Here is a 115,343-nt window from a genome sequence, read left to right on the forward strand (position 1 = left end):
TCTTTTCAGCAAAGTTCAAAGATGCTTCACTATCGTTCAGCATGACAAGATTTCCGCTGTGTCACCGATTGCTTTTTTATCAACCCCCCCCTAATCACCTCACCAACGGCATCCTGTTCAATGCCTGCGCCAGTATCAGTATCGCGATAGCGGTGTAGACTACACCCGCCAGCAGCGTCAGCCTTATATCTTTAAGAAGATAGTAGGCCAACAGGGGCAGCACCTGCAGGGCGTGCATGCCTACAAAGTGCGCTATGCGTGCATCGCCAAATTTACGGCTCCAGTTCAGGAAGGGGAGGCCGCTGCCACCGTCAGGCCCGCCGATGGTATGGGCGTTGGTGCCGCCCATTAACGCCCCTTCAAACGCGAAGATCACAAACAAAAAGATGCTTGAACGGATACTGAGCAGGTAATAATCGGGCAGTTGGGGGAAACTGCGGCTGCAAAACAATATGCCCATGTATGCGGTGTGCAAAGCAACGGCGGTTGCTGCAAAAGCCATCCCTGTGTATAAGACCGAGTAGAGCGGCGTACTGCGGTTAAAGTGCGATTGCTGCCCGCGCCCTGCCTGGTAGGTAATGTACAACAGTTCAAAAGCCAGTAAAATAATAGTGGCCCAATTGTACAGTGTTACCTGGCCGGGCATTTGCAGGTACCAGCAAAACCACCCCATGGTCCAGCAAAATACGCCGATGGAGAGCGCAAATTTGATAGGCTTGTCCCAGGCGTTGGTGCCCGTAACCTGGAGCTGGCTTGCCCGGGCAACGGGCACTAAAACCAACGCGGTTAACAGGCAAAGCAGGCCGAAATAAAATAAAGGTTCGTTACGATACCTGAGGGTGTTTAGAAAATTATTCATGACGTTGTTGTTTATTGATCTATGTTTATTATTTGAATTATGTTCATTAAATGGGCAAAAAAAAGGTTATAGTTTTTTCAATATCAGTATAAATTCTTCAAAGCCTGCGGGTACCATGCCCGCGGCATTATCAAGGCGTACGCCGGTGATACGGTTACTGATGTGCAGGCTGCACATGCCATGCACCAGGCTCCAGATCATAAACGTTAGTGCATCGGGCTGATGGCCTTTAAAATGCCCCGTGCTTATACATTCCAGTACCGTGGCCTTTAAAAAAGTAAAGGCATTTATCCCTTGCTTCCATTCTTCGTCATCAGCTTCGTTCAGAGCCTCCATAGGGGCCTTCAGGGTAAACATCAACTCATACATCTCGGGGTTGGCCATAGCAAACTCAATATACAGCCGGCCCATGGCAATCAGCCGTTCCATCGGGTTGGCCACATGCCGTAGTACCTCAAATTGTATGCTAAGTTGTGCAAAGCCTTGTATGTGCAGCTCGTTCAGAATGGCGTTCTTATCTTTAAAGTACACGTAAACGGTGCCCACGCTGTAGTCTATATGCTGTGCAATGCTTCGGATAGTGGTTTGCTCTACGCCTTTAATTAAAAACAGTTTTTTGGCGCTGTCTAAGATCAGCGCTTTCAACTCTTCTTTTTCCTTTAATTTACGGTTGGCTGTAGTCATTTGCTTTGTTGATGCAAATAAAATGAACATTGTTCATTAAATGAAATCTTTTTAATAAAAGTTTTGTTCCGCATGTCCGGGCAAGGAGCGGACGGACAAGGTTGATAAGCACGCGGCGACCTGTCCGCTGAGATTGCCACGTCGCTATCGCTCCTCGCAATGACACGTCTTTAAATGCTTGTCCGCTTTGTCCGGCTTGTTCGGGCAAGGTGCGGACGGAGAAGGCAATAAGCACCTGGCGACCTGTCCGCTGAGATTGCCACGTCGCTATCGCTCCTCGCAATGACATGGTTTTATTAGATCACCGTCCTGCCGAAGGCCCATTGTAAAAACTTGGGCATGGCTTTGCCCCAGGTGTCGGGGTCATGGGTGCCGCCTAAAACTTCCAGGTACTGGATATCGGCAGGGCGTTCGTAACCTTTGGCCAGCAGCTCTTTGATCACGTCGATGGTATCGTCAATCGAGTCGATGATGCCGTTCTTGTTACGGTCGGCAGTTTCATCTTTGGTACCCGTTTGCAGCCAGAATTTTACGTCGGGTTTGCCGGGTGTGTTTTTGATCATAGTGTGCATAAGTCGGTCAATATCGGTATAGCCTTTAGCAAGGTCTTTTCCCCTCCACCAAAACGATGCAGAGAATGCGCCCACCCGGTCAAACAGATCAGGGTGATTCCAGGCAACATCCATAGCGGTTAACCCACCTAAAGAGCATCCCGCGAAAGCGGTACTTTCAAAATGTTCTATCCCGGTATGTTGGGTAATAAAGGGCAGCAGTTCGGTAATAATAAACTGGGTGTACAGATTGGCTTTTGCACCGCGCTTTTTAAAGTCGGGCTGGCCGGCAATGCCATACTCTTGTATGCGCTCGTCGCCGGCATGTATGGCCACTGTGAGCAGGGGTTTGATACAGTTGCGGGTGTACAGGTTTTCGAGGGTATCAATTAGCTTCAGGTTTTCCAGTTCCTGGCCATCGTTCAGTAAAAGCAGGTTCAGTGGTTCGGCAAAAGCGCCTTCTTCGGGCATCAGCAGGGTGCAGGTAACGTCGCGGATTAAATGGGCCGATGTGAGGATGATCTCCTGCTCTGCTATCTTCATTTCAGTATCTGTACTATGGTACATGGTCAAGTTAAAAATAATAAGGGTACAAAAGTAGGGTTATACTTTTATTTAATTAGCCAAAACAGAATTATTTGGCTTGTTGTTGACATTTACGGGCAATCCTGCTATCTTACCCTCTTATAAAACAACAATTTGACTGAGCAATATCACCGCTGGCATTCGCCGAATTTAAATACCGACCTGGAGATGCTGGTTTTCGGCGACCGTGGTTACCCGGTTATCCTGTTCCCGACTACTAAGGGCCGTTTTCATCAGAATAAAGATTTCGGGCTGATAGAAGCCGCCAAATGGTTTGTTGACGAAGGCCTGGTAAAAATTTACTGCCCCGATACGATAGACGACCGCAGCTGGTACGACAAGGGCATCCACCCGGCAGATCGCGCCCGTAATTACACATGGTACGATAAAATGCTTATCGACGAGCTGATCCCCTGGGCACAGCACGAGACCGGGGTGGGCAAAGTAGCTGTAGCGGGCTGCAGTTTTGGCGGTTACCATGCGGCTAACTTCGCCTTTAAACACCCCGAAAAGGTGGCCCACCTGTTCACGATGGGCGGTGCATTCGACATTAAAATGTTTACCGACGGCTTTTATAACGACGATATATTTTACAATAACCCGGTAGATTTTATGCCCGGAAGCAATAAGCACGAGCTTTGGCAGATGAACATCATCCTGGGCACGTCAGAACATGATATGTGCAAGGATTATAACATCACCATGTCGAACATATTGAACGCGAAGGGTATTAACCACTGGCTGGACATACGCCCCTACGCCAATCACGATTGGCCGATATGGAAGGAAATGTTCCCGCATTATTTGAGCACGATAAAGTAGGGCGGGCAAGAGTAAAGAATCAAGACACAAAAACAGAAAATCTACACGACATAACCATCATACCATGAAAAAAATAGGCATCTTATTCGGGCAGGAAAATTCATTCCCCCAGGCATTTGTTGATCGGATCAACGAGAAAGCTGAAAAAAACATCAGCGCAGAATTTGTACGCATCGACAAGATGATGCAGGGCGAGCCGTTGGGCTATTCTGTAATTGTCGACAGGATCTCGCAGGATGTTCCTTTTTACCGGGCATCTTTAAAAAACGCAGCCATCACCGGCACGGCGGTTATCAACAACCCCTTTTGGTGGAGTGCCGACGAGAAATTCTTTAACAACGCATTAGCCGTTAAGCTGGGCGTACCGGTACCAAAAACAGCGTTACTGCCCTCTAAAGATCACCCGGACAGCACTACCGACAGGTCGTTCCGTAACCTGGCCTTCCCTTTAGATTGGGATGCGATATTTGATTACGTGGGCTTCCCGGCATACATGAAACCGTTTGACGGTGGCGGCTGGCGCGATGTTTATAAGATCAGTGATAAAGAAGACCTGTGGGCAAAATTTGCCGAAACCAAGCAACTGGTAATGCTACTGCAGGAAGAGATCATTTTTGACGATTACTTCCGCTGCTATTGCATTGGCGGCAAGCACGTGCGTATTATGCAATACGAGCCACGCAACCCACACCACCTGCGTTACGAGCATGGCAAAGCCCCGGCATCTAAAAAAATGCTGGATACCATCACCAAATACGTTTTGCAGCTTAACCAATATTTAGGTTACGATTTTAACACGGTAGAATTTGCGGTACGCGATGGTATCCCTTACGCGATTGATTTCTGTAACCCTGCACCAGATGCCGAAGTTACCAGCGTAGGCCAGGATAACTTTGAGTGGGTGGTGGAGACTGCTGCCAGCTACGCTATAGAACGCGCCAAAGCACAAAATGACGATAAGGATAACCTAACCTGGGGCGAATATGTACGTACAGGCGTTAACGGAAAGCCTTTAGTGACCGCAGCAAAAGCAAGCAAAGCAGATGTAAGCGCAGGCACAGTAGACCACGCTATTACCGAAGAAGCTAAACCGAAGAAGAAAGCGGCTGCACCTAAAAAGGCGGCTAAGAAATAGGAATTATAAAGCTGTCCGTAATAGATTTTGTCCGCATTGTCCATTAGTATAACGGACGGACAAAGACGGCTGTAAAGAAATAGAAGCATAATAACTGTCATTTCGAACGAGCAATAGCGAGGAGAAATCCTCTGTGAACAAAAGGTATAAACTATTACCTTAAAGAAGATTTCTCCTCGTACCTCGTTCGAAATGACATTTGTTTTTAAAGAACAATCCAAACCCCTAACCAATTATGAACGAGTTTACCTTAGGTGTTGAAGAAGAATTTATGGTGATAGACCCCGTTACGCGGGAGCTGAAATCGCATGAGCAAAAGATTGTGGATAGCGCGCAAAAGATCCACGAAGACCAGGTAAAAGCCGAAATGCACCAGGCCGTGGTTGAGGTGGGTACCCACATTTGCCGCAATACCGATGAAGCCCGTAAAGAGGTGGGCAAGCTGCGCACTACCGTAGCCCAGCTTGCCGGCGATATTGGCCTGCGTATTGGTGCAGCGGGTACGCACCCTTTCTCGCACTGGCAGCACCAGCTGATCACCGATCACCCCAGGTATTTCGAGATAGTGGATGAGTTGCAGGAAGCTGCCCGCTCCAACCTCATCTTTGGGCTGCATGTGCACGTAGGCATCCAGTCGCGGGATATGGCTATCCATATTGCCAACCAGGCGCGCTACTTTTTGCCGCACGTTTACGCGCTCAGCACCAACTCGCCGTTTTGGGAGGGCCGTAATACTGGTTACAAATCGTTCCGTACCAAAGTGTTCGACAAGTTCCCGCGTACGGGCATTCCCGATTATTTTGCCAGTATTGAAGATTACGACAACTATGTAAAGCTGTTGGTGAAAACTAACTGTATAGATAATGCTAAAAAGATCTGGTGGGATCTGAGGGTGCATCCTTTCTTTGAAACCATCGAGTTCCGTGTATGCGATTGCCCGATGCTGGTTGATGAAACCATGACCTTTGTGGCCTTGTTTCAATGTATCTGTGCCAAGCTGTACAAATTGCGGTTGAGCAATATGAAGTTTATCACTTATAACAGGGCATTGATCAACGAGAACAAATGGCGGGCTGCCCGTTACGGTATTGACGGCAAGATGATCGACTTTGGTAAAGAGCTGGAAGTAAACACCCGTGCCCTGATCCTGGAACTGCTGGATTTTATTGATGATGTGGTTGACGACCTGGGCTGCCGTGACGACCTGCAGTACGTGCACAAGATACTCGAGAACGGTACCGGTGCCGACAGGCAGTTGGCTATTTACAACCAAAACAATAACTTTGAAGACGTTGTAGATTATATCACATCACAAACGTTAAAGGGGATATAGAGGGTAGCCAAGCCGTTCTTTACATAGGGGAGGCGAACCTAATTTAGATTGGATTATGACAGATAAAACCGAAATTAAGATAGCCATATTGGATTTGTATGATGGCGTTGCGAATGAGGGTATGCGTGGTTTCCGTGATATACTGGAACGCTATAAGGTTAAACACAACCTTAATTTAAGTTACCAGGTGTTTGATGTGCGCAAAAAGGCACAGGTACCGGGTTTGGAGTTTGATGCCTATATCTCGAGCGGCGGGCCGGGTAGTCCGTTGGAAAGTGAAGGCACCGAGTGGGAAAAGAAGTATTTCCAATTGATGACCAAACTGGAGGCGCACAACAAAAGTGAAGCTGCCAATAAAAAACACGTATTTTTTGTATGCCATTCGTTCCAATTGATGTGCCGCTGGTATGGTCTGGGTCAGATCGGGTTAAGGCGTTCGCCGTCATTCGGTATTCTCCCCGTACACATGACAGAGGCCGGCAAAAAAGAAGATGTTTTTGAAGGATTGGCCGAGCCGTTTTACACGGTAGATTCGCGCAGCTGGCAGGTTATCAACCCGGACATGGATCAGCTTGATCGGTTGGGAATGACTTTACTGGCCTTAGAGAAAGAACGCCCCTATGTTGATCTGCCGCGCGCCATGATGGCTATCCGCTTTAGCGAATACTTTATCGCTACTCAATTCCATCCCGAAGCAGATGCCATAGGTATGAAATTACTTTTAGAACGGGAAGACAAAAAACAGGAAGTGATAAATGAGCACGGCGAAGGCAAATACCGCGAAATGATTGAGCGACTGGAAGACCCTGACAAGATTATGCACACGCAAAGTACCATGATCCCCAACTTTTTAGACGAAGCGATTTTGAAGTATCAGCGGGTGGAAGCAGGAGATTAAGAAGTGTTCCATGCTGAGCGATAGCGAAGTATCTTCCAACAGGCCATGATAAAGCGGCGACTGAACGCGGAAAGATTCTTCGTGCCTCAGAATGAAAACTAAACCTTACTTGTCATGCTGAGCGATAGCGAAGCATCTTCCAACAGGCGATAACTAAGCGGTTAAACGCGGAAAGATTCTTCGTGCCTCAGATTGACAAACTAAAACTTACTTGTCATGTTGAGCGATAGAGAAGCATCTTCCGATAAGTTAATGAAACGATATATGAAACAGCATAATTATTTTACATATATCTTAACTAATTATAACCGTGAAGTTCTCTACACTGGTGTTACGAATGATCTTAATATTCGCTTGCAGCAGCATTACTTTGGAACAGGGCAAAACAATAGTTTCACCGCAAAATATAAGTGCTATAATTTAGTGTGGTATGAAAGGCATCAATATGTTAATCATGCTATCGAACGCGAAAAGGAAATTAAAGGTTGGATCAGGGCAAAAAAGATAACTTTAATAGAACAAGAGAATCCTAACTGGACATTTTTAAATGTTACAATAATGGATTGGCCGCCAACTGCGATTGACAAACCGGACTAAGATTAAAACCTATTTATCATGCTGAGCAATAGCGAAGTATCTTTAAACAGGCGATGATAAAGCGGCGATTGGACGCAGGAAGATTCTTCGTAACTTAGAATAACAAATTATAACCTTACTTGTCATACTGAGCGATAGCGAAGTATCTTCCAACAGGCGATAACAAAGCGGTTAAACGCGGAAAGATTCTTCGTGCCTCAGAATGACAAATTTGTTTTCTTTTCGTGCTGAGCGATAGCGAAGCATCTTCCAACAGGCGATGATAAAGCGGCGATTAAACGTGGAAAAGATTCTTCGTTCCTCAGAATGACAAATTTAATATTGGAAGCCAAAATAACCTACCACCATGAACCCATTAGCCAGAAAAACCCATAACGAAACCTTTTCAGCAGAAAAGTATGCTGATTTTTTGGTAGACCTTAACACCGGGCTAAAAGATCCCATAGAGTTCCGTATTGCAGAAACGCCCGTTTATTTAACTGACGATTTCAGGGATAAACTCATTAAGGCGGGTAATGAAATTGTAGCCACCATCCTTAAACCCGGTTTCAAAGAATTAACCGAACGCGCTATACCCGATCAATGGCGCGTAGCCAATGAGAACGATCACTCCCACTTTATCGCGTTAGATTTTGGCGTTTGTAAAGATGATGCAGGCAATGTCGTACCCAAGCTGATAGAAATGCAGGGTTTCCCGTCGTTATACGGGTTCCAGGTACACCTGGCAGAAAATTATCGGCATACCTTTAACATTCACGGTAACCAAACCATATTCTTCAACGGGTTAAGCAAAAGCGGATATCTGGATTTGCTTAAAAAAACCATCATCGGCCCTTACCAGCCGGATGAGGTGGTGCTGATGGACGTAGATGCGCCCCACCAAAAAACTGCCGTAGATTTTTACATTACAGAGGGTTACATCGGTACGCCGGTGGTGTCCCTTGCCGATCTGATACAGCAAGGCGACCAGTTATTTTACAAAATTGCCACAGGCGAATTGAAACGAATCCGCAGAATATATAACCGGTTGATATTTGATGAAATAGAAAGCGACCCGGAGATTTTTGAAAAGGTAGTGGATATTCGCCAGCCGCTTGATGTGGAGTGGATAGCCCACCCCAACTGGTTTTACCGCATCAGCAAATTTACCATGCCTTTTTTAAATGGCGAGTATATCCCTAAAACACAGTTCCTGCACGAGTTAACGGAGGTGCCCGAGGATTTGCAGAACTATGTGCTTAAGCCTTTATTTAGCTTTGCAGGCCAGGGTGTGATCATCGATATAATGGATGGCGATATCGAAAAGATCAAAGATCCGGAAAATTGGATCTTACAGGAAAAAGTTAATTACGAGCCTGTGCTTCAAGCGCCTGATGGTGGCGTTAAGGTAGAGATACGGCTGTTGTACCTGTGGCCCGATGGTGACGCCGAACCAACCCTTGCCATTAACCTGGCGCGCTTAAGCCGTGGTAAAATGATAGGTGTGAGGTATAATAAGAATTTTGATTGGGTGGGCGGTGCAGTGGCGTTCATGCATAAATAAAGTTTGTTGGGTCCGGGTTTACTTCGGCCATGCACATTACCTAATCGCCAACCGTTAAATTGCATTAAATTAACCTTATAATATATCAGCCATCTTAACGTATAATATAATTGTATTAATTTTGCACCCAATGAACATACAGGCAATTATTATATTATTACTATTTGCTGCAGCTACATTTTACGTTGGCCGGATGCTTTACAAAAGTATTTTTGTAAAAAAAGGCTGTGGCAGTAATTGTAAATGTGGCGTCGATTTTTCAAATATCGATGCCGTTAAAAAGGCCAATTCATAGTAATATATTGCCTAATATTGTTCAGGTTAATATCAACTTAAATAGCATAATCACCCTTCATGTCTAAACAGGTCTTTCAAGCTGATAACCCCGGCCGGTGGAACCGTTTCAAATGGCTTAGCCGTATCATAATTATCATATTGGTTGTAGGTGCAGTAGCAGCCGCAATTACAATTACTTCAACAGAATACCCAATACTTCCAAATCTTGACCCTGTTCCTAAAAAGATCTCGAAAGAGGAACTGGAAACCCTCAAAAAGTCAAAAAAATACAAAGATTTTAAAATAGAAAAAGCAGAGATTGAGCAGTTGGCCCGTGCGCGCCGCCAGCATCAGTTAAAGCACCCTAACAACGCCAATCGAATTAATGCCGCTTTTTACAAAGCCTGGGAAGCACAAGCCTATAACTCATTGCTGGCCTATATGCCGCACCTGGATATGGTGGTTACCGAAGGTTTTTCTTTTGCCAGAGGTACCGATAGCCTGAAGGTGTCGATTGATACCGGGCTCATCAACCTCAACAAAAAGTATCACAAACAGATCCTGGTTACCCTTTCCAACTATGTAAACATTGATAATACTCACGGCGAGTACGACAAAAAAGATGTAGACCGCATTTTTAAAAGCAAAAAACTGCGTACTGCCTTTATCAATAGTATGGGCGATAAGCTGGCCTATTACAAATTCAATGGCATCAATGTTGATTTGGATGATATCAAAAACCGTAACACTAAGGAATACATCGCTTTCCAAAATGAGTTGTATGCCAACTTCCATGCAAGGGGCCTGCTGGTAACCCAAAACGTTATCCCCCGCGACGACGAGTACGACCTGAAACGGTTACAGAACGTAAACGATTTTCTGTTTGTAATGGCTATAGATGAGCATACTGATACCAGTAACTCTGGTGATGTGGCCAATCAGCATTGGGTAGAAGAGATTCTTGACGAGATATGCGCACAGATCCCCAGTGAAAAGGTAATCCTCACTTTTGCCGCCGGCGGGTTCGACTGGCCGGAAAACAGCCTGGGTACACCCGTTGGTTATGCCGGTGCCATTAGTATGGCGCAGCAGAAGAAGGCTACAATTAAGTATAATCCTATGTCGGCCAATCTAAATTACAATTATACGGGTAACGATGGGTTTAACCACATTGTATACTTTGCCGATGCCGCTACTAACTTTAATGCCATCCGCATGGCAGATGATTGGGCTACCGGTGGTGTTTGCCTTTGGCGTTTAGGTGCCGAAGATCCGCGCCTGTGGACCTATTTCCAAAAGAACCTTTCTATAGATTCACTACGAAAAACAGGCCTGGATGTTAAACGGCTCACTACCGTAGGCCTGAATAATAAAATTGATTATGCCGGAGAAGGTGGCGAAGTGCTGGATCTGATTACAGTTCCGCATACCGGTAAAATTGATGTGAGTTTAGATACCGCCACCTACACCATTACCAACCAAAAATATATCGACCTGCCTACCAAGTACGTTATCCGTAGGTATGGATATAATAAGGGTAAGGTAGTTTTAACGTTTGATGATGGCCCCGATCCTGATTTTACACCCCGGATTCTTGATATCCTTAAAAAGGAGAAAGTACCCGCCTCTTTCTTCGTTGTAGGATCAATGGTGGAGAAGAATATTCCGCTCCTGCGCCGTATTTATGATGAGGGCTATGAAATAGGTAACCACACCTACCTGCACCCCGATATTTCGACCATTAGCGTAGAGCGTGTGAAACTGGAATTGAATGCTACGCGTAAGCTGATCGAGTCGATAACCGGGCGCAGTACCATCCTGTTCCGCCCGCCGTTCAATGCAGATGCAGAGCCGCAGACCCTTGCCGAGGTGGAGCCCGTGGCCGAAAGCCGTAAGCAAGGCTACATCACTATTGGTGAATCTATTGACCCCTGGGATTGGCAGCCCGGTGTAACCGCCGATAGTATAGTTGCCCGCGCCATCAAACAACGCGATGCAGGCTCCATGATATTGCTGCATGATGCCGGTGGTGATACTCGCGAAGAAACCGTAAAGGCCCTGCCGGAGATCATCCATTATTTTAAAAGCCACGGCTATCAGTTTACCACCATTGCCGATATTTTAAATAAAAGTAAAGACGACCTGATGCCGTTGCCCACCAGCGACGATAAAACCGTTTGGGGCCGCTTTTATGATGTAGTGGTTGTAGGTTTTTTCATTGGTAATAAATTCATCTTTTACCTGTTCCTTTCGGCTATATTTTTAGCGATGGGCCGTATAATTTTAATAGGCATCCTGGCAGTTAAGCAATTCAGGGATAACAAAACCATAAAGCTTGACCATCAGCCGGCAATGCCCGCGGTAAGTATCATCGTACCTGCTTATAACGAAGAGGTTACGGCTATTAAAACTATCCAAAGCCTTTTGAAGACTGAGTACCCAGATTTTGAGATCATTTTTGTGGACGACGGGAGTAAAGACAGCACTTACGATGTTGTTTCTAAAGCATACCACAACCACCCGCTGGTAACCGTTTTTACCAAGCCTAACGGCGGCAAGGCATCGGCACTGAACTTTGGTATCACTCATGCAAAAAGCGATTACGTGATATGTATTGATGCCGATACCCAACTGAAGGATGATGCGGTTTTTCAGCTGATGACCTACTTTACCGATGATGAGATCGGCGCAGTAGCCGGTACAGTTAAGGTATTGAACGAAACCAACATCATTACCCGCTGGCAGTCGATAGAGTATATCACCGCGCAAAATATGGATCGCAGGGCGTTTGATCTGATCAATAGCATTACGGTAGTGCCGGGTGCGATAGGTGCTTTCCGCAAGGCAGCTATCTTCCGTGCAGGTGGGTTTACTTATGATACCCTTGCCGAGGATTGCGATTTAACCATGCGTATACTCAAGCAGGGCTACATCATCCGTAACTGTGCAGAGGCGATTGCTTACACCGAAGCACCCGAAAGCCTGAACATGCTGCTGAAACAACGTTTCCGCTGGAGTTTCGGGGTGATCCAAAGCTTTTGGAAAAATAAGGATGCGCTGTTTAACAAAAAGTACAAGTTCTTTGGGATGGTGGGCATGCCCAATATCCTAATCTTCCAGATCATACTGCCGCTGTTCTCGCCACTTGCCGACCTTATGATGATTGCCGGTTTGTTTGGCCCCAAGCCCGAGAAGATGCTGGTTTACTATGTAGCGTTTGTACTGGTAGATTTTCTGGTGGGGATGATTGCCTTTAAAATGGAGAAGGAAAGTTACAAAAAGCTGATCTACATTATCCCGCAGCGTTTTATATGGCGCCAGTTGATGTATTATATCCTGTTTAAATCTATCCGCAAAGCCATGAAAGGCGAACTCAGCACCTGGGGCGTATTAAAACGCACCGGTAACTCCACCATCAAAAAAGGTGACTTGGTAAGTGATGATTAATAGGTAGATGTGCGGATAAAATCCTGCCCGTCTTTGCGAGGCACGAAGCAATCCCCGACAGAAAAGTCGGCGACAGGCATGATGGGGATTGCTTCACTACGTTCGCAATGACGCTCTTGATAAGAAACGTGACCCGACACTGGTCTAAGTTTAGCATAGCGTAACTTAGACCTAAAATCTTGAAGCTTTCAGCTTCTGCACTCGCTCAGCTCTTGCCGAGTGAGGTATATTATACGGCCTCCGGCCGCGGTTTTAACAGGTCTCGTCGGCCGGAGGCCGTAAGATAATCGTCACTCGGCAAGAGCCGAGCGACTGCTGTGCTAACCAAAGATAATTTTACTTTCAGAGACCCCCGGATTTAGAGACAGCAAAGCCAACAAAAAAAGCCAACCCATGGGGTTGGCTTTTTTAAGTGCTCCGTAATATAAAATTACTTTTTTTAGTTGTTGAATGCCACTAAAGGCAGTTCGGGCATTTTTTGCTGATAGCTATAAAAATTCTTGTAGCCATACTTGCCGGGATGATTGATCACCTCTTTCATCGCAATTATTTTGTACAGGTATGAACCGGTTTCGCGGTTCAGGGTCATCCTGAAATAATTGTCTTCGTTTTGCTTGTTGATGGCCCGCTCCAACTTGATAGAACCGTTGTTGTAGGCAGCGGCCGCAAGCGTCCAGCTGTTAAACTCGGCATACAATTCTTTGATGTACTTGCAGGCTGCAATGGTCGATTTACGCGTATTCAGGCGGTCATCAATACCTTTGCCAACCCTTAGGCCATAGCTGCGCGCGGTACCCGGCATAAATTGCCAGATACCCTTAGCGCCTTTCGGCGATGTGCCTCCGTTTAACCCCGATTCAACAAGGGGGATAAACTTAAAATCTTGCGGGATACCGTAAAATTTTAAGATAGGCTCTATAACAGGGAATAGCTTATCTGCTTTAGCGTGTAAAATATTCGACTGAATATTTTTAAACTTATGCTTTGCTAAAGACTTTTTTAATTTAAAATTAACCCTTTGGTCATTTACAGGCAGTGCCTCGTTGGCAAAGTTGTAGTCCATTTCGGCCTCTTCTACAGGTTTTGCGAAAAGGATATCAGCGTGGGTAATGGCCGCTGTTTTTACCGTAAAAACAGGATTAGTACTGAAAATGTTAAGTCTGGAAATGATAACCAGCACAAATATTACGGAGCACGTAATTAAGTGTTTTTTAGTCATTTCAAATTTACTCATTAATTAAACCTTTGGTATGATGTGCCGCAAAGGTACTGATATAAAGCAGAATGTCAAGTATTTACCATATCCTTAGTGTTTAAATCCAGTACACTAACCCCAAAAATCGACGTTTAAAACGATTTAAAGCGTGTTTTTGAACCGGTCAAAAAATTTCATTTTTTCATGAAAAAGTTGTACTTTTGACCCTCACGCTGCGAAAGCGCAAAACAAAAAAATATGGTATTTAAGAGACCAACCGGTAGTCGCGACGACAAACCAAACAGAGGATCAGGCGGCCCGAAAAGCGGTGCTGACAGATCAAACAGATCATCTTCCTCATCAGCAGGAAAATCATTCGGCACAGGCGGCCGCTCAGACAATAAAAAAACTTTCTCGACAGATAAAAGACAATCTTCGGCAGGATACGCTAAACCCGATGGTGACAGCGACAGGCCAAAGAAAAGCTACGGCGGTGGTTCATCATCATCATTTAGCGGTGGCGAAAAAAAGGCATTTGTACCTAAAGGCAGGCCGTACACCGGGAGGCCCGCAGACAGCGACCGCCCTAAACGCAGCTTTGGTGATGCACCGGCAGGCGACCGTAAAAGCTTTACCCCAAGGGATAAGCCATACAGCGGCCGTGCCGAATCATCAGAAGGTGGTGAGCGGCCTTACCGCAAACCAACTTTAGGCCAGTCATCATTCGCAAAAAAAACATTTACACCCAAAGATAAACCTTACGGCACCCGCCCGTCATCGGCAGGTGAAGGCGACCGCACCAAACGCAGTTTTGGCAGCGACGAAAAACCGAAAAGGGCTTTTGGTGATACCAGCGGCGAACGCAAGCCGTATAACCGCACGCCTAAACCGGGCAGCGGCACCGGTAAAAAAGATTTTGCCAACACCACATCGGGTTTCAAAAAACGCGAAGAGGGCGAAAGTGATAAGCCGAAAACCACCATGCGTGGCCGTAAAAACCCGGTTGCTAAGACTAAGGACGACGGCCTGATCAGGTTGAACCGTTATATTGCTAACGCAGGGATCTGTAGCCGACGTAAGGCCGATGAGCTGATTGCGGCTGGCGTAGTTTCTGTAAACGGCGAGGTGATCAACGAACTGGGCCACAAGGTTGACCCAATGAAAGATTTGGTACGTTACAATGGCGAAGCCTTAAAACGCGAAAAGAACGTTTACGTACTGCTGAACAAACCGAAGGACTACATTACCACTACCGACGACCCTCAGGAGCGCCGTACCGTAATGCACCTGGTTGATAAGGCCAGTAAAGAACGTATTTACCCGGTAGGCCGCTTAGACCGTAATACAACGGGTTTAATACTGATGACCAACGACGGCGATCTGGCCGATAAATTATCGCACCCGCGTAACAGCGTTACCAAGCTTTACCTGGTAGAGCTAAATAAGGCGCTTACACAAGGTGACATGAACAAGATAGGCTTTGGCTTAGAGCTGGAGGATGGTTTGATTAAACCCGACAGTATATCTTACGTTACAGGTGGCACTAAAAAAGAAATAGGCATCCAGATCCATAGCGGTAAGAACAGGATTGTTCGCCGTATCTTTGAATCTTTAGGGTATGATGTGGTAAAGCTTGACCGGTCGGTTTATGCCAACCTAACCAAGAAAGATCTTCCCCGTGGTCGTTGGAGATATCTGGATGAAAAAGAAGTTATCCAGTTAAAGCACTTGATTCAATCATAACCGTCTGAATCAGAATTTACAGAATTAGAGGATTTTCAGAATACAGAGAGGCAACAAGTGATTGTCGCCTTTTTTTTTAACCATAATTTTCGTGATTTAGAATTAGCAGGATTAGACCCTTGGAAAGAATCAGGAAAATCTTCTACTCCTATAAATCATGATTCAGACAATAATAAAAAAGGCGACAATTACTTGCCGCCTTCCTTTTATATCTTGTGAAGCTTATTCTTCTTATATCTTTTGTCTAAAATTCTTATGTATGATCTATGCCAGCACGCTTAATGCTTCATCTACGGAGATAGCGCCATGCGATTGATCTAATATACACTCACCATCCTTAATTAAAAGCATTTGCGGAGACTCGTGATGTACCTGGAAGTCTGAAGCTACTTTAGCCGATAGATCGCGGTGTTTGATCAGGTCTAAAAAGTAAAGGGGCATATCGGCAGGCAGGTTATCCCAATCCAGCTCAAAGCGCCTTTTTGCCATCATACTGATAGAGCAGCGGGTGCTGTGTTTAAAAATAAGGCTGTAGCCTTGGTCTTGTTTGATATTATCTATCTGATTAGCCGTGTCCAGTTGTGTCCATTCCATAGTTCAAAAGTAATTGTATAAACTTTATTTAAAGTAAATACAATGTAAAACTCGGTTAAGTTTTAAGATAATTTATAAAGTACGGTAAGAAAAATTATCTGCTACGCGGGTATGAACCGTAGGCCGGGCACAACTTATTTGAGCATGATGCGATGCTGCCTAATGCCAATGCGATAACTGCTATGTATACTATTTTTTTCATGCTGTTGGTCAACTTGCTTTTTATACGTTAATTATTGCTCCAATGTTGCTGCCAATTTAGCCATTTTTATGGCAGTTACAGCAGCCTCGTCACCTTTATTTCCGTGTTTGCCGCCTGCCCTATCAATGGCCTGTTGCTGATTGTCAGTGGTTAACACACCAAATATAACAGGTTTTGAATATTTTATGGCAACATTTGTTACGCCATCGGCCACGGCAGCGCAAATAAAATCAAAGTGGCGGGTTTCGCCTTGTATCACACAGCCCAGGCAAATAACGGCATCAAACTTACCGGTCTTTAATAAAAGCTCGGCACCTGTGGTAAGCTCAAAACTGCCCGGAACAGGGTAGGAGTGGATGTTATCTTCCTGTGCGCCGTATTTGATCAGGCTGTTATAGGCACCTTGGTAAAGAGCATTGGTTATCTCGGCGTTCCACTCGGCCACCACAATACCAAACGTAAACGCCGAAGCATCAGGGATGGCGGTAGCAGTGGAAAAATCGGACAGGTTTTTTAATTGAGTAGCCATGGTGTAAAGTTATAAAAGTTGGATTGGTTATTAAAGGTTAAAAAGCAGATAAAAAATAAAGGGTTGAAAATATCGAAGTATAACACTTACGACCTTTTCAACCCTTAAAACCTTTTAAACGTATCGGTAATTATTGCGCTTCGCTGCGGCCAATATACGCGTCAATGTTCTGAGCCTCGGCACTGTCAGGATATTCTGTTTTGATTTTCTTGTAAGTTTCGGCCGCTGCCTTCTTATCATTTTTAGCTTCGTAAACCAAGCCTAATTTTTTAAGATATAAAGGAGCAAGAAATTTGTTGTTAGCCTTATCAACCGCTTTTTTGAAATAGGTTTCGGCCTTGTCCATATCTTTCAACTCTACATAAGCATCACCTACGCTGCCTAAAGCCTCTGCTGCAACCATTGCATCGTCGCCACGGTAGCTGTTCAGGTTATCAATCGCTTTACGGTATTCGCCTTTATTCAAATAAGCAGTGCCTAAATAAAAATAAGCCAAGTTAGCCACTTTGGTATTGCTGTAATCGGTAATAATCTTTTCTAAACCAGGGTAACCGGCATCGCCCTTAATAGCTTTGTCCCATTCTTTTTTGGCCCAAAAATCTTGCGCTACATAAAACTGGCTTGCAGCACTGGCTTCCCTGGGTGCAAGGTAAACTTTAAGGTATGCAATATAACCTACCACCATTATAACAATGGCCGCGGCTATAAATAACAAGCTTTTTTGGTTCTCTTGTACAAAGCTACCACTCTTCACAATTGGCTTATTCTCTGTTGTGGTATTTGCTTTAACCTCGGTTGCTGACATCTGTATTTAAAAATTAAGTTTGCAAAAATACGGTTTTCAAAACTTTTAACAAATTAAATATTTGCTTAAATAGGAAGTGTAGCACACGTGTCGATACATGCGCTTTCTGGTTGATTAGAAAGCGATTAGTTACCCACTGGTGGTAGCCACTTTTTGTGATAAATCGATATGCGAGATAATCGGCGTTAAACGATTAGTTGTAAAAATTTGAGGTTCTTAAAGATTTTTAACGCTGTTTTTTGGGCGTTGCCTGCGGCCGGGCTTTCCGCTCATACTGCACAGGCCTTAGTCACGGGCCGGTATCCGCTGCAATCCCTAACGCAATTTCTCTTGATTTGCAAACTATCTACCATTGAACAAATGAACTACCGAACTAATGAACCAATTGCGTAAATTTGCCCTCCCGAATATGTATCTGCAGCAACTGTCGTTTCTTAACTTTAAAAATTATTCCGAGGCCGAGCTAACGCTAAGTCAAGGGGTAAATGCCTTCGTGGGTAACAACGGGGCGGGCAAAACCAACCTGCTGGATGCGGTGCATTACCTGTCGCTTTGTAAAAGTTACTTTAACCCTATCGATAGTCAACAGATAAAACAGGGGGCCGACTTCTTTATGATCAACGGCGTTTTTGAAAAGAACGGCAATAAAGAGGTAGTGGCCTGTGGGGTTAAGCGCAATCAAAAAAAACAGTTTAAACGGAACAAAAAGGATTACCAGCGCCTGGCCGATCATATAGGATTTTTGCCGTTGGTCATGATCTCGCCGTATGATATCAGTATCATTATAGAAGGGAGCGAGGAGCGGCGTAAGTTTATAGATAACGTGATCTCGCAAACCGACCATAGTTACCTGGATGAACTGATTGGCTATAACAAGGTGCTTGCCAACCGCAACGCCCTATTAAAGCAAATTGCCGATACCGGTCGGTACGACCCGGAGTTACTATCGATATTTGACGAGCAGCTGGTGAACAGCGGCACCCGGATCTTTGAAAAACGACGCGCTTTTATGGAGGGTTTTACCGCCATATTTAACGGGCACTACCGATTTATCAGCGAAGATGCCGAGCAGGTGGAGTTAAAGTATGAATCGCAATTGATCGAGAATAGCCTTGCCCAATTGTTGGCGAAGGCCCTGGAGCGCGATAGGATACTGGAGCGTACCACAGCAGGCATTCATAAAGACGACCTGCAATTCAATATACATGGTATGCCCATGAAGAAATTCGGGTCGCAGGGGCAGCAAAAATCTTTCCTGATTGCGCTAAAGCTGGCGCAATATACCTTTCTGACTCAAAAGAATGGATTTAAGCCTTTACTGTTGCTTGATGATATTTTTGATAAGCTTGATGATGGCCGCGTTACCAAGCTGATGCAGATGGTATCTAATAACGATTTCGGGCAGGTTTTTATAACCGATACCAGCATGGCCCGGGTTAAGGGTATTTTTGATCAGATCAATGTCGACCTGAAATTATTTAAAGTTGCGGAGGGCAGCATCGATGCGTAAAACAAACGATAAATCGCTTAAAGAGGCAATTGAGCAAATGCTTAACGTTTACAAGATAAAGCGTAAGTACGATGAAACGGCTATTGTAACGCTCTGGCCTGACCTGGTGGGGAAATCCGTAGCTAACCGTACAAAGGAATTGTTTATCCGCGACAAGAAATTGTTTCTTCGGATAGAATCGTCGGTGATAAAAAATGAATTGGTTTTAATGCGTAGCCAGATCATCAAAAAAATAAACGACGAGGCGAAAACTGAATTGGTGGCCGATATCGTGTTTTTGTAAACTACCTGAATTTAGGGTGGCGAACGTGTTTAGCGATATTACGAACGGTGTCGTCCATGATCTTCGAAAAAACTACCAGGAAAATGCCGGGAAATATGAATGCGAACTGCGCTTCAGGATGGTCTCTGAAAATATTCAGGGAAATTATCAAGATAGTAACCATTACCAGCGAGTAGATCAAGTACTTGATTAATAATTTCATTTGAGGGCCTCCTAAACGTTTGATTTTGAACTAAGAACGTAAAGTTAAACAGTATTATTATATAATACAAGTAAAACCTAAACAATAAAAGGATATGCCACGGTTTTCGTCACACATCCTTTTATTATACTTTTAATTTAGAATCTTTCAAATGCCGAGAAAAAGAAATTGCCTTCAATTTGTGCGTTCTCATCAGAGTCAGAACCGTGTACGGCGTTAGCATCAATAGACTTGGCAAACAAATTACGGATGGTGCCGGCATCAGCTTTAGCCGGGTCTGTAGCACCTATCAACTTACGGAAATCTTCAATTGCATTATCTTTCTCCAAAATTGCAGCCACAATAGGGCCAGATGACATGAAAGAAACCAAATCTTTGTAAAAAGGGCGTTCGCTGTGTACAGCGTAAAATTCACCTGCTTTTTCTGGCGTTAATGCAGTGTATTTAAAAGCGACAAATTTAAAACCTGCTTTGCTTATCTGGTCTAAAATTGCACCAATGTGCCCGTTCGCTACCGCATCGGGCTTTATCATTGTAAATGTTCTGTTGGTTGTCATATCGATTATTATTTATTAACCCCAATTTAACAGGACTCAGCATCCTTTTATTATCGGGCTTTTATGTTTAAAATTTGGCGCAAAAGTAGCTTTTTTTAACCGTTATTTAAAGCAATTGCCGTAAATATGCTCTACGTATTTAATTAATTTACTTAGCTTTGCGGCTCTTTTAAAATTTGATGTTGGATTTAGCCTCGCTTACTGAACTTTTAGCTCAGCCCAAAAAAATAGTTATTACCACCCATCATAAACCTGATGGAGATGCTATGGGGTCATCTTTAGGGTTATATCATTACCTGGTGCAGTTGGGCCATCACGCTAAAGTGATTGCCCCTACAGACTATCCTGACTTTTTAGCCTGGATGCCTGGTAACGAAGAGGTGATTATTTACACCGAAAACTTGCAGCAATCTGCTACGCTTATCGCCGAAGCCGACCTGATCTTCTGCCTTGATTTTAACGCGCTTGGCCGTATCAATGAAATGGGCGAGCTGGTTCGCCAAAGCAGCGCCTATAAGGTGATGATTGACCATCACCTTGACCCCGAAGATTTTGACGATTACCGCCATTGGGATATCAGGGCCTGTGCTACCGCGCAGCTGGTTTATGATTTTATTGCCGATGTGCTCAATAAAAAAGAGCTGGTATCTAAAGATGTGGCTACCTGCCTATATACCGGCATCCTTACAGATTCGGCCTCTTTCCGTTTGCCCAATACAACATCGGCAGTGCACCGCATAGCGGCCGATCTGATAGACGCAGGCGCGGTAAACTGGAGGATCCATGAATTGATATACAATAGTTCGTCAGAGAACCGTTTACGTTTCCTGGGGCATTGCCTGGCCAACCGTTTAGAGATCCTGCCTGAATTTAATACAGCTATTATCTGGGTAACCAAAGCCGATTTAGATCAATACGACTCTAATACCGGCGATACCGAAGGGATAGTGAATTACGCGCTTTCTATAGGCAGCATCAAACTGGCAGCGTTTATTGTTGACAGGAAGGATAAAGTGAAGCTATCGTTACGCTCTAAAGGCGAATTCCCTGCTAATGATATTTGCAAGCGTTACTTTGAAGGCGGCGGCCATCGCAATGCAGCGGGTGGGCAATCGGCAGATACGCTTGAAGGAACAATCAATAAATTTAAATCAATATTACCCGAGTACAAAAAACTTTTAATACAGTAAAGAAACAAAATGAGAAAAAACTTAATGTTTATTGCACTTGCAACCATAGGTTTAGCAAGTTGTAAAGGTGGCTTTAAAAAAGGCGACGGAGGGATGTTGTATAACATCCACGTGGATAAACCGGGTACTAACTTACAGGCCGGGGATTTTATTAGTTTGAACTTAACCCTTAAAAACGAAGCAGATTCTGTATTGGGCAGCACCTATGACCTGGGCCACCCAATTAACAACATTATGCAAAAGCCACAGGCTAAGGGTGATATATCTGCAGCATTTTTAATGTTGAGCGAAGGTGATAGTGCTACCATCAAATTAAGCATCGATACGATGTTTAAAAAAGGTACACCACGCCCGCCGGGCATGAAGGGTAAATACATTATTTACGAAGTTAAGGTAGAAAAAGTGATACCTAAGGGTACACAAACTGATGCCGTTTTCCAGGCTAAGGTTGCCGATTACTTTAAAGTACAAGCAGAGGCCGTTAAAAAAGCAGAGCCGGCCAAGATTGAGAAGTTTTTAGCTGAAAAAAGCTTAAAGCCAACTAAAACCGCATCAGGCTTATTATATGTTATTACAAAAACAGGTAGCGGTGCAACACCGGTTAACGGCGATACCGCAGTAGTAAACTACACCGGTAAATTGCTTAACGGTAAGTTTTTTGACAGTAGCTTAAAAGAAGAAGCTGTTAAGGCAAAACAACCGATGGACCCACGCCGTACTTTTGCCCCAATACGTATAGCTGTTGGCGAAGGCAAGGTAATTAAAGGTTGGGACGAAGGCTTGTTATTGTTAAACAAAGGTGCTAAGGCAACTTTTGTGATCCCTTCAAGCTTAGGCTGGGGCGAGCAAGGTTTCCCGCCTGCAATTGGCCCGTACACACCGGTTTGGTTCGAGGTTGAATTGGTTGATATTGTTAAACCAAACCCTAACGCTCCAAAACCACCGGTAATGCCGGCAGTTAAATAATTTAGAATACTTTATTGGCCTTCCGGATAATTCCCGGAAGGCTTTTTTATGTCATATGAAGAATATTTTTTATACCATACTACTTGTTTCTGTCGCTGGTTTATCTGCTAATGCCCAAACAGGCATGCAGCGCAACGCAAAAGGGGTGCAGTACCAGCTGATTAGTAAGAACGCGGGCGAAAAGATCAAACAGAACGATGTGATCACCTTCCAGGCGGTGCAGCGTACCGATAAAGATTCGATACTCTTTAGCACTTATTTACAAGGGCAGCCGGTAAAGGCACAGGTACGCCCTTCAACCAATATTGGCGATCTGATGGATATATTCCCTTTAATGGGCGCAGGCGATAGCGCAGTTGTAAAAGTGCCTATCGATTCTATTTTTAAGGGACATGAAGAGGCCCGCCCACCGTTTTTACTAAAGGGAGGTAATTTGGTGTTCAATATCAAGATTGTACAGGTGCAATCCTTAAACGAAGCCATGGCCGAGCGGAACGCCGCTTTCGAAAAAATGAAGATGACTGAAAAAGCCGGTGCGGATACTTATATTAAAAGCCATAACCTTGCCGTGACAACCACGCCATCGGGCTTGCGTTATATCATCACCAAAGTGGGCACCAAGCCTAAGCCATTAACTGGCGATACATTGACTATTAATTACGTGGGCCGTACCTTAGATGGCAAACTTTTCGATACTAGTATCGAATCGGTTGCTAAAGCCGGTGGTACTTATATGGAGGGCCGCCCTTATGAACCTATCCAGTTTCCGCACAACATGCAAAAGGTTATCGCCGGTTGGGATGAGGCCTTATCGCTTCTAAACGAAGGGTCGAAGGCTACGCTGATCATCCCTTCTAACCTGGCCTATGGCGAACGGGGCAGCGGTGAAAAGATCCCGCCATTTAGCACATTGGTTTTTGATGTAGAAATGGTAAAAGTAAATCGCGTCAAGCATACAGCAGTTGCTGCGAAGACGGGAGCCAAAAAGCCGGCAAAGACACCGCTTAAAAAGCGTGCCCCGTTAAAAAAGAAAAATTAAAATGACATTAAAAGCCTTCTGCACAGCAGAAGGCTTTTTTATTTTTGCCGCATGGTATTAACAGATACACATACCCATTTATATTATGAAACCGATGCTGCGCTGCGCGGGCAGCTGATGCAGCGCTGTTTTGATAACGATGTAAGCCGTTTATTTCTGCCGAATGTTGATGCGACATCCATCCCGTTGATGTTTAATTTGCTGGAGGCATACCCTGATAATTGTTACCCCATGCTGGGCCTGCACCCCTGCTCGGTAAAGGCGGATTGGGAACATGAGCTGATGTTGATGCAGCCTTATTTGCACCAGCATAAAATGTATGCCATTGGCGAGATAGGGATAGACCTTTACTGGGATAAAACCTTTTTAACGGAACAGGTACAGGCATTTAAATTACAGATCAAATGGGCTAAACAGATGGATCTGCCCATCGTAATTCACTGCCGCGACGCTTTTGATGAGGTTTATCAGGTATTGCTCGACGAAAACGACGAAAAGCTGAGAGGTGTTTTCCATTGTTTTGGCGGTGCGCTTGACCAAGCTGAAAAAATTATCGCTTTGGGTTTTTATTTGGGTATTGGCGGCGTAGTTACCTACAAAAAGGCAGGGCTTGACAAAATTTTACCACAAATTGATTTACGGCATATCGTGTTAGAAACAGATTCTCCGTATCTTTCGCCCGTTCCGTACCGGGGTAAACCAAATGAAAGTTCTTATTTGATATATATTGCCCAAACGGTTGCAGAACTGCATCAAACATCTGTAGAAAACGTGGCCAATATCACCACAGAAAATTCCAAAAAGATATTTGGTGTATAAAAAAACTGTATTTTTATAGATAAACCTATTTTCATGAGCCAGATATTGATCATCTATACCGGAGGGACAATTGGTATGATGAGCGACCCAGTTACCAAGGTGTTGGTCCCCATCAATTTTGAGCAGATAATGGACAACGTGCCGGAGCTGGAGAAGCTTAATTGCAAAATTAAGGTTCACTCATTTGACGAGGTGATAGATTCATCTAACATGAACCCTGCTATCTGGAGTGAATTAGCTGCATTAATTGAAGCTAATTACGATACCGTTGATGGCTTTGTGATATTGCACGGATCAGATACGATGGCTTTTACGGCATCGGCACTCAGCTTTATGCTGCAAAATTTAAATAAGCCGGTCATCTTTACCGGGTCGCAGTTACCCATAAGCGCCGTGCGTACCGACGCTAAGGAAAATCTGATGACGGCTATCGAGATAGCCAAAGCAAAAAAGAATGATCGTGCCCGCGTGCCCGAGGTTTGTATCTATTTTGATTATAAGCTTTTTCGCGGTAACCGCGCGTTTAAATATAACTCATCCAAATTCGAGGCTTTCCGCTCACCTAACTACCCCATATTGGCAGAGTCCGGCGTGCATTTGCGCTTTAGTGTAAATGACATCCGCGAACCGGGAGAAGGCCCGCTAAAAATTCATAATAAACTGGTTACTGATGTAGCTGTGTTAAAGCTTTACCCCGGCATTAGCCCTAAGGTGGTTGAGACTATTTTGGGGGCGGATGTACGCGGCATAGTGATGGAAACATTTGGCGCGGGCAATACTACAACCGACAAATGGTTTACCGACCTGCTTAAAAAGGCTATCGAAAGCGGTAAGGTAATATTAGATATTTCGCAATGTAAGGTAGGAACGGTTGAACTTGGCCGTTATGAAACTAGTAAAGAACTCAAAGATATGGGTGTTGCAAGTGGGTTTGATATGACCTATGAGGCCGCCGTTACCAAAATGATGTACCTGTTGGGCGAGATTGAAGACCCGATAGAAGTGAAACGCTGTTTGGAGAAAGACCTCCGCGGCGAATTAACAGAATCATAGAATACCACGGGTTAAAAGATCCGCTGCCTGATCAGCGCCATAAACCCATCCCGAAACTTTTCACTCACAGGGATCTGTTTAGTGCCGATGTAAATATGATTATCCTGAATTTTGTTAAGCATTTTTGTGTTCACAATATAGGAGTTATGTACCCGCACAAAGGGGGCCTGCACCTGGTCGGCAATGTCCTTTAAACGCTTGTAAATTAGTATTTCTTCTGTGCCGGTAACCAGGCGCACATATTCTTTTTCCCCTTCAAAATAAAGTATTTCGGCTATAGAAACCTTGCGCAGTGTTTTGCCGGTTTTTACAAAAAAGTAATTTTCATCGTGTTTGTTCTCCACCTTTTCAGTTGCGGGTAGCTTGCCAAAAACCGCTTCTATTTTTTGTGTAGCAGTTAAAAACCGCTTCAAGGTAATCGGCTTCAGCAGGTAGTCGATGGTTTGGAATGCATAGCTATCCGCCGCATGCTCGGCATAGGCCGTAGTGAAAACGATTTTAGTCGCTGAGGGGAGCAACCCGGCAAGTTCTATCCCGCTTAGGTGGGGCATATTGATATCCAGAAATATAAAATCGACCTGATGCTTCTTTAAAAAGTCAAGGGCTTCCAGCGCGTTGTAGCATTTGCCCAACAATTGCCATTGGGTAGTTTGGGCTATTAAAACTTCCAGCAGGTTTACCGCGTGGGGTTCATCGTCTATAATAATGCACCTTAAATTCATGCCAATGGTATGGTTAAACAGGCTATAAAACTATCGTTTTCGTGGTTAACATTTAACTCAAAATCATCAGCATATAAAAGCACCAAACGCTTACGCAAGTTGACTAATCCAAATCCCGTTGATGGAGCTTTCACCTGCCGGGCAGGGACAGTGTTCTCCGTTATAAATGACAGTCGACCGTTGTTTTGGATCAACCTGATAGAGATTTTATTGTTCGTGCTGCTCTTGTCAATGCCGTGTTTAAATATATTCTCTACAAATGTCATCAACAGCATGGGTGGGATAGAAATCGTCGCTTCGCAATCTTTGATAAAGTCAAGGTCGATGTCATACCTGATCCGTATCTTCTCCAAAGCTATATAATTCTCCAGGAATTGAATTTCTGTTGTTAACGATACGAGCTGCTTTGGGCTTTCATCAACAAAGTAGCGCATAATGTCGCTTAGTCGTTCTATCAGACTGGCCGTGCGTGGGGCTTCCAGGTAGGCTTCGTAATAAATGTTATTAAGTGTATTAAACAAAAAATGCGGTTGCACCTGCGATTTAAGCAAGTCAAGTTCGGCCTGGGTTTTCCGGGCAATCATCTCATCAGTATGTTGCTTCAGCTTAAAATACTCAATAGCAATGCGAAAGACAAAACTTAGCAGGAAGACCATAAACCCGCCAATCACCATGCCGGCAACAGCCTTTACGCTCATGGTTTCGGGGTGTTTAGCAAAAAAAAGGTTATAAATATTTAGGGTGATGTAACTTTTTACGATACCGATAACTACCAAAAATACCAGTACAGCGATAATGTAGATTATTACGCGCCCTTTTTTATACAGTGAGGGATATAGCCAGTAAATGTTACCGTATATAATTGCCGCGTAAAAGGTGGTATAAAGCAATGCGTAAACAAACGCCTGTGCAAAGCCATCCATTGGCAGTAAAGAGAGCGTTAGCACTAAAAAAACAAATACCCACACTATCCATTGTAACTGGCCTATGCTGGGTTTAACAAACAATCGCATCCTTAAAAATACAAAGCTTTTTAACACTTAAGTGCGCGGTTCAATATTAGGGCGGTTTTATTCAATATATGGCTGCTTTTGTTCAACGTGGACATTTATCAGGGTGGTATTAAATAATTAAGTCAACCTACTGAATATTACTTTACAGCCGTTGAATTGGTTTTGTGTTGGCCAATGAGTTGACCAGTTTTGAGCTTAAATTAAAAAGTTAAGATTTAAACCCTATCACCATGAAAGTACCTTGTTCTGCAAGCTGGCTTATCCATACCGCACTGGCAACTTTACTGATACTGTCGGGCACAAACATCGCGTCGGCACAGGTAGATACCATCAGGCTTAAAGATCACCGCCTGAACACATCTGCCCTAAAACCAGGCCTGCGCCAATACCTGGTCTACTTCCAGATACCTAAAAGCCCTAAAATATTAAGATACTGGCTTTGGCTGCGCAACACCCAAATAGAAAACCGCAAGGGCCAAAGGGTATTTGTAACCAGCCAGCATTGGTACGGCAGTGATACCATGAGCTATCGTACCGCTTATTCCGTCAACAAAGTGAATGATTTTGCGCCGCTGTATCATTCTGAAACGGTTGCCGGTAAAAACAGATCTTTTAACTGGGGGGCAGACAAAATTGTAAGTGCCGATACCGCCGCAATTAATACTTTGAAAGGTTTCTCTCTTGATTTTACTTCCCCGAATTTTAACTGGAATCTGGATATCGAAACATTTGAAATGCTGCCATTGGCAGCGGGAAAAATATTCGCTATTAATTTTTACGATGCAGGCAGCGGCAAACCCGATTATATCATCTACAAGGTTATCGGCAGCGAAGTGATCACAACCTATGATAATCATCAAGTTGATTGCTGGAAGTTATTTAACGAAAGTGATTACCGCGGGCAGCATGCTACCGAGACCTTTTGGATCAGTAAAAAAGGGCATGAATTTTTAAAGGAAGAGGATGCTTTTCCGGGGGGCTTTCGATACAAGGTAAAGATGCCAGCCGCCTCAAACAGTCTGCTGCCAAGATTTTTAAAGTAAAACAAAGCTTTCTTGAGGTAATTATAAAGCAGGGGGCGGTTTTAAACCGATCCCTACTTTGGTAAGAGGGCTGTTGCAAAACTTAAATGCTATGAATAAAGTTTTAACTTAGCCCTTGCATTGTGTTAAAACAACTTGCTTAATATGGATAGTATTTGCCTGGTTGAGGACGAAGACAAAGTTTCGTCGTTTATTAAAAAGGGACTGAACGAGCATAGTTACGAGGTAGATGTTGCCGACAACGGCGAGGCTGCCCTGGAAATGATCCTGCAAAAGAATTATAACCTGGTAATTATGGATGTAATGCTGCCCGGTATGAGCGGTATTGACCTTTGCCGCCAGGTGCGCAAGCATCAGCCGCAGTTGCCGGTACTAATGTTAAGCGCGCTGGGCACTATCGATGATAAGGTTAACGGCCTGCAGTCGGGCTCTGACGATTACCTGGTGAAACCCTTTCACTTTAATGAGTTGCTGGCCAGGATAGAGGCACTGCTGCGCCGTAAAAAACTGGCCGATGGCGACGACCATATTCTGAGTTTTGGCGGGTTAAAATTAAATACATGGGATAAGACTGCCGAGCGCGAGGGCAAGCAGATCATGCTTACCGCGAAGGAGTATAGCCTGCTGGAGCTATTCATAAAGAACCCCGCCAAGCTCTTGTCACGTGAATATATCATGGAGCGCGTTTGGGGGATAAACTTTGACACGGGTACCAACATGGTTGATGTTTATGTGAACTACTTGCGTAACAAGATCCAAAAGGGGTTTGACAAAAAACTCATCCATACCGTAATTGGTATGGGCTATATTTTAAAAGATTAACCAGCAATTCAATCAACCACTAATTGAAAATAAAAACCCGCCTTTCCCTGTATTTTACCCTGATCAGTTCGGGTGCTTTGTTATTGGTTTTGGTGGCGGTTTACATTGCTGTATTTTCATTTTTTACCGCCGATTTTTATAACCGCCTAACCGACCGTACCAATCTGGCATCAGAACTTTACCTTAAGGCCGATGAGTTGGCGGCCGATTCGATGCTGCAGATCCAGCAACGCTATTTGGAGAAATTACCCGAAGAAGTGATCCGTATTTATGACGACAATAACCTGTCGGCTTTTGATATGAAACACAACATTTACTGGACACAGGATATCATTAACCAGGTACGTAAAGAAGGTTACCTGGAATATGAAGAGGGTAACCGCAAGGTGGTAGGCAAATCATACAAAGACAACCAGGGTAATTTTGTGATACTGGCATCGGCAGTAGATGTTAACTCATCCCGGCGGTTGATCATGCTGGGGAAGATCACCGGCATCCTCTTTATTATTTTCGGAACGGGGCTGTTTTTTGCGGGTCGCATGTTTGCCCAAAAGGCACTTTCGCCGGTGGATAAGATCGTGGCGCAGATCCGCGACATCAGGGCGAGTAATTTGCATTTACGCGTTGGGCAGGTAAAAAGTAAAGACGAGATCTATGAACTGATTGATAACTTTAACCAGTTGCTGGCCCACCTGCAAAACGCTTTCGAGTTACAGCAAACGTTTGTAGCTAATGCATCGCATGAGTTGCGCACCCCCCTTACCAGTATTATGGGCGAGGTGGAAGTGGCGTTAGATAAAAGCCGCGATCAAAACGAATACGAAAGGGTTTTGCGCTCGATAGCTAACGACGGCAGCCGCTTGCAGGAAACCATTACCAGTTTAATGGAGCTGGCACAGGTCGATCTGCATTACACGCAGGCTATATTAAGCCCTATCAGGGTTGATGAGTTGATATGGGAGCTGGATGAGCAATGGGCCAATAAAAAAGGGCCCGGCATGCTGAAGATACAACTGTCCAATTTGCCCGAGGATGAAGAATTGCTTACCATATCTGCCCACAAATCAATGCTATATATTGCGCTGAATAACCTCATAGATAACGCCTTTAAATATTCGGCACCACACCAGGTTATCTTAAATTTTGAGGCGACAGACAGCCACATTAAAATTGCCGTTACAGATGAAGGACCCGGTATTAGTAAGGAGGCAATAGAAAAGATCTTCCGTCCTTTTTACCGCGTTAATAAAGATAAAACCATAGCCGGCAGCGGCATTGGTTTATACATCACCAGTAAGATCATCGAGTTGTTTAAGGGAACCATTGAGGTGATATCCGTACCCGGTAAAGGCAGCACCTTTGTAGTTGAGTTTTTAAAGCAGCAATAGCCCCGCCCAATTCTAATACCTTTCTAATTTGGTTTTAATGCTGGTCTAATGCAGCAATAGTAGTTTTGGTATATCAAATTACTATTGCACCCATGTCAATCAAATATATTCGTTTTATAGGCCTTTTAGCACTGGTGTTTACCGCTGCACGAGGCGCTTACGCCCAACAAACCGATACCCTTAAAATTACTTTTAAAGAGGCCGAGAAAGCCTTTTTAGATAAAAACCTTGACCTGCTTGCATCAAAATATAATGTTGACGCAAGTAAGGCATTAGTACAGCAGGCTAAGCTTTGGGATAACCCGGTTATCAGCACAGATCAAAACATTACCGATGCCAACAAAAAATTCTTTGACCACAGCAATGGCGGCGGGCAGGTGTTTGTACAGATCAGCCAGTTGATTAAAACAGCTGGTAAACGTGGTAAGCAAATCCAGATAGCTAACGACGGCGTAAACATCCAACAGGCACAGTTTAATGATTTGCTGCGTAACCTGCACTTTAACCTGTTGATGGATTTTGCCCAGATAGCCAACCTGATAGACCAGCGCAAAGTTTACCAAACCGAAATAGCATCGGCAACAAACCTGGTTAAGGCCACTCAAAAATCTTATGAGGTAGGTAACAATTCTTTAAAAGATGTGATCCGCCTAAAAGCCTTATTATTTGGTTTAGAGAATGACCTGGTTGAAATAGACCGCCAAATAAATGAACTGCAAGCCGAATTAAAAACGCTGCTTGTAGCCAACGAAACTCAATTTATAGCCCCCCAGATTACGTTTAACAACGTAGACACCACGTTGGATGCCGCGGGACTTGCACTGCAGGCTAAGGCATCCCGTGGTGATTATCTGGCCAACCGTTACCTGTTAGATCAGAACAACCACAACCTGGCTTTGCAAAAGGCCCTGGCAGTGCCAGATGTGACGATTGGTAGTGCTTTCGATCAGCATAGCAGCTATGCCAACAATTATGTTGGTTTACAAATCAGCCTGCCGCTACCTTTATTTAACCGCAACCAGGGTAATATCAAAAATGCCAAATTGGTAGCACAAAGCCAGGAATATACAGTGCAAAGCAGCGAGGTGCAGTTAAAAAACGATGTGTACTCGGCAGTAAACCAATACAGGTTAAGCCAGCAATTGTTAAGCAAAGACCAAACGGACTTTGCCAATAAGTACGATCAGTTATATCGCAGTATGCAGAAAAGCTTCCAGATGAAACAGGTGAACTTGCAGGAGTTTATTGATTTCTTCGATTCGTACCGCGAAACCAAGCTTAAAATATTACAACAACAGCTTAATCTTCAAAAAGCCATTGCCGACCTCAACTTTGCGGTAGGTACAACAGTAATCAACCCACTTTAATCACCCCCGCATTCACTATCAGCACACTAATAGCAAAATGAAAAAGCAAATATTATATATCGCAGTTGCCGTTACAGGCCTTGCATCATGCCAGGAAAAAAAAACAGGCACTATGGAAACCAAACAGGTTTGCGTAAGCGATTCTTTGGAAAAGATGATCAAAATAGATACCGCCAAAACTACTCAGATGAAGGATGAACTGGCGCTATCTGGCGAGGTGTCTTTTGATGAGAACAAAGTGGTTAAGGTATTCCCTTTTACCAGCGGCCAGGTAATGGAAGTAAAGGTTACACTTGGCGATAAGGTGACCAAAGGCCAAACCCTTGCCATATTACGCAGTGCCGATGTTGCCGGCAACTACACCGACCTTACATCGACTAAGGCTGACCTGGCGATTAACAAACGCCAGTTAGAGCAGGCCGAGTACCTGTACAAGAACGGTATCTCGAGCGAGCGCGATTATACCGAGGCTAAAGAGAACTATAATAAAGCGGTAGCAGCCAACGCAAAAGTACGCGACCAGATAGCTATTAACGGCGGCGGTAATACCAGCGCGAGCGGGTCATTGGTTATAAAAGCACCCGGCGATGGTTATATTGTAGAGAAGAACATTACGGCAGGCAACTTTATCCGCCCGGATAACAGCAGCAGTTTGTTCACGATATCAAACATGAAGGATGTCTGGATCTGGGCTAACGTTTTCGAAAGCGATATCTCCAAAGTAAAAAAAGGTTATGCTGCCAAGATCACCACATTGGCTTATCCGGATAAGGTATTTACCGGCAAGGTTGATGAAATAAGCAGTGTGCTTGACCCGGATAATAAGGTAATGAAAGTGCGCATATCGTTAAATAATAATGACATGCTGCTAAAACCCGAAATGTTTACCAACGTGGTTATCTCTAACGAGGAGGGATCAACATCGGTAGCTATCCCGCAAACTGCGGTGGTGTTTGATAACAGCAAAAGCTTTGTAGTGGTGTACAACAGTAAATGTAACCTGCAGGTGCGCGAAGTAAGCCCTATAAAAACGGTAGATAGCATTACCTACATATCAAGCGGTTTAAAACCCGGCGATAAGGTGATCTCAAAAAGCCAGCTGTTATTATACAACGCATTAACCCAAGAATAAGCTGTTTAATACACCCTGTTTAACTAACTGAAATTTTCAGTCCCGGTACTAAGTACTATTATCTAAAAACATGAACAAGCTAATTAAAAATATCATACACTTCTCGCTCCGGCACCGGGCGATGGTGTTCTTTATGACTGCGGTGCTGGCTGTATTGGGCGTCTGGAGCTACTTGAATACCCCTATAGAGACGTTTCCTGACGTTACCAATACGCAAATTATCATTATTGCCCAATGGCCCGGCCGCAGTGCCGAGGAGGTAGAAAAAATGGTGACCATACCAATGGAAACCGTTTTAAATTCAGTTCAAAAGAAAGCCAACCTCCGTACTACGTCATCCTTCGGCTTGTCGTACATCCGTATCATATTTGATGATAACGTTGATGATGCCTTTGCGCGCCAGCAGGTATTGAGCCGCTTACAAAATGCCGATTTGCCCGATGGTATCAAACCGGAAGTAGAGCCGCCTTACGGTCCAACCGGCGAAATTTACCGCTACACCCTCCGCAGCAAAACTAAAAGCCTGCACGAACTTACAGCTATACAGGACTGGGTGCTCGACCGTCAGTTTAAGGCTATCCCAGGTGTTGCCGATGTGAACAGCTTTGGTGGCGAAGAGAAAACTTACGAAGTAAGCGTTAACCCGTTACTGCTGCGTAAATACAATTTGACCTCACTGGATGTTTTTAGTGCTATTAACCGCAGTAATATTAACGTGGGCGGCGATATTATTGAAAAGAACGACCAGGCTTATATTGTGCGTGGTATCGGTTTGATCAATAACATTAGCGAGATAGAGAATATCATCATTAAAAATGTAAATAACGTACCTATCCTGGCCCGTAACGTGGCCGATATTAAAGAAAGCGGACTACCCCGGTTAGGCCAGGTTGGGCGCGATAAGGATAATGATGTTATAGAAGGTATTGTGGTAATGCGTAAGGACGAAAACCCTGCCGACGTATTGACAAAAATACGCGCCAAGGTTGCCGACCTGAACGATAATATATTACCTAAGGATGTTAAGCTGGATACATTTTATGACCGTACCAACCTGATGGAGTTTTGTACCGAAACGGTTATTCATAACCTGTTAGAGGGTATTGTACTGGTAACCGTTATCGTATTCCTGTTCATGGCCGATTGGCGGACAACCCTTGTGGTAGCCATTATTATTCCGCTGGCGTTATTGTTTGCCTTTATATGTATGCGTATAAAGGGTATGACAGCCAACTTACTCTCGATGGGGGCGGTAGATTTTGGGATTATCATAGATGGGGCCGTGGTAATGGTGGAGGGGATCTTTGTTGCCCTTGACCATAAGGCCAAAGAAGTAGGCATGCAAAAGTTTAACGGCCTGGCCAAGCTGGGTTTGTTTAAGAATGTAGGTGCAGAAATGGGTAAAGCTATCTTCTTTTCCAAGCTGATCATTATCACCTGTTTGATCCCCATCTTCGCATTCCAGAAGGTAGAGGGTAAAATGTTCTCGCCATTAGCATATACATTAGGCTTTGCCTTATTAGGAGCCTTGCTGTTCACGCTTACCTTGGTGCCGGCCTTGTCAAGCATCCTGCTGCGTAAAAACGTGAGGGAAAAGCATAACCCGGTGGTTATATTCTTTGAGAATGGCATTCGTAAGATGTTCACCTTTACCTACCGTAAGCAAAAGCTGAGCCTGACGATATCTATTATTTTCATGATCTTAACCTTTATATCGGCCAAGTTTTTAGGTACGGAGTTTTTACCACAGCTGAATGAGGGCGCGCTTTGGGTATCGGCACAATTACCGATGAGTACATCTTTAGAAAGTTCGGTAAATGTTACCAACAAAATGCGCCAGGTGTTGTCAACCTTTCCCGAAGTAAAACAAACCCTATCGCAGGTGGGCCGTACCAATGACGGTACCGACCCTAAAGGTTTCTTTAACGTACAGATCCAGGTAGATCTGTTACCCAAAAAACAATGGAAACGCAACATTACCCAGGAGCAATTGATTGCGGAGATCGATAAAAAGTTGAGCCAGTTCCCGGGGATTATATTCAATTACTCGCAGCCTATTATTGATAATGTTGCCGAGGCGGTGGCCGGGGTGCCTGCATCAATGGCGGTAAAGATCTTCGGCCCCGATTTTAGAACGCTCGATACCAAGGCAAATGCGGTAATGGGTATCTTGAAGAATATCAAGGGTGTTGAAGATCTGGGTGTGTTGAGGAATCTCGGACAGCCGGAATTTAGGATCGAATTAGATCAGCGAAAAATGGCCTTATATGGGGTAACTACTGCAGATGCCAACTCGGTAATTGAAATGGCCATAGGCGGTAAGGCTGCAACGCAGTTGTATGAGGGTGAGCGTAAGTTCGATATCCGGATCCGTTACCAGAAACAGTTCCGCGATACGCAGGATAAGATCGAAAACCTAATGGTGCCAACTTTAAGTGGTTCTAAAATATCTATCAAAGAGATCTCGACCATATCTACCTTAACCGGGCCTGCATTTATCTACCGGGATAACAACATGCGTTACATTGCCGTTAAATTTAGTGTACGTGGCCGCGATTTAGGTAGTACCATTGCCGAAGCGCAACAAAAGGTAGGTGCAGCTGTAAAGTTAGACCAGGGGTATTCCTTTACCTGGAACGGCGAGTTTGAGAACCAGATCCGTGCTTCAAATACGCTGGCACGTGTGGTACCTATCTGTTTGCTGGTTATCTTCCTGATCTTGTACACTACGTTTGGTAATGCTAAAGATGCCATATTGGTTATTCTCAACGTACCGTTCGCCCTGATAGGAGGTATTCTTGCCTTGCACATCACAGGCATTAACTTTAGTATCTCGGCTGGTATCGGTTTCATCGCCCTGTTTGGGGTCTGTATCCAGAACGGCGTGATACTGATCTCGGTGTTCCGCAAGAACCTGGAAGAAGGCAAGGGGCTGGATGAGGCTTTATTAACCGGTGTCATATCACGTGTACGCCCCGTGGTGATGACCGCCCTGATGGCCGCTATCGGTTTAATGCCGGCAGCTATATCAACAGGTATCGGGTCAGAAACACAAAAGCCGCTGGCTATAGTAGTGATAGGCGGTTTAGTTACCTCCACCATACTAACGTTGCTTATCCTGCCGGTAATTTATGCGATGGTTTACAGGTTCATTCACAAAAGAGAGAACAGGAAATTACTAAAGAATATTGGAGCTATAAACGCTTAAAATATTACTGCATGTTTTAGTGTGCGTGCAGTGAAAGGGGAGTGTGTTGTTTTACAGCACCTCCCTTTTTTTATGACTTTGATTTTTCAATAGCAGTTGGCAAACAACAAGCGATTAGATGCTGTTTACCCTGCATGGATGCAAACAGCGTAACCTTTATATTTCCCCACCAATTATTTGAGCAGCATCCTGCGGTCAAAAAAGATCGCCGGGTTTATTTGATAGAAGAAACGCTGTTTTTCAACCTCTATAAATTCCATAAAAAGAAGTTGGTGCTGCATCGTGCATCCATGAAATGCTATGCAGATCATTTGAGGTGGCAAGGCATCGACGTTACCTATATTGAGGCGACTGATCAATTGTGCGATGTACGCAAGTTAGTTACGCAGCTGGCAGCGGAAGGGGTAACGAGTATCCACTACGCACATGTGGCAGACGACTGGCTGGAGAAGCGGCTTGACAGCGCCTGTGCGAAACACAATATCCAATTAGGGGTATACCGCAGCCCCAACTGGCTCAATAGTGCCGATGACGTTGCAGACTATTTCGATAAAAGGAAAACCTACTTCCAGACGGACTTTTATACAGATCAACGCAAAAAGCGGAAGATTTTATTAGAGAAAGATAATAAACCATTAGGCGGTAAGTGGACTTACGATAGCGAGAACAGGCTCCGATTCCCTAAGACTGGGATAGTGCCTGTTTTGGATGTGCCGCCAAAAAATAAGTATGTAACGGATGCCGCGCAATGGGTAGATGAGCACTATCCGGACAACTACGGGTCCACAGGCTCGCCGTTTGGTAACCTGGGTGGTTTTTATCCTGTAAGTTATAAGGAAGCCGGTCAATGGCTGGATGATTTTTTGCGGCAGCGGTTCCAGAATTTTGGCATCTATGAGGACGCAATGGTAAGCAGCGAAAGCTTTTTATATCACTCGGTACTTACACCCATGCTAAATATCGGGCTGCTTAACCCCGCTCAGATAATTGACAGGGCATTAGCGTATGCCTCAGAAAATGATGTGCCGCTCAACTCATTGGAGGGTTTTTTGAGGCAGGTAATGGGTTGGCGCGAGTTTATCCATATTGTTTACCGGCGCGAGGGTGTAAAACAACGCACCAAAAATTACTGGGGCTTTAAACGCAAAATACCCTACTCCTTTTGGAAAGGCCAAACCGGTATTGCACCTGTCGATATGGTGATCAAAAAAGTATTGGCTACCGGCTACAGTCACCATATTGAACGCCTGATGGTAATGGGTAATTTTATGCTGCTTTGCGAATTTGACCCCAACGAAGTTTATCGTTGGTTTATGGAAATGTACGTGGATGCCTATGACTGGGTAATGGTGCCCAACACCTACGGTATGACCCAGTTTGCCGATGGCGGCCTGATGACAACCAAACCCTACATCAGCGGCAGTAATTACCTGATAAAAATGGGCGACTGGCCAAAAGGCGGCTGGCAGCAAACCTGGGACGGCTTATTCTGGCGGTTTATGCACGTACACCGTAATTTCTTTTTACAAAACCCACGTTTAGGTATGCTGGTAAAAACCTTTGATAAAATGCCGATTGACAAGCAGGAAAAACACCTTGCCGTGGCAAATGATTTTTTAAAGGCATTAGATACACAGGAGCTATAAATATCAAAAACATCAGCCTTGCTATGGTGTTGCTATACAAATAAACTAAACTAAATTTTATGAGTGTTACATTAGAGCAGGCAGAAAAACTGTCTGAAGCGGCGAAAGCCAAAGCAAAGGAAATTGGCGTAGCCATGAACATAGCAATTGTTGATGAGGGTGCAAACCTGGTATCGTTTCACCGTATGGATAACGCTTGGTTGGGCTCTGTCGATATATCGATAAAGAAAGCTAAAACAGCCCGTTTCTTTGACATGAACAGCGGAGAAATTGGCAAGCTATCACAACCGGGTGGTCCCTTATACAACATCGAACACTCTAACGGCGGGCTCATTAGCTTCCCCGGTGGTGTGGTGTTAAAAGAAGGTGATAAAATTGTTGGTGCCATCGGCGTATCCGGCGGTTCTGTAGAGCAGGACCACGAAGTTGCTTCGGCAGGTGCAAGCGCATTATAATTAATATTAATGAACGCCCGGGGATATTATTTATTCCCGGGCTTTGTTTTTTCAAAAAAAAGCGCCATAATCGTCATTTTGGTTTTAAATTTATGAGGATAACTATCAATTGCTTTGCTATTTTCGTGCAGTGGTTATGTTTGAACTCCAATATATAATGAAAAAACTTTTACTATTCCTTTTCGTCCTACTTTCTCTCCATACATTTGCCCAACACAAACGCGAGGATACCGACCCGTATGGCACAAAGGCGTTAAGTTTTGGCCCCGAAGTAAATATCCCCAACAGCAGCATATTTAAGGTAGGTTATGGCGTTTCCGGTAAAGCAGTTTGGCCTGTAGGCGATTATTTTGGTGTTAATGCTACAGCCAGCTACAACCGGTTTTTCCTGAAAGACAGATACCTGACACCTTTTAACACAGGTGCGAATGTTTTTGTGCCGGTTAAAGTAGGTATGACATTTTTTTGGGATGAGCACATTTATGCCAATGGCAACGTTGGTGCTGTAAAGCAATTGAATTATAGTAAGGAAACTAATGTGGCCTATGATTTTGGCTTTGGTTACCTACTGCCTATAAAGGGGCGCAGCAACCTGGATATTGGTTTCAGGTATGAGCGTTGGGCAAAAACATTAATGCGCGAATCTGTATTGCGTGTGGCTTATAGCTTTGACTGGTAGATTACCGTTTCTCATTTGCTTAAACAGAAATTAAATAAGTATCTGCCTTGAAAATAACCCTATTAGTATCGCGCATTTTACTTGGATTACTTTACCTGGTTTTTGGGTTGGATTACTTTTTTCATTTTATACCCTACCAACCGCCGTTGCATACCGGGGCTGCTGGGATATTTAAAACCGGGCTTTTTGCGGCAGGCTATTTTTACCCCATGCAAAAAACGGTACAGGTACTGGGCGGGTTGTCTTTGCTGATTAACCGTTACCCTGCTTTTTCGGCAGTAGTATTATTCCCCATTAGCTTGAATGTATTTTTGTTCCATACCCTGCTCGATCCTTCGGGCTGGTTAATGGGTGTATTTTTATTGGTGCCTAATTTGTTGTTAGGCTACGGGTATCGCAATTACTATGCAGGTATGTTTACCGCTAAACCCATCGCGTCTTAACAGGTAATAAGTTCGCTATTTTCTAATATAAAGCAGCAAAGAATTAGCCGGTGCCTTTATGAACTTAGAGCTTTTTAGCGGTAAGTACATCAATACTTATTACCCGCATAGCACTGCGAGCAGGCTTTTTATCTCGGGGTATAATTAAGCGGTAGGGGCCAATGTTGGCACCAAGGTCTTCGCCATCCTGTTTGTTAGCCAGTATGATCACCTGGTCGGTATAAGCGGGGTCAATTTCCGGCAGTGCTACCACCACCTGGTAGCCATCGGCGGCGCTAACCAATAAGTACTTAGTTAATAATTTCCCTTTAAGCTGATTGTTGGGTACCGCCCCGGCTTTAGTTAATATATCATATAAGGCCACGCCTGTGTACTCATGCTCAAGGCCATCTTTAGCTTTTGCCTTTACACTTACCGGCTTCATTCCGGCAAAGGTAGCAGCCGTTATTTTAAACGGATTCGCTACATCGCCGCCAACGGCAACTTCAGCATTTTGTGCACTCGCCGTTACCGCGAAATACGAAACCAGGCAAATTAACGCAAGTAGTTTTTTCATGCCCCTAATATCTGAATTTACAATTCGGTTTTGCAAAGTAATAAATTATCAATGCCGGTACACCTTAAAGGCCCGAGTAATAATCATACCCTTCTCTTGCCCAATAATCGGGCAAACGTCTGTTGCTAAAGGTCATGTAGCGAATTCGTTTTAAATTTTTGATGCCGTATTTAACCGGGATGATGAGCCGCAGCGGTGCACCATGATTAAGCGGAATAGGCTTGCCGTTCATTTCATAGGCCAAAATAGTTTGCGGGTGCACGGCACTCGGCATATCCAAGCCTACCTGGTATTTTTTATCGGGCGTCATTAGACCAACATAGTTTACTTGGGTTTGATCGCCAAGGCCAAAATGATCCATAAAGTCTATCATCTTGAGGCCGCCCCAGTATTGGATCTGGTCCCAACCTTCAACGCATTTAAAATCAAAAACGATCTCTGTTTTCGGCAAGGCCTTTATTTCTTCGATAGTAATGTACATGATATCCCCGTTAGCCTTTTTTACCTCCAGTTTCCAATCGGCAACATCAAATTCGCTTTCCAAACCTATCTTACTATTCTGGCGTACGTTTTTGGCCGCCATTTCTTTTGGATAGGTTTTAACCAAATGATTGTTGCTGAAAAAATTGCGGAAGAATAATTCTGTTTTATTTAAGGCCCGGCGTAGTGGTGCATGTGCCCCCGCGGTTGCGCTTGCAACTTCATCGGGCGAGGTGTAGAGCGCTCGCCACCCTTTATATGCTGCGGCACTACCGACAGCAAAAATCCCGAAAGAAATGAAGTTGCGCCTCTTGATTTTTTGATCTACCGTAAGCGGTAGTTTAATTTTCTTTTTATTTTCCATCTGTTTCGGGGGCTTTAGGGGTTTCAATATCAATTTGAGGGATTGCCGGTTCTGTTTTCACAACCTCAAAACCTGATATTACCGAGCGGAAATTATTCCAGCCGGCAAGCACTACCTGGAAAACGTGGATCAGGAAAAAGAATACATATCCAATGGTCAATACAAAGTGCGCTATGCGTGCCAAATGGTAGCCTCCGCAAAGCCAGGTAATGGTGCTGAACTGCACGGGTTTGTATATAGCCAGCCCGGTTATCAATGATCCGAACCCCATAACGATAATAGCGGTGTAGGCTATGCGTTGTGCCGCATTATATTTATTTTGAGGTGGTGCCATTTTGCGGATGTGCAGATCATGCAGCAATACCAGCCAGGCTTCTTTGAATGACTTACGTTGTGGTAATAATTCGCGCCACGAGCCGGAGATGATGGTATAAAGCACATAAATAAGTCCATTCAATGCAAAAAACCACATGAACAAAAAGTGAAAGGCCATGCCTTCTGCCAGTCGCCCCGGGATGTTAAAAAAGTTATTAAACCAATCAGGAAAAAACCTGAAAAATTGATGGCCAAAAATAGTGAGGGTATAAACATCGTTGCTCCAGTAAATGAGCATACCGCTCCATATCATTATGGTGAGCAGGGGGAAGTTCACCCAATGCGTCCAGCGCATGAGTAACGAGTGTTTTTCTTTAATAACTTTCATGTTATAAGGAGGTTGAGGTGATTTAAATAGTGTTCACATACGTTAATGAGCGCAGGTGAACACCATTAATTATGATTTAATTACTTGCTACAGCAGTACCGGTAAATGCTGCCTTGGTAGCCGCATTGATCTCGCCGGTTTTTGTATTTTGTATAAAAGCGATCACTTCGTAATTTTTTGCTGAGAAGCTATCAGGCAGATTAATGCTTGCCTCGCCTGTTTTTGCAACAAGCGGGATGTTTTGAAGATTACTCACTATCTGTACGTGCGATAGGGTACGGCCTCCATTTTCGCCCCGTTTAACAACTATAGTTGCTGCCTTTTGTACTAAAGCTAAAAGTAAAGTGTTATCTGCACCTCCCTCTGTAGCGTATTTAATTAAGGCTTTGTTGCCGGTTAAATTAACACCCTTTAATGATAAATCTGCTTTTGGTGACTTTCTTAAGTTTGCTGTAATGGTATTACGCAATGTGCCTTCCTGCGAGCCTACAAATTCGGTTTTGCCGTTAACAATAACTTGCGGCGTGTATGCCGAGCTTAAATTTAACCAGTTGGCATAGGTGTTTTGCCTGTTAGAAAACGCTGCACTGCTAAAGGGGTCTTTCCAGCCCAGGCGGTTCCAATAATCAACATGGTAGGCCAGGATATAAACCGGCTTATCAGAAACTTCTTTTTCAATTTTAGCAATCACTTCATCCGCCGGAGGGCAGCTCGAGCATCCCTCGGAGGTGAAAAGCTCAACAACCGCAAATCCTTTATCGGATGTGACAACTATGGGTTTGTTATTGCCGGCCTTTAAAAAGGTAAACGCTGATACCAAACCCGCGGTAACTATTAAGGCGAGCGCTGTAAATATTTTGATGGTATTCATATTAAATCTTTTTTACACGCTTAGTCGGCCTTTAAGGGTCATCCTTACAAATTAAATATACATTTATAATGGCTTGCCATACAGTTGTTTAAAACAACACCTTTTATGCCAAAAAAAATAATTACATATTGTAAGGTTTTGAACTTGTTGCCGACTAATGGTTGTTTATAATGATGAACGAACAAACAATCCCTCCCGTGCATCAGCCCCCCGACCCAAAAAACTGGGTTGCGATGTATGCTGATTATTTATTTGCCTATACCATAACACGTATACAGGACGAAGAGCAGGCTCGTGACCTGGTGCAGGAAACGTTTTTGGCTGGCTTACAAGGCCTGCAGAAATACGCCGGCAAAAGTTCTGAGCGGACCTGGTTAACAGGCATATTAAAGAATAAGATAATTGATGTTTACCGAAAAAAATCGTCGGGCTTAAAAACGCAGGAGATAAATACTGCGGATGGCGAAGTGCTGGATTTTTTTAATGGAACCGACGGGCACTGGAAGCAAGAGCACAGGCCCCAAAACTTTGGGTTGAATGATTTTGACCCTTTAGCTAATAAGGAACTTAACCAGGTGCTTCAAAGGTGTATGCGAAAGTTACCCGCATTATGGCTCTCGGTGTTTACAATGAAACACATGGACGATGAGGAAACCGATGTAGTTTGTGCTGAACTGAGAATAAGTTCGGCCAACTTTTGGGTGATTATTCACAGGGCTAAACTGAACCTGAGGGCTTGCCTTCAAAAAAACTGGATGTAAAAAATGAGCGATTTTAAAGATATTATATATAACTGCCGGCAGGCCACTTACTTAATAGAGAAGCGCGAACTAATAAAGCTGACGTTTAAAGAACAGATTGAATTACGGATGCATTTAGTTGGCTGCGATATGTGCAAACTTTATGTAAAGCAAAGCCGGAAAATAAATGAGATGGTAAAGCAGCTTTTAAAGTCAGACATGAGGCACACCATCAGATTAGATGATGATTTTAAAAATGCGTTGCAAACACAAATTGACGATCAATTAAATAAAAATTAAAAAACTTGTAAGGTTTGATAAATGAGCCCGACAAAGGGGCAAATTAAAAAATCAAAGAACATGAAAACTTACAAATCAATTATCTCGACTATCCTATTAGCAACTGCTGTTACTTTTAGCGCAGGTGCTGCAACCTCATCTTTCCAGGACAAAATGGCCCAGGACAAAATGTCAAAAGACAAAATGGAAACAAAGAAGATGGACAAAATGAGTAAAGACAAAATGAAGATGGAAAAGAAAAAGATGGACAAGATGAAAAAGGATTCATCTAAAATGGATAAAATGTCGAAAGACAAAATGGATAAAGGCAATAAATAATTGGGAGGTTGTTTTTGTTTTTAATGAGGGTGGGGGCAAACGCCCCCACTTCTTTTTTTTTATTCTTATTTCAATTTAAATCATGAAAAACTATATACTAATCGCACTTGGTCTTTTATTTTCTGCTCAGGTGATAGCACAGGCAGGGTTAAAGGCGGGTGTAGTGGCACCGGCATTTACTGCAACAGATAATTCAGGCAAAAAGGTTGATCTGAAAACGCTGTTAAAAACGCATAAATCGGTCGTGTTATTCTTTTACCGCGGCCAGTGGTGCCCGTATTGCAACAAACAAATGCAGCATATACAAGATTCTTTACAGCTACTAAGCGGTAAAGGTGCCTACGTTATTGGTGTAACGCCCGAGACGGAAGAGAATATTGCTAAAACTGTTACAAAAACAAAGGCAAGCTACTCTATCGTGCAAGATAAAGGCTACAGTATTATGAAAAGCTACGGTGTTAATTACTTTATGGATGATGCCACCGTTACTAAATACAAAGGCTATGGTTTAGATATGGCCAAAGCAAACGGTAACCCAGATAATGTACTGCCGGTACCCGCAACTTACGTTATAGGCAGCGACGGTAAAATTGCTTTTGCGCATTTTGATAAAGATTACAGCAAGCGCGCATCGGTAAAAGATATCCTGACGGCACTTTAAGAAACTTAGCTATAAAATCACAAAAGCCCCCCTTCCGTTAAAACGGATAGGGGGGCTTTGTTTTTACACTCATTGACTGCTATTTTAAAACGCATCTTCTTATTTAAAATTAGTCTAAATAAATTTGATAAATAGTTTTTGATTGGTATTTTCGCCCTAAATTAGAATTAATCTAAATAAGCATGAACAAAATATACCTTATCCTCCTTCTCAACCTGTTTTGCGTTCTCATCGGCAATCAGGCTTCAGCACAATCAAAATATGTGTCATTATCCGGCAATGTAAAAACCAGTGATGGTAAGCCTGCAAGTTTTGTAAGCGTAGCCTTAGCAGGCACTAACAAGGGCACCATGACAGACGATAACGGCTATTATTTGATAGCTAATATTAAACCCGGCAATTATACACTTAAGGTTTCTTTTGTTGGGTTAAAAACACAAGAACGCCAGGTCAACGTTACCGCGGGCTCAAAAAACCAGGTAGATTTCTCTATTAGCGAAAACGCCTCACAATTAAATGAAGTTGTTATCACTGGCTCGCAAACCTTAAACAAGCCAGTTGCTTTAGGCAAGGCAAATATTCGCCCCTTAGATCTGCCGCAAAGTACAGGCGTTATTTCCAGCACCGTGATCGCCGATCAGCAGGCTATCCGCCTGGGCGATGTAGTGAAAAACGTGAGCGGTGTATCGCTTACTCAAACCCGTGGCGGCGTTGCCGAAACCTTTTCTTCAAGAGGTTACAGTATAGGTGTTGCCGGTTCCGGCGGTAGTATCTTTAAGAACGGTATCATTTCAAACACGCAAGGTTTCCCTGATGCCAGTACGCTGGAGTCGATAGAAGTTTTAAAGGGCAGTTCGGCCTTGCTATACGGTAACGTATCTGGCGGGGTGATCATCAACCTGGTTACTAAAAAACCACGTTTTGACTGGGGTGGCTCAGTGTCGATGCTCGTGGGCAGCTTTAACCAGTACAAGCCAACTGTCGACCTTTACGGCCCTATTTCAAAAAACTTAGCTTTCAGGGTAGTGGCCACGCATGAAAATGCCGATAGCTATCGCGATGTGGTGCATGTGAACCGTACCTACGTTAATCCGTCTTTACTTTATAAAATTGGCACCAAAACAGATATTTTGTTAGAGGGTGATTACCTGAAATCTAATATCGTTCCGGATGCAGGCGTTGGCGTGCCCAACAACCGCATCACCATAACCGAAGTGCCTAAACAACCCCGTAACCGGTTTATTTATCCAAACTGGGCATACAATAACACAGAGCAGGGATCAGGTTACCTGACTATCAACCACCGCTTTACTGATAACTGGAAATTAACGGCTATCGGTGGCTTGCAAAACACAAAGGTTAACGGTTTTGGTGTAGGTGTGCCGATGACCATCGCTGCAAACGGCGATTGGACACGCACCCTGAGCGCGGTAAAAAGCGCCGAAAAGGATTACTCGGCACAGATCAATTTGAATGGCGCGTTCAAAACCGGATTTTTGGGCCATCAGTTATTATTCGGGACAGATTTTACCCGGATAGTAGCGCAAAATAATACCTTTAAGTACACCTCAGCCGCGGGTGTAGTGGGTACGGCTTATGATAAGATCAACATCTTTGATCCGGCCACCTTTAACGTACGTACCGACATCCCGGCTATCGCCGATACTGCCTTAACCACTACCCCGCAAAACCGGATGGGTATTTACGCGCAGGATCTGATCAGCATCACCAGTAAATTTAAAGTATTGGCAGGTTTAAGATGGTCATATCAGAAGGCCTACCGCACAACCATTTTTAATTATGACAGGCAGCAGGAGCGCCGGGGGGCAACAGCCGACAAATCGGACAATGCATTTTCGCCAAAATTGGCCCTAATCTATCAGCCGGTGCAAACCACATCTGTTTATGCCAGTTATACCAACAACTTTACCATCAATAGCGGAATAGATATCTTCGGTAATAATCTAAAGCCGTCTATCGTTAATCAATACGAGGCCGGTGTTAAAAATGAATTCTTGAATGGCCGCTTATCTGCCAACTTGAGCGTTTATCGTATTCGCAACAGCAACTTTGCGCAAACTGCCTTGGTCGACCAAAACGGTAACCCGAATACTAATACTAACATCAAGACACTTAGTGGCGAAACCACCAGCGATGGTTTGGAGGTAGACCTCAACGGATCACTATCAAAGAATTTTTATTTTATAGCGGGTTATGGTTATAACTACATGCGCTATACCAATACTACAGGGGTTGCAGGGTCACAGGTTGAAGGCGAGCGGCTGATTAACAACCCATCACATACAGCTAACGGATCTATCTTCTACACCTTTGACGGTGGGAGCGTGAAAGGCCTCAAGATCGGTGCATCGGCATTTTACACCGGCAAACGCTTTGGTGGTAACAATAATACCGTTGGTGTTGCGCCGGGCGAGTTGAACAGCACGCGCACCGGGGTAACCACAGCTAACCCTAACGGCACAGGTAAAACATCATCCTACAATGCGTTGCTGCCGTTAACCGGCTTTACTACGGTCGATCTTTCGGCAGGTTACAGTTTCAAACATATATCGCTGTTGACCAAAGTGGCTAACATATTTGACACCTTTAATTATGTTGTGCATGACAGGTACAGCCTAAACCCTATTCCGCCGCGTATGTTTGTAGCCACACTGGCTTATAAATTTTAATATAAAATACCTTTTAAAAAGCCGGGCGTTGCAAAATGCCCGGCTTTTTCCATTAATAATTTAACTTGACAATTGATTTTTTATACTCCAGTAGGTTAAAATACGGTTATTACTGATTAAATTTTGAGTAGGATAAATTGTTGCGCCAGCCTACATTTGAGTTTAAAATAACAAGCAATTATGGAAATTACATGGAAAGGGGTTTTCCCTGCGGTCACAACAAAGTTTACGACTGATGATCAATTAGACCTGGGTGCTTTTGATAAAGGTATTGAAGGACAGTTAGAAGCCGGCGTTGACGGTATTGTTTTGGGTGGATCATTAGGTGAAGCCAGTACCCTTACCAACGACGAAAAAATAACCCTGGTAAAACATACCGTGGAGTTATCTGCTGGCCGCGTACCGGTAGTTTTTAACATTGCCGAGCAAGGCACTAAAGCAGCGATCGAATTAGCGAAGCGTGCCTTAGATAATGGTGCCGACGGACTAATGGTGTTACCCCCTATGCGTTATAAAGCCGATGATAAAGAAACGGTAACCTATTTTACCGAGATAGCCAAAAACGTACCCTTGCCCATCATGATATACAATAACCCGGTTGACTATGCCATTAACGTTACCATGGATATGTTTGGCGAATTGGCTGCACAAAGCAATATTGTAGCTATTAAAGAATCGTCAAGGGATATCAGCAACATTACCCGTTTGTACAACCGGTTTGGTAACCGTTTTAACGTGTTTACCGGTGTTGATACCCTGGCTATGGAAAGCCTGAGCGTGGGTGCTGTAGGCTGGCTGGCCGGTTTGGTTAACGCATTCCCAAAAGAAACCGTGGCTATATACCGGTTGATGAAGGCCAACAGATACGAGGAGGCCCTGGCGATATACCGTTGGTTTTTACCCGTGCTGGAGCTGGATATCCACCCTAAATTAGTGCAGTACATTAAACTGGCCGAGAGCAGGACGGGTTTAGGTACCGAGCATGTAAGGGCACCACGCCTGGCACTTACCGGCGACGAGCGCACACGCATCTTATCTATTATAGATACCGCTATAGCCAACAGGCCGGAATTACCCGCAGATAGCTGGGGAGTTACCGAAAAGGCATAAATTTGATCAAATGACAGAAAATACATCAACAAGTTTTGCTATATCCACGGCAGGCCAAAGAACATTTAGTGCCGTCGAAGCTGCAACCGGTGCAGCATTGGAAGGCGCGTTTGCCTGCGCCACCATGGAAGATATTGATCTGGTAATGCAGTTGGCAGCAGCAGCTTACCCAGTATATAAAAGTATTGGTAAAGAAAAAAAATCGGCCTTTTTACGGGCCATTGCTCAGGAGATAGAAGCTTTAGGCGATGCGCTGATTGAACGGGCATCTGCTGAAAGTGGATTGCCTTTGGCACGTTTACAGGGCGAGCGCGGCCGCACCTGTGGCCAGCTGCGCATGTTTGCCGATCTGGTGGATGAGGGGTCATGGGTTGAGGCTGTAATTGATACAGCCCTTCCCGAAAGGCAGCCGTTGCCCCGCCCCGATCTGCGTAAAATGCTGGTGGCGCTTGGGCCGGTGGTGGTTTTTGGTGCAAGTAATTTCCCGCTGGCATTTTCAGTGGCCGGTGGCGATACCGCTTCGGCATTGGCAGCAGGTTGCCCGGTAGTGGTAAAGGCGCACAGCGCACACCCGGGCACCAGTGCACTGGTAGCGGATGCCATTATGAAGGCAGCAAAGGCTACCGCTATGCCTGATGGCGTTTTCGCTATCCTTTTTGACGATGGCTTTACCGTTGGCGAAGCATTGGTAAAACACGAGTTGACCAAAGCGGTAACCTTTACGGGATCATTTAAAGGAGGTATGGCCCTGCATGAGATTGCGCAGCAGCGCAAGCAACCTATACCGGTATTTGCCGAAATGGGCAGCATTAACCCGGTAATATTTTTACCCGGAATTTTAGAAAGCCAACCCGAAGAATTGGCTAAGCAATACGCGGCATCCATTACTCTGGGTGCAGGCCAGTTTTGCACCAACCCTGGCTTACTTTTAGCCATCCGATCGGAAGGGCTTAACCGTTTTGAGGATGCTTTGGCCGCGGCAATATCGACTGTAGCATCCGCAACAATGCTTACCAAAGGTATCCAGGATAACTTTAGTAAATTATCTGACGGGATGCTGAAAGAAACAGGTGCCGAATTGCTGGTGAAGGGCGCGCAGCCTGCAAACGCCAACCAGGTTACACCGGTGATTGTTAAAACAACGGCTGCAGAATTTTTGGCCAATCCCAAATTCAGTCACGAAGTTTTCGGTCCTTACTCCTTATTGGTTGTGGCAGATGATTTGGCACAATTGGAGCAGATCGTAGCTGCATCAGAGGGGCAACTCACCGTAACCCTAATGGCGCGGGAAACAGAGTTAGCTCAATATCAACCGTTAATTGATAAAGCTTTAGCCATTGCCGGGCGATTGATATTAAACAACGTCCCTACCGGTGTAGAGGTTTGTGCAGCAATGCAGCACGGCGGCCCGTTCCCGGCTACATCCGATAGCCGCTTTACTTCCGTTGGTACATCGGCTATCCGCCGTTTTGTACGCCCGGTAAGCTGGCAAAACTGGCAGCAGCAATTACTGCCCAATGAATTGAAAGACGGCAACCCGCTAAAGATCTGGCGTACGGTTAACCAGCAATTTACAAAGGACTAACATGGCAGTAAAAACATTTTTTTGTGTAGACGCCCATACCTGCGGTAACCCGGTAAGGTTGGTGGCAGGCGGGGGGCCGGTTTTGTATGGTGCAAACATGAGCGAAAAGCGCCAGCATTTTTTAAAGGAGTATGACTGGATCCGTAAGGGGCTTATGTTTGAACCCCGCGGGCACGATATGATGTCGGGCAGTATTTTATATCCGCCTCATAACCCCGATAATGATGTCGCCGTGCTGTTTATTGAAACCAGCGGTTGCCTGCCCATGTGCGGCCACGGCACTATCGGCACCATTACAATAGCTATCGAGGAGGGTTTGATACAACCTAAAATACCCGGCGTTGTGCGGATGGAAGCACCGGCCGGCCTGGTATTGATAGAGTATAAACAGGAGGGCGCCAAGGTTACCTCGGTAAAGCTCACCAACGTACCATCGTACCTGGCGGCAGAAAACCTGGAGGTGGAATGCCCCGATTTAGGAAAACTAACCTTTGATGTAAGTTACGGTGGGAATTATTATGCCATTGTTGACCCGCAGGCAAACTTTAGCGGACTGGAAAACTATGCTGCCGACCAGCTGATTGCCTGGAGCCGCGAACTGCGCAAACGCATTAATGAGCAATACACGTTTGTACATCCGCAAAACCCTACCATAAATACGTGTACACACATTCTATGGGCTGGGAAAACACTATCTGCAGATGCTACGGCCCGTAACGCCGTATTTTATGGCGATAAGGCAATAGACCGCTCGCCTTGCGGCACGGGTACTTCGGCACGTATGGCGCAATGGTTTGCCAAAGGTAAACTCAAACAAGGCGACGAGTTTATCCATGAAAGCATCATCGGCAGCAAGTTTATTGGCAGGGTAGAGGATGTGGTTGATATGGCCGGGTTTACAGCTATTGTACCCAGCATTGAAGGCTGGGCAAGGGTTTATGGCTATAACACAATTAAAATTGATGACGACGACCCGTATGCTTACGGGTTCCAGGTAATTTAATATGCAGAAAGTAATTATTATTGGCGGGGGTATTATAGGGTTAAGCACGGCTTATTATTTGAATAAGGCAGGTGCCGATGTGACGGTGCTGGATAAGGGACTGTTGGATGATAACTGCTCGTTTGGCAATGCCGGGATGATCGTACCCAGCCATTTTGTACCGCTTGCGGCACCAGGCATGGTAGAACAAGGCATCCGCTGGATGTTTGACAGCAAAAGCCCATTTTACGTCCGCCCTTCATTTAACCTCGATTTGTTTTCATGGGGTATCAAGTTTTTAAAAAGTGCTAATAAAACCCATGTGGCAAAGGCCGCTGTTCCGTTGCGCGATCTATCGTTATTGAGCAGTGCCCTTTATACCGATCTGGCAAAAGAAAAGTACCTGGAATTTGGCCTGGCCAATAATGGCATACTGATGCTTTATAAAACCGAAAAGGCGGGCGAAGAAGAAGTGCACCTTGCCGGGAAAGCGAAGGCGCTGGGCTTAGATGTGGAGGCCTTATCTGCCGACCAATGCCGCGCTTTACAGCCCGACCTGCAATTAGATATTGCCGGTGCGGTGCATTACCGTTGCGACGGGCACTTAGCGCCGAACAATTTGATGCGTAATCTTACCGCCCTTCTTGAAAACGCAGGTGTTAAAATAGCACGCGGCAGCGAGGTTACAAAAATAGATCAGCATCAAGGCAAGATCACAGACGTGCATGCAGCTACCGGCACCTACCAGGCCGATGAAGTTGTAATAGCCGGAGGGGCATGGTCGCCCGCGATTACTAAATTGGTGGACTTAAACGTGCCGTTAATGCCGGGTAAAGGTTATTCGTTCATGTATGATGAACCCCAAAAACGCATGCATATCGCGTCGTTGTTGATGGAGGCACGGGTTTCCGTCACCCCTATGGGTAACCAGATCCGTTTTGGCGGTACTATGGAACTTGGCCCGATGAATGATAAGGTGAATATGAACAGGGTGAAAGGCATTGTCGAAGCTATCCCCAAATACTTTCCTGATCTGCGCCCTGCCGTCCCCGAAGTATCTAAGATCTGGCATGGTTTCCGGCCCTGCTCACCCGACGGTTTGCCTTACATAGGGCGGGCGGGCAAATATCAAAACCTGGTGATAGCCGGGGGCCATGGTATGATGGGCTTGAGCTTAGGCCCTGCTACCGGAAAACTCGTTACCGAATTGATGACGGGCGCAAAGCCATCAATTGCCGTTGATGCTTTTAATCCTGATAGATACCTGTAATTACCTTAAAATAGGGTAATCATATATTTATGGGTTAATATGCGGTAGGTTTTAGTATTTTTATGAAAATGAATGTACTTGAATTTACCATACCGGTAGCGCACGATCAATCTGTTATTGTGCAGGAGGATGCGATGCCTTATTTTTATCCGTACCTGCACCGGCACAACGAGGCACAGCTGATTTGGATATTAGAGGGAGAAGGTACCTTAATTGCCGGTACAGATATCCATACGTTTAATTCCAACGATATCTTCTTGCTGGGTGCTAATCAGCCGCACCTTTTTAAGAGTAATCCCGATTATTTCTCTGCCGAAAGTAATAAGCAGATCAGATCTGTAATGGTGTTCTTTAACCCCTACGGCAACCTGGCACCCCTGTTTCAACTGCCCGAAATGGTTAGCTTGCTGGCATTCATACGCCAGCACAGCGGTGGTTTTAAATTGCCGGCGACTTACGTAACCGCTGTATCTCAATTAATTTTAGCTATTCAAACAGCGACAGACGCGGAACGGATAACACGTTTTATAGAATTGCTAACCAATTTATACCAGTTTAACAGTAAATTTACTCCGCTATCAGCCGCAGCCCTAACCCAGGTGAGCGAAAACGAGGGCATCCGGATCAGTAATATTTACAATTATGTAATGCATAATTTAGATAAAGCCATCACCCTTGACGACATTGCGCACAAGGCAAATTTAACCCCACCCGCCTTTTGCCGTTATTTTAAAAAGCATACGGGCAGCACATTTATTACTTTTTTAAACCAACTGCGGGTAAATGAGGCCTGCAAAAAATTAACATCTGGTAAAGATGAGGCCGTTGCTATGATAGCCTACGGCTGCGGGTTTAACAGCATCACCAATTTTAACCGGATCTTTAAAGATGTTACCGGCGTTTCCCCGCGCGAATATCTGAACCACTACAAAGGGAACTACTGATAAATAGGCGGCATTAGTAGTCCAGTTCGGCCTGATGTTTTTTAATAAAGTCGGCCATTTTTACGGGTTGCTCTCCTGTAATTTGGGCAAAGTTGTCAAAAGTATCGTCGGCACCGGGGATGGTACCGGCGGCGTACCGTTTCCAATGTTCATATACGCAACCCATGTAAGCCATCTCTGCCCCGGCATCGATCATCGATTGTAAAAACACTTCGGGCGCTAAAGGCTCATATCTAAAAGGTTTGCCAATAATAGCGGTCATCATGGTTGCCATTTCATCAAACGTCACCGCGTCATAACCTAACCGGTAAGTTTGCCCGCTGTGTTTCTCGGGATACGCCAGCGCTAAGGCAGCCACTTTTGCTACATCATCAACATCCACCCAGCTTAATCTGGCGCCCTCTACATAAGCATGGATAATGCCGTTTTCAATAGCTTTTTTACCGCCGTAACTCAATATGTTTTGCATAAAGGTTTCGGGGCGTAAATGGGTGTATGAAAAGCCCGCCCATTCAATGTAGCGTTCTACCAGCTGGTGCCAGGCCCAGTGCGCAACGGTAGTGTCGTCGCGGCCGCAGGCGCCTAAATGCACCACATGCTGTACCCCTGCTTTTTTGGCGCTGTCTAAGATAGCTTTGCTTTGCCTTAACATATCAACCGTGTAACCGGTAACGATCAACAGCCTGTCGACGCCTTGGAGCGCGGCCGTGTAAGTGCTTTCATCATCAAAATCAAGGATAACGGTCTCAATTCCGCGGGCATTAAAAGCCGCCACTTTTTGGGGCGAATGTACCGCCGCTATAATTTCAAGCTCCTTATTTGAAAGCAAATTGGCTATGGTTTTACTACCTACCTGCCCGGTTGCCCCGGTAATGAGTACTCTTGGCCGTTTTGTATTTGACATGCCACAAAGATACCCCTGCAAAAGTTAACGGCTCTTGATCTAAATCAACAAATACAATTATTATGTTAAGCCTGTTATTTGCGGTGGGCAATATTTTTTTTGATGCGGCTTAACGTTTCGGGCGCAAGGCCGAGGTAAGAGGCGATCAGATTCTGAGGCACCCTTTGCACAAGTGCCGGGTTACTTTCCATCAGGCTGATGTATTTTTCTTCGGCGGTATGGGTGACAGAACTAATGAGCCTGCGCTCTTTGGTGAACAGGCTGTTTTGAAAAAGGATGCGGAAGTATCGGTCCATCTTAGGCACCTTTAAAGTCATTTCTTCAAACGCTTCGGCAGTGATCAGTAAAAGTTCGGCATCTTCAATGGCATCGATATTAATTACGGCCTTCTCGCCTGTAAAAAAACTGTGCATGTCCGATGTCCACCAACCTTCCCAGGCAAACAAATTCATATGCTCGTCTCCCTTTTCATCTACATTGTAAGACCGCAGCAACCCCTTAGCTACAAAAGATAAATACTTGCAGGTATCACCCTCCTGCAGCAGGTATTGCCGTTTCCGGAGATTTTTTGGGGTAAAGTAGGTGCGTACCGTTTCCTGTTCCTCATCCGTCAGCGAAACCTTTTGTAGAATATGAGCAAACAGGACTTCAAACATCGCCGGATCTGATAATCGTGCAAATTAATGATTCCGTAGCGGCAATTATCAAAGCCGGGGGATTTATTTGATCACCCATTCATGAATGCCGGTTGCGTTATCTGCAGGCAGGCGCAATTCCATTTTAATGGCTGTTGTATTAACCGGTTCAAACTTAACCATGTTCATTTTATCTTTCTCGTTTTGGTAGGGCGTGGTGTTTTTAACTTCAACCCATTGGCCGTCGCGTTTATAAAACAGTTTATAATTATCCGGGATGCGGCAGCCTCCCCAAGGTCCGTCATCAAACCAGTACACCGACGATGATGAAATGGTATACGGCTTATCAAAATCATATTGCACAAATTCAGTCGTATTCTTTTTTGGCCACCAATGCATGTAAGGGTAATTGGTGTCTTTGGAGTCGGCAGGTTCATACTGGTCTTTAATAGCGTTGAACATGCGCGTATTTTTCAATGACGACGATACCTTGCTTAAACTGGCAATGGTTGGCGCAGGCTTGGGCGTAACCGCGTTGTTTTCGTAGGGGATCCAAACGGTCATTTCACTGGGGCCGCGGTTAGCCCAGGCATAGTAGGGTATTGCCGTAACGTCCTGCTCGGTTTTGATCAGCGAGTCGGAATTGAGTTGCCGCCTGGTGCTTACCCCCTTAACTGTAATTACGTCGACCCCGTTTAACAAACCCGCGCGATATTGCGTTTTTACCAAGGCGTTGCGGGCAATCATGATGTTTTGTACAAGGCTATCTTTGTTATCCGGGCCTTCCAGGCAATAAATGATAGGGCCTTTTTCAAATGCAAAGCGGTTGCGGTCATCCTTCACATTGGGGTTGGCTAACACCTTCTGCACAGGCATAGGCAGCAGCAAAGTAAGCTTATCGCCTTTTTTCCAGGTCCTTTTTACCACGGCGTACCCTTTTTCGGTTTGATAGTTCATGGGGCTCCCATTCAGCAGCAAAGTTACCGGAAGGGTATTATTTGTATTGAACGAATACAAATCGCCGGGTACGGGCTGTTGTTTTGCCCAGCCGGGGATTCGGATCCGCATGGTGAACTGCGCAGCTTTGTTGGGTGTAATTGCCAGATCCACTTTTCCCTTCCAGGGATATTCAGTGGTTTGTTCTACCGTTACTTTACCGGTTTTGAGCGGTACGGTAGCCGTGCTGGTCATAAACAGGTTTACGTATAGGTCGTTATTGTTTTTTGCGTATACATAGCCCGGTACCGATGGTAAAAAGCGGGTCATATTGGAGATGCAGCAGGCGCAGCTAAACCACGCGCTTCGCTGGTGCTGAAACATGGACGACAACGGGTTTGGGTAAAAGAACCTATTGCCTGACAACGATACTCCGGAGAGCAAGCCGTTATACAAGGTCCTCTCCAATACGTCGATATATTTGGCGTCGCCATGCAGTAAAAACATGCGGTTGTTCCAGTACACATTGCCTATCGCTGCACAGGTTTCGGCATAAGCCGACATATTAGGCAGTTCATAAGCCTTACCAAAAGCCTCGCCGTTACCTGTGGCACCAATGCCGCCCGTGATGTAAAGTTTCTTATCCGTAACATCATCCCAGATATCATCTATGGCTGTCAGGTATTTGGTATCGCCTGTGAGCGCGGCGATATCGGCCATGCCGGTGTACATATACGCAGCCCTTACCGCATGCCCTACGGCTTCATGCTGATCTACCACCCGTTTATCGGCCTGGTTGTAAGCGTCGCCTTTAGGCCCCCTTACGTCCAGAAAAAATTTAGCCAGATCCAGGTAATTTTTGTTGCCGGTTACCCGGTACATTTTTGATAAGCCGATCTCTACAATCTGATGGCCGGGATATTCCTGCAACTTGCCCGGCCCGAAAACACGCACCAGCAGGTCGGCATTTTTTATGGCGATATTGAGAAAGTTTTTTTTGCCCGTGGCCTGGTAATGGGCCGTAGCGGCCTCAAACAAATGCCCCGAATTATACAACTCATGGCTCAACTCTTCTTCCTTTTCCCATCTTTTAGCACCAATCCACTCATGCGGTTTAGCGGCTTTCACGGTGCGGAAGGTATACAGATAGCCGTCTTTTTCTTGTGCTGCGCCGATTATGGTGATCAGCGAGTCGACGTATTTATCGAGCTTCGGGTTCTTTTTAACCTGCATAGCGTAGGATGCACCCTCGATCACTTTGTAAATATCCGTATCATCAAACGGGAAATCGCTCAGTTTATCGCCGCTTAACTGCCCGGCGGCCCGCAGAAAGTTATCTACCCGGCCGTTTAATTTGCATTGCTGCAACGTGTACGGTATGGTCACATTCGCGTTCACCTCCATTTTAGGTTCCCAGAAATGATCATGCACATGTACGCTGGTAAACGATACCGGCTGAATAGGGTAATCCTTATTTTGAGCAACAGCGGTTGTGTTTATTGCCGTTACCGATAGCAGGGCAAAAGCGGCAGCAGATAAGATTTTCATCTTTATTTTTGATTAATTGATCCGTAAGCTCAATGCAAACCGCTTGGAAGGTAGCGGCTACATTTAATAAATGTACATTATACAATTATAAATAAAAATTAATTTCGATACTATAATTATAAATTGATTTGGCGGATGATTTGCGCCGAATAATTTTGCCTAAATTTCGGCACTTATGAAAGCATTTATTTTTGATTTGAACGGTACCATGATCAACGATATGGAGTACCATACCCGGGCCTGGCAGGATATTATGAATACCGACCTGGGCGCTAACTTTACCTATGCACAGGTAAAGGAGCAGATGTATGGCAAAAACAGCGAGGTGCTGATCAGGCTATTTGGTGAGGGGCGTTTTACGGAAGAGGAGATGCAGCAGATCTCGTTGGAAAAGGAACGGCGTTACCAGCAGGCCTTTTTGCCCCATTTGGCCTTGTTGCCGGGCTTGCAGGATTTTATCGAATCGGCCCACAAGCATAATATTCCAATGGCGATAGCATCTGCCGCGATACCCTTTAATATTGATTTTGTGCTCGATAACTTAAACATCCGGCAATACTTTAAGGCCATTGTAAGTGCTGACGACGTGACCATCAGCAAACCCCATCCCGAAACTTTTTTAAAAGCGGCGCAATTGCTTGGCGTAAAACCTGCCGATTGCACTGTGTTTGAAGATACCCCCAAAGGTGTAGAGTGTGCCGCAAATGCCGGTATGGCCGCCGTGGTATTGACCACTACTCATGTTGCAAATGAGTTTGCCCATTTAGGTAATGTTGTGCATTTCTGTGATGATTTTACCGGTGATTATGTCAGGGCACTTGTGGGTTAGGATAATTAATCCTGTAGCGTGTAATTTCATCTTGCGCGAGTATCGCCCGTGAGGGGTGGTGTTGCGTTACAACGATTTCTTAAGTCTGTTACATCGCGGGCTATTGATACCGAAATGTATAGTTACCCACTGTATTACTGCATTTTAACTTAAACTGTTAAATTTTATATTTGCTGTAAATAATTTAGCACTTGAACTATACATTAATTAGTGATGAGGAGGCCATGCTGGCCATTATCAGGCAACTTCCGGGTAACTATTTAATTCTTTTACCTGACGCCCCCCGGTTTACAATTGTAGAAGTAAGTGGGCAATATAACCTAACCACACTAACTAAAAGGGAAGATATTATAGGCAAAGGAGTTTTTGAAGTGTTTTCGGATAATCCCAACGACCCCGATGCCGACGGAGTTAAAAACTTATCTGCTTCGTTACAAGCCGTGATTGAAACCGGCGAAAGCCAGGAAATGCATGTTCAAAAATGGGCGGTTGCCACACCCGGCACAACTGAATTTACAGATAAGTATTGGTTGCCGGTAAACAAGCCGGTTATCATAGGGGGTAAAACAGCCTATATCATACACGCTGTTTTAGACATGACAGAGAACCAACTTTTAAAGTTAAGCGAACAATATTTTAAAGGGCTGGCCGATGAAAGCCCGTTTATGATATGGCGCAGTGTAGCAGGCTCATGTAAGTATGTAAACAAGGCCTGGTCTGATTTTACCGGCCTGTCGCTGGAAGCCAGTTTAGGGTCAGGGCATCTTCAGGCGTTTCATCCTGATGATATTGCCACTCAGCGTGATTTATTCTATGAGGCTATGCTGGCCAAAACGGCATATGAAACAAAATATAGATTGTTGCGGAACGACGGTGAAACCCGTTGGGTTATGATGAAAGCGTCGCCCCATCTTTTTGATGGTTATACAACAGAGTATATTGGTAGTATTATAGATGTTACCGAGCAGGAAATTGCCAAACAAAGCATTGAAGAAAGCGAAAAGCAATTCAGGCAAATGGCCGATTCTATTATCCAGATGATTTGGATAACAGATGCCAAAGGGCAGCATGAATATTATAACCAGAGATGGTACGATTTTACGGGAACGAATTTTGACCATACCGGCGGAGATGGCTGGAACCAGATGTTTCATCCTGACGATCAGGCTAAAGCCAGGAATAGATGGCAGCATTCGCTTGACACAGGCGAGCCTTACGAGATCGAGTACCGGTTAAGAAAATTTACCGGTGAATATGTGTGGGTGCTGGGCAGGGCGGCACCCTTTTTAGACCAGTATGGTACGATCATCAAATGGTTTGGTACCTGTACAGATATTCATGATCAAAAGTTGCTTCAGCAGCAAAAGGATGAATTTATCAGCATAGCCAGCCATGAATTAAAAACACCTTTAACCAGCCTTACTGCAAATTTACAGTTTTTGCAACGGGTAGTTAAAAGCGATAATCAGCCCAATGCGGTTATTGATAAAATGCTAAACTCCGCAAATAATAATGCGAAGAAACTGAATAGCTTAATCACCAATCTTTTAAATGTTACCAGTATTGAACAAGGGCAGCTTAACTTGAATAAAACAAAATTTAGAATAGGAAAGCTTATTGAAGACTGCAGTGAATATTTATTAACCGGTAAACATACGATAAAGGTATGTGGTAACGATGCTATAGAAATTGAGGCAGATGAAGCAAAGCTGGAGCAGGTGCTGGTTAATTTGATTAATAATGCAGTAAAATATGCACCCGAATCTAAAGAAATTGAGCTTGATTTAGCTGAGGGGGACCATTATTTAAAAGTTTCTGTAAGCGATAAAGGAAGCGGGATAAGCGCTGACCAGTTACCACATGTTTTCGACCGCTACTATCGCGCAGGTCATACTGAAAAGCATCCGTCCGGCATGGGGCTTGGTCTTTACATATGCGCTGACATTATCAAACGCCATCGTGGTGAAATTGGTGTTGACAGTACCGTTGGCCGGGGAAGTACTTTTTGGTTTACCATACCGCTAAACTAATGCGATCGTTATAATTTTGTGGGCTTAATTAATTACAGAATTTTCGCCACTGATTAATGGTTTAGCTTTCACACTAAGAGTCATCACCATTTTACAATCAGCAAAATAGCTATCAATTTTAAACCCCATTATGGCAACTGTTGCAGTTACCCTAATGGGGTTTTTATATTACCGATCAGTCAGGATCGTTAATAATTTCCTATACCTTATTTCCAGCCGCCGCCTAATGCGCGATACACATTCACTATGGCCTGTAACTCTTGCAATTTATCGCTAACGCCGCTGAGTTGCGCCGCTAATAAACTTTGCTCGGACGTTAACACATCCGTGTAGTTGGTGGCCGAGCTATACCGTAATAACTCTTTGGTGAAGCTTACCGATTTTTCTAATGACTGGATCTGCTTGGTACGGATCTGCTGTTTGCCTACCGCATTCTCATAAGAATATAAGGCATTTGAAACTTCCTGCCCCGCCGTGATCAGGCTAAGCTGAAAGCTGTTCAGATACTCCTGCTGCTGCGCCTTGGCTATCCTGAACCGGGCTTTATTCTGCCCCTTATTAAAAATGGGCTGGGTTAACCCGCCAACCAGGTTATAAAAGATGGAGTTACTGAAAAAATCCTTTAACTGCAAAGTTGATAACCCGCCGGATGCGGTAAGGGTGAATGACGGGTAAAAATAGGAATGCGCCACGTTAGTGTTCTCGAACGCCGCCTTGAACGCATATTCGGCAGACTGTACATCTGGCCGGTTACGCAACAATTGTGCAGATAGCCCCACGTTTAGTGCGGCCACAGGTTGCTGTGCGGCCAGCGTGTTCCTTTTGACCGGGCCGGGCGCACGCGCTAATAATATGCACAGGGCGTTTTCGGTCTCGTGGATACTTTGTTTAATATCAGGCAGGGATACTTCTGCAGCGTACCGATTGGCCTCGCTTTGTACCACGGCAGCACCGTTTACAACCGCACCTTCTTTCAGCGCTTTCATTGTTTCTACATCCGTAATGCGGTTTTTTATGGTTTGCTCTGTTATTGCCAGTTGCCGGTCTAAAGCCAGCAGGTTATAATAATTATTGGCAATATCAGCAATCAGCTGGGTTTGTACCGCCCGTTTAGAAGCGTCGCTCTGTAAAAAATTGGCTAATGCCTGCCGTTTTAGGCTGCTTAGTTGCCCCCAAACGTTTATTTCCCAGCTGGCGTTTAAACTGGCCTGGTAAGTGGTGGTGTTTAAGTTGATACCAATCCCTGCCGGGAAGTTAAGCGCCGCCTGCGATGATTTAGCCTTGGTAGCTTGGATGCCTGCCGATAAGGTTGGCAGGTAAGCCATTTTGCTTTGCTGTAAAGTAGCCTGCGCCTCGGTTATTTTAAGTACCGCGGTTTGCAGGTCAAGGTTATGATCTATCGCTTCCTGTATCAGGTTTTGCAGGGTAGTATCTGAAAATAGCGACCGCCATGGCATGTTAGCCATAGAAATGGTGTCGGCAGCCAGGCTATCACGGTATAGCTTATCGGCATTTAAAGCAGGCCGTTCATATTTCTTGCTCACATTACATGATGCAAAAATGAGTAAGCCCCCAATTGCTAATCCGAATAAATATTTATGATTTGTAATTTTCATGGTGTGATGATTAATTAGATTTTGCCTCGGCTTCTGTTGTGGCCACAACAGGTTTACCGCTAACCTTTTCTTGTAAGGTTTGAAAGATGATGAAGAGCACAGGGATTACAAAGATGCCGAACAATGTACCGATGAGCATCCCGCCAACGGCGCCCGTACCTATAGAACGGTTACCTACAGCACCCGCTCCAGAAGCGATCATTAACGGAACCAGCCCTAATATAAAGGCAAAGGACGTCATGAGGATGGGGCGCAAACGGGCTATTGCACCATCTACAGCGGCCTGCACAATACTTAAACCGTGCCGCCTGCGGGCAACAGCGAATTCCACTATCAAAATGGCATTTTTGGCTAACAAACCGATGAGCATAATGAGCGTGATCTGCAGGTAAATATTATTCTCTACTCCAAAAACCTTGGCGAAAATGAATGCACCGGCCAAACCAATGGGCAGGGACAATAATACTGCAAAGGGCAGGATATAGCTTTCATACTGCGCACTCAGCAGGAAGTAAACAAATATTAAACACAGCATAAAAATAAACACGGTTTGGCTGCCACCCGCTAATTCTTCACGGGTAAGGCCGGAGTATTCATAGCTGTAGCCAACAGGTAGTGTTTTCGCTGCTACTTCGTCAATTGCCTTAATGGCATCGCCAGAGCTGTAGCCCTGCTTAGGCGAACCTTGGATAGCAATAGCCGTAAACAGGTTGAAACGATTGATCGCTTCCGGGCCATACACCCTTGTCAGGGTTACAAATTCAGATATCGGTGCCATAATATTATTGGCATTCCGCACGTAAATATTGTTCAGGCTTTCGGGCGTGCCGCGATAGCTGGCATCGGCTTGTATCATTACGCGGTATTGTTTACCAAACTCGTTGAAGTTAGACGCGTACAAACCACCGTAGTAACCTTGCAGCGTACCTAATACAGATGTAACGGTTAAACCGGCTTCTTTAACTTTAGGCACGTTTACATCTACCTGGTACTGCGGGAAATTGGTATTGAATGATGTTGTTGCATACTGGATCTCGGGCCGCTGGCTAAGCGCAGCCAAAAATTTGGTACTTACTTCACTGAAATTATTAATGTTGCCGCCTGTTTTATCCTGCAGCTGAAACTCAAAACCGTTACTGTTACCAAAGCCCTGCAGGGTTGACGGTGCAAAGAACAGGATCTGGGCTGATTTGATGCCGGCTGTCATCCCAAAAAGCTTACCGGTAAGGCTGGTAATGTCCTGGCCCTTCCCGCTGCGCTCATCCCACGGTTTTAGCTTAATAACCACCATAGCATAAGAGCCGCCTGCTCCCGCTATAAAGTTTTGCCCGGTGATGCGCAGGGTTGATTGCACTTCAGGCAGTTTTCTGATAATATTATCAACCTGTTCGGCCACAACAGCACCGCGTTCCAGTGACGACCCTGCCGGTAAGCTGATGTTGGCAAATAAAACGCCCTGGTCTTCATTCGGCACAAAGCCCGATGCTGTGGTTTTGATCAGGAACCAGAATATCACACCAAATATGGCAATCCCGGCTATGGCGAGCCATTTCTTCCCGATAAGGAAGTTAACCGACTTTTTGTACTTACCCGTTACCGTTTCAAAAGAGGTGTTGAAGGCATCGTAAAAGCGTTGCAGATAAGTGGTTTTATGTTTTTCATCGGCAGCGTGCGGTTTTAATAATAAAGCACACAACGCCGGGCTTAATGTTAGCGCATTTACTGCCGATATAATAATAGCTATGGCCAGCGTTAAACCAAACTGTTTATAAAATACCCCGGCAGACCCTGTAATAAATGATACCGGCACAAACACCGCAGCCATAACCAGGGTGATAGATACGATGGCACCGCTGATATCGCTCATGGCGTCGATTGTGGCTGTTTTGGCCGATTGGGCGCCGTTATCCAGCTTGGCATGCACAGCCTCTACCACCACAATGGCGTCATCTACCACAATACCTATAGCCAGCACCAGCGCGAAAAGCGTTAGCAGGTTAATGGTAAAGCCAAACAGATTTAAAAAGAAGAATGTACCTACAATTGCCACAGGCACTGCAATGGCAGGGATGAGTGTAGAGCGGAAATCCTGAAGGAAGATGAATACTACTATAAACACCAGGATAAAGGCTTCGATAAGGGTGTGGATCACTTTTTCGATAGAGGCATCCAAAAAGTCGTTAGCATTTAAAAGCGATTCATATTTTACACCAGGGGGGAATGATTTGGAAGCCGTTTCAATCGTAGTTTCTAATTGCTTGATCAGCTCGTGCGCGTTAGAGCCTGCAGTTTGGTTAATGGCGATACCGATAGATGGCATACCAAAGGTTTTACTATTACCGGAGTATGTTTGTGCACCAAGCTCAACTCGGGCAACATCCTTAAGCCTTAATAAACGGCTGTTTGTAGTTGTACGGATCACGATGTTCTCAAACTCGAGCGGGGTTTTTAAGCGGCCCTTATACTTGATAGTGTACTGAAAAGATTGATTGCTGTTTTCACCAAATTTACCCGGCGCAGCCTCAATATTTTGCTCGGCCAGGGCGCTGTTGATATCATCAGGCACCAAACCGTAGGTGGCCATCACATCCGGCTTCAGCCATATCCGCATCGAATAATCTTTGGTACCGAAAACGCTGGCATCACCTACGCTTTCTATACGTTTGATCTGCGGCAACAGGTTAATATTGGCGTAGTTCTGTAAAAAGGTCTGGTCGAAAGATTTGTTGTCGCTGTATAGCGAAAATATCATCACCATACTGCTTTGCCGTTTACTGGTAGTAACACCTGCTTTGGTTACCTCGGCAGGCAGCAAGCTGGTAGCCTTTGAAACCCGGTTTTGCACGTTTACCGCAGCAAGATCGGGGTTGGTGCCTAACTTAAAGTATACGGTTATGGATGCGGTACCATCGTTACTGGCGGTAGATGTCATGTAGGTCATGTTCTCTACACCATTTATCTGTTCCTCTAAAGGCACGATAACGCTGTTCATGACCACATCGGCATTAGCACCCTGGTAAGATGTAGAAACTTGTACCGTTGGCGGGGCTATCTCCGGGTATTGGGAGATGGGCAGGGAGGTTAAACCCAGCACACCGAGTATAACTATGATGACCGATATGACGGTTGAAAGTACCGGTCGTTCTATGAATGTACGTAACATAATAAATGTTTATGTTGAATGAGTTGATAGGGAGATGTATATCTTGTTACTTCAGGTCCTGGTAAACCTTGTCGGCAGGCATTTCTTCAGATTTGATTTTGGTAGCATCCTTTAGGGAACTTGTACCATCATAAACCACCTTGTCGCCGGCCTTGAGGCCTTTGGTAACTACAAAATACTGGCCTGCAGTTTTGTCCATGATCTCAATCTCGGTGCTTTTTACTGCGCCGCTTTGGTCAACCAGGTAAATAAAACGCTTACCCTGTAATTCATAGGTAGATTTTTGCGGCACCAGTATGCCATCTTTAATTTGCTGCGGGATACGCACCGATGCACTGCTGCCGCTCCTGAGCAAGCCAACCGGGTTAGGAAAGGTAGCGCGGAAACTGGCGGCCCCTGTTTCGGTATTGATTTGCCCGTTAATGGTTTTGATACGGCCGGGCTCCGGGTAGGTGCTGCCATCAGATAATATCAGGGTAACGGCAGGCGTATTGGCCAGTTTTTGATTAAGGGTTTTACCTTTCACGTTGCGCGAAAAATCCAGCAGTTGTTTTTCGTTAAGTGAAAAGTAGGCATATACCTGGCCAATGCTGGATACTGTGGTTAAAGGTTGGGTATTGGTACTGCTCACCAAACTCCCTATTTTATAAGGGATGCTGCCTACTACGCCGTTTACGGGGCTAATAATATTGGTATACCCCAAATTGGTACGGGCTATGGCCAGCGTGGTTTTAGCCTGAGCTAAGGCGGCCTTGCGGGCCTGTAAAGTATATTGGGCAGATTCGAGCTCGAAATGGCTGATGATGTCTTTATCTACCAGTGGTTTGGTTTTGTTTACCTGTAACTGGGCCGCACTAACATCTGCTTCGGCACTGCTGATGGTGGCTGCCGCGTTGCGTACATCCTGCTCGTATTGAGGTGCTTTTATACTAAACAAAGGCTGACCTATTTTAACAACCGAACCTTCGTCAATAAATATCTTGTCGACAAAACCGTCAACCTTCGGGCGGATCTCTATATTCTGTTCGCCCTGCAACGAGGCTGGGTAATCTGTATTGAGCGTTGCATTTTGCGGTGTAATGCTAAATACCGGGTAACTTTGTACCTGCGGCGGCCCACCGGCACCCGGGGCACCGGCCTGTTTATCGCCACCACCACATGATGATAGCACCAGCAACGTTAAGCCGGTTACAACCGGGTATGCTGCCATTTTTATTTGTTTAAGATAATGAGTCATGAGTATATGTTTATTGTTGTGATTAACAGAATTGTTTGACATTTTCGTCAAATTTGGGATAAAAAATTTTAGGGCATCAATATTTCAAGGATCATTTTTTTACGGTCTTTTAACAACGTTTCATACTGGGTATCTGTCAACTCGAACGTCCGTTGGAACAAGGGCCGGGTAAGCAGCGGGTAAGCCATCAGCGAGAACAGGTTAAGCATAAAATTCATCGGCTTCATTTTTTTGATGGTACCATTGTCCATCTCCTTTTTAATGTCCTGCAAAAAGATCTTCAGGGCCTCTGGTGCCTCCTTTTGTTTAAGGGCAAATTCATGCGAATTGATTTCGCTGATCATAAAAGCTTCCTTGTATGGAAATTTGAGCGCTTCATTATAAAAGACATCGATAAACTTTTCGACCTTTTTTGGGAATGCCAGCGGGGCCGACAGCACTTCATCGAAACGGTTACGTGTATCTATCATGGCCTCGTCAAATACCCGCTTAAAAAGTACATCCTTGGAGCGGAAATAATAATTGACCAGGGTGCGGGTAACCCCTGCTGCATCGGCAATATCCTGCGTGGTAGCATTGGTTTTGCCTTCTGCGAAAAATATCCTTTTTGCAGTATCTTTTATTAATTGTTCTGTACCGTTGTCTCTCATTGCCATATAAATCTCCGTCTGACGTTTTTGTTTGACATTAACGTCAGACAAAAGTATAACGGATTTTCCGTCGCAGTGTCAGTCAATCATCATTTATTTAAAAAAAATCAACTCGCTGCATACCGGCGCTTTTAATTATTTAGCTGCTGATTTTTTACTGATTATTAGTAAATTACACCCATGGGTTCACAAATTATACAAGGGCAGTTTTGGGGCCGGCGGGCTAAAGACTGGGCTACTATACAGGAGCAAACCGGTAATGCAGGGTATGAATACGCGCTGCAACATTTACAACTATCTGGTGCCACAAAACTCCTTGACGTAGGTTGCGGCTCGGGGTTGTTTAGCAGTATGGCTATTGCTGCAGGTGCGGATGTTACGGGTATAGATGCGTCTGAACCTTTGATTGAGCAAGCTAAAGAACGGGCCCCATCCGCTACTTTCTTAAGCGGTGAAATGGAAGACTTGCCCTTTGCAGACAATGCTTTTGATGTGGTATGCGGGTTTAATTCATTCCAATACGCTGCCGATAGCAGCAACGCGTTCCTACAAGCGAGGCGGGTGCTAAAAGAAAGTGGTAAACTGGTTACGATGATATGGGGCAATAAAGAGGATTGCGAAGCGGCATCTTACTTAAAGGCCGTAGGGAGCCTGTTACCTCCATCGCCACCCGGCGCGGGAGGTCCGTTCGCCTTATCAGAGAACCGTTTGTTAGAGCGCATTATGGAAGATGCGGGTTTTAAAATTATTCGGCAAGATGATGTGGATGCCGTGTGGGATTATTTGGATGCTGATACAGCAATCAAGGGACTTATATCTGCCGGCCCTGTTGCCAAAGCTATTGAACATGCCGGTTTTGATGCTGTAATTGATGCCATCACCCATGCTATTCAACCCTACGTCCAGGCTAACGGGCATGTTGTTTACCATAATAAGTTTCGGGTGGTAATAGCGGAGTAGTGATCAAATAATGCGCGACGCTTAAATGTTATTACGTTCAATATCTGGTGCGGGGATGGGCGCCAGTTATATGGGGCGGGGTGCTTGTGACTAACCTAAACGGGCACGAGTACGCCAACCTTTATTTCCTCGCAGCATACTTGAGCTATCTGGGATGTAGGTTGTATTGCGTTTGTTAATTCGATTGCACACTTGGGAGTAACTTGAGTGCGGTAATCGCTTGATGTTTTCCAAGGATGAGCTTAAGTGGAAATATTTTAGTTATTTTGTGGCTTCCTGAAATAGCGGGAAGTCAGCATACCACATGGTCATCAACAAAAATATGTTATATTGTTACCGGATAACACACCGGGATAATCTGCCACATATTTTGTCGGACGGGCTGGTTAATAAGAACCACCATAAGGCTGCTCCGGATTTCGTTGCGATCGGTAACCCGGAAATTATTGACGTGCGTAGCACAACATTAGTTGGATTGGATAGTTATGGTTATATTGGCGAGTATATTCCGTTTTATTTTACGCCGCGTTCGATCATGTTGTATAATATTGTCACTGGATATTATCATCCACGTGTGCCACAGCGTAGCCGAGACGAGATTATTGTCATCCGTTGTCTGGCGCAAACTTTGGCAGAACGGCCAAAATGGTTTTTTACCGACGGGCAAGCAAATGACGGCGAAAGTGGTCATTATGCTGACTTGAAAGAACTGAGTAAGATAGACTGGGATTGCATACAAAACAGCCAGTTCTCAAAAGCCGATGATTATGACCGGCCGCGGAGATATCAGGCCGAATTTTTGGTAAAGGATATCGTACCGGCAGAATGTTTTGAATCGATCTGCGTCTATAGTAAAAAAATGCAGTTGTGGGCACAGACAAAGGTGAACGCAGCTGGTAAAATGTTAAAGGTCAATGTTATACCCGAATACTTTTTTCAATAAATGATCAAATTCGTAACCGGAGATCTTTTGAAGTCCGAAGCCGAGGCGTTGGTTAATACCGTGAATACCGTTGGCGTGATGGGTAAAGGGATCGCGCTACAATTTAAGGAGGCATTCCCCTACAACAATAAAGTATATATGGAAGCCTGTAAAAATAAGGCGCTTGCTCCTGGCGTCTTGTTACCGGTATGGGACTCCAATTTATTGTACGGTAAGAAATTGATCATTAATTTTCCGACCAAAACACACTGGCGCCAACCATCCCGTTATGAATATATCAGATCCGGCCTGTCGGCGCTAAAGGAGCTGATTGTCAGGGAGAATATTAAGAGCATAGCCATCCCACCGCTTGGCGCGGGTAATGGCGGCCTGGATTGGAAAGAGGTTAGGGACATTATAGTAAATGCCTTAAAGGACTTTCCGGTAGAAATCCAGTTATTCGAGCCTAATGCTGCAATCAAACAATTATTGCAAAAAGAGGAAGTGAAGAAGAAGGCGGAATTGACGCCGGCAAGGGCTGCGCTGCTCTACAGTCTGTTCGCCTTCGAAAGCTTTGGCGAATACAGCAGCCTTTTCGCTGCCAATAAACTCGCTTATTTTCTGCAGCGCATGGGGCAGCCGCTCCGGCTGGACTTTAAGGCCCATCACTACGGGCCCTATGCTGTGGGTGTTCAGAAGGTGTTGTATACCTTAAACGGCACTTATTTGAAAGGTCTGGAACAAGGGCAGGCCAGTCCGTTCGAATCCCTCAAATTAAATTATGAGACTTGGGAAGAAGTGAACCAATTTGTAAAGCAAATGCCCGAGGAGGATCGTAAACGGCTGACAGGGATGTTGTTTTTTCTGAAGAATTTTACCTCTGAGCTATCCTTGGAAATCTTGGCTTCAGTTGATTTTATTCTTAGCGAACATCCAAATTTTACGGTCAAAGAAATAGCCGATGCGTTATGGACAGATCGCAAACGCAAGCTGTTTAAGGAAGAGAGCATCGCCCGTGCATATGAGCACCTGATGAATTATAAAACGCGATTAGCGATTTCCTAATCGGGCTCAAAGCTATTATCTTTTCTATAAATTCACTTCAATAAAATTCCCGCCCTTATTTGCGGCCTGTTTTTGGAAAGATGCTAATTGTTTAACTAATTTTATGTCGCGTATTTAAACCCTTTATGGTGATTCAATCCTAAATTGGAATTGACTCACCATATCTATATAAAATGATACATAATATAGCATTTTGCATCAAAATTCTGCAATCGGTTGATTTGCAGGATTTTAGTGCTATTCAGCACGAAAATCAGCGGAGAGGGAGGGATTCGAACCCTCGATACACTTTTGGCGTATACACACTTTCCAGGCGTGCTCTTTCGACCACTCAGACACCTCTCCTGGTTTTGGTTGTAAAAGTTTTCAGAAGTTATAAAGGTTTTAAAAGTTAAGAGTCAATATTTCCAACCCTTCCAACTCTTATAACCTTTTAAACATTTCCAACCCTTACTAACTTAACCGCGCAAAGGTAAAAATATAACACGTACGGGCAATAAAAAAGCGGGACCTGTTTTACAGGCCCCGCTCAAACGAAAACGCTCACTCAAAAACTCAAAACTTAACCTACTTTGTATTTAAACTAACTACTATAATAGAGCGTTTTTTACCCCGATAGTTTAACCTGATTTAAAATAATAGGTGTTTGGGCAGATATATTTTTAGCTTATGTTTGCTGTGGATTGCCGGGTACATGTTTACCTAAAAAGCGCGCTTGTTTGGATGCTGAACATCGATCATATTAAAAAACCCATTGCAGCAGAAATTGATGTTTTTGAGGAGAAGTTTAAAACTTCGATGCAAAGCTCCGTGCCCTTGCTTGACCGTATTACCCACTACATTGTAAAGCGTAAAGGCAAGCAGATAAGGCCAATGTTTGTGTTCTTTTCGGCCAGTATTTGCGGCGGCATTAATGAGAGTACCCACCGCGGCGCGGCATTGGTGGAGCTGCTGCACACCGCTACCCTGGTGCATGATGATGTGGTAGATAATTCTTACCAGCGCCGGGGCTTTTTCTCTATCAACGCCTTATGGAAAAATAAAATAGCTGTTTTAGTGGGCGATTACCTGCTATCGAAGGGCTTGCTGCTTTCTATCGATAACGGCGATTTTAACCTGCTCAAGATCGTATCTGAAGCGGTAAAACAAATGAGCGAGGGCGAGTTGCTGCAGATAGAAAAGGTAAGGCGCATGGATATCAGCGAGGCGGTTTATTACGAGGTGATCCGCCAGAAGACGGCTTCCCTCATCGCGTCCTGCTGTGCTTGTGGTGCTGCATCTGCCGGGGCGGATGACGCTACCGTAGAAAAAATGCGACTGTTTGGCGAAAATATAGGGATAGCCTTCCAGATCAAGGATGATATGTTTGATTTTGGTACCGACGATGTGGGCAAACCGCTGGGCATCGATATCAAGGAAAAGAAGGTTACCCTGCCGCTTATCTACGCGCTGAACAACAGCGAAAGCAGCGAAAAGAAGCGCATGATCAACCTGGTGAAAAACCATAACGACGACCCGAAGAAGATTGCGGAGATCATCAGCTTTGTGAAGCAAAAGGGTGGATTGGAGTATGCCGATACCCAGATGAAAACCTACACCGATGCCGCCTTCAAGATCCTGAACACCTTCCCCGAGGGCGACGCCCGCACCGGGCTGGAGCAGCTGGTCCGTTTTACTACCGAGCGCAATAAATAAAACCCTTATTCCGCTTTAATGATGTTTACAGAAACTTGTTAACTTCGTGACATGCAATCTTTTGATTTTAGCAGCCTTAAGGTAACCCCCTTTGCCATACTGGATATCCTGTTACTGGCTATCATCATCTATCAGTTATATAACCTGATACGAGGCACTATTGCTGCTAATATTTTTGTGGGGCTGGCCTTTATCTATGTTTTGTATTTCATCGTGCCCGAATCAAAGATGCCGCTGCTGGCGGGCATCCTCAAAAAATTTGCTGATGTGGGGATCATTGCGGTGATCATCGTTTTTCAGCAGGAGATCAGGCGCTTTTTGTTATTGGTGGGCAAGAATGCGTCGCTACAGCGCAACAAGGCCTGGTGGCAATACTTTTTTGGCAAGGTGGATACCGAGAAGAATAACTACGCCCGCATTAAACCCATTATTGATGCCTGCCGAAGCATGAAACAAACCCGCACCGGCGCGTTGATCGTTTTCGCTAAATATTACGACGAACAGTTTTACCAGAATAGCTGCGAAGTGCTGGATGCCCGGATCTCTAAACGGGTGCTGGAAAGTATATTTCAAAAGAATAGCCCGCTGCATGACGGGGCGGTAGTGATATCTGAGAACAAGATCAAATCGGCCAGCTGTATCTTGCCCGTTACCGAAAAATCTGACCTGCCCGCGCAGTTCGGCTTGCGCCACCGCGCCGGGATAGGCGTTACCGAGGCTAACGATGCTACCGCGATCATCGTATCGGAAGAAACCGGCGAGATCTCTTACGCCAAACAGGGCCGCATCAAAATGGATATCAGCTTTACCGAACTGGAAAAACTGCTGAACAAGGATTTTTAAGGCTTACTGTCAATTATTACCTTTTCATTTTTCTCGTCACTTTTACCAACAACCGGCATTTTCGAATTGCCTTGCGGTTTAGCCAACGGCATTTTTGAGTTGCCCGAAGTATTTAGGATCGGCATATGATCAACCTTCGAGTAAGTGATCCGTTCGGGCGTACTGGCAACCATCGATGGATAGTCGGACAGTTTATTTGGAAGCGCAAAGGTTAAAGCATTGCCTTTGAACAATTTACTGGTTAAGGCTTTGTTGCTGAACAGACCGGTATCTGCCTTAAAATTAAACTTACTGTTTACGATACTATCAGCCGGTGAAGCTGGTTTTTTCTGCGCCATCACACTATGCGTACAGGCAGCTAAAAGCGTTAGAAGTAATATCTTTTTCATAAGTGTTGCGTTTATGGCAAGTTACGCAAATAGCTTTTTAATATTAAAGTTAAAAAATGTTAAAAATATTTAGAGATATTTAAAGATATAGCCCGTTAAGATGCGCTGATACGGACCGGTAAATCTCACCGGGAAATAGCCAAATGTTACAAATACTGACAAACTCTTGTCAGTAGGCTATTTTTCAAATACCTAACTATCAATATTTTAACAAATGTTCACGGCGTTCACGGTGTTCATTCGTGAACATGAACAGAAAAAGCCGGACCCCACATTACTGGGATCCGGCTTTTTTAATGGGATTATTGTTATTAATCTTTCAATGGAGTAATTGCCTTGTCAGCCGCATCTGCCGAAGCGGTATCACCCATTTTGGTGCGTGCCTCCTTGATGTTGGTTAAAAGCTGTATAATGGTTGGTGCTGCGCCAAATTGCTTGTACTTAACCCCAATTGCACCTGCAGTCGTAATAAACTCCTGGGTGTAGGCCGGGTTTTTAACGCGCGCTGCAAATTCGGCCATCTTGCGTATCAACGGGAATTGGGCGTTTACGTCGCTATTTTTAAACTCGTTGTAAACGTATGGCCATTCGGCATCGGTGCCATTAGCAGCATAAACACCCATAATAGCTTGTTTAAGTGAGCCTTCTGCATTATTCTGGTAGGTTTTGGCCAACGCCATGGCTTGTTGCGGATCAACCGCACCTATGGCATTCATAGCCGCACCCTGTACTGCGTATGACTGGCTGGTAACTGCTTGTTTAAACAGGTTTAAATTACCCGCTGCTTTTAACTTACCTAAAGCTGTAATAGCCGCAGCGCGTACCAGGTTATTCTCGTCTGTTTGGGCAAGCTTTACTAAAACAGGAGTGGCAGAATTGCGTACATCGTCATTAGTCATCGTAGCCGAATTGATCGCCTTGATCCGTAACTGGTAAAACGTATCATTCATTGCTGATATGATGATCTTTTGCGCGGTTTTATCGGTTTGCTTGCTTTTAGCCCCATCTATTGCCTCAAAACGATCCAGAAATAATGGCGCATTAAAATATTGGAACGCATACTCATCTAAAGTTTTGGTATCAGTCTTTTTGGTCAATAACACTTTATCGCCGTCAACATTTACCAGATCCGGCTTGGTAGCCGCCGGGAAGTATAAGGTATCGGTCTTATCGCGCATCCAAACGTTATGGCGCACCTTTTTACCGCCAACGTAAATATCAACCGCCATTGGTAATATAAAGGCGTTGCCATCCTGTGTTTGCTGCAAATAAACGGCTTGTGTTTTTTTGGCAGCGTCGTAGTTGTAGGTGATGTTTAGCACCGGGTGGCCTGCACCGTAATACCACTGGTTAAAGAACCAGTTCAGGTCTTTGCCACTGGCTTCTTCCAATGCCAAACGTAACTGCTGGGCTTCGCCGTTTTTAAAGGCGTTAGTTTTTAAGTAGATGTTTAACCCTTTATAAAAAGCCGCGTTACCTAAATAGTTGCGCAGCATATATAAAATACGGCCGCCCTTTTGGTAGGTAACCACATCAAACATATCTTCCTTGTCAGCGTAATTAAAACGAACAAGATTTTTGGTTTTGGCAGCCGGCTGACTCAGGTAGTTCACCATATCATCATAAATATGCGCGTCGCCTGCGTCTTTACCATATTTGTATTCGGCCCAAAGGGTTTCGCTAAAATCAGCGAACGATTCATTTACGGTGAGGTTGCTCCAGCTTTCGGCAGTCACATAATCGCCAAACCACTGGTGAAACAATTCGTGTACAATTGTACTGCGGCCGCCGTCATAGTAACGGTCATCCAATTCGCGTTTGGTGCCCTGTACATAAACACCATGCAACGTGGCAGACGTATTTTCCATCGCGCCGCTTACATAGTCGCGTACAACGATCTGTGAATATTTGTACCAGGGATAATCAACGCCTAAAGTTTTTGAATAAAACTCCATCACTTCCGGCGTAAAGCCAAAGATATCCTTAGCGTAAGGTGCGTATTTAGGCTCCAGGTAATAGCTTACCTCTTTGCCTCTCCAGGTATCTTTATAGATCTTAAAATCGCCCACGGCCATCATAAACAAGTAGGGCGAGTGCGGCAACTCCTGTTTCCAGGTATCGGTGCGGGTGCCATCGCCGTTAACTTTTTGCGAGGCTAAACGGCCGTTCGATAAGGTAACATATTTAGCAGGCACGGTCATCGCTATCTCTTCGGTAGTTTTTTGGTTGGGCTTATCAATCGTAGGGAACCATGCTGATGAGGCTTCCGTTTCGCCCTGTGTCCAAATCTGGGTAGGTTTGTCCTTTTCAGTACCATCCGGGTTAATAAAATAAAGGCCCTTCGCATCATTAATAGCAGCACTGCCCTTTACCTTCAACTCATTTGGTTTTGAGGTGTAATCGATGTAAATAGTATAGTTGTCGGTATTCTGATAAACCTTATCCAGTTTTATCGCAACGGTAAGGCTATCATAAGTAAACTTTAGCGGGATATATTTACCGGCTTTAACCACAGCAATAGTTTTCAGGTCCATTCCTTTGGCATCAAGCCTTAAGGAGTCGGTAGGGTAAAAGTGAGGTTTTAACGTAACCCACTCTTTACCGTACATATAGCGTTTTTTGTAATCGAAACGTACGTCCAGTTTGGTATGGATCAGATCGTTGATCTTTGGGGTAGTTTCCCGGTAGATCTTCAGCTCCGGGTTGTCGGCCTTGGGGGCTTGCGCAATGACGGTGCTTAACGCGCAAACGCTGATGCTGCCGGCTAATACCGCAGCGTAAATAGTTTTCATATTGTTTAGTTTGATTGAATACTTATTAAGGGCTAAATTATAGCTTTTATGGCAATTAAGACGCCCGAAACCGGTTTATGTTACAGGCGTGTAGGCTTATAAAGCAACTTGAATATTGTATTATTATAGACAAGACTAAAAACGAACACCCTATTGTTCGGATACGGACGGTTTATGTTTTCTAACCATATTTAAGTAATTAATAAACAGTTACTTACATAATTGGCATGTATTTGACTGTTTAACTTACACATTTACAGTACAGCATGTGAAAACGCAAGACAGGATCTGGTACTTACAGGCAAAAAAGTTAGCCAACGAAGCATCGGCCACTGAGCTGCAAGAATTAAAAGGCTTGTTGAAAAATAACCCGGACATTGGTAATCAGGCCAAATTGCTGAATAATTGGTGGTACGATAGCCGGCAACAACAAACAGATAGTAACCAATTGTTTGATAAGATAAAGAAACAAATTAAAGTTAACGAAGCCAAAGCCGCATACCTGCCACTCAATAAAACCTATTGGAGCGGCAGGGTTAAGGGCAACAATACGGGCGAAAAAAATTTAGCGATGTTTAAGAACCATTTAAAAATTGCCTTGAGGCAACTAAGCAAACAAAAAATGTATGCCACAATTAAGGTGGGTGGCTTTGCCTTTAGCGTAGCGGCATGTATTTTAATAGCCTTATATATCAAAAGCGAAACCGGTTATGACAAGGCTTACCCCGATGCTGACCGTATTTACAGGGTAATAGGACAGTATAATGTTGATGGTGTTATAAAAAAAGGGCCTTCGTTACCCGCGCCTTTCGGTAAGGTGTTAACAAGCAACTTTCCTGAGGTTGAGCAGTCTGCCCGGATCATGCCCAACGCATTATTTGACGGTGCAGGCAGTAACGAGGTAAGTACTGCTAACGATACGCAAAATACACATGAGGATGGCTTTGCATACGCCGACCAGGAACTGCTTAACCTGCTGCAGTTGCCTATGGTATACGGCGACAGGAAACACGCCCTTGATCAACCATTTACAGTGGTGATAGCCAAAAGTAAAGCCGATAAATACTTCCCTAAACAAAACCCTTTGGGCAAGCTGATATACCTGAACGGTGATAAGACAAAACCATACAAGATAGGCGGTGTTATGCAAGATTTTCCGGCATCATCGCACTTGCAATACAGCTTTTTGCTAACCCTTACCGGCAAAGAATTGTGGCCGGGCGAGCAAACAGGCTGGGGCAGCAGCAACTACACCAGCTATGTTAAATTACGGCCGGGTACCGATGTGCCTGCATTTGAAAAGAAACTGGTCAGAAACATCCTGAACAAGTATATCATTCCGGATATGGTTAAAGCAGGCAATAAACGCGCCGCAGATATCATGTCTAAATCGTCGTTACATCTGCAGCCCATAGGCGATGTTAACCTGAAATCATATGATATAGATGATAATTTATCCCACGGCGATATTCGCTTCATCTGGCTGTTTGGTGGGGTGGCCGGTTTTATTTTAATCATTGCCTGCATTAACTTTATCAACCTTTCTACAGCAAGGTCTGCCAACCGGGCTAAAGAAGTAGGTTTAAGGAAAGTTGTAGGGTCAAGCAGGGCGGGCCTGGTACAGCAATTCATCACGGAGTCATTATTATATAGTTTCCTGTCTTTCGCCATAGCTATTATCATAGCCGTGATCCTGCTGCCATATTTTAACCTTATGGCAGGTAAAACGCTGTCCCTACAGTTTCAGTCATGGTGGTTGCTGCCGTCATTAATTGTTGCGGCAGTAGTAGTAGGTATTGCTGCCGGCATTTACCCTGCACTGTATCTATCAGCATTTAAACCTATTGCTGTACTTAAGGGTAAATTAAGCACCGGCAGTAAAAGCTCCTTTTTGCGTAATGGCCTGGTAGTATTTCAATTTGCCACCTCAATTATATTGATCATCGGCACGCTGGTTATTTATAACCAGATGGAGTTTATTATGAATAAAAAGTTAGGGTACGATAAAGATCAGGTAGTAATGCTGCAGGGTACCGATATGTTGGGCAGCCGAATAAAAGAACTTAAAAATGAATTATTAAAAATTGCCGATGTAAAAAGCGTAACAATAAGTGATTTTTTACCAGTTGCGGGTACCAAGCGAAACGGTAACGTTTTTTACAACGAGGGTAAAACCCTTGAGGAAGAAGGGTCGGGTGCGCAATATTGGTTTGTAGATACAGACTACCTTAAAACCATGGGTATAAAATTAGTGGCGGGCCGCAACTTTTCTGCCCAAATGGCCGGCGACTCGCAGGCGGTGATCATCAATCAAACTATGGCGAATAAGCTTAATCTGAAAAACCCCGTTGGCAAACGCATTGCCAATAATGGCGCAGTCAATACGATCATCGGGGTGGTACATGATTTTAACTTCGAATCTTTACGGGATAATGTAGATGGTTTAGTAATGCAATTAAGCAACCAAAAATCATCGATAGTATCGGTAAAATTGAATACCGGCAACGTGCATGGCACCCTATCGGCTATTAATGGTGTATGGAAAACCTTTGCGCCGGCACAGCCTATCCGCTACACTTTTATGGACGAGCGCTTTGCCAGTATGTACGCCGATGTGCAACGCATGGGCCGCATTTTTACCAGTTTTGCCATTTTGGCCATTGTAATAGCCAGTTTGGGATTGTTTGGCCTATCGGCGTTTATGGCCGAGCAGCGCAGCAAGGAGATAGGCATCCGTAAGGTATTAGGGGCCAGCATCAGTAGTATAACTGCCTTATTATCTATGGATTTTTTAAAGCTTGTGGGTATAGCCATTGTAATAGCTACGCCAATTGGATGGTGGGGTATGCACGCCTGGTTACAGGATTTTGCTAACCGAACCCCAATACAATGGTGGGTATTTATATTAGCCGCAATATCAGCTATCGTTATAGCTGTAATAACAATTAGCTTTCAATCGATCAAGGCAGCAATGATGAACCCGGTTAAGAGTTTAAAAGCAGAATAAATAAACGAGATAAGGATTTACTAACCAGACCAAACACTAAGCACATGATAAAGAATTATCTTAAAGTTGCCTGGCGCAACCTTGCAAAAAACAAGGCGCATACCTTCATCAATGTTACCGGCTTATCTGTAGGGATGGCCGTATCTATATTGATCGGCCTTTGGATCTGGGACGAGCTATCGTATGATAAATATCACCAGAACTACGACCGTGTAGTGCAGGTGATGCAGCACCAAACCATTAACGGCGAAACCAGTACGCAAACTGCTATGCCTATCCCGTTAGGTAATATGCTGCGCAGCGATTACAAAAACGACTTCAAATATGTAACGCTATCCAGCTGGACATTTGGGCATATTGTAACTTATGGCGATAAAAAACTTTTAACCCAGGGTAACTACATGCAGCCCGAAGCGCCGGATATGCTGTCGCTCAAAATGTTAAAGGGGACACGATCGGGCCTGAACGATCCGTCGTCCATTATGCTTTCGGCAACGTTGGCTAAATCTCTTTTTGGTAATACCGACCCTTTGTTTAAGGTTATTAAGCTTAATAATAAAAATGATGTAAAGGTTACGGGGGTTTATGAAGATATGCCGCGCAACACTACCTTTCATGACGTATCATTAATTGCGCCGTGGGCGCTTTACTTAGCTAACGAAGATTGGTTAAAAAGGGCATCGGTATCATGGGGGAATAATTCCTTTCAGGTCTTTGCCATGCTTAACCCCAACGCGGATATTAATAAAGTCAATGCCCGCATCCGCGACTTAAAGTTAAAGAATATAGCCTTACAGGGCGATAAAGTTGGTGAGTCGTTTCACCCGCAGGTGTTTTTGCACCCAATGGCAAAATGGCATCTTTATTCAGAATTTAAGCAGGGCATAAACACCGGCGGCGGTATCCAGTTTGTGTGGATGTTTGGGATCATCGGCATATTTGTGCTGATGCTGGCTTGTATCAATTTTATGAACCTGAGCACCGCGCGGTCAGAGAAGCGGGCCAAGGAAGTGGGTATCCGCAAAACCGTGGGTTCGCTGCGCAGCCAGATCATCCTTCAGTTCTTTAGCGAATCGCTGATGATCACCATTTTCGCATTTGTTATTTCAATAGCGTTAGTAGCGCTTACCCTGCCCTGGTTTAACCAGGTTGCCGGTAAGGAAATGTCGATACTGTGGGCTAACCCAATATTCTGGATCATGGGGATTGCCTTTAGTATTTTAACGGGAATTATCGCAGGCAGTTATCCGGCGTTCTATTTATCATCTTTCCAACCGGTAAAGGTTTTAAAGGGAACGTTCAAGGCAGGAAGGTTTGCCGCCCTGCCACGCAGGATATTGGTGGTGTTACAATTTACCGTATCGGTTACGCTCATCATCGGCACCATCATCGTTTTTCGGCAGGTGCAGTTTACCAAAAACCGCGCGGTGGGCTATGAGCGAACCGGTTTGCTGGAAGTACATTTGAAAACAGACGATATACATAAAAACTTTAGCGCTGTGCGGAACGATCTTTTACAGAGCGGTAGTATTGTTGAAATGGCCGAATCGGGCAGCCCGCTTACCAACGTTTACTCAAACAACAGCGGTTATGATTGGAAGGGTAAACTACCCGGCCTGCAGGATGATTTTGCTTACGTACCCGTAGGCCCGGAATTTGGTAAAACCGCCGGCTGGAAAATTATCGCCGGCCGTGATTTTGAAAAGGGCAATAAGGCTGATTCGAGCGCGGTGATCCTGAACGCTGCATCCGTTAAGTTTATGGGCTTTAAAAACCCTGTTGGCGAGATCATTATGAACGATAAGGATAAAATGCATGTAATTGGGGTAGTAGAAGATATGGTAATGTCATCGCCATACGAGCCCGTAAAAACCACATTGTTTGTAGCGCAGAGTGGTTCAACAGGGATCATAGACGTAAGGCTGAACCCTAAGAAAAGCACCCGCGAGGCGCTGGCTAAGGTTGAATCGGTATTTAAAAAGTACGACCCGGGTAGTCCGTTCGATTATAAATTCTCTGATGATGAGTACAATAAGAAATTTGCTACTGAAGAGCGCGTAGGTAAACTGGCGGGATTCTTTACGATATTGGCCATTTTCATTAGTTGTATGGGCTTGTTTGGGATGGCATCGTTCATGGCCGAGCAGCGCATCAAAGAGATAGGCGTACGCAAGGTATTGGGCGCATCGGTTTTCAGTTTGTGGCGCCTAATGTCTACCGATTTTGTATTGCTGGTAGGGATCTCTCTATTGGTAGCCATCCCGACGGCATACTATTTTATGCATGGCTGGCTGCAAAATTACAAGTACCGGGCAGATCTGTCGTGGTGGATCTTTGCATTGACAGGCATTGCCGCAATTGGTATTACCCTGCTAACGGTAAGCTACCAGAGTATTAAGGCCGCGTTAACCAACCCGGTAAAGAGTTTAAAAACGGAGTAGGGGGAGGTGTAAGGATAAAAGGTAAAAGGTTTGCGCTGCCGCGGGTTTTCAATCCGTGGTAAACATAGGGTCAGCTTTCAGCTGGCGTGAGTTGAAAACTCACAGCATACGGCCCACGAGTTACGCTACGCTAAACTCGCGGGAGCAATTGAATTTAAAAATCACTCAATTAGAATTTAAAAGATCATGATCAATAATTATTTAAAAATTGCCTGGCGAATATTATTAAGGCAAAAGCTGTTTTCGATGATCAATATCTTTGGGTTGGTTATTGGGATGGTAGCTTGTCTGCTTATTGTGCAATATATCAGCTTCGAGTTGAGCTATGACAAGTTCCACGCAGATGCCGCTAACATCTATCGCATCAGGCATCAAAGCCACAGCGAGGGTAGTTTGACCGAGAACCTACCCAAAACTTATTCGGCTGTTGGCCCGGCGTTGCAAGCCGATTTTGCAGAGGTACAGCAGCAAACGCGGGTATCAAAACTGGTCGGCCAGGTATCGGCACAACAACCCGATGGCAGCATCAAAGCCTTTAACGAACAGCACCTGTATGCGGTGGAGGCTTCTTTTCTGAAAATGTTTTCCTTCCCGATGGTGGATGGCACCGCCGCCGCTCTTAACAACCCTAATGCCATTGTTATTACGCAGACAACTGCCAACAAGTATTTTCCAAATCAAAGTGCGATAGGTAAAACTTTAAAGATCCAGCAGCAGGTATCGGGCACCGATATTACCGCCACAGTAACAGGGGTTTGTGATGATGTACCTGCCAACTCTCACCTGCAGTTTGATTTCCTGGTAGCACAGGATAGGAAGGCAGGCGACTGGGTATATCCTGATTCCTATACCTACATCAAGCTGTCTCCTAATACAGACCAAAAAACATTTGAAGCTAAACTGCCCGCCTTTGTAAAAAAGCATGGCGATGATAAAGCCTCAAAATCCAGCTTTACGCAGGGCAAAACTAACGTAGAGGATATTGCCTTTACCTTGCAGCCACTAACCAGGATTCATTTGTATTCCAACCTTACCGACGAAATCAGCACCGCGGGTAACGGCAATATGGTTTGGTACCTTGGGCTCATTGCCGCATTGATATTGGTTATCGCTTATATCAATTACGTTAACCTGTCTACCGCCAAAGTAATTGAGCGGGCAAAAGAAGTAGGCATCCGCAAAGTACTGGGCTCGCAGCGTAAGCAACTCATTATCCAGTTTTTGTTCGAGTCGCTACTGCTCAATATTATCAGCATTGTTATGGCGGTGGTTGTAGTGGTATTGGCAATGCCATGGTTCAGTGCCTTGTGCGGCGTAAAAATGCAGTTCACTTTATGGAAGGATTACACCTACGTGCTGGGCTTTGTTGCTTGTTTAGCGTCAGGCGTTTTGTTATCGGCATTTTACCCGGCACTTATCCTGTCAAACTATAAACCTGTACAGATCTTAAAAGGAAAGTTCCAAAATACAGCGCAAAGTTTTTCCCTGCGCAAATCATTAGTAGTGTTCCAGTTTGCGGCCACTATTACGTTTATGATAGGTACCATGGTGGTTTACCGGCAGGTAAATTTTATGAAAGATGCCAATAAAGGCATGGATATGAAGCAAACGCTGATTGTTGTCGCACCGCAAAACGTAAGGGCAACTGATGCCGACGCCATCAATTTTATGCACCAGGACAGCGTTTTCCAAACCGAGCTGATGCGAAGCCCACGGGTATTCGGGGTAACATCTTCGTCAAGTATTCCAGGCGAGACGATCAACTACATCATGTCCTACACCCGGCCACTACAGGATAAAGGCATCCGCCTGCCCACGCTCGAAATTGGCAGCCAATTCTTAAAACAGTTTAAAGTGCAGTTAATTGCTGGCGAAAATATCTCGGCAACGGTCAACTATATCAAACAACCGATGATGCTGAACGAAGCCGCCGTGGTTTCATTAGGGTTTAAAAACGCGAACGACGCAATAGGCAAGATCATCCAAACAAAAAACGGCAGGGGCAAGGTGTTTGAAAATGAGGTAGTGGGCGTAGTTAAGAATTTCCATCAAACATCATTGAAAGATGCCTTTACACCAACGGTTTTCCGGTTGATAGATCCATCGAGCGTAACGCATTATGAGTTAAAGGTTAATACGGCCGATCTGCAGGCAACATTAGCGGCTATCAACAATACCTATAAAAGTGTATTCGCAGGTTCGGCATTTGATTATTTTTTTTTAGATGAGTTCTTTGATAACCAATATCAAACAGAGCAACATTTTGGCAAGGTGTTCAGCCTGTTCTCGGGCTTTGCGGTATTTGTGGCATGTTTAGGCTTGTTCGGCTTAACGCTCATTACCATTAACCAACGCATCAAAGAGATCGGGATCCGCAAGATATTGGGTGCCTCGGTACAAAATATCCTTGTTTTGATCGCGAAGGATTTTGTCGCCTTGATTGTCATCGCCAATATCATCGCTTTGCCATTAGCTTATTGGGGCAGCCACCAGTGGCTGCAAAACTACCAGTTCAGGATAGGTTTCAGCATATGGTTCTTTGTCCTGCCGATGTTGTCGGTTTGTTTGATAGCAGTAACCACTATCAGTTTCCAGGCCATAAAAGCAGCCATTGCCAACCCCGTGAAAAGTTTGCGCACAGAGTAGGGGGAGATGAAAGGATAAAGCAGAAAGGTTAAAGGTTGGCGCTGACATGAGTTGAAAATTCACAGCATACAGGAGCGAAAAGTATAAATTAAAAAACAAGGCTCTTCCCAAACCGGGGAGATTTTAGGAGATGTTATCATGTTTATGAATTATCTGAAAGTCGCCTGGCGCAACATGGTTAAAAATAAGGTTTACAGCGCCTTAAATATTGTTGGTTTGGGTGCGGGCATTGCTGTAGCCATGCTGATTGGTATGTGGGTGTATTATCAATATAGTTATGATAAATTCATTCCGAACCAGGAGCAAGTTTACCAGGTTAGGCGCAATTTTAACAGTAATGGTGACACCGTTACCTTTAGCAGTACCTCACTAAAATTAGCGGATGCTTTACGCAGCCAGATGCCCGAGATGGAGTACGTTGCCGAAACCGACCAGATAGGGTCGCATGGGTTAGTAGTGGGTGATACAAAATTGTACGTCGCCGGGATCCAGGCGGGGAAAGATTTTCTGAATATTTTTAAATATCCGATGCTGGCCGGCAGTTATAACAAAGCGCTTACCGATATTTATTCGATTATCCTTACTAAAAGTACCGCTAAAGCTTTGTTTGGCAACGCCTCTCCAATAAACAGAATGGTGCGGGTTGACAATAAGGATAATTTAAAAGTTACTGCGGTGATAGATGATATCCCGGCCAACTCCACCCTCCAGTTCAAATACATCATTCCATTTAGTTATTACGAGTTGTCGCAAGCCTGGGTAAAGAGTTCGCGCACTGCGGGATATGGTAACAATTCCTTTTGGCAGTTTGTTAAGCTTAAGCAAGGTGCTGACTACTGGCAGGTATCCCGCAAGATTCGCGATATCGAAAAAACAGAAACAAGCAGCGTTAACGCAATGAATTCTAATGTGATCATTCAGCCCATGAGCGAGTGGCATTTGTATAGCGACTATAAGAACGGCAAAGCTGCGGGTGGTTTTATCGAGTACATCCGTATGTTTAGCATCATCGGTATCCTGGTATTGGTCATCGCCTGTATCAACTTTGTCAACCTTTCTACCGCGAGGTTTGAAAAACGTGCCCGCGAAGTTGGCGTGCGCAAAACCATCGGCTCCACCCGCGCCAATCTGATCTGGCAGTTTTTAACCGAAACAGGCGTAATTACCTTAATAGCCTTCGCGCTTTGCCTTTTGCTGGTACAGCTGGCTTTGCCGGGCTTTAATTCCCTTACCGGCACTTCTATCGTTATCCCATTTGGTAACCCGGCATTCTGGCTGGCCATGATCATTGGAGTGGTGCTGGTAACGATGCTTGCGGGCAGCAGGCCAGCATTTTACTTGTCGGCTTTTAATCCTGTAAAGGTTTTAAAGGGAAGTGTACAGGCGGGTAAATCGGCAGGCATCTCGCGTAAGCTTTTGGTTGTTGTACAGTTTACCTGCTCCATCGCGCTCATCATCAGTACCATTGTCATCTACAGGCAAATTCAATATGCTAAAGAAAGGCCTACCGGGTTTAATGTTAGCCGCCTGTTAACATCAGATATGAATGAAGATATGAGCCGTAATTACCGCGCGCTTAAAAACGAATTGCTGCAAAGCGGTTTGGTTAATAAGGTTACTACATCGTCCAGCCCTGCTACCAACGTTTACTCGCATGGCGATATCGACTCCTGGCCGGGCAAACACCCCGGTGAAACGGTAGAGATGGGTTTTGTACAGGTATCTGACGATTATTTTAAAACCCTGGGCATGACCTTTAAGGCCGGGCGGGATTTTTTGCCCAATTCTAAAGCCGACTCGCTTAATGTGATCATGAACGAAGCCGCCATAAAAAGACTGCGCCTGACCGATCCGCTTAATCAACCCCTGATGTTGGATAATAAGCAATATCACATTGTAGGTATTGTGAAAGATGCCTTGGTCGAGTCGCCGTATCAATCGGCTGCCCCGGTAACCTATGTTTATAATAATGGCTGGAACATGATCTACCAGTTATCCAACAAAACGAATGATCATAAGGCGATTGCGGAAATCGGGGCCATTTTCAATAAATACAACCCGGCCTTCCCGTACACCTATCGTTTTGTAGATGATGATTACAACATGAAGTTTAGCGAAGAGGTTTTGGTTGGCAAGCTATCGGGCATTTTCGCGGGGCTGGCCATCTTAATATCCTGCCTCGGTTTATTTGGCATGTCGGCATTTGTGGCCGAGCAGCGTATCAAAGAGATAGGAATCCGGAAGGTATTAGGCGCAAAGGTTTCCCAGCTTTGGTTGCTGCTGTCTAAGGACTTTATCCTGCTGGTGGTTGTAAGCTGCGTTATCGCGTCGCCGCTGGCCTTTTATTTCTTGCAAAACTGGCTGCAAAAGTATGATTACCGCATCACCATCGGCCCCGGTATCTTTATCCTGTCGGCGGCAATTGCTATTGCCATTACTTTGGTTACCATCAGTTTCCAGGCAATAAAAGCCGCCATAGCCAACCCGGTAAAAAGCTTAAAAACGGAATAGAAATAGAAGTCAGAGAAAAGAATCAGGAAGCACGACCAGGAAGCCGCGGGTTTTCAACCCGTGGTAAACAGAAGGGTCAGCTTTCAGTCGACAAGTACATTGTAACAAAGGGGTTTGGGTTTGGCAGGGGCATCATATAAATACTATATTTACCCTACCAACCAACAAACACCTATTTATTATGCACAGGAGACGATTCGTACAGAACGTGGCCATTGCGGGTACCAGCTTTTTAGTGGGGCCCGGCTTATCGGCATCCGCCTTTTATAAGGGCTCACCAAATAAAAAAGTTGTACTGGGTATCATGGGCGTTAACAGCCGAGGCGATTATCTGGCCTCGAAGTTTGCCACCATACCCGATGCCGAGATCGCCTATATCTGTGATGTAGATAGTGTGGCTATGGCCAGGTGCATTGCCAATATCGAAAAGATAACCGGCAAACGCCCCGTTGGCGTGGCAGACATTCGCGAATTATTAGCCAAGAAAGACCTCGACGCGCTGATCATTGCTGCGCCCGATCACTGGCATGCACCCGCAACTATCCTAGCCTGCCAGGCCGGTAAACATGTTTATGTAGAAAAACCCTGTAGCCATAACCCGCACGAGGGCGAGATGGCTATTGCAGCTGCCGCTAAGTATAACAAACTGGTGCAAATGGGCAGCCAGCGCCGGTCGTTTACCAACGTGCAAAAAATGGTAAAGGAACTGCACGAGGGCATCATCGGCAGGGCTTATTTTGCAAGGGGCTGGTATGCTAATAACCGCAAATCAATAGGTATCGGTAAACCCGCACCCGTACCTGCTAACCTTAACTACGACCTGTGGCAAGGCTATGCACCACGCATGCCTTATAAAGATAACCTGATCCACTATAACTGGCATTGGCATTGGAACTGGGGCACCGGCGAGGCCTTGAACAATGGTACTCACGAGATAGATGTGATGCGTTGGGGCTTGGGTGTCGATTTTCCGGAGCGGGTCACATCATCAGGGGGGCGCTTTGCCTTCAAGGATGATTGGGAAACCCCCGACACACAAACCATACTGGCCAATTTCCCTAATAATACCGCTCTATCATGGGAGGGGCGCAGCTGTAATGGCTACAATTCTGAAGGCGTGGGCCGTGGCGTAGTATTTTACGGCGATAACGGCACCATTAATTATGGCGGTGGTAATGGCTACCAGGTTTTTGATGCCGCTAACAAATTGGTTAAAGAGGTGAAGGACGATACCGTTGTTGACCCGACAAATAAAGTTAGCCCTACAGAAATGCTGGACTTGAGCCATATGCAAAACTTCATCAAAGCCATCCAGGGCACCGAGCAAATCAACCAACCCATTACCGAGGGCCATAAATCAACCCTGATTCCACAGTTAGGTAATATAGCACAGCGCACGGGCCGGGTATTGAATTTAGATAGTAAGAACGGCCATATTCTGAATGATACACAGGCCAATAAGCTCTGGAGCCGCGAGTACGCACCGGGATGGAACCTTAAAGTTTAATTTGAAACTTTGGAGAGGGGTCATCCTGAGCTTGTCGAAGGGCGCGCTGGATGCCTTTCCGGTTGTGGTTCGACAGGCTCACCCTGACACGAAATATTAATTTAATGATACACCAGTCTACAGTATAATTATGAAGAACCTGAAAATACTTTTACTGTCGATAGCCATCACTACCGGCGCATCGGCACAAAACGGATACACCAATTTATTTAATGGTAAAGACCTTACTGGATGGAAGATCCTGGCGGGCAAAGCCGAATATAAGGTAGAGAACGGAGGCATTACAGGTACGGCTGTACTTAATAGCGGAAACACCTTTTTGGTGACCGAGAAGCAATATGGTGATTTTATTTTGGAGCTGGATGCCAAAACAGAAAGCAATCAAACTAACTCGGGTGTACAATTACGCAGCCATTACAACCCTGCCGGGCACGAGGGCAAAGGGCTGGTCTATGGCAAACAATGCGAAATAGACCCCAGCGACCGCGCATGGAGCGGAGGGGTTTATGACGAGGGCCGCCGCGACTGGCTATACCCGATGGAACTAAACGCGAAAGCCAAAACCGCCTGGAAAAACGGCGATTTTAACCACATCAAAGTAGAATGTATTGGCAACACCACTAAAACCTGGATCAACGGCGTTGCGACAGCCTATGTGGTGGATACGCTGGACAAGACTGGCTTTATTGGTTTACAAGTGCATGCCATTAGCGATGCAGGGCAAGCTGGTAAAAAGATCTTCTTTAAGAACGTCCGCATCAAGACAACTAACCTTAAACCCGAACCTTTTGCCAAAGGTATTTACGTGGTTAACCTCGAAAAAAACCTACTCTCGGCCTACGAAAAGCAGGATGGCTGGAGATTACTGTTCGACGGTAAAAGCAACACAGGCTGGCGCAGCGCAACATCTATGAAGTTCCCTGCAAAAGGTTGGGAAGTAAAGAACGGGATGATTAGCGTATTGGGCTCGGCAGGCGGCGAATCGACCAATGGCGGGGATATTATCACGAACGATCAGTTTAAGGCATTCGATATTTCGTTCGAGTTCCGTATGTCGACAGGGGCCAATAGCGGCTTAAAATACTTTGTTACGCTGTCAGAAAAAACTACGGGCTCGGCTATCGGGCTGGAGTACCAGGTACTGGATGATGAGGTGCACCCTGATGCCAAACTGGGGCGCGACGGTAACCGTACGCTGGCATCGTTATATGATTTGATCCCCGCTAAAAAGCAAGCCCGCTTTGTGCATAAAATTGGCGAGTGGAATACCGGCCGTGTGGTAGTTTACCCCAACAACCACGTGGAGCACTACCTGAATGGAATTAAAGTATTAGCGTATGACCGCGGCTCAAAGGAATACCGCGACCTGGTGGCCATCAGTAAATACAAAGTTTGGAAAGACTTTGGTGAAGCTCCACAGGGCCATATTTTATTACAAGACCACGGCTTTGATGTAAACTACCGGAATGTGAAAATTAAGGAGTTGTAATTAGATGTCAGAGATAAGAGATTAGGAAATTAACAAAAAGCAAAAGGCCGGCAATTTAATGTCGGCCTTTTTAATGGTAACTAATCTCTAATCACCAATCTCTATTCTCTAATCCTTAGCAGTACTGATCAAATGCGCCGATCAAATTATCGGCTATCATTTGCGCGGGGCGGCCTTCTATCTGGTGGCGCTCTATAATGTGTACCAACTTACCATCTTTAAATAACGCCATTGATGGTGACGACGGAGGGTAAGGCAACATTAAGTTACGGGCTGCGTCAACCGCGTCTTTTTCCATCCCGGCAAAAACGGTTACCAATCTATCCGGGTGTTTGTCATTTTGTGAAGCCAATTTAGCTGCAGGGCGTGCGTTAGCAGCAGCGCAACCACAAACCGAATTAACCATTATAAATACAGTGCCTTCGCCTTTTATGGCTTGCTCAACTGACTGTGCGTCTTTTAATTCTTCAAAACCAACTTTGGTCAGGTCTTCCCGCATTGGGGCAACTAAATATTCTGGGTACATAATGTTTTAGCTTAAATTATTGGTTACAAAAATACCAATTCATTAATTAAAAATAACCTTAATCAGAATATTCCGTGATAATTGACGTTTCGGTTATAATCAGTTAAATGCGGTAGTAAAGAATTTTCTTTATATTGCAAACCGGTTTACTAATCCTAATTAATAAGCTAACGATTCAACTTAAAACAAAGGTTAAGTTATGGTGATATTTACGCAAAAAAATGAGGCCCGTCCCAGGGTTGTACAGGTAAAAGCAAAGCATTTTAATAACATCAAGGTAGCTGGAGTAGCGGTGCTGATCATGGTAGTAGTATTGATGACGGCCGTTATGCGACTAAGTTCTACGGCCGAAAAGCAAAGCCAGGAAAATAGCCGCCTGCACTCGCAGATAGCGGCTTTACAAGGCCAGATAGATAAGGGTAACGAAGATGCCTTGCTGGTTAATGCCGAGAAAGAAGGTAGCCGCAGCAAAGCCGTTGGTTACATTACGGATATTCAATCGAAGTTAAAACGTATCAACGAGTACATGAGCAAGCGCGGTTTGCGTGGTTTATCATTCCGCAACTTAAAGCTTGAATCATCCAAACCGAAAAGCGACACTAAGCTATACAGCGACTTTAATAATTACCTTGATAAATTGGTAAATAACATCGCTTATATGCCTATGGGTTACCCGCGGTTAAGCTCGTTTACCTCGTTCTTTGGCTATCGCAGTAACCCGTTCGATTTTGGCGGTGGCGAATTCCACCCGGGGATAGATTTTCAGGGGCACAGGGGCGACCCTGTTAAATGTACAGCCAGCGGCAGGGTGATTTTTACCGGTCGTGCGGGCGGATACGGCAATTGCATCAAAATCAAGCACCCCAATAACCTTGAGACCTGGTACGGCCATCTTTCTAAGATCAACGTTAAAGAAGGCCAGCGCGTAACGGTGGGCGATGTTATAGGCAAGGTTGGCTCTACCGGCCGGTCGACAGGGCCGCATCTGCATTACGAGATCCGTAAGAACGGTCAGCCCGTGAACCCAAAACAGTATTTGAGTTTAAATATGTAGGGGTTTATATTGAGTTAAGTATTTGGGTCATATAACCTTAACACGTGTAGTAAAAAATTAAAGCGACGGTAAAAACCTCGCTTTTTTTGTTTGCAAATGTCGCAATGGTAAACCTTATAGCTCTTTTTAATAATTCATCTGAAAGTCATACGTTTAAATGGCAATTTCATTAAAATATTTATATTGATTAGTTTTGTAAAAAAAACTAAATACTATGTCATCAGTAGAGACTCAATACATTAAAAGTAAAGTGAAGGACACTTCATTGGCCGCCTGGGGCCGCAAAGAAATTGAACTGGCCGAAGCAGAAATGCCGGGGTTAATGGCGCTTCGTGAAGAGTATGGTCCCGCGCAGATCTTAAAAGGCGCGCGTATTGCCGGATGCTTGCATATGACCATCCAAACAGCCGTTTTAATTGAAACATTGATCGCATTAGGTGCCGAAGTTACCTGGTCGTCATGTAACATCTTCTCCACACAAGATCATGCTGCTGCTGCTATTGCTGCTGCAGGTACTTCTGTTTACGCCTGGAAGGGTATGAACGAAGAAGAGTTTGAGTGGTGTATTGAGCAAACTTTATTTTTTGGCGAAGACCGCAAACCATTGAACATGATCTTGGATGATGGTGGCGATTTAACCAATATGGTATTTGATAAATATCCTGAATTAGCCGCGGGCATCCAGGGTTTATCTGAAGAGACTACTACAGGCGTTCACCGTTTATACGAGCGCATGAAAGCCGGTACTTTATTAGTGCCTGCTATTAACATTAACGATTCTGTTACCAAATCAAAATTCGATAACAAATACGGTTGCCGCGAATCTTTAGTTGATGCCATCCGCCGTGCTACTGACGTAATGATGGCCGGTAAGGTTGGCGTTGTTTGTGGTTATGGTGATGTGGGTAAAGGTTCGGCAGATAGCTTACGTAACGCTGGTGTACGTGTTATCGTTACCGAAAGTGACCCTATCTGCGCCCTACAGGCCGCTATGGAAGGTTTTGAAGTAAAAAAACTTTCTACCGCGATAGCCGAAGCTGATATCGTAGTTACCGCAACCGGTAATAAAAACATTGTTCGCGAAGAGCATTTCCGCGCGTTGAAGGATAAGGCTATTGTTTGTAACATCGGTCACTTTGATAACGAGATTGACATGGCCTGGTTAAACAGCGCTTATGGCGACAGCAAAATTGAAATTAAACCACAGGTTGACAAATACACTATAGAAGGTAAAGACGTTATTGTTTTAGCCGAAGGCCGTTTAGTAAACTTAGGTTGTGCTACCGGCCACCCAAGCTTCGTAATGAGTGCATCGTTCACTAACCAAACCTTGGCCCAGATTGAACTTTGGACAAATGCTGATGCTTACGAGAACAAAGTTTATACTTTGCCTAAGTACTTGGACGAAAAAGTTGCCCGTTTACACTTAGCTAAAATTGGTGTTGAGCTGGAAGTTTTAGACCAAGACCAGGCCGAGTACATCGGTGTTACTGTTGATGGTCCGTTTAAACCGGAATACTACAGGTACTAAGTGTTAGACTAAAAAGACTTTTAGACAAAAGACAAAAGACGAAAAGGGATGTGGTGTGAGCCATATCCCTTTTTTGGTTATGGAATACTGGTTAAGTGCTTGTAAACTGCAACTCGTGATATTAAAACGATTCTATAATTTCCTTAGGTAAAATCTTTTCCATAATTAACCGCTGTCTTGATTCAAAATTCACAAATTGCCAACCCGTTCTGCCATTTTTTGATACGGCGCACGATTTTTTGTGAGCGGTGATTGAGTACATTCCTGTTGTTTCATCTAATTTCACATTATCTGAACCAAACGTGTTAGCAAGCGAAAGCTTAATTAAATTCAACCTTGCCTTTTTATTGCCATCATTTTTAATAGTATCGATATCGTTAAACTTCATCGTTAGATTAGAAACGTATTTAAGAGTTGAATAATAGTTATCATCGACGTTTTTGCTATCGGCAATTTCTGTTATTTTGTAGTCCAGGATTTTATAATTAATGTCCTTATTATTCATTACCTGCTTAAGCGCAGCCGCCATTTGGGTTTTGGGAATAATGTTAAAAAATGTATCGGGAATATATTCTAATGATTCTTCAGTTTTGCCAGCCGCAGTCAATTTGTAAAATTCATCAAATCGTTGCCTGATATTATCCTTATAATCTTGCGCGAAACATACAGAAGTTAATCCGACAAAAATAAATGCGAAAGAAATTAACTTAATTTTCATAAAGAGTGGCCTTGAGTTTGGGGTAAAATACTAAACTTATGTTATATATAACTTGTCTGTTATAACAATTCATAACTCTCCCTTATCCACTTAAACAATTGCGGGCGCAGTTCGCTTACCTCATTAAGCCGGATGTGGTTCTCATACATCCTGGTTCTGAAAATGCTTTTCAAAACAGGCACTTCCTCCAGTTTCTCTTTTGAATAAAAATGCAAGTTCAGCTGCTTTTGCATGGGGCGGATCACAAAAAATGTTCGGCGGTGCACGAAGGTGATGCAGTTGGGGGTGGTACCTACCAGCACGTCGGGCCAGTCGGCAACTTCGGCTAATAGTTTATCAAATAATAAGATCAATTCCTCGGGCTTGCCTTTAAACAGGTCATCCAAACTAACGCGGGCACAGTAATGGCTTTGGCTTTCGCTGGTCAGTTCGCGGTCGCATTTTGGGCAGGTGAACGGCATAGGTTAAATATAGCAAATGCTATTCAAGAAAATTATTGCTAAAAAACAATGGTGAAGGTAGTGCCGATACCGGGCATGCTTTGCACCGAGATGCGGCCGCCAAAAGTTTCTATCTGGGTTTTGGTCATAAACAAGCCAACGCCTTTACTGTCATGCCCGGGGTGGAAAACGCCGTTCAGTTTAAACATATCCTTACCATGCTTTTTAAGGTCGATACCCAGTCCGTTATCTGTAAAAACTAAAGTTACTCCGCTTTCGGTTTGTTTAGAACTGATCAGAATTTCGGGAGGTACACCTGGCTTGCTGTACTTCAGGGAATTGCTTACCATATTGTAAAAAATACTCTCGAGATACATTTTTGGGAATAGCATAACGGCAACCTGCAGGTCTGTTTTAATGATGGCCTTTTTGGAGATGATCTGCCCCATGAGCATGGCCCCGGTAACATCAACCAATTCCTGCAGGTTACAATCGTCGCTATCGATGTGTTTGTTAATGCGCACTTCCAGCACTTTCATTAAACCGTCGAGCGTTTCGGTTAGCGTATCGCTGGATTGGCTGAGCATGCCCATCAATTCGGTTTTCTCTTCTTCCGTTTCAGCTTCCGCCATCATGTTCAGGATCATCCGGATGCTGCCCGATGGCCCGCGCAGGTTATGCGCTACAATCCGGTTAAAATCTTCGTACTGGCTAACGCGGTTTTCCAGGTCAAGCGCTCGTTTGTATTCGTCAATGTCATAGCACGACCCAAACCACTTAATGATCTTACCTTCCGCATCCCGCATCGGTACCGCGCTGGACAGGTGCCATTTATAAACACCATCCGCTGCGCGCTTAAAGCGCACCTCCGATTTATAGGCTGTGCCGCTTTTCAAGCATTCGTGCCAGTAGGCGTAATCGTTATCCGCATCATCGGGGTGGATAACGGGGCCCCAGCCATGGCGGTCGGTATCGGCAAGGGTCATGCCTGTGTATTCAAACCAGTGCCTGTTGTAATAATCCATGCTGCCATCCGGGTTAGATGTCCAGATGATCTGGGGGATAGAGTCTGCCAGGAACTGAAACTCCCTTATCTTCTCAATCGTTTGGTCCTGCTCTTTAACCAGTGCAACTTGCTGTAGCAGGGCTTGGTTAAGCTCTTCCTGCGCTTTTACAGATTGCTTAAGTGCCAGTTGGGCAGCTTTATAAGCGTCGATATCCTGAAAGGTGCCATATAAACGCACGCATTCACCATCAGCCATTACTGGGTTGCCCAGCGCCCTCACCCATTTGTCCTCCCCCTTACTATTTACTATTTGCAGTTCTTCATCCCAGGGGGTACCGGTTGTCATGGCCTTACCTAAAACAGCTAATATAAGGTCCCGGCTTTCGCCTTCCTTATAAAAATTAATAGCCGTATTCAACTCGGGTTCATAATCGGTGGCAACGCCGTGTATCTCTTTGGTTACTGATGTCCAGTAAACTTTTTGCAGTTTAACGTCCAACCCCCAGCCACCAACACGGGCCACCTGGTTAGTTTGTTCCAGCAGTTCCCGGGTTTGTTCCAGGTCTTTTTCTAACCGGTAACGCTCGGTAATATCAATAGCGTTGCCAATTACGTAAATGTTATCGGCTGTAGTTTGCAGGGTATTATTGAACAACCAAACCCTTAACGACCCATCTTTGTGCCTGGTAAGCATTTGCCCCTGGGCTTTACCGGTAGTGCTGATCTGCTCCAGGTAATCGTTTAGCATTGGGTAACGTTCGGGCGGGATGATATCAAATAAACTCAGTTCATTTATTTCTTCGGGTAAATAACCGAGAATAGCCGCCCCTGAAGCGTTAACAGACAGGAATTTCCCTTTGAGATCATGTGTACACATCAACCCTTGCGAGTTTTCAAAAAACACGCGGAGTTTCTCTTCGCTAACAACCAATAACTGCTCGTTCAGTATCTTATCGGTAACATCGCGGCCAATGCCAAAAATGTTACCCGTTTCAGGCTCGGGGCTCGATGTCCATTGAATGGTTTTGTAATACCCCCAGGCTGTCTTCATTCTTTGGTGGAAGTTTACGGTAGGTTGCCCTTTAGCTAATTTGCCTGATTCTTTTTCAGTATTGGCGATATCCTCCGGGTGGATCAATTCAAACGTTGATGTGTTGAGCAGGTACTCCCTGCTCCAGCCCAGTACGGTTTCAAATGCCGGGTTTATCTTTTTAAAGAAACCATCGGCGCCGCCAATAAACACCAGATCGTTCGAGAGGTCAAAGAGCTTTTCAAAATTCTTCAGCTCCTGTTTCTGGCGGCGTTCTACGATCAGTGCAATTACTTCTTCGCCAAGTAAAGCAAGCGCACGTTTTTGCTGGGCAGTTAGTGTTTTGGGTTTACGGTCAATTACGCATAGGGTACCTAGCGCGTATCCTCGCGGGTCTATCAGCGGATAACCTGCGTAAAAGCGGATATCGGGCTTGCCGGTAACCAAAATATTGTCACGAAACCGGTCATCCATGCTGGCATCATGCACCTCCATCAGGTTTGGTTCCATAATGGTATGGCGACAAAACGAAATATCGCGGGCAGTTTCCTGCACATTTAAACCTTTGTTTGATTTAAACCACTGTCGGTCATGATCTATCAGCGAAACCAGTGAAATAGGCACATCGCAAATAATGGATGCCAGCTCAGTAATGCGGTCAAATTCCTGCTCGCTTAACGAATCTAATATCTCATACTCATCAAGCGCTTTAAGGCGTTCAACTTCATTAAAAGGGACAGGGGATTTTACCAATTTGCTGTTGTATAAACCTAATTACGAATATATTGAATAAAAGGTTAGTAAAATATAGCTTGTGGGCGTGTAATAATTAAAAATAAGTTGCGATTGGCAGAGATCACTTAAAAATTGAACTCACCTTAATGCAAAATTGATTTAGTAAGGAACTTATTTTTTACTCTCAAATTCCTCATCAACGGTTTCGCGCAGGTCGTAAAGTAACCATTGTTTATTGGCGATTAATTTTGCCTTCGATTGCAGCAACTTAATAAAATCATTTACACCCAAAGGCTCATTACCGTTGCCGTGTATCAATACAATGCTGCCCGACTGCGGTTGCTGCCCTTTTGCCAGCCAGGCGTCGGTACCAATAGGGATGAGGCCAAAATCGGTGATCTTGTAAACCAATTGCTGATCTGACACCAGCCCGGGGAACCTGAAGAACACCGAAGGCTGTAAGCCGTTTGCCAGCATGGCCTTTTCGGTTTCCAATACTTCATAATTAATGTCGGTACCGGGTTCCAATAAAAAATTAGTTTTTAACGGGCTTTTGGCGCTTACGCGATGGTTAAAAGAATGGTTGATCCAGGTGATATAGATTTCGTGCTTTGCCTGCAATTGCTTTAACCAGGCTATATCCTGCTGGTGATGGCGCATCCACAGGCCGCTAACCGATAAGGCAATGGGAACAGGTGTTTCTACTTGTTTAAAACCGCTAATTATATCTGTAAAAATGCGCCTGTCCAGCGGGTGGTGCGACGGGCAAAGGTCGGCTGTTAAACTAATGCCTGTTTCTTTCGGCAGTCCTCTTTCAATCCCGGCATCCTGCAAAGCTACAGATGCGCCTTCAGCTTTAATAATGGCATTTTGATAAGGGCTGTTCTTAAAATAGTCGCGGGTTTGGGCAATGGTCATCGGTGTCACCTCGTAGCCCTTGGCCTCGTCGGTGCGGGTTTCTAACGTTTTCGGGTTCACCAAAAAAAGGTAATCCCTGCCGTTGTTGGTAAACTTACGCAGGGCCATCCAGGTTTGCCCAAAGCGCTTTGCCGTGCCATAGTAAACGCTGTAGCCGGTTATTTTTGTGTAATTGGCCTGTGCAAAAACGTTAGTAATTGTAAAGCAGGCAATTGCTGCAATGGTGAAGGCTTTAAGTACAGTATTCATAGGTATACATGAATAACAACATCAATTTAAAAATGTTGTATCACCAAAAAAACTATCATGTTGATAGGAAAGTCATCCATAGTTTTGCGTTATTTTTTGGGTTTAATTAAAAGCATACCCATATTAAATGTTTTTTTGACAATTAATAATATAATCCTAAATTAGTTTTCCAATTAACAGCTGCTATCGCAGATAACCTATACCGATTTTATGAGTAAGAACTTAAAAATAACACCTTGTTTAATAGTTGCCCTGATGCTTTTGTCAGCTATCGGTGGTAAAGCACAGTCAAAAGTAACCGGTGCAAAGCAACCTTATAGTGCTTACCTGTTTACCTATTTCACCGGCGATAAAGGTGGGGAAGCGATCAGATTCGCCCTGAGCAGCGACGGTTATAATTTTAAGGCACTTAACAACAACCAGCCGGTTATAAACCCGGCCAACACCAGTTCGACAGGGGGCGTGCGCGATCCGCATATTATGCGGGGGGCAGATGGTAGGACGTTTTTTATGGTAGCAACCGATATGAATACCGAGAAGTACGGCTGGGGGCCCGATTCTGCAATGGTGCTGTTAAAATCTACCGACCTGGTGCACTGGCAATCGCACGTAGTAAATGTGTCAAAAACTTTTAAAGAGTTCGCTGAAATTAACCGCGTATGGGCGCCGCAAACTATTTACGATCCTTCGATAAATAAATATATGATTTACTGGTCCATGCGTTTTGGGACCGGGGCCGATAAGATCTATTACGCGTATGCCAATAAAGATTTTAGCGGGTTGGAAACCGTGCCTAAGCAGCTGTTTTTTAAGCCAGATGGTGGCTCCTGCATAGATGGCGATATCGTTTTGAAAGATGGCAGGTACTACCTTTTCTTTAAAACAGAAGACAAGGGTAAAGGAATAAAAATAGCGGTATCTGATCAACTGACGCAGGGTTATATGATGATTGATAAATATGTACAGCAAACCAAATCATGGGTAGAAGGGGCAAGTGTTTTTAAACTAAACACAGGGCCGGATTACATCCTGATGTATGACCGCTACACCGAAGGCAAATACCAGTTTACGCGTAGCCACGACTTTGAAAACTTTGAGGTGGTTGATGATCTGGTGAGCATGGATTTTCACCCCCGCCATGGTACAGTAATGCCCATAACAACCAGGGAAGCCGCCGCCTTAACCCGCCAATGGCCTAAATAATTTACAACCCGATAGCTATGATAAAAGCAGGTTGGCTGGTAGATATATATTAACTTTGCGCTATGGCACGTCTATCGGTAAACATCAATAAAATAGCAACGCTGCGTAATTCGCGTGGCGGCGATAATCCTAACCTGGTACAAGTAGCCAAAGACTGCGAGCGTTTTGGCGCGCAAGGCATTACGGTGCACCCCCGGCCGGATGAACGCCATATTCGCTACGCGGATGTTTTTGACCTGAAAAAGGTAGTGACCACCGAATTTAATATCGAGGGCAACTGCCAGGAGCAAAAGTTTGTAGAACTGGTATTGGCCAGCCAGCCCGAGCAGGTTACTTTGGTACCCGATGCATTGGGGCAGATCACCTCGAACCACGGATGGGATACCATCAAACATCAGCAGTATTTGAAGAATACCATCAAGATTTTCAAAGATGCCGGTATCCGCGTATCGATATTTGTTGACCCCATTGTTGAAATGGTTAATGCCGCCGCAACCACCGGTACCGACCGGATTGAATTATATACCGAAGCCTACGCCCATAACTATGCAGTTAACCGCGAAGAGGCCATTGCGCCTTACGTAACCGCGGCCGAAGCTGCAACCAAAGCAGGTTTAGGTATCAATGCCGGGCATGACCTTGATCTGCAAAACCTGCAGTACTTTGCCCAAAATATCCCCGCGTTAGATGAAGTAAGCATAGGCCATGCGTTAATAAGTGATGCCCTTTATTACGGTTTAGAGAACACCGTGCAGATGTACCTGCGCCAATTAGCTTAACGGATAATGGTTAAGCTGCCCGAGATTTGGCCGGTACATTCGGGCTTTTTGGGGTCTATCAGATAATAATAAACCCCATCCGGCAGGTCGCGGCCTTTATAACGCCCGTCGAAAGGTGTGGCATAATCGGTACTGTTGAACACTAATTGGCCTCCCCGGCTAAAAACCGATACCACCGAGCCCGGATACTGATCCAAATTGGTTATGATCCATTTATCATTCACCCCATCCCTATTGGGGGTAAAGGCATTTGGGATAGATACACCCGGCAGGGATACGGTAATATTTACCAAAACTTTAGTGCTTTCGCACGTGCCGGTTAGATGGGTAACATAGTATTTACTGGTATGGGCTACTTTAACAGGGAATACGCCAAATTTATTTGTAGCTATCAGGGTTTCGGTAGAATCGTACAGATTATATCCGCTGGTATCGGGATTAATAATATTGATCATGGTGGTGGCAGGCAGGCAAAGCTTTATGTCATCAACTTTTGGTGGCTCGGCTAAAGTTGTGCTGTCCTTTATTATAAATTCTTTAACGTCTATACAGGGCCCATACGGATCTTTCATCGTGAGTGTATACTTGCCTGCAGGTACGGCTGCTAAAAACAAAAGCCCTCCAACTACCTCACCGGCCTCGTTACGCCAGCGGTAGGGGCTTGGAATGACAGATGATATCCCTATAGCCTTTAGCCCTACAATAGTACCTATGTGCCGCCCGCAATAATCATTGTGAATAACAACATGGGATGCATCGATCCTGAAATCAACCGGGTTTAATTTAAAATTGTAATAGGTTTCACAGCCATCATTATTGAACACGCGTAATGTATAGGTATCTGAAGGTGTCATATTTGCAAGGGTTATAATAGATACGCCCGGCGAGTTTGGGCTTGACGCAATGAAGCCGGTTTGTATATCCCGGCCGGATGGGGTTAGTTCCCAGTTAAAGCCGGGGTCTGTTTCCTTGATTAAAAAAGTCAGTTTAAATCCTCCGTTCCCTCCGCAAAGCGGGGGTACGGTATCAATATTTGACAGGGTTGGAAAATAAGTGTCATTGGTTACGCTGTAACTTGAGGTAGCTATACAACCTAAATTATTGGTTGCTGTTAATTTATAAATACCTGCAGGTACATTTTTTAGATCTAATGCCGTCCCTATAACTGCTTGTGAGGAGTTTGTCCAAACAAAGCTGGTAGCGTTGGTTGTGGTAATACTAATAATACTGCCAAACGCTTTTCCGCAGGCGGTAGGTTTTATAATGGTATTGGTATTATCAATAACAATTAAATTAACTTTAACCGTGAAGTTTTGCGACGTTGCCGCTGCGCATTTGCTATCGTCCCTTACCTGCAGGTAATAATTGCCGGCAGGTACATTTATAAGATCGGCCGCAGTGCCTACTATCTGCTTATTGCTGTCATACCAGGTATAATGATAAGTGCCCGTACCACCTTTAGCTACTATACCTAATATCTTCCCATCGTTAGCGCCACCGCAATTAGCAGCTATTAGGTTAACGTGGCTGTCGTCAATTTCAGGGCAGTCGTCAATTACTTTGGCATAGTTTATCGATGACTTAACTTTATTTCCCGCCGCATTTACCCCATAAATGCTGGTAAGGATAAGTAAGATAAGTATGCTGCCGGATTTAAATTTCATTTAATAATTACAACATACGGATCATGCAGGTCGCCATTTTAAAAATAACGATTTAAATCAATATATGTTAACTTTCTGCCCAATTGTAACTGTCAGCGAATAATTGTTAAGTGTCCGGCTATTACCTTGCTTGCTTTAAGCTTAATGGTGTAATAATAAACCCCTGCCGGTAAGGCTTTGCCCCGGTAAGTACCATCAAAGGGCCTGGCATATCCCAAAGACTGAAATATGAGGCTACCGTTACGGGTAAAGATGCTAACGGTGGCGTTGCTTTGGCCGTCAAGTCCCGTTATTTTCCAGTAATCATTTACCCCGTCGCCATTTGGTGTAAAGGTGTTTGCAATTTCGTTAACCGTTGGGTCTACCGTTATCTTTACTTCAACCCGTTCACTTTCACAATAGCCAAAAGTTAGGGTAACGTAAAAGCTTTTGCTTTGGGTAACGTTAACTGCGAAAGTCCCGCCACGTTGCTCATCAACTGGTGTTATAGCCGTTTCAGAATCATACAGGCGATATATAGCGGTAGTGTAAGGGTTGGTTACATTAATTGTCGCTTGCCCTGCAGATAATAAATTTACGTAAGGCACAACAGGCGGCGCCTGTTGTGCCTCTTCATCAATAATTGTATAAATATTTTCGCTAAGGCTACAACCGCCATCAGTGGTGCGAAGCGTATACTTGCCAGGCGAAAGATCGTCCAGGAAAGGTTCTGTTTTACCTGTTATAAGGGTGCCGTCTGTGCCGTACCACTCGTATACATAGTTGCCAGTACCGCCTGTAAACGCAATGCCCGTTATGCTGCCCCTGCCAATCCCACACTTGATATTAGTGATTGTACCAAACTGGGTATTTACAAACGGCGGATATTTACCTACACTATACTCCCTGTAGAAATTTTCGCAACCATATTTATTAGTTAGATAAAGTTTGTAGATCCCCGCAGCCAAAAACTGGGCAACCTTGCCAAATGCAGCATTATCGCCATTTGCGTTTACCCAACGATAGGCAGCCGGAACCTCAACGGCGTTATCGGTATTAACTTCAATCTTGCCTGTCACAAATGCATCGCAGGTGTTGGTGGCTTTCACGGTGATATCGCCAAAGGAACTACTGGCCAGTGAATTGATCGTAAAATCAGACGATTTACTGCAGGTAGAATTACTATAAGTAAGCTTGTAATCGCCTGCAGGTACGTTTTTTAGTTCTATTTGGTTACCTACCACAACGTTATCTGGTTGTCTTGTCCAAGTAATTTGTGTGGCCCCTACCGTCTGCAATCCAATTATAGACCCGTTTGCCTTTTCGCAGCTGGCAGAAAGCGCCTGACCGTTTGTGGTGTTGAGCGATACGCCGTTTATTTCGGGGATCTCTAATTCGGTGCTCATGGCGGTACAGCCGTTGGCATCAGTCACCATAAGGCGATATTTGCCACCGGTTTTGTTGAGCAGGGGCAGCGTATTGCTTACTTCTGTGCCGTATTGGCTTATCCAGCTGTAAGTTAAAGTGCCCGTACCTGTTGCAGTAATTCCGGTAATAGAACCTGCAAATTGCCCGCAAAGTGTTGAGATAATAACCGGGTTAGTTTGGTTAATAACGGGTACGTCGGTATTTTTTAAAATTACCGGGCCATAAGTTTGCGATGCCGTCCCGTCGGCAGTGGTAACTGTTAGCGTATAACTACCTGCCGGAATATTTATCAGGTTTGTGGTGGTGCCCCATTCGGTTCCGGTTTGGTCTTTCCAGCTTATGAGTAGCGTAGTCGCATCGGTATTGGTTATAACGATGCCGGTTATAGCGCCGTTGTTTGTTGTACATGCCGCGGGTTTCAATATTATAGCGGTTGCATTTATCGTGATGACCGTAGCCTGTTTGATCAGTTTTGCCGGGATGAGAGGATTGGAACCATGCTTTGCCCGAACAAAACGGTTATTGGTAGCCGCATTTGCACTGCAGCCAAAGAAAAGGCCCGATAGCAGGAGGAATAAGGCAATACTGCGCAGCATAGATAATATAGAGCATGCAAATTACAAAAAAGGATGTTAATGGCCTCACAAAAAAATTGCGCTGCCGGCTGTTTAAGCGGGATATCGGCGGGACAAGGGTAATTATTCCGACTTGTAAATCCATTGTCAATAAAGCGTTACGCGATTGTTATTCAATACCTAAAATTGTACCTTTGCCCTAAATTTTAAGGGATAACATTTCATGAAGCTGAACATAGATTACCAGGAAAAATTCCAGCAAAGGCACATAGCGCCAAACCAGGCCGATACCGATAAAATGTTAAAAACTATCGGCGTCGATTCGCTTGATGAATTGATCTCGCAAACCGTTCCGGATAAGATACGGTTGAAAAATCCGCTGAATTTACCGGCAGCAAAAAGCGAGTTCGATTACCTGAACACGCTGAAGCAAACTGCTTCAAAAAACAAGGTGATGAAGTCATACATCGGCCAGGGCTATTATGATGTAATTGTTCCCGGTGTCATTCAGCGTAATATTCTGGAGAATCCAGGATGGTATACCCAATACACTCCATACCAGGCCGAAATTGCCCAAGGCCGTTTACAGGCACTATTGAATTTCCAAACTATGGTTATCGACCTTACCGGGATGGAAATTGCCAATGCATCTTTATTAGATGAGGGTACTGCAGCAGCCGAGGCGATGTGTATGCAGTACAGCCTGCGTAAAAATCAAAAAGCCAATGTGTTTTTTGTGAGCGAAGAGCTATTCCCGCAAACTATCGATATTTTAAAAACCCGCAGCGAGCCTTACGGCATCATCTTGCAAATTGGAGATCACCGTACCGTTGAGTTGACGGACGATATGTTTGGCGCCATCGTACAATACCCGGCAGGTAACGGTGCTGTTTACAACTACACCGAATTTGCTAACGCCCTGCACCAAAAGAATATTAAACTAACGGTAGTTGCCGATATTATGAGCCTGATCCTGCTAACGCCTCCGGGTGAGTGGGGAGCGGATATTGTGGTAGGCAGCACGCAGCGGTTTGGTGTGCCAATGGGTTTCGGTGGCCCGCATGCTGCGTTTTTCGCCACGAAAGAAGAATACAAACGCTCTATCCCCGGTCGCATTATTGGTGTAACTATTGATAGCGCGGGCAACTACGCTTTGCGTATGGCCTTGCAAACCCGTGAGCAGCACATCCGCAGGGATAAGGCAACTTCAAATATCTGTACTGCGCAGGCTTTGCTGGCTATTATGGCTGGTATGTATGCCGTATATCACGGCCCACAAGGGCTGAAGCTGATCGCTCAGCGCATTCACGGTTTAACTGTATTATTGGCAGCCTCTTTAAAGGAATTAGGCTACGAACAATTAAATGAAGCTTACTTCGATACCCTAAAATTCGACCTGGGCAAATTAAAAGGCCCTGTTAATTCAGAAGCGGTTAACAACCTGGCCAATTTCCATTATAGCGGCACGATAGCTACTATCTCGATTGATGAAACCACATCGCCAGAAGATATTAAGACACTGGTACGCCTGTTTGCCAAAGTAAAAGGCAAAACACTGGCTGATGCTAATTTCGATGAACTAAAAAATAACGTTGAAGGCATTATCCCTGCCGAATTGCAACGTACATCGGCATACTTAACCCACGGCATTTTTAATTCGCACCATTCAGAACATGAAATGCTGCGATATATTAAGTCGTTAGAGGCAAAGGATCTTTCGCTTTGTCACTCTATGATCGCATTAGGGTCATGTACTATGAAGCTGAATGCTACAACAGAGATGGTACCCGTTACCTGGCCTGAGTTTAGCAAAATGCACCCTTTTGCACCAAGCGACCAGGTTGGTGGCTACATGCAGTTGTTTGATGAGTTGAACAAATGGTTAAGCGAGATAACAGGCTTCGCATCCATGAGCTTACAGCCTAATGCGGGTGCACAGGGCGAGTATGCGGGTTTGATGGTTATCCGTGCTTATCATCAGGATAGGGGCGATACCCACCGTAATATCGCGTTGATCCCGTCATCTGCACATGGCACCAACCCTGCATCGGCAGCAATGGCCGGAATGAAAATCGTAGTTGTAAAATGCGACGATAACGGTAATATTGATGTTGCCGATGTAAAGGCTAAGGCCGAGCAGTATAAAAATGAATTGTCGTGCTTAATGGTTACTTATCCGTCTACGCATGGTGTATTCGAGGAAAGCATTATCGAGATCTGTGAGATCATTCACCAACATGGTGGCCAGGTTTATATGGACGGTGCCAACATGAACGCACAGGTGGGCTTAACCAGTCCGGCCGCTATCGGTGCCGATGTTTGCCACTTAAATCTGCATAAAACTTTCTGTATCCCACATGGCGGTGGTGGCCCGGGTATGGGCCCAATTGGTGTAGCTAAACACCTGGTGCCTTACTTACCTGGCCATGCTGTTGTCGATATCGATAACGGTAAGGCTATCCACGCGGTATCTGCTGCGCCATGGGGTTCTGCATCTATCCTGATCATATCACATGCTTATATTGCCATGATGGGCGGCGAGGGTTTAACTGATGCTACCCGTTACGCTATCCTGAACGCTAACTATATTAAAACCCGGTTGGCAAGCCACTACAATGTGTTGTACACCGGTAAAAACGACCGTTGTGCACACGAAATGATCTTAGATTGCCGCTCGTTTAAACAGTACGGTGTCGAGGTGGTGGATATTGCCAAGCGTTTAATGGATTACGGTTTCCATGCGCCAACAGTATCGTTCCCGGTTGCGGGTACGGTAATGGTTGAGCCAACCGAATCTGAGCCTAAACATGAATTGGATCGTTTTTGCGATGCCATGATCTCTATCCGTCATGAAATTGAGGATGTGGAAAACGGCTTGAGCGATAAATTAGATAACCCGTTGAAGAATGCACCACACACTGCTGCTGTAATTACGGCTAATGAGTGGGAGCATCCGTATACGCGCCAAAAAGCAGCATTCCCGTTACCTTACGTAGCGCAATACAAATTCTGGCCATCTGTTGGCCGGGTAAACGACACCTACGGCGACCGGACGCTGATCTGTTCATGTCCGCCATTATCTGATTACGAGTTTGAAGAAAGTGAAGTAACTACACCGGAATACGGAACGTGAGAATAGACGTGCAGATGCGAGTATATGCAAATGCGCAAATAAAACTACGACAAAGGCTCCAAAATGGAGCCTTTGTCGTTTACATTTTCTTGAGAAGGACAGAGCCTTTTTTATTTCAGATAACTCATCTTCAACAGCTTCATTGCTTCCTTTTCATCCTGCGTGCAAACAGCGCAAAAAGTACCTATACCATTTACCGGGCCTTCATATTCCCATTTAAATGTTTCTTTTTTATTTAGTGATACGTTTACAATTTTTAAATCGTACCCCGATGGTATCACATAGCATATACTTTTATTGGGGAACAAGATTTTGAACGCTTGCTGGTTTTTGTATATAGCTTTACCGGCATAAACCATCTTTATTTCATCTCTGTTTGCACCGTGATAAAAAGTTACTGATGATGGCCTCCCGCCTTTGGTCCAAAATGAATATCCTTGATAGGTACTTGTGCCCGGTTTGCCGTAATAATAGTTGGCCACTTTTTGTGCGTACGAACTGGTAGCTGCAAAGCTCCACATAGACAAAAATATTAACGCTATTTTGAATTTCATGGTAAGTTTGGTTTGTTATTATTAATAAATATCTGAGGGGCTAAATTGTTTTGATGATACAGTTGAGGTTCATATCAATACCTTCTTAATTTTTTTTAATAACAATCTGCACGTAACAAAACTTCGTAATTTATTGTGGTTTAAAATCTGCACATTTGTGCACCGGTCAAAATATATAAATACGTCTTTCTGTAACAATAGGGAAGTATTGATAATCAGTTAATTGGCTAAGCCGAAATACAATTTGGATTTGACGTTTTAAGGGCGGTTAACAGTTGTCATAGCAAAAAAGTACCTTTAAAAAGATTACTTTTACAACAATTTGGAATATAACCTTTTAATTTGTACTTCCGTATAAAGTAGATATATGAGTCCTGATAACAACAAAACAGTAAGTATTTTATTGGTTGACGACGATGAGATAAACAATTTTATATCTATAAAATTGATTAAGAAGGCTTTACTGAATACAGATATCATGGCCTGCCTAAACGGCAAATTTGCTATCGACACTCTATCCGATATTCAGCGCAAAGATCCTGCTCAACTTCCTGATTATATTTTGTTAGATATTAACATGCCTATTATGAATGGCTGGGAGTTTTTAGATGAATACAAACGCTTAAACCTCGATCCGCTTTCTAAAAGTAAGATCTTTATCATATCGTCTTCGGTGTTCAGTAACGATATCAACAAGGCGCGTTCGTACCCGCTGGTGAAAGATTTTGTATCAAAGCCGCTTAATGTAGAAAAGATTAAAGAGCTGTTTGGTATCGAAAAAGAATTTTAAGCCGGGGTTATTGTAAATACTTCATCCGTGTAATTTACCGTTCCTATTGCTGTTGCGCGGGCATGGTAAAACAAGCAAACATCGCCTTGGGCAGCTGCTTTTTTGCCATAAGCAATGCGTAGTTCGGCAGCACGTTGGCCGTCGTAATCATACTTAGCAACAAATTTTCTGATCAGTTGCTCCGGCTCGGGTAATTCATCGCCCCCAAAGAACACCTTTTTGCCCTCTATATCTAACCAAAATACCTGGTGAAACTTGCTGTGCCCTGCCGATAATTCATATTGAATGCCGGTTTTGTACTCGCCGCTACCTTCAACAAAATCAATTTTGGCGCCATACTGCAAAGCTTCAAAGATCTCGGCATGGTAAGAAGATGATTTGCCCGATAAGCCAAATTCAAACTCCTCGCGCTGAATAACGTGTGTTGCCTGCGGAAACGATGGCTCCAGTTTACCATAGCGGTCAACTACTAAGCCGCCCGAATGATCGTAATGCAAATGAGACATCAGCACCAGCGTTACATCCTCCGGCTCAAAACCGGCATTGCGGATGTGTTGGTGCAGTAGCAGTTCGTCGCGGGTATCTTTGTAGCCTAACCCGGCATCAAGCAGGATCAGGTCATCAGCCGTTTTGATCAGGAATGGGTTAACGTGGATAAAGAGCGACCCCGGCCTGTCCTTACGGTTATCCGTTTGCGGGTTAAAGGGAATAAACTTTTTAGTAGCATCAACCGAATACGAACCCTCACCCAAAGCAAAAACTTCCATAGCAAATAAAATGTGCCGCAAATATAAGGCGTGAAAGTTTAATAATCTCACCTAAATGGCAATACGCCCATCTATAACTCTTTTACAAACGGCTTGCTAAAAGCCATGAATTTTCTCCCTCTTCTTTGGAAAGGTTTGGGGTGAGGCGTGTAACGTTTCAAAACTTTCCGCGTCTATTAATAGGTAACACAGCCAACACAAGGGTTTGCGCGGCAAAATTGGTTACATGCGTTAAAAGTTAATTTGTTTTGAGTGCTTTCCCTTGTGTTTTCTGTACCTGTATAATCGAAAAAACCAAAAATGCATATTGGCAAAACGAAAAATGCAATTTTCGGTAAAAAGTTAGTAGTTAGCTGTTTTTTACAGCTGATTTTAATAGTCGTTTAAAGGCCATTTAATATTGAATTAAATGGCCTTTTTTTGTTGTTTTATAGCTCAAAATATTTGTTTATCTGCTATGAAATTCTTATCTTTAAGTGTAATTATATCGGATAGTTAGTCGTGATAACCTCGACCTTTCTCTTCTGATATCCTGTTCCTTTTTGATTAACACTTACTCCTGACTCTACCGACCAAGTGTGCCAACCGTTATCTTTGGCGTATTGCGCTAATATAGGCGATGGATAGGAAGATAACATACACTTGCCTTTAATGCCGGCAATGGTCTTTAAAAGGGCTTCAAAGTCCTCTATAGAATATCCATCATAATGACCACAGTCGCTGTTAAAGTATGGCGGGTCGCAATAGAAGAAGCTACTTTCCGTGTCCCGGCTTTTTATCACATACAATGCATCTGCGCACTCTAATTGAACACCTTGCAGCCTTATCGCCATGTCTTCTGTAAAACGCTCCTTATTGTTAGCAATCTTCTTGGTCGTAGTCCTTTTAGCTTTATCAAACCCGAACGTTCCATCGATCTGTGAGCAGAAACTTTGACTGCTTAACACCCATATTGCCCATGCCCGCTTTATTTCACTGAACATATCAGGATGGTTATAAATGACCGATGCCTTTCGATGGAGGTCGCGGCTGTGTAACGTGATTCTAATTTCCTTTTCCAGGCTTACAAAGTCATCCTGCACAACTCTGTAGAAGTTCATCAACTCTCTATTTGTATCGTTCAAAACTTCAACGTTAGATTGCTCCTTTGCAAAGAAGACAGCTGCGCCTCCTATAAATGGCTCGCAATAAAGGTTATGAACCGGCATCGATTCGATGATTTTCGTTGCTAACTTCTGTTTGCCACCGTAGTAGCTGATCGGGGTTTTTAAATTTATTCTTGACATATTTCGTATATTTGTAATCTCACTAAAACAGAATTGCACTATATATCACAATCCCGTGGCCTACGCCTCGGCACGTGTACATAGTGCATTCCAGTTTGTTTTAGTGAGACATTACGAAAGGGAGCCGGGGCGCTTTTTTAACCTAATCAGCACCTTTTCCATCAGTGCCAATTTTCGAAGCTTTACCTCTAATCTTATCAGACATAAAAGCATCATAATCCTTTTGTATAGCCTGTTGCTGTAAGGTGATTATAGCCTTTCTTATATCCGCCGCCAGTTTCTCCAGTTCAGTTATTTGTTGCCCTGATAGTTTGGGGCTTGCCTTGATTTGCGCCCATTCATCCGGTGTAAGGGTGATGGCGTAAATTGCTTCGGCATTCAATGTAAGCGGGATTTGATAAACTTTTTGCGGGTCGACAGTAAATGAGGGCGCAGCCACATACGCTTCATGATTTTTAATTGCAGAAACTGTTTTTTTCTGCGCGATAGTGGTAAGGCTTATGCCTACCAGGGCGATTAATAAAATTGCTTTTTTCATGATTTTATATTAATGGTTTAATTAAATTTATGGTTGCACTGGCGCATTGGTAGCCAGCCAGGTACTTGCGGCGTACTTAACGTACACTACGCCACCGGCTGTGATATTGCCGCAGATGACGCGGAAGCCGAGGGCGGCTGACGGGTAGGTACTGTTAAGTGTCGCAGAACTTAAGGTAGTTGTTGTGGCGTTAAAGGCGGTAAGGTCTACTGCCTCAAATCTGCCTGTAGCATTTCTAATAACTGTGCTGTACGTGCCCGATGAATATGTTGGAATAGCCGCAGTAGTAATGTAACCCTCTTTAGAAAAAGAAACCCTATCGACACCTTGCCAACGAAACTTTGCAATGTCCGCAGTGCTTGAAGCGTTTACCAAGTCTGTAATTAAAGCCGGGTTGGCATCCGCAATATTGCGCGATAAAACTGCGCCAGTTGCGTTTAAATTAACCGTTGCGTTGTTATCCGATGCCATACTTCTTAATGAACTCAACCTCAATGTGCCTAAATTATCCAGGTTCATTACGTTGGAAAATATGCCATTTCCAATTGCCGCCGACCAGTTAAGATAACCAAAATTTGTGCTGCCGCTTATTGCAATAAGCCCCTGTCTAAATTCTACACTGCTACTGGTTGAACTTCCTGTATTCCATGCGGATGCCGTCCATCTAATATGAGGTGTCCATTGCGCTGTTACTGACGCTGTTGACGGGGTTGTGTTGGTTAATATATAGGCATCAGCAGTAACGTTTGCCAAGCCTGTCCTGTTGATTGTTTGCGGGGCTGTCCAAACGTGTGAATACGATAAATCGGTACTAATTGTGTTTGCCGATCTTGAAAGGCCGTTTGCAAATGTTAGCGGCACCTCATACCTGCCGTCCGACTGCGTCTTTGTATATGAGGTTGCCTTATCGGCTTTTAAAGCCATTTGGGATGCGAGGTTGGGTTTTCCAACCAAACCGCCAACACTCGTGGTATCTCCTGTTATTGTTCTGTCTGCCGACAGATTGCCCCCGCCCGTTAATCCATAACCAAGTGTTATGGTTCGAGACGTAGGCACATAGCCGCCCAGTGCAGAGGTAACCGCGCTTGTAGTTGGATAATCTGTAGCTGAATTTGTAAGCGTTGATTTTTTATTAGCCAATATTTCATAACGACCATCGAAAGCAGTTAGGTTAGCATCAAATATATTGCCTGATAAGCTTAAGTAGCTGCCATTTGTATAAGTACCCGCTCCGCTGATCTGCCCGAAATAGATAGGATCGGTACCAATTACCGGCCCTGACCCGCCGATATACGTCCATTGTGTATTTTTATTAGCCGTACCGACAGTTACCAATACCGTGGCCTGTTCTAACTCGCTACTCTCGTCTGCATCCGAAACACGCGTCCATGCACCGGCAGCAACCAGGTAAATACCGTTTTGCGCCGGTACCGTCTGGCTGCCAACCAATACACGGTTTCCCGCTATTAAGGCAATACCATCAACTGTCTGTGTACCCGATAGCGTAATATTGCCAGTGGTTTTTACCCGAACAGCGTTCTTCCAGGTAATACCCGTTAATAGGTTGTCAATGTATCCCTTGGGTGCCGCCGACAACGCGTTGGTTGGGGTGATTGATGATAAGATCAAATCGCCCGTCATGGTACCGCCTGTTTTTGAAATATATGCGGAGCCAGCTGTCGTTACATCGTCTGTTGTGGCAAGTAGACCGCTTTTACCAGGGAATGTTAAAATAACATTAGTCGCAGCATCTGCAAAATTTAAATAGGTCGCGGCGGCAGCACCGGTATTTCTATTATTAAAGCCGCCTTTGTTCATACCTGTAACGTAATTACTTGCACCGTCTTGAAGAGTTATACCTATGGGTGTTTGTAGTAAGTATTCGCCTGTAGTCGTATTGTGAAGAACTACATAGTTTTCGTTGCTGACATTTTTTTCCACCAATAGGCCGTATGGAGATAAACCAGTTAACTTATTAGTTGCGGTATAACTTGCTGAATGATTACCATAAGCATTATCTGCATTTACCTTAGCGTAGCCCGTTGATGCCAATGTGTTAACACTATCTACATATCGCTTGTCAACTAATGATAAATCAGTAAAATTTGATCGGTAATTTCCAAAATATTTGAGGCCCGAGTTTGAAATTTCATCAACAATGTAACCATCGCTTGTATAAGAAAACTGCTTGCCGTCAACGTTAGTATGTCGCATTGTCCAGGTATCTAAACCCACCTCTAATAATGATCCCTTAGGTGAAACATTATCAGTTGTTGCGAACCTGACGTAAGGTGTTTTAAGACTAAAGGTTGGGCCTGAATTTTCAAAGGATGCGGTATAGCTGCCGCCAGATCCGGTACCCGTAAAATATAAAGGATTTGACCTGCCACCACCGGCTATACCCGCATCTATAGTTGTAGATGAATTAAGGGTTCCACCCAATTTTATATCACCATCTACCTGGGTCAACCCATTTGATGCTGTTACGCTTGCGCTATCGGTTTTAAATACGTTGATCCAATTTTCAACGCTTGCACCTATATTTTTTTGAACCACAAAAGAACCACCTCCAGCAGCCTCGCCGAAACGGAAAGTGGGCTTTGTAGCACGATCAATTTCAACTCCCACGAATGGGCCGATATTTTGAGAAGCTATAACCGCAGTGAATCCGGTAGCGGTTTCGCCAGGTACCAATGTGCGGGCCTGTGAGGTAAGATATATGTTATCAGCACCAACACCACCACTAAAGTTATTAAAGCCGCCAGAAAAGGAATTACCGCCTACTTTATTAGCTTTTAAGGATGCAATGCTGTCAATTTGCGCCTTGCTGTAACCGCCGTTCACTTGCAGCCACTGTGTACCATCATAGCGGTACAGGCCCGGCGCGATAGCTCCGGTACGCATAAACAGCGCATTTACCTTTAAACTATCCGGCACGTATGCAGGGAATGATGGAACAGGCCCTTTAGGGATGCCGATGTACTGCCTCGACAGCGTTGACCAATTGGAAAGTACCTGCGCCGTTTGCGTTTGCACATACGGCGGCTTTTGCTGCGCACTGGCCGCTACGGCCAGACACAGGAAGAGAAGTAAATTTAATAATCGTTTCATTGTTATTTATAGGGGTTTTAAAGCTTATTAAATGCCGACAAACTCAATCCACATAATGATGCGGTAAGGGTTCATCAGCTCTACATTTTTCATATTGAAATCGGGCGTTCCTATTTTGCCTGTCTCGACATCGTCAAGGCTCCATTTACTACGAGTGCCGCCGCGATCTACGTCATCAACTTTTCTAGGCCTCTCAAAATCTAACTCCGGGATATTCTCTTTTACGAGCTTTACACTTTTTGCACCTGCCGTTGTGCCTATAGCTGCATCAAAGTCTTCATCGTCGGGATCTTGCGCCATCGGGAAAGTTCCGCGCATGGCTGTGTATTCCTGCCATCCGGGCGGGATCTCACTCGCGGGCCTGCCCCAAAAAACCTTGCCGCCGTTTGCACCAAGTGCCGTTTTAATAAACGGTGCGGCTATGAGTTTTAGGAAAGCGACATCGGCTTTTAATTGGGCATATGCTGAATCACCACCGGTAGCATCGCCCGGCACGATTAACGTTAAGTGCTGATCAACTTCTAACTGAAAATTAGAGATGATCAACCGACCTTTAGTGTCATCATCAGGGTCGATATCATTGTATATAATCAACTCCGGGTTAAGCTCACCGCCGCCAATCTGCGTGGCAAACACAGGGTACATAGTGCGGTTCTTTAACCTGGTATCCCTAATAGTCACGGTATTCGTTGCCGGATCGTAGCTATAATTTTCATCGTCATTAAAAACCATGAACGGGGAAGGCTGGGTAGTGACAGGCACAGCTCCGCCACCACCACCGCCGCCCGCACCGAATGGCAAATCGGATATCTTAGACTTTCTCAATACACCGGCCGATGTGTCCCAAACCCAAACGAGGTCATCACCCGCAGCCACTTCGCCGATAGGATAATCGGGCGATTCCGGCATTTTTACTTTGATTACGGTTGGCGGTGGCAATATGGGTTCAGGTAACATATCTTTAGCTTATTAATTTTAGGAAAAGTGATTGAACGGCCACGCTGTCGGCAAGCTCGATACTGCTATACACGTTTGGATTCCTGATCATACGCCTGTAATTTACCAGGCGGATGGATCGGTCAATATTGAATTGCGGACTTCTTAACTGATAATTTTTTCCGAGTTCTAATTCAACAGATTCACGTTTGAAATACACATCATTGCATTGAACAGGATAAACCACTTTGCCCGGCCCGTTCTCGTTAAGCCAGGCTTTACCTTTGGCCTTTAATTCAGCCTCTGCATTAACAATGTAGCTTAAAGGCATATCTATGCCGATCAATACATATTTGTCGCCTACAGCGGGTTTTAGGACGTCTGACGGTAGGTTTGTGGTTTCATTAATGAGCAGGTTGATCGTAAACGTCTTTGTTGGGTTATCAAAGCTGTGAATGTCGAAAGTCAGACCGGCCATCTGACCGGTATTGAAAGTCAGCTGAGCAGTTACACCCGGTAACAAATAGTCGTTTATATTGAAGTCGATATCGGCATCTGTAAAAACCAACTTGTCAGCGACTGCGCTTACGATACCTTCCCTGCGCGGGTAGATATCATCGAAATAGATTGATTCTTCAAAAACGCCCAAAACATCGGCGTTTTTCTCAATATAATCCGCATCGCCGCTTCTAAGGAATTGCGCACCATCACGGTAATTCGTGCCGATATTTCTGCTACCGCCATAAACATAAAGTCGGGTAATAGGGCCGTTAGTGTCGCCGCTTTCCTGATTTTCCATTGCAAGTCCAGCTAATGCTTTACCCGCGCCGTATTCGAGTATAACGCCGCTCGTCAAGACCTTTTTGGTAAGGCTGAAGGTTTTGTCTTCTAACGCGTATTCAGTACCAAACTTAGTAGCTAAAGTTGCCGCTACCTCTAAACAGTTCTGATTATCAAAGTCGATATCTACAAAGTCCGATTCGATCACGTCACCTAACTTCCATCCGCCGCCTGGCTCCCAACGTTCCATGTTAGCAATAATCAGGTTACAGAAGTCGATAGCACGGCCGCGCTGACTAAACTTTAGCTCTGTAAAGCGGTTGTGGCTGTCGAGGGTAAAGAATTTAGCCTTACGCATATCATATTGCAAGCCCTCCATTGTTAGCGAATATTCTATATCCCTGTTAGCTACCTTATTAAAAGGCACCGGTCGATTTATTTTATAGGTGCGGCCAAATACTTTAGCATTGTCACCGATGCCGAATGATATCGGTGCAGTCGATTTAAAGCCAAGCAAAACGATATCATTACGCATAACGCCGCGATCCTGATAGCTGCTATCATCCGGCTCAATAACTGCCCTTGCATCCGTACTGCCTTTTTTATAGATCGTTATCATGCTGTTAAAAATCTGTCCTGATCATCTACTAAATAAACCCTTACGATATTTGCAAGTGGGTTAAGCTCGCCTAATACCAAATCGAACATAATGCCTACGCGCAGCGCATCGAGCTGTGTGAGCGTGGTAAGGTTCGTTTGCTTTTTAAAATAAACCTGGTAAAACCGGTTATTCTCTGCCCGGTAGAGTTCGTGCAGGCCCGGGGCGGTAACTACCGTTTGGAATGCTTCATATTTGTAAAAGAAATCTTCACGGCCATTGGCGATGAGC

The 115,343-nt window shown here is 44.6% G+C and carries 93 protein-coding genes and 1 tRNA gene (1 of these 94 only partly in view); 54 read left to right on the forward strand and 40 right to left on the reverse strand.

Annotation, left to right across the window (positions count from 1 at the left end; all coding sequences use genetic code 11):
• Positions 1–94: 94 nt before the first annotated feature.
• The 3 genes from IDJ76_RS13735 to IDJ76_RS13745 all read right to left on the reverse strand — a co-directional run bounded on the left by IDJ76_RS13735 (position 95) and on the right by IDJ76_RS13745 (position 2,637).
• Positions 95–859 carry a hypothetical protein gene (locus IDJ76_RS13735; RefSeq protein ID WP_191163907.1) on the reverse strand — a complete coding sequence of 255 codons (765 nt, stop codon included), beginning with the start codon at positions 857–859 and terminating at the stop codon, positions 95–97.
• Between the two features lie 66 nt (positions 860–925).
• A complete protein-coding gene (locus IDJ76_RS13740; protein WP_191163908.1) occupies positions 926–1,543 on the reverse strand; it encodes a TetR/AcrR family transcriptional regulator in 618 nt (205 codons plus the stop codon).
• A 296-nt stretch (positions 1,544–1,839) separates the two neighbouring features.
• A complete protein-coding gene (locus IDJ76_RS13745; RefSeq protein ID WP_224746323.1) occupies positions 1,840–2,637 on the reverse strand; it encodes an alpha/beta hydrolase in 798 nt (265 codons plus the stop codon).
• A 156-nt stretch (positions 2,638–2,793) separates the two neighbouring features.
• Here IDJ76_RS13745 and IDJ76_RS13750 point away from each other — a divergent pair, with 156 nt between their 5' ends.
• The 7 genes from IDJ76_RS13750 (at position 2,794) to IDJ76_RS13780 (ending at position 12,730) form a co-directional block, all read left to right on the forward strand.
• Complete coding sequence (locus tag IDJ76_RS13750) at positions 2,794–3,501, forward strand: esterase family protein (protein ID WP_191163910.1); 708 nt, start codon at positions 2,794–2,796, stop codon at positions 3,499–3,501.
• Positions 3,502–3,565: 64 nt separating this feature from the next.
• Complete coding sequence (locus IDJ76_RS13755) at positions 3,566–4,636, forward strand: ATP-grasp domain-containing protein (RefSeq protein WP_191163911.1); 1,071 nt, start codon at positions 3,566–3,568, stop codon at positions 4,634–4,636.
• Positions 4,637–4,871: 235 nt separating this feature from the next.
• On the forward strand, positions 4,872–5,969 hold the full coding sequence (locus IDJ76_RS13760) for a carboxylate-amine ligase (RefSeq protein WP_191163912.1): 1,098 nt from the start codon (positions 4,872–4,874) through the stop codon (positions 5,967–5,969).
• A 55-nt stretch (positions 5,970–6,024) separates the two neighbouring features.
• A complete protein-coding gene (locus IDJ76_RS13765; protein ID WP_191163913.1) occupies positions 6,025–6,867 on the forward strand; it encodes a type 1 glutamine amidotransferase in 843 nt (280 codons plus the stop codon).
• A gap of 264 nt (positions 6,868–7,131) precedes the next feature.
• Complete coding sequence (locus IDJ76_RS13770; protein ID WP_191163914.1) at positions 7,132–7,464, forward strand: GIY-YIG nuclease family protein; 333 nt, start codon at positions 7,132–7,134, stop codon at positions 7,462–7,464.
• Positions 7,465–7,810: 346 nt separating this feature from the next.
• Positions 7,811–9,007 (forward strand): hypothetical protein, encoded by a 1,197-nt coding sequence (locus tag IDJ76_RS13775; protein WP_191163915.1) that lies wholly within the window; start codon positions 7,811–7,813, stop codon positions 9,005–9,007.
• 354 nt (positions 9,008–9,361) lie between these two features.
• Positions 9,362–12,730, forward strand: coding sequence for a glycosyltransferase (locus IDJ76_RS13780; RefSeq protein ID WP_191163916.1), 3,369 nt, complete (start codon positions 9,362–9,364; stop codon positions 12,728–12,730).
• Between the two features lie 439 nt (positions 12,731–13,169).
• On the opposite strand, the gene IDJ76_RS13785 is transcribed toward IDJ76_RS13780, so the two are convergent.
• Positions 13,170–13,964, reverse strand: coding sequence for a lytic transglycosylase domain-containing protein (locus IDJ76_RS13785; protein ID WP_191163917.1), 795 nt, complete (start codon positions 13,962–13,964; stop codon positions 13,170–13,172).
• A gap of 219 nt (positions 13,965–14,183) precedes the next feature.
• Between IDJ76_RS13785 and IDJ76_RS13790 the strand changes: the two genes are divergently transcribed.
• Positions 14,184–15,668, forward strand: coding sequence for a pseudouridine synthase (locus IDJ76_RS13790; protein WP_191163918.1), 1,485 nt, complete (start codon positions 14,184–14,186; stop codon positions 15,666–15,668).
• Positions 15,669–15,932: 264 nt separating this feature from the next.
• Here IDJ76_RS13790 and ytxJ read toward each other — a convergent pair whose 3' ends face one another.
• From ytxJ to IDJ76_RS13805, 3 genes are all read right to left on the reverse strand, one after another.
• Positions 15,933–16,262 (reverse strand): bacillithiol system redox-active protein YtxJ, encoded by a 330-nt coding sequence (ytxJ, locus tag IDJ76_RS13795; RefSeq protein WP_191163919.1) that lies wholly within the window; start codon positions 16,260–16,262, stop codon positions 15,933–15,935.
• 233 nt (positions 16,263–16,495) lie between these two features.
• Positions 16,496–16,993 carry a 6,7-dimethyl-8-ribityllumazine synthase gene (gene ribH / locus IDJ76_RS13800; RefSeq protein ID WP_191163920.1) on the reverse strand — a complete coding sequence of 166 codons (498 nt, stop codon included), beginning with the start codon at positions 16,991–16,993 and terminating at the stop codon, positions 16,496–16,498.
• Between the two features lie 130 nt (positions 16,994–17,123).
• The gene (locus IDJ76_RS13805) at positions 17,124–17,798 is read right to left on the reverse strand and encodes a tetratricopeptide repeat protein (protein ID WP_191163921.1); all 675 of its coding nucleotides are present in this window, start codon (positions 17,796–17,798) and stop codon (positions 17,124–17,126) included.
• Positions 17,799–18,207: 409 nt separating this feature from the next.
• Here IDJ76_RS13805 and recF point away from each other — a divergent pair, with 409 nt between their 5' ends.
• On the forward strand, positions 18,208–19,308 hold the full coding sequence (recF, locus tag IDJ76_RS13810; protein WP_191164096.1) for a DNA replication/repair protein RecF: 1,101 nt from the start codon (positions 18,208–18,210) through the stop codon (positions 19,306–19,308).
• On the forward strand, positions 19,301–19,591 hold the full coding sequence (locus IDJ76_RS13815; RefSeq protein WP_191163922.1) for a DUF721 domain-containing protein: 291 nt from the start codon (positions 19,301–19,303) through the stop codon (positions 19,589–19,591). Before recF ends, IDJ76_RS13815 begins: the two co-directional genes overlap by 8 nt.
• Before the next feature lies 1 nt (position 19,592).
• Here IDJ76_RS13815 and IDJ76_RS13820 read toward each other — a convergent pair whose 3' ends face one another.
• Both IDJ76_RS13820 and IDJ76_RS13825 read right to left on the reverse strand, forming a co-directional pair.
• Positions 19,593–19,793: a hypothetical protein gene (locus IDJ76_RS13820; RefSeq protein ID WP_191163923.1), complete on the reverse strand. Its 201-nt coding sequence runs from the start codon at positions 19,791–19,793 to the stop codon at positions 19,593–19,595.
• A 137-nt stretch (positions 19,794–19,930) separates the two neighbouring features.
• A complete protein-coding gene (locus IDJ76_RS13825) occupies positions 19,931–20,350 on the reverse strand; it encodes a nucleoside-diphosphate kinase (RefSeq protein WP_191163924.1) in 420 nt (139 codons plus the stop codon).
• Positions 20,351–20,529: 179 nt separating this feature from the next.
• Between IDJ76_RS13825 and IDJ76_RS13830 the strand changes: the two genes are divergently transcribed.
• Genes IDJ76_RS13830 through IDJ76_RS13850 form a run of 5 tightly spaced genes read left to right on the forward strand, consistent with a single transcriptional unit; the run spans position 20,530 to position 25,417 of the window.
• Positions 20,530–21,540, forward strand: coding sequence for a DHH family phosphoesterase (locus tag IDJ76_RS13830; RefSeq protein WP_191163925.1), 1,011 nt, complete (start codon positions 20,530–20,532; stop codon positions 21,538–21,540).
• A gap of 9 nt (positions 21,541–21,549) precedes the next feature.
• Entirely contained in the window at positions 21,550–22,506 is a 957-nt protein-coding gene (locus IDJ76_RS13835) for an FKBP-type peptidyl-prolyl cis-trans isomerase (RefSeq protein WP_191163926.1), read from the forward strand.
• Positions 22,507–22,561: 55 nt separating this feature from the next.
• Complete coding sequence (locus IDJ76_RS13840; protein WP_191163927.1) at positions 22,562–23,545, forward strand: FKBP-type peptidyl-prolyl cis-trans isomerase; 984 nt, start codon at positions 22,562–22,564, stop codon at positions 23,543–23,545.
• Positions 23,546–23,596: 51 nt separating this feature from the next.
• On the forward strand, positions 23,597–24,364 hold the full coding sequence (locus tag IDJ76_RS13845) for a TatD family hydrolase (RefSeq protein WP_191163928.1): 768 nt from the start codon (positions 23,597–23,599) through the stop codon (positions 24,362–24,364).
• A gap of 33 nt (positions 24,365–24,397) precedes the next feature.
• Positions 24,398–25,417 (forward strand): asparaginase, encoded by a 1,020-nt coding sequence (locus tag IDJ76_RS13850; protein WP_191163929.1) that lies wholly within the window; start codon positions 24,398–24,400, stop codon positions 25,415–25,417.
• An 11-nt stretch (positions 25,418–25,428) separates the two neighbouring features.
• Here the strand turns inward: IDJ76_RS13850 and IDJ76_RS13855 are convergent, their stop codons facing one another.
• A complete protein-coding gene (locus tag IDJ76_RS13855) occupies positions 25,429–26,139 on the reverse strand; it encodes a LytR/AlgR family response regulator transcription factor (RefSeq protein WP_191163930.1) in 711 nt (236 codons plus the stop codon).
• Entirely contained in the window at positions 26,136–27,146 is a 1,011-nt protein-coding gene (locus IDJ76_RS13860) for a sensor histidine kinase (RefSeq protein ID WP_224746324.1), read from the reverse strand. The genes IDJ76_RS13855 and IDJ76_RS13860 overlap by 4 nt, the downstream gene beginning before the upstream one ends.
• A gap of 236 nt (positions 27,147–27,382) precedes the next feature.
• Between IDJ76_RS13860 and IDJ76_RS13865 the strand changes: the two genes are divergently transcribed.
• The 10 genes from IDJ76_RS13865 to IDJ76_RS13910 all read left to right on the forward strand — a co-directional run bounded on the left by IDJ76_RS13865 (position 27,383) and on the right by IDJ76_RS13910 (position 39,335).
• Positions 27,383–28,195 carry a DUF3108 domain-containing protein gene (locus IDJ76_RS13865; RefSeq protein ID WP_191163932.1) on the forward strand — a complete coding sequence of 271 codons (813 nt, stop codon included), beginning with the start codon at positions 27,383–27,385 and terminating at the stop codon, positions 28,193–28,195.
• Positions 28,196–28,339: 144 nt separating this feature from the next.
• Complete coding sequence (locus IDJ76_RS13870; RefSeq protein WP_191163933.1) at positions 28,340–29,017, forward strand: response regulator transcription factor; 678 nt, start codon at positions 28,340–28,342, stop codon at positions 29,015–29,017.
• A 23-nt stretch (positions 29,018–29,040) separates the two neighbouring features.
• Positions 29,041–30,405: a HAMP domain-containing sensor histidine kinase gene (locus tag IDJ76_RS13875; RefSeq protein WP_191163934.1), complete on the forward strand. Its 1,365-nt coding sequence runs from the start codon at positions 29,041–29,043 to the stop codon at positions 30,403–30,405.
• 92 nt (positions 30,406–30,497) lie between these two features.
• Positions 30,498–31,772 (forward strand): TolC family protein, encoded by a 1,275-nt coding sequence (locus IDJ76_RS13880; RefSeq protein ID WP_191163935.1) that lies wholly within the window; start codon positions 30,498–30,500, stop codon positions 31,770–31,772.
• A 37-nt stretch (positions 31,773–31,809) separates the two neighbouring features.
• A complete protein-coding gene (locus IDJ76_RS13885) occupies positions 31,810–32,904 on the forward strand; it encodes an efflux RND transporter periplasmic adaptor subunit (RefSeq protein ID WP_191163936.1) in 1,095 nt (364 codons plus the stop codon).
• 70 nt (positions 32,905–32,974) lie between these two features.
• Positions 32,975–36,112, forward strand: coding sequence for an efflux RND transporter permease subunit (locus tag IDJ76_RS13890; RefSeq protein ID WP_191163937.1), 3,138 nt, complete (start codon positions 32,975–32,977; stop codon positions 36,110–36,112).
• 134 nt (positions 36,113–36,246) lie between these two features.
• Positions 36,247–37,758 (forward strand): cryptochrome/photolyase family protein, encoded by a 1,512-nt coding sequence (locus tag IDJ76_RS13895; protein ID WP_191163938.1) that lies wholly within the window; start codon positions 36,247–36,249, stop codon positions 37,756–37,758.
• Positions 37,759–37,817: 59 nt separating this feature from the next.
• Complete coding sequence (locus tag IDJ76_RS13900) at positions 37,818–38,213, forward strand: GlcG/HbpS family heme-binding protein (RefSeq protein ID WP_191163939.1); 396 nt, start codon at positions 37,818–37,820, stop codon at positions 38,211–38,213.
• A gap of 157 nt (positions 38,214–38,370) precedes the next feature.
• Positions 38,371–38,892, forward strand: coding sequence for a hypothetical protein (locus tag IDJ76_RS13905; RefSeq protein ID WP_191163940.1), 522 nt, complete (start codon positions 38,371–38,373; stop codon positions 38,890–38,892).
• Between the two features lie 47 nt (positions 38,893–38,939).
• On the forward strand, positions 38,940–39,335 hold the full coding sequence (locus IDJ76_RS13910) for a DoxX family membrane protein (protein ID WP_191163941.1): 396 nt from the start codon (positions 38,940–38,942) through the stop codon (positions 39,333–39,335).
• A gap of 64 nt (positions 39,336–39,399) precedes the next feature.
• On the opposite strand, the gene IDJ76_RS13915 is transcribed toward IDJ76_RS13910, so the two are convergent.
• The 4 genes from IDJ76_RS13915 to IDJ76_RS13930 form a co-directional block, all read right to left on the reverse strand.
• A complete protein-coding gene (locus IDJ76_RS13915) occupies positions 39,400–39,891 on the reverse strand; it encodes a molybdopterin-dependent oxidoreductase (RefSeq protein WP_191163942.1) in 492 nt (163 codons plus the stop codon).
• 64 nt (positions 39,892–39,955) lie between these two features.
• Positions 39,956–40,735: a molybdopterin-dependent oxidoreductase gene (locus tag IDJ76_RS13920; RefSeq protein ID WP_191163943.1), complete on the reverse strand. Its 780-nt coding sequence runs from the start codon at positions 40,733–40,735 to the stop codon at positions 39,956–39,958.
• Entirely contained in the window at positions 40,725–41,438 is a 714-nt protein-coding gene (locus IDJ76_RS13925) for a cytochrome b/b6 domain-containing protein (RefSeq protein WP_224746325.1), read from the reverse strand. Before IDJ76_RS13925 ends, IDJ76_RS13920 begins: the two co-directional genes overlap by 11 nt.
• Positions 41,439–41,514: 76 nt before the next feature.
• Positions 41,515–42,309, reverse strand: coding sequence for a DUF1223 domain-containing protein (locus IDJ76_RS13930; protein WP_191163944.1), 795 nt, complete (start codon positions 42,307–42,309; stop codon positions 41,515–41,517).
• A 170-nt stretch (positions 42,310–42,479) separates the two neighbouring features.
• Here IDJ76_RS13930 and IDJ76_RS13935 point away from each other — a divergent pair, with 170 nt between their 5' ends.
• The 10 genes from IDJ76_RS13935 (at position 42,480) to IDJ76_RS13980 (ending at position 52,909) form a co-directional block, all read left to right on the forward strand.
• The gene (locus IDJ76_RS13935; RefSeq protein ID WP_191163945.1) at positions 42,480–43,070 is read left to right on the forward strand and encodes a sigma-70 family RNA polymerase sigma factor; all 591 of its coding nucleotides are present in this window, start codon (positions 42,480–42,482) and stop codon (positions 43,068–43,070) included.
• 3 nt (positions 43,071–43,073) lie between these two features.
• Positions 43,074–43,349 (forward strand): hypothetical protein, encoded by a 276-nt coding sequence (locus tag IDJ76_RS13940; RefSeq protein ID WP_191163946.1) that lies wholly within the window; start codon positions 43,074–43,076, stop codon positions 43,347–43,349.
• A 60-nt stretch (positions 43,350–43,409) separates the two neighbouring features.
• Positions 43,410–43,667 (forward strand): hypothetical protein, encoded by a 258-nt coding sequence (locus IDJ76_RS13945; protein ID WP_191163947.1) that lies wholly within the window; start codon positions 43,410–43,412, stop codon positions 43,665–43,667.
• 82 nt (positions 43,668–43,749) lie between these two features.
• On the forward strand, positions 43,750–44,328 hold the full coding sequence (locus tag IDJ76_RS13950; RefSeq protein WP_191163948.1) for a peroxiredoxin-like family protein: 579 nt from the start codon (positions 43,750–43,752) through the stop codon (positions 44,326–44,328).
• A 182-nt stretch (positions 44,329–44,510) separates the two neighbouring features.
• Positions 44,511–47,018: a TonB-dependent receptor gene (locus tag IDJ76_RS13955; protein WP_191163949.1), complete on the forward strand. Its 2,508-nt coding sequence runs from the start codon at positions 44,511–44,513 to the stop codon at positions 47,016–47,018.
• A 180-nt stretch (positions 47,019–47,198) separates the two neighbouring features.
• Entirely contained in the window at positions 47,199–48,128 is a 930-nt protein-coding gene (locus IDJ76_RS13960) for a dihydrodipicolinate synthase family protein (protein ID WP_191163950.1), read from the forward strand.
• Between the two features lie 10 nt (positions 48,129–48,138).
• Complete coding sequence (locus IDJ76_RS13965; RefSeq protein ID WP_191163951.1) at positions 48,139–49,713, forward strand: aldehyde dehydrogenase (NADP(+)); 1,575 nt, start codon at positions 48,139–48,141, stop codon at positions 49,711–49,713.
• 1 nt (position 49,714) lies between these two features.
• A complete protein-coding gene (locus tag IDJ76_RS13970) occupies positions 49,715–50,716 on the forward strand; it encodes a 4-hydroxyproline epimerase (RefSeq protein ID WP_191163952.1) in 1,002 nt (333 codons plus the stop codon).
• A gap of 1 nt (position 50,717) precedes the next feature.
• Entirely contained in the window at positions 50,718–51,965 is a 1,248-nt protein-coding gene (locus IDJ76_RS13975; RefSeq protein ID WP_191163953.1) for an NAD(P)/FAD-dependent oxidoreductase, read from the forward strand.
• 68 nt (positions 51,966–52,033) lie between these two features.
• Complete coding sequence (locus IDJ76_RS13980; RefSeq protein WP_191163954.1) at positions 52,034–52,909, forward strand: AraC family transcriptional regulator; 876 nt, start codon at positions 52,034–52,036, stop codon at positions 52,907–52,909.
• 13 nt (positions 52,910–52,922) lie between these two features.
• On the opposite strand, the gene IDJ76_RS13985 is transcribed toward IDJ76_RS13980, so the two are convergent.
• From IDJ76_RS13985 to IDJ76_RS13995, 3 genes are all read right to left on the reverse strand, one after another.
• The gene (locus tag IDJ76_RS13985; protein WP_191163955.1) at positions 52,923–53,813 is read right to left on the reverse strand and encodes an SDR family oxidoreductase; all 891 of its coding nucleotides are present in this window, start codon (positions 53,811–53,813) and stop codon (positions 52,923–52,925) included.
• A 74-nt stretch (positions 53,814–53,887) separates the two neighbouring features.
• On the reverse strand, positions 53,888–54,469 hold the full coding sequence (locus tag IDJ76_RS13990) for a Crp/Fnr family transcriptional regulator (protein WP_191163956.1): 582 nt from the start codon (positions 54,467–54,469) through the stop codon (positions 53,888–53,890).
• Between the two features lie 63 nt (positions 54,470–54,532).
• Positions 54,533–56,932: a glycoside hydrolase family 127 protein gene (locus IDJ76_RS13995; RefSeq protein WP_191163957.1), complete on the reverse strand. Its 2,400-nt coding sequence runs from the start codon at positions 56,930–56,932 to the stop codon at positions 54,533–54,535.
• A 175-nt stretch (positions 56,933–57,107) separates the two neighbouring features.
• On the opposite strand from IDJ76_RS13995, the gene IDJ76_RS14000 reads away from it, so the two are divergent.
• Together IDJ76_RS14000 and IDJ76_RS14005 are read left to right on the forward strand one after the other, a co-directional pair.
• Positions 57,108–57,761: an HAD family hydrolase gene (locus tag IDJ76_RS14000; RefSeq protein WP_191163958.1), complete on the forward strand. Its 654-nt coding sequence runs from the start codon at positions 57,108–57,110 to the stop codon at positions 57,759–57,761.
• A 191-nt stretch (positions 57,762–57,952) separates the two neighbouring features.
• Entirely contained in the window at positions 57,953–59,791 is a 1,839-nt protein-coding gene (locus IDJ76_RS14005) for a sensor histidine kinase (protein ID WP_191163959.1), read from the forward strand.
• A gap of 206 nt (positions 59,792–59,997) precedes the next feature.
• On the opposite strand, the gene IDJ76_RS14010 is transcribed toward IDJ76_RS14005, so the two are convergent.
• From IDJ76_RS14010 to IDJ76_RS14025, 4 genes are all read right to left on the reverse strand, one after another.
• Positions 59,998–61,407, reverse strand: a complete 1,410-nt coding sequence (locus IDJ76_RS14010) for an efflux transporter outer membrane subunit (RefSeq protein WP_191163960.1) — start codon at positions 61,405–61,407, stop codon at positions 59,998–60,000.
• A gap of 10 nt (positions 61,408–61,417) precedes the next feature.
• Entirely contained in the window at positions 61,418–64,570 is a 3,153-nt protein-coding gene (locus IDJ76_RS14015) for an efflux RND transporter permease subunit (protein WP_191163961.1), read from the reverse strand.
• Positions 64,571–64,616: 46 nt separating this feature from the next.
• Positions 64,617–65,807 (reverse strand): efflux RND transporter periplasmic adaptor subunit, encoded by a 1,191-nt coding sequence (locus IDJ76_RS14020; protein ID WP_224746326.1) that lies wholly within the window; start codon positions 65,805–65,807, stop codon positions 64,617–64,619.
• Positions 65,808–65,875: 68 nt separating this feature from the next.
• Positions 65,876–66,463 (reverse strand): TetR/AcrR family transcriptional regulator, encoded by a 588-nt coding sequence (locus IDJ76_RS14025; RefSeq protein WP_191163963.1) that lies wholly within the window; start codon positions 66,461–66,463, stop codon positions 65,876–65,878.
• Between the two features lie 174 nt (positions 66,464–66,637).
• On the opposite strand from IDJ76_RS14025, the gene IDJ76_RS14030 reads away from it, so the two are divergent.
• From IDJ76_RS14030 to darG, 3 genes are all read left to right on the forward strand, one after another.
• Entirely contained in the window at positions 66,638–67,417 is a 780-nt protein-coding gene (locus tag IDJ76_RS14030; protein ID WP_191163964.1) for a class I SAM-dependent methyltransferase, read from the forward strand.
• A gap of 322 nt (positions 67,418–67,739) precedes the next feature.
• Positions 67,740–68,360, forward strand: coding sequence for a type II toxin-antitoxin system toxin DNA ADP-ribosyl transferase DarT (gene darT, locus IDJ76_RS14035; protein ID WP_191163965.1), 621 nt, complete (start codon positions 67,740–67,742; stop codon positions 68,358–68,360).
• The gene (darG, locus tag IDJ76_RS14040; RefSeq protein WP_224746327.1) at positions 68,361–69,404 is read left to right on the forward strand and encodes a type II toxin-antitoxin system antitoxin DNA ADP-ribosyl glycohydrolase DarG; all 1,044 of its coding nucleotides are present in this window, start codon (positions 68,361–68,363) and stop codon (positions 69,402–69,404) included.
• A 257-nt stretch (positions 69,405–69,661) separates the two neighbouring features.
• Here darG and IDJ76_RS14045 read toward each other — a convergent pair.
• Positions 69,662–69,749 (reverse strand) — tRNA-Ser (locus tag IDJ76_RS14045).
• 378 nt (positions 69,750–70,127) lie between these two features.
• Between IDJ76_RS14045 and IDJ76_RS14050 the strand changes: the two genes are divergently transcribed.
• Positions 70,128–71,099, forward strand: coding sequence for a polyprenyl synthetase family protein (locus IDJ76_RS14050; RefSeq protein WP_191164099.1), 972 nt, complete (start codon positions 70,128–70,130; stop codon positions 71,097–71,099).
• A gap of 51 nt (positions 71,100–71,150) precedes the next feature.
• Positions 71,151–71,942 (forward strand): diadenylate cyclase CdaA, encoded by a 792-nt coding sequence (cdaA, locus tag IDJ76_RS14055; RefSeq protein WP_191163966.1) that lies wholly within the window; start codon positions 71,151–71,153, stop codon positions 71,940–71,942.
• Here the strand turns inward: cdaA and IDJ76_RS14060 are convergent.
• The gene (locus IDJ76_RS14060) at positions 71,939–72,331 is read right to left on the reverse strand and encodes a hypothetical protein (protein WP_191163967.1); all 393 of its coding nucleotides are present in this window, start codon (positions 72,329–72,331) and stop codon (positions 71,939–71,941) included. The two genes, cdaA and IDJ76_RS14060, sit on opposite strands and share 4 nt — an antisense overlap.
• Before the next feature lie 311 nt (positions 72,332–72,642).
• Positions 72,643–75,123: a M1 family metallopeptidase gene (locus IDJ76_RS14065; RefSeq protein WP_191163968.1), complete on the reverse strand. Its 2,481-nt coding sequence runs from the start codon at positions 75,121–75,123 to the stop codon at positions 72,643–72,645.
• Positions 75,124–75,391: 268 nt separating this feature from the next.
• Between IDJ76_RS14065 and IDJ76_RS14070 the strand changes: the two genes are divergently transcribed.
• From IDJ76_RS14070 to IDJ76_RS14095, 6 genes are all read left to right on the forward strand, one after another.
• A complete protein-coding gene (locus IDJ76_RS14070) occupies positions 75,392–78,130 on the forward strand; it encodes an ABC transporter permease (protein WP_317173968.1) in 2,739 nt (912 codons plus the stop codon).
• 44 nt (positions 78,131–78,174) lie between these two features.
• A complete protein-coding gene (locus IDJ76_RS14075; RefSeq protein ID WP_191163969.1) occupies positions 78,175–80,571 on the forward strand; it encodes an ABC transporter permease in 2,397 nt (798 codons plus the stop codon).
• A 186-nt stretch (positions 80,572–80,757) separates the two neighbouring features.
• Positions 80,758–83,217, forward strand: coding sequence for an ABC transporter permease (locus tag IDJ76_RS14080; RefSeq protein ID WP_191163970.1), 2,460 nt, complete (start codon positions 80,758–80,760; stop codon positions 83,215–83,217).
• Between the two features lie 138 nt (positions 83,218–83,355).
• Positions 83,356–85,728: an ABC transporter permease gene (locus IDJ76_RS14085; protein WP_191163971.1), complete on the forward strand. Its 2,373-nt coding sequence runs from the start codon at positions 83,356–83,358 to the stop codon at positions 85,726–85,728.
• A 181-nt stretch (positions 85,729–85,909) separates the two neighbouring features.
• On the forward strand, positions 85,910–87,235 hold the full coding sequence (locus IDJ76_RS14090; protein WP_191163972.1) for a Gfo/Idh/MocA family protein: 1,326 nt from the start codon (positions 85,910–85,912) through the stop codon (positions 87,233–87,235).
• Positions 87,236–87,365: 130 nt separating this feature from the next.
• Positions 87,366–88,724 (forward strand): 3-keto-disaccharide hydrolase, encoded by a 1,359-nt coding sequence (locus IDJ76_RS14095; protein WP_191163973.1) that lies wholly within the window; start codon positions 87,366–87,368, stop codon positions 88,722–88,724.
• 115 nt (positions 88,725–88,839) lie between these two features.
• On the opposite strand, the gene IDJ76_RS14100 is transcribed toward IDJ76_RS14095, so the two are convergent.
• On the reverse strand, positions 88,840–89,250 hold the full coding sequence (locus IDJ76_RS14100) for a BrxA/BrxB family bacilliredoxin (protein WP_191163974.1): 411 nt from the start codon (positions 89,248–89,250) through the stop codon (positions 88,840–88,842).
• 199 nt (positions 89,251–89,449) lie between these two features.
• Here IDJ76_RS14100 and IDJ76_RS14105 point away from each other — a divergent pair, with 199 nt between their 5' ends.
• Together IDJ76_RS14105 and ahcY are read left to right on the forward strand one after the other, a co-directional pair.
• The gene (locus tag IDJ76_RS14105) at positions 89,450–90,304 is read left to right on the forward strand and encodes a M23 family metallopeptidase (RefSeq protein ID WP_191163975.1); all 855 of its coding nucleotides are present in this window, start codon (positions 89,450–89,452) and stop codon (positions 90,302–90,304) included.
• A gap of 214 nt (positions 90,305–90,518) precedes the next feature.
• Positions 90,519–91,835, forward strand: a complete 1,317-nt coding sequence (ahcY, locus tag IDJ76_RS14110) for an adenosylhomocysteinase (protein ID WP_191163976.1) — start codon at positions 90,519–90,521, stop codon at positions 91,833–91,835.
• A gap of 121 nt (positions 91,836–91,956) precedes the next feature.
• On the opposite strand, the gene IDJ76_RS14115 is transcribed toward ahcY, so the two are convergent.
• The 4 genes from IDJ76_RS14115 to IDJ76_RS14130 form a co-directional block, all read right to left on the reverse strand.
• Positions 91,957–92,553, reverse strand: a complete 597-nt coding sequence (locus tag IDJ76_RS14115) for a hypothetical protein (protein ID WP_191163977.1) — start codon at positions 92,551–92,553, stop codon at positions 91,957–91,959.
• Between the two features lie 59 nt (positions 92,554–92,612).
• A complete protein-coding gene (locus IDJ76_RS14120; RefSeq protein ID WP_191163978.1) occupies positions 92,613–93,014 on the reverse strand; it encodes a DUF5655 domain-containing protein in 402 nt (133 codons plus the stop codon).
• Positions 93,015–93,052: 38 nt separating this feature from the next.
• Complete coding sequence (locus IDJ76_RS14125; protein WP_191163979.1) at positions 93,053–95,782, reverse strand: PAS domain S-box protein; 2,730 nt, start codon at positions 95,780–95,782, stop codon at positions 93,053–93,055.
• Positions 95,783–95,935: 153 nt separating this feature from the next.
• A complete protein-coding gene (locus IDJ76_RS14130) occupies positions 95,936–96,931 on the reverse strand; it encodes a polysaccharide deacetylase family protein (RefSeq protein ID WP_191163980.1) in 996 nt (331 codons plus the stop codon).
• A 210-nt stretch (positions 96,932–97,141) separates the two neighbouring features.
• Here IDJ76_RS14130 and IDJ76_RS14135 point away from each other — a divergent pair, with 210 nt between their 5' ends.
• Positions 97,142–98,134, forward strand: a complete 993-nt coding sequence (locus tag IDJ76_RS14135; RefSeq protein WP_224746328.1) for a glycoside hydrolase family 43 protein — start codon at positions 97,142–97,144, stop codon at positions 98,132–98,134.
• Positions 98,135–98,196: 62 nt separating this feature from the next.
• The gene (locus IDJ76_RS14140) at positions 98,197–98,913 is read left to right on the forward strand and encodes a pyridoxine 5'-phosphate synthase (protein WP_191163981.1); all 717 of its coding nucleotides are present in this window, start codon (positions 98,197–98,199) and stop codon (positions 98,911–98,913) included.
• On the opposite strand, the gene IDJ76_RS14145 is transcribed toward IDJ76_RS14140, so the two are convergent.
• Together IDJ76_RS14145 and IDJ76_RS14150 are read right to left on the reverse strand one after the other, a co-directional pair.
• Positions 98,910–100,577 (reverse strand): gliding motility-associated C-terminal domain-containing protein, encoded by a 1,668-nt coding sequence (locus tag IDJ76_RS14145; RefSeq protein ID WP_191163982.1) that lies wholly within the window; start codon positions 100,575–100,577, stop codon positions 98,910–98,912. The genes IDJ76_RS14140 and IDJ76_RS14145 overlap by 4 nt on opposite strands.
• A gap of 92 nt (positions 100,578–100,669) precedes the next feature.
• Positions 100,670–102,580, reverse strand: coding sequence for a T9SS type B sorting domain-containing protein (locus IDJ76_RS14150; protein ID WP_191163983.1), 1,911 nt, complete (start codon positions 102,578–102,580; stop codon positions 100,670–100,672).
• Between the two features lie 202 nt (positions 102,581–102,782).
• Between IDJ76_RS14150 and gcvP the strand changes: the two genes are divergently transcribed.
• On the forward strand, positions 102,783–105,692 hold the full coding sequence (gcvP, locus tag IDJ76_RS14155; protein ID WP_191163984.1) for an aminomethyl-transferring glycine dehydrogenase: 2,910 nt from the start codon (positions 102,783–102,785) through the stop codon (positions 105,690–105,692).
• Between the two features lie 110 nt (positions 105,693–105,802).
• On the opposite strand, the gene IDJ76_RS14160 is transcribed toward gcvP, so the two are convergent.
• A complete protein-coding gene (locus IDJ76_RS14160; RefSeq protein WP_191163985.1) occupies positions 105,803–106,246 on the reverse strand; it encodes a hypothetical protein in 444 nt (147 codons plus the stop codon).
• Positions 106,247–106,613: 367 nt separating this feature from the next.
• On the opposite strand from IDJ76_RS14160, the gene IDJ76_RS14165 reads away from it, so the two are divergent.
• Entirely contained in the window at positions 106,614–107,036 is a 423-nt protein-coding gene (locus IDJ76_RS14165) for a response regulator (RefSeq protein ID WP_191163986.1), read from the forward strand.
• Here IDJ76_RS14165 and IDJ76_RS14170 read toward each other — a convergent pair.
• The 7 genes from IDJ76_RS14170 to IDJ76_RS14200 form a co-directional block, all read right to left on the reverse strand.
• Positions 107,033–107,803, reverse strand: coding sequence for an MBL fold metallo-hydrolase (locus tag IDJ76_RS14170; RefSeq protein WP_191163987.1), 771 nt, complete (start codon positions 107,801–107,803; stop codon positions 107,033–107,035). The two genes, IDJ76_RS14165 and IDJ76_RS14170, sit on opposite strands and share 4 nt — an antisense overlap.
• A gap of 482 nt (positions 107,804–108,285) precedes the next feature.
• Positions 108,286–109,089, reverse strand: a complete 804-nt coding sequence (locus IDJ76_RS14175) for a DNA adenine methylase (RefSeq protein ID WP_191163988.1) — start codon at positions 109,087–109,089, stop codon at positions 108,286–108,288.
• Between the two features lie 142 nt (positions 109,090–109,231).
• Positions 109,232–109,627, reverse strand: coding sequence for a hypothetical protein (locus tag IDJ76_RS14180; protein WP_191163989.1), 396 nt, complete (start codon positions 109,625–109,627; stop codon positions 109,232–109,234).
• 27 nt (positions 109,628–109,654) lie between these two features.
• Complete coding sequence (locus IDJ76_RS14185; protein ID WP_191163990.1) at positions 109,655–112,738, reverse strand: phage tail protein; 3,084 nt, start codon at positions 112,736–112,738, stop codon at positions 109,655–109,657.
• A 27-nt stretch (positions 112,739–112,765) separates the two neighbouring features.
• Positions 112,766–113,695 carry a hypothetical protein gene (locus tag IDJ76_RS14190; protein WP_191163991.1) on the reverse strand — a complete coding sequence of 310 codons (930 nt, stop codon included), beginning with the start codon at positions 113,693–113,695 and terminating at the stop codon, positions 112,766–112,768.
• A 4-nt stretch (positions 113,696–113,699) separates the two neighbouring features.
• Positions 113,700–115,073, reverse strand: a complete 1,374-nt coding sequence (locus IDJ76_RS14195) for a hypothetical protein (protein WP_191163992.1) — start codon at positions 115,071–115,073, stop codon at positions 113,700–113,702.
• A protein-coding gene (locus tag IDJ76_RS14200) for a hypothetical protein (RefSeq protein ID WP_191163993.1) crosses the window boundary here: on the reverse strand, positions 115,070–115,343 show its 3' portion. 191 nt of this gene lie beyond the right edge of the window; the window shows 274 of its 465 coding nt (coding positions 192–465); its start codon lies beyond the right edge, outside the window — the gene reads right to left on this strand; it ends in the stop codon at positions 115,070–115,072. Before IDJ76_RS14200 ends, IDJ76_RS14195 begins: the two co-directional genes overlap by 4 nt.

The sequence above is a fragment of the Mucilaginibacter glaciei genome (genome assembly GCF_014773245.1).
Classification (GTDB): domain Bacteria; phylum Bacteroidota; class Bacteroidia; order Sphingobacteriales; family Sphingobacteriaceae; genus Mucilaginibacter; species Mucilaginibacter glaciei.

Bases quoted from the DNA above. Each gene is read 5' to 3' on its own strand.
- IDJ76_RS13740 (WP_191163908.1), bottom strand. From the start codon at position 1,543: ATGACTACAGCCAACCGTAAATTAAAGGAAAAAGAAGAGTTGAAAGCG.
- IDJ76_RS13995 (WP_191163957.1), bottom strand. From the start codon at position 56,932: ATGAAAATCTTATCTGCTGCCGCTTTTGCCCTGCTATCGGTAACGGCA.
- IDJ76_RS13785 (WP_191163917.1), bottom strand. From the start codon at position 13,964: ATGAGTAAATTTGAAATGACTAAAAAACACTTAATTACGTGCTCCGTA.
- IDJ76_RS13770 (WP_191163914.1), top strand. From the start codon at position 7,132: ATGAAACAGCATAATTATTTTACATATATCTTAACTAATTATAACCGT.
- IDJ76_RS14030 (WP_191163964.1), top strand. From the start codon at position 66,638: ATGGGTTCACAAATTATACAAGGGCAGTTTTGGGGCCGGCGGGCTAAA.
- IDJ76_RS13960 (WP_191163950.1), top strand. From the start codon at position 47,199: ATGGAAATTACATGGAAAGGGGTTTTCCCTGCGGTCACAACAAAGTTT.
- IDJ76_RS13735 (WP_191163907.1), bottom strand. From the start codon at position 859: ATGAATAATTTTCTAAACACCCTCAGGTATCGTAACGAACCTTTATTT.
- IDJ76_RS14075 (WP_191163969.1), top strand. From the start codon at position 78,175: ATGATAAAGAATTATCTTAAAGTTGCCTGGCGCAACCTTGCAAAAAAC.
- IDJ76_RS14185 (WP_191163990.1), bottom strand. From the start codon at position 112,738: ATGAAACGATTATTAAATTTACTTCTCTTCCTGTGTCTGGCCGTAGCG.
- IDJ76_RS14165 (WP_191163986.1), top strand. From the start codon at position 106,614: ATGAGTCCTGATAACAACAAAACAGTAAGTATTTTATTGGTTGACGAC.
- ribH (WP_191163920.1), bottom strand. From the start codon at position 16,993: ATGGCTACTCAATTAAAAAACCTGTCCGATTTTTCCACTGCTACCGCC.
- IDJ76_RS13945 (WP_191163947.1), top strand. From the start codon at position 43,410: ATGAAAACTTACAAATCAATTATCTCGACTATCCTATTAGCAACTGCT.
- IDJ76_RS13935 (WP_191163945.1), top strand. From the start codon at position 42,480: ATGATGAACGAACAAACAATCCCTCCCGTGCATCAGCCCCCCGACCCA.
- IDJ76_RS14060 (WP_191163967.1), bottom strand. From the start codon at position 72,331: ATGAAAAAGATATTACTTCTAACGCTTTTAGCTGCCTGTACGCATAGT.
- IDJ76_RS13940 (WP_191163946.1), top strand. From the start codon at position 43,074: ATGAGCGATTTTAAAGATATTATATATAACTGCCGGCAGGCCACTTAC.
- IDJ76_RS14120 (WP_191163978.1), bottom strand. From the start codon at position 93,014: ATGCCGTTCACCTGCCCAAAATGCGACCGCGAACTGACCAGCGAAAGC.
- IDJ76_RS13790 (WP_191163918.1), top strand. From the start codon at position 14,184: ATGGTATTTAAGAGACCAACCGGTAGTCGCGACGACAAACCAAACAGA.
- IDJ76_RS14015 (WP_191163961.1), bottom strand. From the start codon at position 64,570: ATGTTACGTACATTCATAGAACGACCGGTACTTTCAACCGTCATATCG.
- IDJ76_RS14150 (WP_191163983.1), bottom strand. From the start codon at position 102,580: ATGCTGCGCAGTATTGCCTTATTCCTCCTGCTATCGGGCCTTTTCTTT.
- IDJ76_RS13865 (WP_191163932.1), top strand. From the start codon at position 27,383: ATGAAAGTACCTTGTTCTGCAAGCTGGCTTATCCATACCGCACTGGCA.
- IDJ76_RS13905 (WP_191163940.1), top strand. From the start codon at position 38,371: ATGAAAAAACTTTTACTATTCCTTTTCGTCCTACTTTCTCTCCATACA.
- IDJ76_RS13895 (WP_191163938.1), top strand. From the start codon at position 36,247: ATGGATGCAAACAGCGTAACCTTTATATTTCCCCACCAATTATTTGAG.
- IDJ76_RS13745 (WP_224746323.1), bottom strand. From the start codon at position 2,637: ATGAAGATAGCAGAGCAGGAGATCATCCTCACATCGGCCCATTTAATC.
- IDJ76_RS14180 (WP_191163989.1), bottom strand. From the start codon at position 109,627: ATGAAAAAAGCAATTTTATTAATCGCCCTGGTAGGCATAAGCCTTACC.
- IDJ76_RS13925 (WP_224746325.1), bottom strand. From the start codon at position 41,438: ATGAAAGTTATTAAAGAAAAACACTCGTTACTCATGCGCTGGACGCAT.
- cdaA (WP_191163966.1), top strand. From the start codon at position 71,151: ATGCAATCTTTTGATTTTAGCAGCCTTAAGGTAACCCCCTTTGCCATA.
- IDJ76_RS13805 (WP_191163921.1), bottom strand. From the start codon at position 17,798: ATGTCAGCAACCGAGGTTAAAGCAAATACCACAACAGAGAATAAGCCA.
- IDJ76_RS14095 (WP_191163973.1), top strand. From the start codon at position 87,366: ATGAAGAACCTGAAAATACTTTTACTGTCGATAGCCATCACTACCGGC.
- darG (WP_224746327.1), top strand. From the start codon at position 68,361: ATGATCAAATTCGTAACCGGAGATCTTTTGAAGTCCGAAGCCGAGGCG.
- IDJ76_RS13835 (WP_191163926.1), top strand. From the start codon at position 21,550: ATGAGAAAAAACTTAATGTTTATTGCACTTGCAACCATAGGTTTAGCA.
- ahcY (WP_191163976.1), top strand. From the start codon at position 90,519: ATGTCATCAGTAGAGACTCAATACATTAAAAGTAAAGTGAAGGACACT.
- IDJ76_RS14080 (WP_191163970.1), top strand. From the start codon at position 80,758: ATGATCAATAATTATTTAAAAATTGCCTGGCGAATATTATTAAGGCAA.
- IDJ76_RS14195 (WP_191163992.1), bottom strand. From the start codon at position 115,073: ATGATAACGATCTATAAAAAAGGCAGTACGGATGCAAGGGCAGTTATT.
- IDJ76_RS13970 (WP_191163952.1), top strand. From the start codon at position 49,715: ATGGCAGTAAAAACATTTTTTTGTGTAGACGCCCATACCTGCGGTAAC.
- IDJ76_RS14160 (WP_191163985.1), bottom strand. From the start codon at position 106,246: ATGAAATTCAAAATAGCGTTAATATTTTTGTCTATGTGGAGCTTTGCA.
- IDJ76_RS13755 (WP_191163911.1), top strand. From the start codon at position 3,566: ATGAAAAAAATAGGCATCTTATTCGGGCAGGAAAATTCATTCCCCCAG.
- IDJ76_RS13915 (WP_191163942.1), bottom strand. From the start codon at position 39,891: ATGAAAAAACTACTTGCGTTAATTTGCCTGGTTTCGTATTTCGCGGTA.
- IDJ76_RS13765 (WP_191163913.1), top strand. From the start codon at position 6,025: ATGACAGATAAAACCGAAATTAAGATAGCCATATTGGATTTGTATGAT.
- IDJ76_RS13980 (WP_191163954.1), top strand. From the start codon at position 52,034: ATGAATGTACTTGAATTTACCATACCGGTAGCGCACGATCAATCTGTT.
- IDJ76_RS13855 (WP_191163930.1), bottom strand. From the start codon at position 26,139: ATGAATTTAAGGTGCATTATTATAGACGATGAACCCCACGCGGTAAAC.
- IDJ76_RS13885 (WP_191163936.1), top strand. From the start codon at position 31,810: ATGAAAAAGCAAATATTATATATCGCAGTTGCCGTTACAGGCCTTGCA.
- IDJ76_RS13780 (WP_191163916.1), top strand. From the start codon at position 9,362: ATGTCTAAACAGGTCTTTCAAGCTGATAACCCCGGCCGGTGGAACCGT.
- IDJ76_RS13975 (WP_191163953.1), top strand. From the start codon at position 50,718: ATGCAGAAAGTAATTATTATTGGCGGGGGTATTATAGGGTTAAGCACG.
- IDJ76_RS14130 (WP_191163980.1), bottom strand. From the start codon at position 96,931: ATGAATACTGTACTTAAAGCCTTCACCATTGCAGCAATTGCCTGCTTT.
- recF (WP_191164096.1), top strand. From the start codon at position 18,208: ATGTATCTGCAGCAACTGTCGTTTCTTAACTTTAAAAATTATTCCGAG.
- IDJ76_RS14100 (WP_191163974.1), bottom strand. From the start codon at position 89,250: ATGTACCCAGAATATTTAGTTGCCCCAATGCGGGAAGACCTGACCAAA.
- IDJ76_RS13900 (WP_191163939.1), top strand. From the start codon at position 37,818: ATGAGTGTTACATTAGAGCAGGCAGAAAAACTGTCTGAAGCGGCGAAA.
- IDJ76_RS14025 (WP_191163963.1), bottom strand. From the start codon at position 66,463: ATGGCAATGAGAGACAACGGTACAGAACAATTAATAAAAGATACTGCA.
- darT (WP_191163965.1), top strand. From the start codon at position 67,740: ATGTTATATTGTTACCGGATAACACACCGGGATAATCTGCCACATATT.
- IDJ76_RS13760 (WP_191163912.1), top strand. From the start codon at position 4,872: ATGAACGAGTTTACCTTAGGTGTTGAAGAAGAATTTATGGTGATAGAC.
- IDJ76_RS14050 (WP_191164099.1), top strand. From the start codon at position 70,128: ATGCTGAACATCGATCATATTAAAAAACCCATTGCAGCAGAAATTGAT.
- IDJ76_RS14135 (WP_224746328.1), top strand. From the start codon at position 97,142: ATGAGTAAGAACTTAAAAATAACACCTTGTTTAATAGTTGCCCTGATG.
- IDJ76_RS13825 (WP_191163924.1), bottom strand. From the start codon at position 20,350: ATGACAACCAACAGAACATTTACAATGATAAAGCCCGATGCGGTAGCG.
- IDJ76_RS14170 (WP_191163987.1), bottom strand. From the start codon at position 107,803: ATGGAAGTTTTTGCTTTGGGTGAGGGTTCGTATTCGGTTGATGCTACT.
- IDJ76_RS14090 (WP_191163972.1), top strand. From the start codon at position 85,910: ATGCACAGGAGACGATTCGTACAGAACGTGGCCATTGCGGGTACCAGC.
- IDJ76_RS13775 (WP_191163915.1), top strand. From the start codon at position 7,811: ATGAACCCATTAGCCAGAAAAACCCATAACGAAACCTTTTCAGCAGAA.
- IDJ76_RS13830 (WP_191163925.1), top strand. From the start codon at position 20,530: ATGTTGGATTTAGCCTCGCTTACTGAACTTTTAGCTCAGCCCAAAAAA.
- IDJ76_RS13985 (WP_191163955.1), bottom strand. From the start codon at position 53,813: ATGTCAAATACAAAACGGCCAAGAGTACTCATTACCGGGGCAACCGGG.
- IDJ76_RS14140 (WP_191163981.1), top strand. From the start codon at position 98,197: ATGGCACGTCTATCGGTAAACATCAATAAAATAGCAACGCTGCGTAAT.
- IDJ76_RS14105 (WP_191163975.1), top strand. From the start codon at position 89,450: ATGGTGATATTTACGCAAAAAAATGAGGCCCGTCCCAGGGTTGTACAG.
- IDJ76_RS14010 (WP_191163960.1), bottom strand. From the start codon at position 61,407: ATGAAAATTACAAATCATAAATATTTATTCGGATTAGCAATTGGGGGC.
- IDJ76_RS14085 (WP_191163971.1), top strand. From the start codon at position 83,356: ATGTTTATGAATTATCTGAAAGTCGCCTGGCGCAACATGGTTAAAAAT.
- IDJ76_RS13880 (WP_191163935.1), top strand. From the start codon at position 30,498: ATGTCAATCAAATATATTCGTTTTATAGGCCTTTTAGCACTGGTGTTT.
- IDJ76_RS14115 (WP_191163977.1), bottom strand. From the start codon at position 92,553: ATGAAAATTAAGTTAATTTCTTTCGCATTTATTTTTGTCGGATTAACT.
- IDJ76_RS13920 (WP_191163943.1), bottom strand. From the start codon at position 40,735: ATGGAAAATAAAAAGAAAATTAAACTACCGCTTACGGTAGATCAAAAA.
- IDJ76_RS14020 (WP_224746326.1), bottom strand. From the start codon at position 65,807: ATGACTCATTATCTTAAACAAATAAAAATGGCAGCATACCCGGTTGTA.
- IDJ76_RS14065 (WP_191163968.1), bottom strand. From the start codon at position 75,123: ATGAAAACTATTTACGCTGCGGTATTAGCCGGCAGCATCAGCGTTTGC.
- IDJ76_RS13930 (WP_191163944.1), bottom strand. From the start codon at position 42,309: ATGAATACCATCAAAATATTTACAGCGCTCGCCTTAATAGTTACCGCG.
- IDJ76_RS14000 (WP_191163958.1), top strand. From the start codon at position 57,108: ATGAAAGCATTTATTTTTGATTTGAACGGTACCATGATCAACGATATG.
- IDJ76_RS13990 (WP_191163956.1), bottom strand. From the start codon at position 54,469: ATGTTTGAAGTCCTGTTTGCTCATATTCTACAAAAGGTTTCGCTGACG.
- IDJ76_RS13870 (WP_191163933.1), top strand. From the start codon at position 28,340: ATGGATAGTATTTGCCTGGTTGAGGACGAAGACAAAGTTTCGTCGTTT.
- IDJ76_RS13890 (WP_191163937.1), top strand. From the start codon at position 32,975: ATGAACAAGCTAATTAAAAATATCATACACTTCTCGCTCCGGCACCGG.
- gcvP (WP_191163984.1), top strand. From the start codon at position 102,783: ATGAAGCTGAACATAGATTACCAGGAAAAATTCCAGCAAAGGCACATA.
- IDJ76_RS13950 (WP_191163948.1), top strand. From the start codon at position 43,750: ATGAAAAACTATATACTAATCGCACTTGGTCTTTTATTTTCTGCTCAG.
- IDJ76_RS13820 (WP_191163923.1), bottom strand. From the start codon at position 19,793: ATGAAATTATTAATCAAGTACTTGATCTACTCGCTGGTAATGGTTACT.
- IDJ76_RS13840 (WP_191163927.1), top strand. From the start codon at position 22,562: ATGAAGAATATTTTTTATACCATACTACTTGTTTCTGTCGCTGGTTTA.
- ytxJ (WP_191163919.1), bottom strand. From the start codon at position 16,262: ATGGAATGGACACAACTGGACACGGCTAATCAGATAGATAATATCAAA.
- IDJ76_RS13845 (WP_191163928.1), top strand. From the start codon at position 23,597: ATGGTATTAACAGATACACATACCCATTTATATTATGAAACCGATGCT.
- IDJ76_RS13965 (WP_191163951.1), top strand. From the start codon at position 48,139: ATGACAGAAAATACATCAACAAGTTTTGCTATATCCACGGCAGGCCAA.
- IDJ76_RS14190 (WP_191163991.1), bottom strand. From the start codon at position 113,695: ATGTTACCTGAACCCATATTGCCACCGCCAACCGTAATCAAAGTAAAA.
- IDJ76_RS14175 (WP_191163988.1), bottom strand. From the start codon at position 109,089: ATGTCAAGAATAAATTTAAAAACCCCGATCAGCTACTACGGTGGCAAA.
- IDJ76_RS13955 (WP_191163949.1), top strand. From the start codon at position 44,511: ATGAACAAAATATACCTTATCCTCCTTCTCAACCTGTTTTGCGTTCTC.
- IDJ76_RS13815 (WP_191163922.1), top strand. From the start codon at position 19,301: ATGCGTAAAACAAACGATAAATCGCTTAAAGAGGCAATTGAGCAAATG.
- IDJ76_RS14145 (WP_191163982.1), bottom strand. From the start codon at position 100,577: ATGAAATTTAAATCCGGCAGCATACTTATCTTACTTATCCTTACCAGC.
- IDJ76_RS13850 (WP_191163929.1), top strand. From the start codon at position 24,398: ATGAGCCAGATATTGATCATCTATACCGGAGGGACAATTGGTATGATG.